89 protein-coding genes and 8 pseudogenes (1 of these 97 running past the window's edge) are annotated in these 115343 nt (G+C 46.3%); 55 read left to right on the top strand and 42 right to left on the bottom strand.

All coding sequences use genetic code 11. From position 1 onward, the window contains the following. The 4 genes from ppk2 to RGU72_RS06240 form a co-directional block, all read right to left on the bottom strand. On the bottom strand, nucleotides 1-118 hold the 5' portion of the coding sequence (gene ppk2 / locus RGU72_RS06225; protein WP_322118910.1) for a polyphosphate kinase 2. It extends 689 nt beyond the left edge of the window; 118 of the gene's 807 nt are visible here — the first part of the coding sequence; it begins with the start codon at nucleotides 116-118; the stop codon falls past the left edge of the window. Between the two features lie 117 nt (nucleotides 119-235). After that, nucleotides 236-733 (bottom strand): TPM domain-containing protein, encoded by a 498-nt coding sequence (locus RGU72_RS06230; RefSeq protein WP_322121570.1) that lies wholly within the window; start codon nucleotides 731-733, stop codon nucleotides 236-238. A 2-nt stretch (nucleotides 734-735) separates the two neighbouring features. Next, complete coding sequence (locus RGU72_RS06235; protein WP_322121571.1) at nucleotides 736-1545, bottom strand: TPM domain-containing protein; 810 nt, start codon at nucleotides 1543-1545, stop codon at nucleotides 736-738. Between the two features lie 38 nt (nucleotides 1546-1583). Beyond that, nucleotides 1584-2216: a LemA family protein gene (locus RGU72_RS06240; protein ID WP_322118911.1), complete on the bottom strand. Its 633-nt coding sequence runs from the start codon at nucleotides 2214-2216 to the stop codon at nucleotides 1584-1586. A 511-nt stretch (nucleotides 2217-2727) separates the two neighbouring features. Here RGU72_RS06240 and RGU72_RS06245 point away from each other — a divergent pair. From RGU72_RS06245 to tnpC, 7 genes and pseudogenes are all read left to right on the top strand, one after another. Further along, on the top strand, nucleotides 2728-3432 hold the full coding sequence (locus RGU72_RS06245; RefSeq protein ID WP_322118912.1) for a hypothetical protein: 705 nt from the start codon (nucleotides 2728-2730) through the stop codon (nucleotides 3430-3432). Continuing rightward, the gene (locus RGU72_RS06250) at nucleotides 3419-5407 is read left to right on the top strand and encodes a hypothetical protein (RefSeq protein WP_322118913.1); all 1989 of its coding nucleotides are present in this window, start codon (nucleotides 3419-3421) and stop codon (nucleotides 5405-5407) included. The genes RGU72_RS06245 and RGU72_RS06250 overlap by 14 nt, the downstream gene beginning before the upstream one ends. A gap of 4 nt (nucleotides 5408-5411) precedes the next feature. Beyond that, the gene (locus RGU72_RS06255) at nucleotides 5412-6485 is read left to right on the top strand and encodes an AAA family ATPase (RefSeq protein ID WP_322118914.1); all 1074 of its coding nucleotides are present in this window, start codon (nucleotides 5412-5414) and stop codon (nucleotides 6483-6485) included. 575 nt (nucleotides 6486-7060) lie between these two features. Continuing rightward, nucleotides 7061-7993: a hypothetical protein gene (locus RGU72_RS06260; protein ID WP_322118915.1), complete on the top strand. Its 933-nt coding sequence runs from the start codon at nucleotides 7061-7063 to the stop codon at nucleotides 7991-7993. Between the two features lie 250 nt (nucleotides 7994-8243). Further along, nucleotides 8244-8567: an IS66 family insertion sequence element accessory protein TnpA gene (gene tnpA / locus RGU72_RS06265; protein ID WP_322118916.1), complete on the top strand. Its 324-nt coding sequence runs from the start codon at nucleotides 8244-8246 to the stop codon at nucleotides 8565-8567. Further along, nucleotides 8564-8902 carry an IS66 family insertion sequence element accessory protein TnpB gene (gene tnpB, locus RGU72_RS06270; protein ID WP_322118917.1) on the top strand — a complete coding sequence of 113 codons (339 nt, stop codon included), beginning with the start codon at nucleotides 8564-8566 and terminating at the stop codon, nucleotides 8900-8902. Before tnpA (RGU72_RS06265) ends, tnpB begins: the two co-directional genes overlap by 4 nt. Before the next feature lie 80 nt (nucleotides 8903-8982). Beyond that, nucleotides 8983-10545: pseudogene (gene tnpC / locus RGU72_RS06275) on the top strand (IS66 family transposase). A gap of 40 nt (nucleotides 10546-10585) precedes the next feature. Here the strand turns inward: tnpC and RGU72_RS06280 are convergent. From RGU72_RS06280 to RGU72_RS21395, 10 genes and pseudogenes are all read right to left on the bottom strand, one after another. Next, a complete protein-coding gene (locus RGU72_RS06280; RefSeq protein WP_322118918.1) occupies nucleotides 10586-11221 on the bottom strand; it encodes an SOS response-associated peptidase family protein in 636 nt (211 codons plus the stop codon). A gap of 133 nt (nucleotides 11222-11354) precedes the next feature. Then, the gene (locus tag RGU72_RS06285; protein ID WP_322118919.1) at nucleotides 11355-14498 is read right to left on the bottom strand and encodes an error-prone DNA polymerase; all 3144 of its coding nucleotides are present in this window, start codon (nucleotides 14496-14498) and stop codon (nucleotides 11355-11357) included. A 6-nt stretch (nucleotides 14499-14504) separates the two neighbouring features. After that, on the bottom strand, nucleotides 14505-15974 hold the full coding sequence (locus RGU72_RS06290; protein WP_322118920.1) for a DNA polymerase Y family protein: 1470 nt from the start codon (nucleotides 15972-15974) through the stop codon (nucleotides 14505-14507). Continuing rightward, nucleotides 15907-16647, bottom strand: a complete 741-nt coding sequence (gene imuA, locus RGU72_RS06295; RefSeq protein WP_322118921.1) for a translesion DNA synthesis-associated protein ImuA — start codon at nucleotides 16645-16647, stop codon at nucleotides 15907-15909. The genes RGU72_RS06290 and imuA overlap by 68 nt, the downstream gene beginning before the upstream one ends. 268 nt (nucleotides 16648-16915) lie before the next feature. Further along, entirely contained in the window at nucleotides 16916-19504 is a 2589-nt protein-coding gene (locus RGU72_RS06300; RefSeq protein ID WP_322118922.1) for a GGDEF domain-containing protein, read from the bottom strand. Between the two features lie 146 nt (nucleotides 19505-19650). Continuing rightward, nucleotides 19651-20358 carry an IS6 family transposase gene (locus RGU72_RS06305; RefSeq protein WP_322118923.1) on the bottom strand — a complete coding sequence of 236 codons (708 nt, stop codon included), beginning with the start codon at nucleotides 20356-20358 and terminating at the stop codon, nucleotides 19651-19653. 56 nt (nucleotides 20359-20414) lie between these two features. Continuing rightward, nucleotides 20415-21008: pseudogene (locus RGU72_RS06310) on the bottom strand (IS6 family transposase); the annotation flags it as partial. Nucleotides 21009-21472: 464 nt separating this feature from the next. Further along, entirely contained in the window at nucleotides 21473-22303 is an 831-nt protein-coding gene (istB, locus tag RGU72_RS06315) for an IS21-like element helper ATPase IstB (RefSeq protein ID WP_322118259.1), read from the bottom strand. Next, nucleotides 22296-23792, bottom strand: coding sequence for an IS21 family transposase (istA, locus tag RGU72_RS06320; RefSeq protein WP_322118258.1), 1497 nt, complete (start codon nucleotides 23790-23792; stop codon nucleotides 22296-22298). The genes istB (RGU72_RS06315) and istA (RGU72_RS06320) overlap by 8 nt, the downstream gene beginning before the upstream one ends. Nucleotides 23793-23908: 116 nt before the next feature. Beyond that, nucleotides 23909-24007: pseudogene (locus tag RGU72_RS21395) on the bottom strand (helix-turn-helix domain-containing protein); the annotation flags it as partial. Between the two features lie 21 nt (nucleotides 24008-24028). Here RGU72_RS21395 and tnpA (RGU72_RS06330) point away from each other — a divergent pair. From tnpA (RGU72_RS06330) to RGU72_RS06345, 4 genes and pseudogenes are all read left to right on the top strand, one after another. After that, nucleotides 24029-24429 (top strand): annotated as a pseudogene (gene tnpA, locus RGU72_RS06330) (IS200/IS605 family transposase). Nucleotides 24430-24652: 223 nt separating this feature from the next. Beyond that, the gene (locus RGU72_RS06335) at nucleotides 24653-25360 is read left to right on the top strand and encodes an SOS response-associated peptidase family protein (protein ID WP_322118925.1); all 708 of its coding nucleotides are present in this window, start codon (nucleotides 24653-24655) and stop codon (nucleotides 25358-25360) included. Nucleotides 25361-25629: 269 nt separating this feature from the next. Further along, nucleotides 25630-25746: pseudogene (locus RGU72_RS06340) on the top strand (RNA-guided endonuclease TnpB family protein); the annotation flags it as partial. Nucleotides 25747-25803: 57 nt separating this feature from the next. Continuing rightward, a protein-coding gene (locus RGU72_RS06345; protein WP_322118926.1) for an IS3 family transposase occupies nucleotides 25804-26987 on the top strand; the annotation gives its coding sequence in 2 pieces (ribosomal slippage) (nucleotides 25804-26071 and nucleotides 26071-26987; 1185 coding nt in all). A 666-nt stretch (nucleotides 26988-27653) separates the two neighbouring features. On the opposite strand, the gene RGU72_RS06350 is transcribed toward RGU72_RS06345, so the two are convergent. From RGU72_RS06350 to RGU72_RS06385, 8 genes and pseudogenes are all read right to left on the bottom strand, one after another. Then, complete coding sequence (locus RGU72_RS06350; RefSeq protein WP_322118927.1) at nucleotides 27654-29984, bottom strand: DUF6351 family protein; 2331 nt, start codon at nucleotides 29982-29984, stop codon at nucleotides 27654-27656. A gap of 788 nt (nucleotides 29985-30772) precedes the next feature. Beyond that, nucleotides 30773-31243, bottom strand: a complete 471-nt coding sequence (locus tag RGU72_RS06355; protein WP_322118928.1) for a hypothetical protein — start codon at nucleotides 31241-31243, stop codon at nucleotides 30773-30775. Nucleotides 31244-31389: 146 nt separating this feature from the next. Beyond that, the gene (locus tag RGU72_RS06360; RefSeq protein WP_322118929.1) at nucleotides 31390-32529 is read right to left on the bottom strand and encodes a transposase; all 1140 of its coding nucleotides are present in this window, start codon (nucleotides 32527-32529) and stop codon (nucleotides 31390-31392) included. Between the two features lie 221 nt (nucleotides 32530-32750). Further along, nucleotides 32751-32963, bottom strand: coding sequence for a hypothetical protein (locus tag RGU72_RS06365; RefSeq protein WP_322118930.1), 213 nt, complete (start codon nucleotides 32961-32963; stop codon nucleotides 32751-32753). 45 nt (nucleotides 32964-33008) lie between these two features. Beyond that, a complete protein-coding gene (locus RGU72_RS06370; protein ID WP_322118931.1) occupies nucleotides 33009-33218 on the bottom strand; it encodes a hypothetical protein in 210 nt (69 codons plus the stop codon). Nucleotides 33219-33996: 778 nt separating this feature from the next. Further along, nucleotides 33997-34605, bottom strand: a pseudogene (locus RGU72_RS06375) (IS6 family transposase); the annotation flags it as partial. Nucleotides 34606-34607: 2 nt separating this feature from the next. Then, nucleotides 34608-34736, bottom strand: a pseudogene (locus RGU72_RS06380) (helix-turn-helix domain-containing protein); the annotation flags it as partial. A 249-nt stretch (nucleotides 34737-34985) separates the two neighbouring features. Beyond that, nucleotides 34986-35270, bottom strand: a pseudogene (locus RGU72_RS06385) (transposase); the annotation flags it as partial. Nucleotides 35271-35460: 190 nt separating this feature from the next. On the opposite strand from RGU72_RS06385, the gene RGU72_RS06390 reads away from it, so the two are divergent. The 5 genes from RGU72_RS06390 (at nucleotide 35461) to RGU72_RS06410 (ending at nucleotide 42445) form a co-directional block, all read left to right on the top strand. Then, nucleotides 35461-36576, top strand: a complete 1116-nt coding sequence (locus RGU72_RS06390; protein WP_322118932.1) for a transposase — start codon at nucleotides 35461-35463, stop codon at nucleotides 36574-36576. A 437-nt stretch (nucleotides 36577-37013) separates the two neighbouring features. Continuing rightward, nucleotides 37014-38768, top strand: coding sequence for a hypothetical protein (locus RGU72_RS06395; RefSeq protein ID WP_322118933.1), 1755 nt, complete (start codon nucleotides 37014-37016; stop codon nucleotides 38766-38768). 62 nt (nucleotides 38769-38830) lie between these two features. Next, a complete protein-coding gene (locus RGU72_RS06400; RefSeq protein ID WP_322118934.1) occupies nucleotides 38831-39490 on the top strand; it encodes a hypothetical protein in 660 nt (219 codons plus the stop codon). 331 nt (nucleotides 39491-39821) lie between these two features. Then, entirely contained in the window at nucleotides 39822-41186 is a 1365-nt protein-coding gene (iscB, locus tag RGU72_RS06405) for an RNA-guided endonuclease IscB (RefSeq protein ID WP_322118935.1), read from the top strand. Next, entirely contained in the window at nucleotides 41183-42445 is a 1263-nt protein-coding gene (locus tag RGU72_RS06410) for a M48 family metalloprotease (RefSeq protein WP_322118936.1), read from the top strand. The genes iscB and RGU72_RS06410 overlap by 4 nt, the downstream gene beginning before the upstream one ends. Here RGU72_RS06410 and RGU72_RS06415 read toward each other — a convergent pair. Continuing rightward, nucleotides 42374-43714 (bottom strand): transposase, encoded by a 1341-nt coding sequence (locus tag RGU72_RS06415; protein ID WP_322118937.1) that lies wholly within the window; start codon nucleotides 43712-43714, stop codon nucleotides 42374-42376. The genes RGU72_RS06410 and RGU72_RS06415 overlap by 72 nt on opposite strands. 21 nt (nucleotides 43715-43735) lie before the next feature. Between RGU72_RS06415 and tnpA (RGU72_RS06420) the strand changes: the two genes are divergently transcribed. Further along, entirely contained in the window at nucleotides 43736-44155 is a 420-nt protein-coding gene (gene tnpA, locus RGU72_RS06420; RefSeq protein ID WP_322118938.1) for an IS200/IS605 family transposase, read from the top strand. A gap of 127 nt (nucleotides 44156-44282) precedes the next feature. Here the strand turns inward: tnpA (RGU72_RS06420) and RGU72_RS06425 are convergent, their stop codons facing one another. Beyond that, nucleotides 44283-45611: an ATP-binding protein gene (locus RGU72_RS06425; RefSeq protein WP_322118939.1), complete on the bottom strand. Its 1329-nt coding sequence runs from the start codon at nucleotides 45609-45611 to the stop codon at nucleotides 44283-44285. After that, nucleotides 45608-46270 carry a response regulator transcription factor gene (locus RGU72_RS06430; RefSeq protein ID WP_322118940.1) on the bottom strand — a complete coding sequence of 221 codons (663 nt, stop codon included), beginning with the start codon at nucleotides 46268-46270 and terminating at the stop codon, nucleotides 45608-45610. The genes RGU72_RS06425 and RGU72_RS06430 overlap by 4 nt, the downstream gene beginning before the upstream one ends. Before the next feature lie 459 nt (nucleotides 46271-46729). On the opposite strand from RGU72_RS06430, the gene RGU72_RS06435 reads away from it, so the two are divergent. Further along, nucleotides 46730-48922, top strand: coding sequence for a TonB-dependent receptor domain-containing protein (locus tag RGU72_RS06435; RefSeq protein ID WP_322118941.1), 2193 nt, complete (start codon nucleotides 46730-46732; stop codon nucleotides 48920-48922). 336 nt (nucleotides 48923-49258) lie between these two features. Here RGU72_RS06435 and RGU72_RS06440 read toward each other — a convergent pair whose 3' ends face one another. Then, the gene (locus RGU72_RS06440) at nucleotides 49259-49663 is read right to left on the bottom strand and encodes a hypothetical protein (RefSeq protein ID WP_322118942.1); all 405 of its coding nucleotides are present in this window, start codon (nucleotides 49661-49663) and stop codon (nucleotides 49259-49261) included. Between the two features lie 317 nt (nucleotides 49664-49980). Between RGU72_RS06440 and RGU72_RS06445 the strand changes: the two genes are divergently transcribed. The 7 genes from RGU72_RS06445 to RGU72_RS06470 all read left to right on the top strand — a co-directional run bounded on the left by RGU72_RS06445 (nucleotide 49981) and on the right by RGU72_RS06470 (nucleotide 55681). After that, entirely contained in the window at nucleotides 49981-50247 is a 267-nt protein-coding gene (locus RGU72_RS06445) for a hypothetical protein (protein WP_322118943.1), read from the top strand. Nucleotides 50248-50359: 112 nt separating this feature from the next. Continuing rightward, entirely contained in the window at nucleotides 50360-51475 is a 1116-nt protein-coding gene (locus RGU72_RS06450; RefSeq protein ID WP_322118944.1) for a transposase, read from the top strand. A gap of 15 nt (nucleotides 51476-51490) precedes the next feature. Next, entirely contained in the window at nucleotides 51491-51577 is an 87-nt protein-coding gene (locus RGU72_RS21400; RefSeq protein ID WP_369124353.1) for a transposase, read from the top strand. 36 nt (nucleotides 51578-51613) lie between these two features. Then, complete coding sequence (locus RGU72_RS06455; protein WP_322118945.1) at nucleotides 51614-52003, top strand: hypothetical protein; 390 nt, start codon at nucleotides 51614-51616, stop codon at nucleotides 52001-52003. Further along, entirely contained in the window at nucleotides 52004-52621 is a 618-nt protein-coding gene (locus RGU72_RS06460; protein ID WP_322118946.1) for a hypothetical protein, read from the top strand. A gap of 402 nt (nucleotides 52622-53023) precedes the next feature. After that, nucleotides 53024-55297: a TonB-dependent receptor domain-containing protein gene (locus RGU72_RS06465; RefSeq protein ID WP_322118947.1), complete on the top strand. Its 2274-nt coding sequence runs from the start codon at nucleotides 53024-53026 to the stop codon at nucleotides 55295-55297. A gap of 234 nt (nucleotides 55298-55531) precedes the next feature. Then, a complete protein-coding gene (locus RGU72_RS06470) occupies nucleotides 55532-55681 on the top strand; it encodes a hypothetical protein (protein WP_322118948.1) in 150 nt (49 codons plus the stop codon). A 195-nt stretch (nucleotides 55682-55876) separates the two neighbouring features. Here RGU72_RS06470 and tnpA (RGU72_RS06475) read toward each other — a convergent pair whose 3' ends face one another. Then, complete coding sequence (gene tnpA, locus RGU72_RS06475; RefSeq protein WP_322118949.1) at nucleotides 55877-56290, bottom strand: IS200/IS605 family transposase; 414 nt, start codon at nucleotides 56288-56290, stop codon at nucleotides 55877-55879. 20 nt (nucleotides 56291-56310) lie between these two features. Here tnpA (RGU72_RS06475) and RGU72_RS06480 point away from each other — a divergent pair, with 20 nt between their 5' ends. Further along, nucleotides 56311-57528, top strand: coding sequence for a transposase (locus tag RGU72_RS06480; protein WP_322118950.1), 1218 nt, complete (start codon nucleotides 56311-56313; stop codon nucleotides 57526-57528). Nucleotides 57529-57637: 109 nt separating this feature from the next. Here the strand turns inward: RGU72_RS06480 and RGU72_RS06485 are convergent, their stop codons facing one another. Both RGU72_RS06485 and RGU72_RS06490 read right to left on the bottom strand, forming a co-directional pair. Further along, the gene (locus tag RGU72_RS06485) at nucleotides 57638-58936 is read right to left on the bottom strand and encodes an ATP-binding protein (protein WP_322118951.1); all 1299 of its coding nucleotides are present in this window, start codon (nucleotides 58934-58936) and stop codon (nucleotides 57638-57640) included. After that, a complete protein-coding gene (locus tag RGU72_RS06490; RefSeq protein ID WP_322118952.1) occupies nucleotides 58933-59595 on the bottom strand; it encodes a response regulator transcription factor in 663 nt (220 codons plus the stop codon). Before RGU72_RS06490 ends, RGU72_RS06485 begins: the two co-directional genes overlap by 4 nt. Nucleotides 59596-59876: 281 nt before the next feature. On the opposite strand from RGU72_RS06490, the gene RGU72_RS06495 reads away from it, so the two are divergent. Genes RGU72_RS06495 through RGU72_RS06510 form a run of 4 tightly spaced genes read left to right on the top strand, consistent with a single transcriptional unit; the run spans nucleotide 59877 to nucleotide 66360 of the window. Further along, nucleotides 59877-61175 carry a TolC family protein gene (locus RGU72_RS06495; RefSeq protein WP_322118953.1) on the top strand — a complete coding sequence of 433 codons (1299 nt, stop codon included), beginning with the start codon at nucleotides 59877-59879 and terminating at the stop codon, nucleotides 61173-61175. Then, entirely contained in the window at nucleotides 61172-62251 is a 1080-nt protein-coding gene (locus tag RGU72_RS06500) for an efflux RND transporter periplasmic adaptor subunit (protein ID WP_322118954.1), read from the top strand. Before RGU72_RS06495 ends, RGU72_RS06500 begins: the two co-directional genes overlap by 4 nt. Further along, complete coding sequence (locus tag RGU72_RS06505) at nucleotides 62248-65289, top strand: efflux RND transporter permease subunit (protein ID WP_322118955.1); 3042 nt, start codon at nucleotides 62248-62250, stop codon at nucleotides 65287-65289. Before RGU72_RS06500 ends, RGU72_RS06505 begins: the two co-directional genes overlap by 4 nt. Nucleotides 65290-65307: 18 nt before the next feature. Then, a complete protein-coding gene (locus tag RGU72_RS06510) occupies nucleotides 65308-66360 on the top strand; it encodes a hypothetical protein (protein WP_322118956.1) in 1053 nt (350 codons plus the stop codon). A gap of 107 nt (nucleotides 66361-66467) precedes the next feature. Here the strand turns inward: RGU72_RS06510 and RGU72_RS06515 are convergent, their stop codons facing one another. Further along, on the bottom strand, nucleotides 66468-67463 hold the full coding sequence (locus tag RGU72_RS06515; RefSeq protein WP_322118957.1) for a hypothetical protein: 996 nt from the start codon (nucleotides 67461-67463) through the stop codon (nucleotides 66468-66470). 15 nt (nucleotides 67464-67478) lie between these two features. Next, on the bottom strand, nucleotides 67479-69380 hold the full coding sequence (locus RGU72_RS06520) for a TonB-dependent receptor (RefSeq protein WP_322118958.1): 1902 nt from the start codon (nucleotides 69378-69380) through the stop codon (nucleotides 67479-67481). A gap of 102 nt (nucleotides 69381-69482) precedes the next feature. On the opposite strand from RGU72_RS06520, the gene istA (RGU72_RS06525) reads away from it, so the two are divergent. The 3 genes from istA (RGU72_RS06525) to qatD all read left to right on the top strand — a co-directional run bounded on the left by istA (RGU72_RS06525) (nucleotide 69483) and on the right by qatD (nucleotide 72691). After that, nucleotides 69483-70979 carry an IS21 family transposase gene (istA, locus tag RGU72_RS06525; RefSeq protein ID WP_322118258.1) on the top strand — a complete coding sequence of 499 codons (1497 nt, stop codon included), beginning with the start codon at nucleotides 69483-69485 and terminating at the stop codon, nucleotides 70977-70979. Continuing rightward, the gene (gene istB, locus RGU72_RS06530) at nucleotides 70972-71802 is read left to right on the top strand and encodes an IS21-like element helper ATPase IstB (protein ID WP_322118259.1); all 831 of its coding nucleotides are present in this window, start codon (nucleotides 70972-70974) and stop codon (nucleotides 71800-71802) included. The genes istA (RGU72_RS06525) and istB (RGU72_RS06530) overlap by 8 nt, the downstream gene beginning before the upstream one ends. 151 nt (nucleotides 71803-71953) lie before the next feature. Further along, nucleotides 71954-72691: a Qat anti-phage system TatD family nuclease QatD gene (qatD, locus tag RGU72_RS06535; protein ID WP_322118959.1), complete on the top strand. Its 738-nt coding sequence runs from the start codon at nucleotides 71954-71956 to the stop codon at nucleotides 72689-72691. Between the two features lie 169 nt (nucleotides 72692-72860). On the opposite strand, the gene RGU72_RS06540 is transcribed toward qatD, so the two are convergent. Beyond that, entirely contained in the window at nucleotides 72861-74057 is a 1197-nt protein-coding gene (locus tag RGU72_RS06540) for a site-specific integrase (RefSeq protein WP_322118960.1), read from the bottom strand. Between the two features lie 141 nt (nucleotides 74058-74198). Between RGU72_RS06540 and RGU72_RS06545 the strand changes: the two genes are divergently transcribed. From RGU72_RS06545 to RGU72_RS06560, 4 genes are all read left to right on the top strand, one after another. Then, nucleotides 74199-75245: a DNA-binding protein gene (locus RGU72_RS06545; RefSeq protein ID WP_322118961.1), complete on the top strand. Its 1047-nt coding sequence runs from the start codon at nucleotides 74199-74201 to the stop codon at nucleotides 75243-75245. Nucleotides 75246-75538: 293 nt separating this feature from the next. Beyond that, on the top strand, nucleotides 75539-75832 hold the full coding sequence (locus RGU72_RS06550) for a FeoA family protein (RefSeq protein ID WP_322118962.1): 294 nt from the start codon (nucleotides 75539-75541) through the stop codon (nucleotides 75830-75832). After that, nucleotides 75832-77727 carry a ferrous iron transporter B gene (gene feoB / locus RGU72_RS06555; RefSeq protein WP_322118963.1) on the top strand — a complete coding sequence of 632 codons (1896 nt, stop codon included), beginning with the start codon at nucleotides 75832-75834 and terminating at the stop codon, nucleotides 77725-77727. Before RGU72_RS06550 ends, feoB begins: the two co-directional genes overlap by 1 nt. A gap of 565 nt (nucleotides 77728-78292) precedes the next feature. After that, complete coding sequence (locus tag RGU72_RS06560; RefSeq protein WP_322118964.1) at nucleotides 78293-78865, top strand: hypothetical protein; 573 nt, start codon at nucleotides 78293-78295, stop codon at nucleotides 78863-78865. An 87-nt stretch (nucleotides 78866-78952) separates the two neighbouring features. On the opposite strand, the gene RGU72_RS06565 is transcribed toward RGU72_RS06560, so the two are convergent. Beyond that, complete coding sequence (locus RGU72_RS06565; RefSeq protein ID WP_322118965.1) at nucleotides 78953-80554, bottom strand: ABC-F family ATPase; 1602 nt, start codon at nucleotides 80552-80554, stop codon at nucleotides 78953-78955. 584 nt (nucleotides 80555-81138) lie between these two features. Between RGU72_RS06565 and RGU72_RS06570 the strand changes: the two genes are divergently transcribed. Further along, complete coding sequence (locus RGU72_RS06570; RefSeq protein WP_322118966.1) at nucleotides 81139-82287, top strand: class I SAM-dependent methyltransferase; 1149 nt, start codon at nucleotides 81139-81141, stop codon at nucleotides 82285-82287. A gap of 104 nt (nucleotides 82288-82391) precedes the next feature. Here the strand turns inward: RGU72_RS06570 and RGU72_RS06575 are convergent, their stop codons facing one another. Beyond that, the gene (locus RGU72_RS06575; RefSeq protein ID WP_322118967.1) at nucleotides 82392-82859 is read right to left on the bottom strand and encodes a GNAT family N-acetyltransferase; all 468 of its coding nucleotides are present in this window, start codon (nucleotides 82857-82859) and stop codon (nucleotides 82392-82394) included. Between the two features lie 116 nt (nucleotides 82860-82975). Here RGU72_RS06575 and RGU72_RS06580 point away from each other — a divergent pair, with 116 nt between their 5' ends. The 7 genes from RGU72_RS06580 to RGU72_RS06610 all read left to right on the top strand — a co-directional run bounded on the left by RGU72_RS06580 (nucleotide 82976) and on the right by RGU72_RS06610 (nucleotide 91274). Continuing rightward, nucleotides 82976-83575 carry a YceI family protein gene (locus RGU72_RS06580; protein ID WP_322118968.1) on the top strand — a complete coding sequence of 200 codons (600 nt, stop codon included), beginning with the start codon at nucleotides 82976-82978 and terminating at the stop codon, nucleotides 83573-83575. A gap of 686 nt (nucleotides 83576-84261) precedes the next feature. Beyond that, a complete protein-coding gene (locus RGU72_RS06585; protein WP_322118969.1) occupies nucleotides 84262-85239 on the top strand; it encodes a bifunctional riboflavin kinase/FAD synthetase in 978 nt (325 codons plus the stop codon). A gap of 99 nt (nucleotides 85240-85338) precedes the next feature. Continuing rightward, a complete protein-coding gene (ileS, locus tag RGU72_RS06590; protein WP_322118970.1) occupies nucleotides 85339-88203 on the top strand; it encodes an isoleucine--tRNA ligase in 2865 nt (954 codons plus the stop codon). A 173-nt stretch (nucleotides 88204-88376) separates the two neighbouring features. After that, a complete protein-coding gene (gene lspA, locus RGU72_RS06595; RefSeq protein ID WP_322118971.1) occupies nucleotides 88377-88895 on the top strand; it encodes a signal peptidase II in 519 nt (172 codons plus the stop codon). 9 nt (nucleotides 88896-88904) lie between these two features. Next, on the top strand, nucleotides 88905-90113 hold the full coding sequence (gene coaBC, locus RGU72_RS06600) for a bifunctional phosphopantothenoylcysteine decarboxylase/phosphopantothenate--cysteine ligase CoaBC (protein ID WP_322118972.1): 1209 nt from the start codon (nucleotides 88905-88907) through the stop codon (nucleotides 90111-90113). 70 nt (nucleotides 90114-90183) lie between these two features. Continuing rightward, a complete protein-coding gene (gene dut / locus RGU72_RS06605; protein ID WP_322118973.1) occupies nucleotides 90184-90633 on the top strand; it encodes a dUTP diphosphatase in 450 nt (149 codons plus the stop codon). A 398-nt stretch (nucleotides 90634-91031) separates the two neighbouring features. After that, nucleotides 91032-91274, top strand: coding sequence for a GFA family protein (locus tag RGU72_RS06610; RefSeq protein WP_322118974.1), 243 nt, complete (start codon nucleotides 91032-91034; stop codon nucleotides 91272-91274). A 116-nt stretch (nucleotides 91275-91390) separates the two neighbouring features. On the opposite strand, the gene RGU72_RS06615 is transcribed toward RGU72_RS06610, so the two are convergent. The 3 genes from RGU72_RS06615 to clpS all read right to left on the bottom strand — a co-directional run bounded on the left by RGU72_RS06615 (nucleotide 91391) and on the right by clpS (nucleotide 94405). Further along, nucleotides 91391-91669: a hypothetical protein gene (locus RGU72_RS06615; RefSeq protein WP_322118975.1), complete on the bottom strand. Its 279-nt coding sequence runs from the start codon at nucleotides 91667-91669 to the stop codon at nucleotides 91391-91393. Between the two features lie 130 nt (nucleotides 91670-91799). After that, the gene (clpA, locus tag RGU72_RS06620) at nucleotides 91800-94100 is read right to left on the bottom strand and encodes an ATP-dependent Clp protease ATP-binding subunit ClpA (protein ID WP_322118976.1); all 2301 of its coding nucleotides are present in this window, start codon (nucleotides 94098-94100) and stop codon (nucleotides 91800-91802) included. Continuing rightward, nucleotides 94097-94405, bottom strand: a complete 309-nt coding sequence (gene clpS / locus RGU72_RS06625; protein ID WP_322118977.1) for an ATP-dependent Clp protease adapter ClpS — start codon at nucleotides 94403-94405, stop codon at nucleotides 94097-94099. The genes clpA and clpS overlap by 4 nt, the downstream gene beginning before the upstream one ends. Nucleotides 94406-94910: 505 nt before the next feature. Between clpS and RGU72_RS06630 the strand changes: the two genes are divergently transcribed. The 3 genes from RGU72_RS06630 to RGU72_RS06640 all read left to right on the top strand — a co-directional run bounded on the left by RGU72_RS06630 (nucleotide 94911) and on the right by RGU72_RS06640 (nucleotide 98185). Continuing rightward, nucleotides 94911-96029 carry a transposase gene (locus tag RGU72_RS06630; RefSeq protein WP_322117783.1) on the top strand — a complete coding sequence of 373 codons (1119 nt, stop codon included), beginning with the start codon at nucleotides 94911-94913 and terminating at the stop codon, nucleotides 96027-96029. Nucleotides 96030-96529: 500 nt separating this feature from the next. After that, nucleotides 96530-96733 carry a cold-shock protein gene (locus RGU72_RS06635; RefSeq protein ID WP_126129050.1) on the top strand — a complete coding sequence of 68 codons (204 nt, stop codon included), beginning with the start codon at nucleotides 96530-96532 and terminating at the stop codon, nucleotides 96731-96733. 243 nt (nucleotides 96734-96976) lie between these two features. Further along, nucleotides 96977-98185 (top strand): MFS transporter, encoded by a 1209-nt coding sequence (locus tag RGU72_RS06640; RefSeq protein ID WP_322118978.1) that lies wholly within the window; start codon nucleotides 96977-96979, stop codon nucleotides 98183-98185. A 331-nt stretch (nucleotides 98186-98516) separates the two neighbouring features. Here RGU72_RS06640 and RGU72_RS06645 read toward each other — a convergent pair whose 3' ends face one another. From RGU72_RS06645 to RGU72_RS06660, 4 genes are all read right to left on the bottom strand, one after another. Next, nucleotides 98517-99674 (bottom strand): HlyD family efflux transporter periplasmic adaptor subunit, encoded by a 1158-nt coding sequence (locus RGU72_RS06645; protein WP_322118979.1) that lies wholly within the window; start codon nucleotides 99672-99674, stop codon nucleotides 98517-98519. A gap of 116 nt (nucleotides 99675-99790) precedes the next feature. Next, nucleotides 99791-101272 (bottom strand): efflux transporter outer membrane subunit, encoded by a 1482-nt coding sequence (locus tag RGU72_RS06650; protein WP_322118980.1) that lies wholly within the window; start codon nucleotides 101270-101272, stop codon nucleotides 99791-99793. A gap of 83 nt (nucleotides 101273-101355) precedes the next feature. Further along, nucleotides 101356-102936, bottom strand: a complete 1581-nt coding sequence (locus RGU72_RS06655) for an MDR family MFS transporter (protein ID WP_416200104.1) — start codon at nucleotides 102934-102936, stop codon at nucleotides 101356-101358. Then, nucleotides 102936-103367, bottom strand: coding sequence for a MarR family transcriptional regulator (locus tag RGU72_RS06660; RefSeq protein WP_322118981.1), 432 nt, complete (start codon nucleotides 103365-103367; stop codon nucleotides 102936-102938). The genes RGU72_RS06655 and RGU72_RS06660 overlap by 1 nt, the downstream gene beginning before the upstream one ends. Nucleotides 103368-103832: 465 nt before the next feature. Here RGU72_RS06660 and RGU72_RS06665 point away from each other — a divergent pair, with 465 nt between their 5' ends. The 3 genes from RGU72_RS06665 to RGU72_RS06675 all read left to right on the top strand — a co-directional run bounded on the left by RGU72_RS06665 (nucleotide 103833) and on the right by RGU72_RS06675 (nucleotide 106034). After that, nucleotides 103833-104267 carry an EamA family transporter gene (locus RGU72_RS06665; protein WP_322118982.1) on the top strand — a complete coding sequence of 145 codons (435 nt, stop codon included), beginning with the start codon at nucleotides 103833-103835 and terminating at the stop codon, nucleotides 104265-104267. A 102-nt stretch (nucleotides 104268-104369) separates the two neighbouring features. Next, entirely contained in the window at nucleotides 104370-104633 is a 264-nt protein-coding gene (locus RGU72_RS06670) for a hypothetical protein (protein ID WP_322118983.1), read from the top strand. Between the two features lie 87 nt (nucleotides 104634-104720). Further along, nucleotides 104721-106034, top strand: coding sequence for a DEAD/DEAH box helicase (locus tag RGU72_RS06675; protein ID WP_322118984.1), 1314 nt, complete (start codon nucleotides 104721-104723; stop codon nucleotides 106032-106034). 404 nt (nucleotides 106035-106438) lie between these two features. Here RGU72_RS06675 and RGU72_RS06680 read toward each other — a convergent pair whose 3' ends face one another. Next, nucleotides 106439-111766 carry a hypothetical protein gene (locus tag RGU72_RS06680; RefSeq protein ID WP_322118985.1) on the bottom strand — a complete coding sequence of 1776 codons (5328 nt, stop codon included), beginning with the start codon at nucleotides 111764-111766 and terminating at the stop codon, nucleotides 106439-106441. A gap of 78 nt (nucleotides 111767-111844) precedes the next feature. Here RGU72_RS06680 and RGU72_RS06685 point away from each other — a divergent pair, with 78 nt between their 5' ends. The 4 genes from RGU72_RS06685 to RGU72_RS06700 all read left to right on the top strand — a co-directional run bounded on the left by RGU72_RS06685 (nucleotide 111845) and on the right by RGU72_RS06700 (nucleotide 115123). Then, on the top strand, nucleotides 111845-111979 hold the full coding sequence (locus tag RGU72_RS06685; RefSeq protein ID WP_322118986.1) for a hypothetical protein: 135 nt from the start codon (nucleotides 111845-111847) through the stop codon (nucleotides 111977-111979). Between the two features lie 122 nt (nucleotides 111980-112101). Continuing rightward, on the top strand, nucleotides 112102-112737 hold the full coding sequence (gene upp / locus RGU72_RS06690) for a uracil phosphoribosyltransferase (RefSeq protein WP_416200155.1): 636 nt from the start codon (nucleotides 112102-112104) through the stop codon (nucleotides 112735-112737). A gap of 122 nt (nucleotides 112738-112859) precedes the next feature. Further along, a complete protein-coding gene (locus tag RGU72_RS06695; RefSeq protein ID WP_322118988.1) occupies nucleotides 112860-114029 on the top strand; it encodes a pyridoxal phosphate-dependent aminotransferase in 1170 nt (389 codons plus the stop codon). A gap of 245 nt (nucleotides 114030-114274) precedes the next feature. Further along, complete coding sequence (locus RGU72_RS06700; protein ID WP_322118989.1) at nucleotides 114275-115123, top strand: alpha/beta fold hydrolase; 849 nt, start codon at nucleotides 114275-114277, stop codon at nucleotides 115121-115123. Nucleotides 115124-115343: the final 220 nt, after the last annotated feature.

Below are 115343 nucleotides of genomic sequence, written 5' to 3' on the forward strand. Positions count from 1 at the left end.
CATGTCGTTGCAGCTTCACCAGCTCTACTTGCAGCTCACGCAAGCTAGCTTTATAGTCCTCTTTCGACATTGGGGTTACATCGTCATCCGCTTCTTTTTGCTTTTTCTTTTTGCTCATTTTATTGCCCCATCATCTGTAGTTAAAAGACCCAACCCAAAAAATCATTTACCAAAGTGCAATCTGTAAATTGCATAAATCTTCGCTTATGTGGGCAGCAAAACGCAGTCGATTAAGTTATAAAATCAACGGCCTATCCGGCAAATGGTTTTTTACATCATCTTCTGCTGGAAAGTGCTCTGCTAAAGATAAAGTCACCGCATGAATTCCACTAATTGCTCCGTTTTCATAGTTTCCATTTTTAAAAGCCGTTTCCATCTGTCGGCAAATCAGAGACCACTGACCCGCTTGGACTTTCGAGTGGATTCCGCGATCGGCGATAATTTCTACATCCCGGTCTGCGTATAACAAATAAATCAGCACTCCATTGTTATTTTCGGTATCCCACATTCTTAGGTGAGAAAATACGTCTAGTGCGCGCTCTCTCGCAGTTTGTCCTTGAAACAGTAGCATGCCATCTAAGGCACCTTCGACGACGAAGCGAATTTCCCCTACATGTGCCATCTCGCTCTGTTTAATCGCCTTTTCAATCCTGCTTAGTAATACTTGATTGAAATGACTGTTGACTTGCCAATGGGTCATCATGAGATGTTTGGCTATCCGCTTGAAATCCATCATTACCATCGCCCTGATGCACCGCCGCCGCCAAATCCACCGCCGCCACCACTAAAGCCGCCAGAACCACCTCCGCGACCATACACTGCGGCAAGTCCAATCATGTTGCGACCGACCGTACCACCAGTGATTAAGGTGAATAAGAGAGCGATAGTCCCGGCAATTAAAGCGATAGATAAAACACCTACAAACAGCCAGGCAATTCCGCCTATCGCCGCACCGGTTATGATCGCGCCTGGAAATCGGCCAAATAAAGTTCGCAATAAACCACCTAAGATGAGAGCGACGATAAAGATGACCGGAGCATATGGCTGGATGTCTCCAATTGTAATACTTGATTTTTCGGTGGCTGGCAGTGGTAGAGGCTCTCCGTTGATGACTTTCATCATTTGATTTAAACCAGCGGTGACACCACCATAGAAGTCGCCTTGCGTCAATCTGGGAGAAATGATTTCACTGATGATGCGTTTACTTGTGGCATCGTTTAGCGCGCCCTCTAAGCCATATCCCACCTCAATCCGGAGCGTCCGGTCATTCTTTGCTATCACTAAAATTGCGCCATCATCTACCTTTTTTCTTCCCAATTTCCATTTTTCAGCGACACGTAACGTATATTGTTCAATTGTTTCAGGGCTGACACTGGGGATAATCAAGACTGCAATTTGACTCCCTTTTTTTGCCTCAAATCCTTGTAACGTTTGCTCTAAAGTAGATATTTGTTCTACGTTTAACGTTGCCGTCTGATCTATCACATGTCCGGACAACATTGGCACTGCTGTCTGTCCAAAAGCAATCAAGGACAACCCAAGCATAGCGGTAATAAAATATCCTTTCACAGATTTTGCATTGATCACTTCGGCACTCCTTGCGTATTTGGAGTAGCGTTTTCTGGTGATGTGCCAAAGTCTACTTTGGGAGGTGTTGAGATCTCTTTTTCGTTGCCTACCGTAAAATTAGGTTTTTCTTTAAATCCAAACACCATTGCAGTTAAGTTCGACGGAAAAGAGCGCACTGTGACGTTGAATTGTTGCACAGCAGCGATGTAGCGATTTCGCGCAACCGTAATGCGGTTTTCTGTACCTTCTAACTGTGCCTGTAAGTCACGAAAATTCGCGTCTGATTTAAGCTGTGGATAGTTTTCGGTTACAACTAATAACCTTGAGAGTGCGCTAGACATCTCTCCTTGGGCGGCTTGAAATTTTGCGAAAGCGTTAGGGTCGTTGAGCACTTCGGGCGTTACTTGGACGCTGCCGATTTTTGCTCTTGCATTAGTAACACCTAACAAAACATCTTTTTCCTGGGCGGCATATCCCTTTACTGTATTAACCAGATTAGGAATGAGATCTGCCCGGCGCTGATATTGATTCACCACTTCGGACCAACTTGCTTTGATTTGTTCGTCGTTACTTTGTAGCGTGTTGTAACCGCAACCGGACAGATTGAATGAGAGGATTATGAGCAGGCATATCGAATATTTACGCATAGTTATTGTCCCAAGAGATAACCGAGTAGTGTGTTTATTTCATTAGGTTAAAATGAACGATATTCTTTAGTTTATTAATTCAATGAATCGAATTGCCGTTCTAATTAAAGCTTGTTATCGCGCGCTGTTTCCTAAATTTCCGCCCTTTATGCCATGCTGTCTGTACGCCAACGCGCTTAGTTCGGATTCCGGAAAACTTCTGAATCTGATTGGCGGGCAAGAAGCGACGACTTTGTAATCATTTCAGAGCGATAGCGCTCCGAACTAAATATTCAATTGATGTCACAAATCTCACTCCATTAACATCATAGGCTTAGTGTAGAAATTTAATCAGATTTCTACAAGAATTGGAATTTTTAGTACCTTTTTTAGGAAGTAAAAATTCAAATAGAATGCTAAGCAAACAAAAATTTCCAATGAAATGCAACGCAGATTTGACATTGGAGAATTGCCGTCTATTATCAATTTGATGTGATCTCATAATTCGTGTGAATCTAAGACGGGAGACTTCATGGCGACAGGTCAAAGTCAAACTTTGCGCTCAAAGCAGCGCACAAACATAATGCACGCCTACAGAGGAAGAGGACGAGGAAATTCGAATCTATGGCTTGTATATAGTATCAAAACAAATAAGGACTACATCCTGCCTAGCGACCGACAGCTCATCCATTGGCTGCACTATCTCGAAACAAATCCTGAAGTGAAGTCATTTGACTTGGAGCCGACAGCACTTATATCAGTCGATTCCTATGAAGCTCGCGCTACAGAGCTCGATGCGAGAGTGCTATTAGCCAATGGGCGAGTCGAATGGCATGAAGTTAAAAGTGATGACAATGACGTTGCCCCAGGAAAATCAAAGCTGGAAGCTCAAGCGTCTGCGGCAAGTGCAGAAGGAATCTCATATCGTACTTTTTCAGATAAAGATCTTTCACCACATGTTCGAGTTTCTTTGCGATGGCTAAAAGCGATTGGCTTTGCAAGCGTTTTACGCGATCGACCTTTTGTCCAAGAATCAGTTGCACTAGATAGTGTTTTTTTGCGAAGGGAGACAGGGACGATAGCTGAATTGCTAAATGATTTACCCGATGTTGATCCTGCGATATTGAAAGGTTTACTGGTCCGATTAGCGATTTCAGGACATATACATCTTGATCTCAATAGGGGAGGTTTCCGATCCGCTTCAATATGGCGCTTTTCAAATCATGTGGTCTCGTGATCAAGCGTTTGCACAGGCGCCGTATATTGAGACATGGCCAGATTTCAATCGATTGCTATTGTGTGATTCTGAACGAGATGAATTTGAGCGTCGGGTCAAAGCTATTAAGCTCTACGCACACGGAGAAAATTTACGGGAAATTCAACTAAAAACAGGAGTCGACCCCACAGATTTACCTCGCTTGGCCGCCCGATGTCTAATGCTCGCATCAGATGGAAAAATTTTTGGATTTAGAGGATTACGTAAATTCAGTCGCTTGGTACCGTACGAAAAAAGATCTTTAGCTGGGCCCAAAAGAAGGGAACAACGTGGTGGCCAATCAGGATCTCTTGGGTACCTTAAAAAATTATTTCCCGACATAGAGTTTGAACTGATAGCGCAAATACGACAGGAGGCAAAATACATAGGTGTCCCTGAGTATCGTATTCGAGCCAATGCGCTTCATAGGATTTTTATTCGGCTGGTAAGGGCAAAGATAGCGAATAATGAATATCCGCCTAGTGGCTGGCCGTTTAACACAAAGTTACTCGGTCTTCGCTCAATTCAGAAGTATATGACTGAGATCGTCCTCAATAATTTTTCCCGTTCTGTACAAAAGAGCGGAGAGCGGGAAGCTAGAGCACATTTAAGTGTTGGTAACGGGAAAAGTCCGCTTCTTTGTATAGACGAACCATTCGACGCGGTCGAAATCGACGCTTACAACATAGACGCACATTGTGTACTTAAGTTTGCAACGCCCGAGGGAACTGAAACTGATTTATTGGTGGAGCGGCTATGGTTGATAGCGGCGATAGACCGAGCGTCGACGGCTGTTTTAGCTTGGCGTATTGTCTATCGAAGTGAAGTTGCTTCCGATGATGTTCTGCATGTGATACGTGACGCAGTAGGTCGACGCTGGGAGCCACGAAGACTATCAATACCAGGACTAAATTATCCGGAGGGAGGCGGTCTTCCTAGCGGAATTCTTGATGAGGCTTATCAAGCTGTTTGGACAACTACATTGTTGGATGGTGCATTAGCTCATCTAGCAATTAAAGTAAGAGAGCGAGCAAGAAGAGTTTTGGGATTCGTAGTAAATTGGGGACCGGTGGGACATTTTGAGCGACGCCCTAATGTAGAACGGACATTTAAGGAAATCGCACAAGGTCTTATGCAAAGATTGCCATCGACCACAGGAAGTAACCCTCAAAACGGGCGAGCCCGTGATGCTGTCGGCGCTGCCTTGAAGCTTGGAATCTATGCAGAGCATATCGAGGATTTGGTCGAAGTGTTTTTTTCGCAGCACAATATTAAACCCAGTGAGGGAATATCCTATCTATCCCCGATTGGATTTCTTCGCCACTATTTGTGCGGGGACAGCCCTATCTGTGAAGCAAGGAGATTGCCAGTGCAAGATCAAAAGTTAGCGAATGCCTTTGCAACAATTATAGGTAAGACCGTTCGAGGTGACCTTATTAACGGTAGACGTCCATACATACAAATCGACCGCGTCCACTACACGAGCCCTGTCCTCGCAGACAATGGCCTACTTATAGGAATGCGTTTGCTGGTGCATATTGATGAAGACGATATGCGGCAAGTTCATGTTTTTTTAGAGGATGGATCGGATCTTGGTATTTTGACGGCACTGGGAAGATGGGGGCTGACCAAGCATTCGCGAAAAACTCGGCTTGCAATTAATTCACTGATATCAGAAAGACTACTGATCATCAGCAAGCTTGACGACCCTGTTCAAGTTTATTTGAAGTATTTGGGTACGCCGAAAAAAACAAATAGAAAAAATCAACCTCAGTTAACACCACGGCAGGCAACAGACGCTTCTCGTATTGCGACTGAGGCCGGTATTTCACCTCAAATTTACAACAAGCCGGCAGAACTATCTCCTACAACGACACTCTCCCAGGTCTCGGCAAGAACTTTGCTTCTAAAAGATACCCAAAATCAGCGCCCTCGAATGGCTAAAAATAGAAGGTGAATCTATGTCTGCTAAATCTAAGTCCAACCAATCCATAGAAACACGTAACACTCAAGAGTTAGCTTCTGCGGGTGTATTTTTTGGAAAATCAAGTTTTGAAGAGATAAATCTTACGTTTCCGTTCGAGAGTGGATATACGCTGGCACAAAGAGATGAGTTATTAATGAGCCACCCGATTCGACAGCGTACATATACTATTCCTACAATTGCCTTGGAACGAACATACGACTTGATACGTGACCGAGTTTGGTCTCGACGCACTGGAGTTTGCTTTTATGGTACGTCGCGCGTTGGTAAAACGGTAGCGGCAGAATATGTAGAAGATCGGCTAAAAGAAGAGTTTGAAACAACCTTTGTCAGTCGATTGAGTGCCCGAGAGGCGCCGAGGCCAAAGTCAAATGGTCATATGCCTAGACTACTATTGGATGCCCGTAAACACATACTTGCGGGAAGACAAAAAGACGAAGATCTTTATCGTAATGCCGTCACTGACACAATCATGGAGGTGCGGAGGCTGAAAGGCGCATTGTTTGTATTAATTGTGGACGAGATGCAATTACTTTCATCGCATGATTTGCAGCAATTATTGGTAATTCAAAATGCACTAGCGATGGAAAAAATTCGCTCAGTGACTGTGTCTTTCGCTCAACCAGAGATCATGGAGAGGCGTACTGCAATGAAAGCCACACATCAAATGCAATTGATTGCGCGTTTTTTGAGTGAGCCGATTGCATACGAGGCTTGTACAACAGTCGAGGAACTTAAGGTGATCTTAGAGGTTTATGATGTAAGCAGTGAATACCCTATAAATTCAGGATGGAGTTATACGTGTTTTTTTCTACCTCAAGCATTTAGTCGTGGATTTAGACTAGCTTCTTATGCTCCTCCAATTTGGCAAGCCGTATGTGATGCAGCAATTCATATGGGAGGGGATCGAGTACCAATGGAACATCTTTCCATGACAATAGAACATATTCTTTTAGCTGGGTATTCAAACGATTCACCTAACTATATTCTCTCGAAAATCGACATTGAGCTAGCAGTCCAAGCGTCTAATCTAGAAATGTTTGGGGCTTGAAGGTGTTTGGTCGACTTACTTGGAATAATTCTGACCCAGCTCCTTTTGAATCTGGAGCATCGATATTGCGAAAGGTAATGGAGATAAATTATTTAAGTAAGTCCGAACTGATCAATTTGATAAAAATTGGAGGTGACGTCGAAATCGATCCAACGTACGAAACGGCATGGATAGATTTTGATCGTTTTGGGGCAATGCTTCGAGTTACTCCTGAGCGCCTCAGACAGGGATTTCTAGACCAATTGGGGTTCAGTAATCGAGGACTAAAAGTATCGGCATGCTTTGATCTGCCAGGCCGGTATTGCCCGGAGTGTCGACAATATGGATACGAATGCGTTTTTTTTCAGTTGCTATTGATCGCGGAATGTCCATGGCATGGAAGAAAATTATTGTCAAATTCTGAACCGTGCAGCTATTGTATTAATTACCGATTCTCGAACGAACCAAACCTTGTTATTTGTCCAAAATGTGGCGATGCAAGTCTTCCATATGCTCTCAGACAATTCACTCATCGATTCAGCCAGGAACAGCGTTACACAATTCTTGGATATTGTTTAGCGCTAACTAAATGGAGAATGAATTTTAAAGAACAAACTGGAGAATATGAGAGATTGATCTGGCAGCTAGATGATCGTTATGGATGTGTCGATCCAGAAAGGCGTAAACGTCAAAGGGGTATAACTCATCATTTTTATAACCAAACTTCGTGGATTTTGGGATACGCTCAAACCGTACAAAAAGAGCCGTTACTATGGAAGTTTTCCGTTCAAAGTAATCCGACATCCTTTGTTCAGGTCGTAGACCGCGAGAGGATACCATGGTCTAAATTTACAGGGGATCCAGCGCCTCTGATTCATAGTTCAGATGGGGCGATTTATCGCAGCATTAAGCATCAGCTTTACAAGAGATTTGTACGAGCACATAAAGCCTGTCTTGCCCGTCTCTTAAAACTGAAATACGACGAATCAAGATGTATCGACGGGAATTCCGTGTGCCCAATCGCACTAGCTTATCTAACATGGAGGATGTCTATTGAGCGTTTAGGTAACTTAGAAGGGTTGACTGTGCGGCGCAAAAATACCTATTCCATTAAATTCATGAGTCCAAGCCAAAATGCTAGCCTGCGTTTTCGTCAAATTTGGAGTCACCTTAGTTTTAATGCGTTAGTTTCGTTTTATCAACACTCATGCGGAATTAGAAAAATCGCTGTAGATTTTGACGCGGAGAGACCTTGCAACGGATACGTCATCAGTCACCCGAGCAAAGGTAAGAATCAAACAGAGGAAAAATTTTTTATACTGCATCCACAGGTGCTGCCGAATATGTCGCTAGTGGAGTGCAAATTGGTTCGTGCAAAACGAGATTTGCTTGTTAGTCAGACCATGAACAGATTTTCATATTGGGCATGGGGTCTAAACAGCGAACCATCTAACACCGTAATCCAAGTTCAATTGCCAAGTGATTCTTCAAGTTCGACTAATCAACACTATAGTTACATTCAAATTTAAAGTGGATGACCTACAACGAAAACGATCAAAGGAAATCCTGGCTCAAAAATAGATAAAAACTGAGATCATTTGAGCCTGTACGAAGTTCTATATAAATAAATCGAAATTCGAACTTGCCCGCGTATCTGCGCTGGCTAGCTTTTTTATTCCCACTACTTTCTTAGGCTTTGGGTAACCGTCCAACGCCTCCATCTATGAATACCCCTTAATTTCATGCACTCTTCAAACCCGATCACTTTGGAGAGCAAGCATGTCAAGAATCAAATCCACCCTCAGTCGTGCGCAATGGTTGCAACATGTCACCGCCTGGCGAGGCTCAGGGCTATCGCAAGCGGCGTATTGCCGTGAGCATCAATTAAATCACTCCACATTCCATGGTTGGATTTCACGTGGCCAGGTACCCGCTTCGGCGTGCGCACCGCTGACGACTTTACCGATTGTTGTTCAACCTAGCCCACCAGCCGCTTCAAATTTGCCGCCCATCGTGTTACGCCATGACTCTGGGTGGCAACTCTCGCTACCTGCTAATATGCAGACCACCTGGCTTGGTCAATTACTCAATCAATTAGTATGATGGCACCCGGTCAGATTTTTTGCGTCATAGAATCTGTAGACATGCGTCGTGGCATGGAGAGCTTGTCGCAATGGATACAAACCAGTTTGGGTACGACGCCTTGCGATGGCACCGCCTATGCGTTTAGCAATCGTTCTAAAACACGCTTGAAGTTGCTCATCTGGGATGGTACTGGCGTATGGTGTTGTCAGCGCCGCTTACACCGTGGTGCGTTTGTCTGGCCTCGTGCAGATGATCGCTGCTGGGTGATGACACAAGACCAATGGGATTGGCTCATCAAAGGCGTTGACTGGCAAAGATTATCTGCACCGGCACCTGCACACTGGCACGTCTGATCGGCACGGATAGCATCAAAAAATGACGACACATCACTTTTTTGATTGTAAACATCACCCCGTCTATGTAAACTTACTACATGGACCTCGCCAAAGCCCTCACTCAATTTAATCCCCACACGGCCACGCCCGAAGCACTGGCCGCACAGGTAGTAGTCTGGGCACAAGAAGCACAGCGTCTTCAAGAACAAGCTGATCTCGTTGCCCGGCAACGCCAGGAAATCCATCTCAAAGACACCAAGATCAAGGCACTTACTTTAGAACTGGCGTACCACAAACGGATTAAATTCTGCAGCACATCAGAAGCCTTCACGGCGCAACAACGTGACCTCTTTAATGAGACGCAAGAAACCGATCTCAATGCCATGCAGGCGGAACTGGAATAACTCTCTTCCACACCGCGCGTCAAAGCAAAGCCAACCGGACGTAAGCCACTCCCTGCCGAATTGCCACGTGTAGAACAGCGTCACGAACCTGATTCTTGCGCATGTGGTGCTTGTGGTCAAACCTTAGTGAAGATCGGCGAGGATATCACCGAGCAGCTTGATGTTGAACCAGCACGGTTCCTTGTGCAACGGCATATCCGGCCACAATATGCCTGCCGTCATTGCGAAACCATCACCGCTGCAGCAATACCGGCGGCGATCATTGACGGTGGTTTAGCGACACCCAGCTTACATGCGTGGGTAGTGATTCAAAAATATCTGGATCATCTGCCACTCTATCGGATAGAACAGATCAGCACCCGTCATGGCGTCACGATCTCCAGATCAACGCTCGCAGAATGGATAGGCCGCATCGGCGTCGCACTGCAACCATTAGCTGATCGACTCATAGAATTACTGAAACAACGCACCGTCTTACATGCCGATGAAACACCGGTACCACAACTTGATCCGGGTAAAGGCAAAACGAAGCGTGCTTATCTGTGGGCGTACCGTAGCAACAACTTAGAACCCGATGCACCCATCGTGGTATTTGAGTTTCAGCCAAATCGTAGCGGAGCGCATGCACAAAACTTCCTTACCGATTGGCAGGGACATTTAATGGTTGACGATTACGCAGGCTATAAAAAGCTACTCAAAACAGGGGTCACAGAACTGGCATGCCTGGCCCATGCCCGACGTAAATTCTTCGATTTACATGCCGCCAATCAACACCCAGTCACCGAAGAAGCATTGCAACGGATTGCCGAGTTGTACCGGATAGAAAGTGAAGCACAAGATTATTCGATCGAAGAACGACAGCGATGGCGAGCAGAGCATGCCAAGCCTCGCCTCGATGCCATGCATCTGTGGCTAATTCAACTACGCAAAAGCAGTGCGCAAGGAAGTGCGCTATCGAAGGCGATCGATTACAGTTTAAAACGCTGGCCAGCATTCACACGTTATGCCGACAGTGGGCACCTGCCCATCGATAACAATCCGATTGAGAATGCGATCAGGCCGATTGCTCTGGGCAAAAAGAACTGGCTGTTCGCTGGTTCTGAACGTGCTGGCAAAAGAGCTGCTGCCATTCAAACGTTATTAGCCACAGCGAAAGCCAACGAGATTGAGCCGTACGCCTGGTTAAAAGAAACTTTAGAAAAACTCCCTACCTGCCCAAACAGCCGCATTGATGAACTGCTGCCGCTCCGCACTTAACACCGTACCTGCCTTCTGAAAAGATGGTGGGGTTAGACGCTTACGGCTTTGGAGCCGGCGCCGCAGTCATCAACTCAGCATTAAAACCTTGCAAGTAAGTTCTTGCAAATTCAGGATCAGTACACCCAAGCCAATCGTCGTATTCACTTCTCTGAATAATTACAAGCTGGCGTTTCTCTTCCCCGTTTTTATGGAATCGCTTCATCAAAGAATGCCCATCTGCATTGATCGTCAGTTGAGTAAATGCATAAGCTGTAGTGCCGTCTGCTTCTTCCCATTCTCGGTAGATACCGGCGACTGCAAACGCTGACTCATCTATCATTCCTATAGACCAGCGTATATGTTCGCCAGCCTCATAATTAGGCTCGAAGAATCGCTTCATTGGTACCAAACAAAATTGGCAGGTTTTCCAATATTGCTTATAGGTCCTCAGAGATCCAACCGTGTCCGATCGTGCATTCATTGTAGAAAGTTGAAGTCCTGGCGGCATAAATCGTTTGGGAATCATCCCGTAGTTTGCAACGAGACCTTGACGTGTTGTGTCAGTTCCTTTGATGATGATCGGTCCCAAATAATCACGGTAGAGTTCTTCGTTCCATTCTGCATATTGATCAAAGACGGTATCGAATTCATTTGCTAAGGTTTGCTTTGAAACAGTGACATAGTTGACGCACATGATAGTCCTTTCATTTCCAATGCGAAGTGAGATGGCATTCGTCGTATTAGTTGCAGAGATGCTGCAATGTTGATTTACATACAGTCTAAATTGTATTGAAATAGTGAGGCCGTCCGGTCGTCAACACTATTCATCAATGGAAATCTCGACTAGCTACCGCCAATGAGGCAATCATCGGCGACAAATCGACTAAATACATGGCAACCAAATGACGCACGTTATTTTGATTTTGCCACTTGCCATAAACTCCCAGCATGGTTGCACCAAGCAGTACCGTGCGCTGTTTCTCCACCAGATCAGGCCAGCAAATGACGTTGACAGTACCAGCCTCGTCTTCTAAGGTCACGAACACGACGCCTTTAGCCGTTTGCGGCCGTTGCCTTACAGTGACAATGCCACAGCCCCGCGCCAGTCTGCCATCTTCATAGCCATTCAAGACGGCGCTCGACATCAGTCGCATTGACGTCAACTGATCGCGCAATAGCGACAGGGGATGTCTACCCAGGGTTAATCCCGTATGCCGATAATCAGCAACAATACTTTGGGCTTCAGACGGTTCTGTCAATTGCAATACGTCTTCCACAATCGGCGCACTCCGTAATAGCCCTTTGCCGGGGACGCTAGCCACCGCATGCCATAAAGCTTGTCGCCGATTGCCCACCAAACTGACCAAGGCATTCGCACCTGCCAGCGCCTGAAGATGTCCGGCATTTAAATTTGCTCGACCCGCCAGATCATTGGTATCGCTGAAAGGGCGAATGGCACGTGCTTCCACAATTCTAAATCCAGCATCTTGCTCTAATCCTCGAATATGATTGAGCCCTAGGCGTACTGCCATCGACTGTCCGGTAGTAGGCTCTAATGATGCCTCCCAGGTGCTGATACACACATCTAACGGCCTTACCTCTACTTGATGACGTTTCGCATCTTGTACCAAGGCGGATGGTGTATAAAATCCCATAGGCTGAGAATTTAATAATGCGGCTAGAAAGGCTGCAGGCTCATGACACTTCAACCAACTACTGGCATAGGCTAACAAAGCGAAGCTGGCGGCGTGCGATTCGGGGAATCCATACTCTGCAAATCCCCGGATCTGACCGACAATCGAGGTAGCGAATTCTTCTGAGTAGCCGCGTTCGGCCATACCCGCCATGAGTTTGTCTTCAAACTGCTCCAGCCCACCCTTACGTTTCCACGCAGCCATTGCCCGTCGCAAGCGATCTGCTTCACCCGCTGAGAACCCAGCTGCCACCATTGCAATTTGCATGACCTGTTCCTGAAAAATAGGGATACCCAATGTTCTGGATAAAACAGATTCCATGGCAGGACTGGGGTATTCAACCGGATCGATTCCTTGTCTACGGCGCAAATACGGATGAATCATGCCACCCTGAATTGGTCCGGGCCGAATAATGGCAACCTCGATGACCAGATCATAGAATTGCCTTGGTCGGAGCCTAGGTAGCATCGACATCTGCGCTCGACTTTCAATCTGAAACACACCAACGGTATCGGCCTGACAAATCATGTCGTAAGTTGCAGCGTCCTCAGCGGGAATATCATGCAATTCAAATCGCTCACCACGTTGCTCTGATACGAGTTCTAAGGCGCGACGAATACAGCTCAACATTCCTAAAGCCAAAATATCGATTTTAAGTAGGCCCACCGCATCGAGATCGTCCTTGTCCCACTGGACGATAGAGCGGTTGGCCATTGCCGCGTTCTCTACAGGAACTAGCCTGGAGAGCTTGGTATGAGAAATCACAAAGCCACCCGGATGTTGAGAAATATGGCGTGGAAATTTCATTAATTTATCGGCCAGTTCACACCATTTCTCTGCAATGGGAGAGTCTGGATCAAATCCGCAGGCACTTAACCGAGCGCGTAAATCCGAGCGTCCGCCCCAGCCATGACTGGCTTTCGCTACCTTCTCTACGACAGACAAATCGATACCGAGTGCTTTCCCCACATCACGTAAGACACTACGTGGGCGATAACTGATCACCACGGCTGTCAGCGCAGCACGCATACGACCGTATTTGTTATAGATGTACTGAATCACTTCCTCACGACGCTGATGCTCAAAATCGACATCAATATCCGGCGGTTCATTGCGTTCTTTGGAAATAAAGCGCTCAAATAATAAGGTGCCACGCGAAGGGTCGACCTCGGTAATCCCAAGGCAATAGCAAACACTGGAATTTGCTGCAGAGCCTCGTCCCTGGCAAAGAATATGCTGTGACCGGGCAAATCGAACGATGTCATATACCGTTAAAAAATAACTTTCATAGGACATTTCGGCAATGAGGTTAAGTTCGTGTTCCAGTTGCAATTGCACATTTCCAGGAATGCCCGCAGGAAAACGCCAATGTGCACCAATGTAGGCCTCCTTCCTCAAATAACTTGTGGCAGTTTCACCTTCTGGCACTACTTCATGCGGATATTCATATTTGAGTTCGTCTAGGGAAAAATGACATTGGTCAGCTACCCGCACTGTTTCATCCAGAGCACTACGAGGATATAAATTGGCTAGTCGTAATCGTGAGCGCAAATGCTGCTCCGCGTTCGGAGTAAGTTGATAGCCACACTTTGCAACGGGAACACCCAGTCGGATTGCGGTCATCGTATCTTGCAGAGGCTTGCCAGAGCGTACATGCATACAGACGTCGCCAGTGGCGACAATGGGCAGACTAAATTCTTCAGAAATGGCGCTGACCAAGTCTTTATGCTTATCGTCTTGTGCGCGATGATGCAGCGTTAAGGCGATACGGGCACGACCCGGCGCGCAGGTCACTAACCAGGCAGCTTGACGTTCCAATTCTTCATAGGGACAGTTGTATCTTGGCACCAAGATCAACTGACAGTCCGGCATACCGCGCAAATAAATCAGTTCACCGGTTGGGCTTGCAATGTCGTAGGGTTGAATAAGATAAGACCCTTTCTCAGCACGGGTACGACCGACCGTAATGAGTTCAGATAGATTGCCGTATCCCTGTTTATTCATCGCCAGAATAATCAAATTAAACGGCGGACTATGATCTAAGGGAGTCACCTGCATTTGACTGCCGATTAGCAAGGATAGTCCCAGACGCTTAGCTTCAACATGGGCTTTGACCACGCCTGCTAAGGTGCATTCATCGGTAATAGCGAGTGACTGATAACCGAGCTCAAAGGCTCGCTGCACTAAGCTCTCTGGCGAAGATGCTCCTCGTAGAAAGGTGTAATGACTCAGACACTGCAGCTCGGCATAGGCCGGTAATTGGGATGGATTGGCCATAGCATCTCACGCGTATAGCCCGTGTAAATACCATTTGGCTTCTTGGGTTCGTTCAAGATAAATCCAATAACAACTGGTATCGCTGGCTTGCGCAACAAAGTAATCTCTTGCTGCGATCTGATCATCCCACCAACCAGCCTCGACCCGCTCAGGTCCTTTAATGAGTTTTAAAGGCGAGATATAGAAAGGCCTCTCGTCACGCATGATCAGTGCGATGGGTTTATCCAATATCCAAAAAGGGCGCTCCAGTAATTCAGTCTTGTCATCCAGTCTGATGGGCTTATCTGAGGCTGACCCCCAGGCGTTACAGACCTCAGGTCGGTAGTCATTCAGTGCGACTGGCGTTAATACGTTCTCTCGTCCCAACCTGGCCGTGAGCAATTCCAACAGGCGGTTGAAATCTGCGGGATTACCGCCGGGTTCCGGAAACAAGGATTGTGTTGGTGCGATCATCGGCACGACTTGCTTCACCTCCAGGCGTAGCGCAATCACTGGAGCAATGAGCTCTACTCGACCAAGTCGTTCTTTGAGCAAACGAATTAAATGTTCTTCGTGCCAGGCCGGTTCTGCCAGCATAATTTCTATCGTACTAGGATCGATCGCTGCACGTCCACGTTCATGCTCAAGGATGAGTACAAAGTGCGAAACCGCCTGTTGTAGCGAGACTAGCCAGCCAATGAGTTGTTCAATCAGTCGGATTGCACCGTGTAACAAAGCATCAGCATGTTCGATTCGATCATATGTTTCTAGCCTTGCTGAGAAAGTGAGTGGAACTTTGATCCATTCAAATAATTCTGGTGCCTCGCCATAGGCACGATCTAACTCATTGAGTAATTGTTGATTGGTTCGGCGTACTAGGCCTGCGCGGGGCAGACGACGCAATGCGCCAAGATGATCAGCACCAATACCAGACAACCACTCTTCATGCACAGCAGCGGAAGGAAGAAGACGGCAAGGGAGTTGATCTAAACGCTTTTCTAATGTCGCCATTTTGATTGCACGTCGCCGTACCGAAAGCACACGTCGTTGTCGTGCCCGAGCCAGCAACCAAGAGCCCATCGCTGTTGGTGCAGTCCCTATGATGGCGGTAAATCCTAGTCGCCGAATACTCTCGCGTATCTTGTGACAAATGGCAAGACGACCGCCGAACAAACGTAAGGTGGTAGTGACATCAAGGTGGATACAGAAATCGGTTGCATGTGTGACCTCTGGGGTAAATTGCAGTAAGGCCATCGTCAAACACTCTAAGGCTAACTGCTCTTTAGTCGGGTTGCGGTCGAGCAGCAATGTCGATGGCGCAATCGCTGAGACACCTCCAGAACGCATACCGAGTCTCACGCCGCTTTGAAGTGCTTCTATGGATGCCACAATCACTTGTTCTTTGTCCATCACGGCATATGCGCCGGGATTAGACCAAGATGGACGAAGGGTCTCTAATGGTAGTAGCGGAAAATGTAGGCTTAACCAAAACCGCATGATTGTTGTCCAAAGTTTGCTTAGGGGTAGGCATATCAGCCAAGGGAATAAAAAGAGCTTGTTCGGATTGTGGCCCTCGTCGTTTAATCAGGTTAAGAGCAACGCCACCAGTCGCGGGGCTGAGTGCGATCCGTAACGGTGAAGGGGACGCTTCTCGCGCACTGGATATCGGTCGCATCAACCAAAACCAGGTATCCGTTGTCTGTGCGGCGAGATTCAATCGGCGCAACGATTCAGCACGACAATTGGTTTGCCATAAAATCACCGCACCATAGCTCCCATTTTTTAAAATCTGCTCGGTAGACCACAAGGCATCGGCCGTGCTTTTAGCTTTAATCCAAAAAAGTCGCGAAGTATCAATCCCCCAGGATTGGCAAGCCATTCTTTGGGGTAAATAGGGCGGTTGGATCAAGGCAATCTTTTGTGATTGAGACAATTTTGCTAAGATTGGTTTCAGCAACTGCATTTCTCCGATGCCGGACTGCTGCAGTAAAAGCTCAATTAAATTAGACCGTGGCCAACCTGCATTCGGTAACTCATGATCTAAGATCTCAAAGCCAGTGGTCAATGTCGAGGCTCTGCATACCGCCATTTCATTGGCACGCCAGACATCCGGAAACGACAAGGGAGATAACCTCGCTTGCTGCTCTATGGACGGGTTGGCTTGAGACATGATGATCTTTGAAGTAGTTGGAGCAAACGTTACTCAATAAATACTGTATATGCATTCAGTATAATTCAACTATTTTGAAAATGCACTGCTTTTAAAAATGAGTCGATCTCGCTGTCAATCAGTGTCTTGCATTTATCACTTGTCAGCGCTTTCATCTCTCATTTGGGCCGGTACTAGTACGCGTCGTGTCGGGATTGCGAACTTTTTCCAGTATGCTGAATTTAGCCAAAACTGAAAAATTTGCGATGCTGATTGACATCTAAAAAGATTAGCCGAATTGCTCGACACGATTTCTACCCATTTTCTTACTCCGATAAAGCGCTTCATCAACTCGGGTGAGTAAACTTTGGGGAGTATCGTTTTTGTTGGAGCCAGCAACACCAAAACTTGCCGTCTTAGTTCCAACAATTTGAAAAAGGTGTGAGGCGATTTCTAGACGCAGTTTTTCCGCTAATTTATAAGCCCCTTCAATATCCGTGTCGGGACAAATAATCATAAATTCCTCACCACCCCAACGACCGACAATATCGACTTCACGAGTGCTTTGTTCCAAAATGTTGGACATCTCCTTCAACACCTGGTCACCAACCGGATGTCCGAAGTTATCGTTCACGCTTTTAAAGTGATCCACGTCTAAGAGAACAACTGAGAAAATGCTTGCATATCGCCGGCTTCTTACCAATTCATCTTCAAGTATTTGGTCAAGTTTTAGTCGATTGAAGAGGCCAGTTAGCCTGTCTTTAACCGCAAGTTGTTCCAATAATTGATTTTTCTCAAGTAGCTTCTCTTGAACCTCCGCGTTTGCCATTGCAATAGAGCCATAAGCGCAGAGCGTTTCAACGATAGCGCACTCGCGTTCACTAAAGACATGTCCACCAGTCGATTGAATAACCATTATGCCTAGTAGTCGCTCATTGATTTGAAGTGCGGACATCAATTGAGTGCGATCTAAGCGGTTATTTACCGTATGGGTCTCTGCGGAGTCTCGTGCGTCGAAATGCACTTGCCGAGCCTGAGCATAGAGTGCAATCGGATTCGTTTGGTCATTCAGCAGAATTTCAGCAACTAATGGCTTATTCTGGCTGTCCTGACCAAATACCAATCTCAAAACATTGCCGCTCTCTTTTAACTGGTAGACATGCAGGTTGGTTGAATCAACGAGATTTCTCAGATGCAAATCGAGACAAGAGAACACCGCATCTGCATTCAGATTCCCAATGATTTCTCTACCAATTTTAGCTAAATGTTCCAGCGTAGCGTTTGCAATTAATAATACATTTATTTTTTCTGCCTCCGCTTTAGCAAGCTGACTCTGAAACTCCGCCTCCACACGTATTTTCTCCGTTTGGTGACTAATTTCCATGGCGCTGGCGCGATTGGTCACTTCGCTTGAATAGATTTTGTCTCGGTTAATACTCGCACTTTTACTGATTCGATATGCTTCAGCATAATCACCAATATTCGCATATTCAGACGCAATTGAATCCAGCAGATCGCTTGGGACAAAATAGTTTTGTATGGATTCGGCTAGCGACAGCGCCCGTTTCAAAAAGTCGAGCGGTGTTTTATGAGGTTCACTTTCCTGAAATAGTTCTGCGGGAAATTTTTGATACAAGTCGGCCAGTACACGTAGTGCTGCTATCTGATACATAGCATTTGACTTAGCGATCTTTAGTGCAGCATTCGCAGCGATTACCGCATCGCTTTGGCGGTTTAGATGAAGCAACGCTTGCGCTTGACCTCGTTTGGAAACGCAATGCAGGTCCGCAGCGTTGAGAGCGATTGCGCGTTGTTCAAGTTGCTCAAAAATAGGTAGTGCATTTGAAAACTGCTGGCGATCTAATTCAATATCCCCCAGATAGCGCAAGGCAATCGCATATTGCCGTGAGTTGGGCATTCGCGATATTAGGCTGAGAGATTCTTGAATCAAAGTATAAGCATGGTCATAACGGCGGAGTCTGCGCATAGATGCTGCGACAAGAAATAAACTTCTTCCTAAGCAAATAGGCCAGCCTTTATCCCGAGATAGATCCATACATCGTTGCAGCCATTCCAGAGATGCGCTGTAATCGTTGAGATTGACATAGCAATCGCTAATACTGCCTGCAACAAAAACAGCTCTGCGAATTTGACCCGTATATAGAGCATCATGGTAAGCATCCACACAATATTTGATGCTCTGAACAAAATCGCATTTAAATGAGGCGACCAAACCCAAAAATTGGGTAATGGAAGATTTGGAAGTTGAATCTTTTTTTTCTGAATCAGGTTGGAAATAGGCCTTCCATTTCATGATGCTGGCGTCAACGTCAGTAAGTGCATCAAAACTAGCTCTCCAAGCTTGACCCACTTCGACCCGGGTAACATCACACAAGGACGCTGCACTCTCCATGCTTTGTATTTGGTAGTCACGTTGTGGGAAATTGCCTAAATCCTCAGAAATCCATGCCAGTAAATGAAAGGCATCAGATTCAGCAGCGGCGTCGCCCGAGTCGACAGACGACTGCAAAGCCAGATTAGCCAGTCTCTCGCTCTCTTCAATTTCACCATTTAGCCAAAAGATTTCACCTCGTATTAAAAGTGTACGGGCTGATATTTGTTGACTTAATTTTGGGCTGATATTTATTGACGATAACGTATCGTGGACTTGCTCTACAAGTGCCAATGCGCGGGCAGGTGCGCGTTGACGTAGGTGCCAAGCCAATTCGACTGATACGAAGATTCGCTCTTCGACATTCTCCGATAGGAATCTTAGTTCCAGATTGGCGACCTGATCTTCCGTGGCAAATAGCGAAATTGGAGCTTGGTGTATAGATTCCTGAGCAAAGCTACGAGTTCGTAGATTATTGTCAAACAATTGATGTCCCTTAGGCAAAATGCTGATAGATAAAAATCATAATTAAAGCGTCGTTTAGCATAGCAAAGAAATCAAAGATAAGTTGCCAGGTTCTATCGCAATAGCGAACCCAAGACGGAGTCTTGGCAGACGGATTCCGCCTATCATTAAACAGAGCGGATTTTTCCTGCCAAAGCATAAAATTGGTCGGCAAAAGACAGATCATCTGCACCTTCCATCATGAGTTGACCCTTGCGAATAATGTGCATGAGTTCGATACCAACCAGGATGCTTTTGGCTAATCGGAACGATTTGAATACAAGCATTGGTTTTGTTATCCGTTTCACTGCACGATGGTCTTGTTCCACGATATTATTGAGGTACTTGATCTGACGTACCACCATAGGTATTTCCATGGAAGCGTTGATCTCGTCAATCGCCGCTTTGTTGGCGCCGCGCTTGTCCATCGTGACTTTTGCAGGTGTGCCGTTCGCCTCCATGGCTTTGTCGAAAAACCGTCTGGCTGCTGCCTTGTCCCGCTTGGCGGTCAAGAGAAAATCAATCGTCTTGCCTTCCTTGTCCACTGCACGATAGAGGTATTTCCAGGCGCCTTTGACCTTGATATAAGTCTCGTCCATCCGCCAGCTTCCACCGACCGGGTGCTTGTGCTTTCTGAATATCTTTTCCAGTAACGGCAGAAGTCGAATCGCCCAGCGGCTGACCGTTGAATGATCAACGAATACACCACGCTCCGCCATCATTTCTTCGATATGGCGAAGACTCAGCGGGTAGGCTGCGTACCAGCGCACGCAGGTCAGCATTACTTCAAGCGGATAATGCATTCGTTTGAGTACCTTGCGTAGCTCGTCTATCATTACATGAATCACAAATTTTGTCGGATCGGCAGTCTAACAGAGACGGCTTATTGCGACAGAACCTCAATTCCCGCCAGAATATTTCTGGCTGCACGAAAGGACTTGAACCCAAGCATCGGACGTGTCACACGCTTGATCCCACGAAGATCTTGCTCAACCATATTATTAAGATATTTTACTTGCCTTACAATAACGCTCAGTCCCTTGTCTTCGATGATCTGATCAATCGCTGCTTTATTTGCACCGATCTTATCCATGGCGATCTTTCCTGGTAAGCCATTGAGAAGCATGGCTTTGTCGAAGAAGCGCATGGCAGCAGTTTTATCGCGTTTAGCAGTTAAAAGAAAATCGACGGTTTGTCCTTCTTTGTCGACGGCACGATACAAGTATTTCCATTGTCCATTGATCTTGATATAGGTTTCATCCATTCTCCAGCTGCTACCAACAGGGCGTTTATATTTTCTGAATGTTTTTTCGATCAAAGGCAGAAACCGGATTGCCCAGCGGTTGATGGAGGAATGGTCAACAAAGGCGCCACGTTCTTGCATCATCTCTTCGAGATGGCGGTAGCTGAGTGGGTAAGCTGCATACCAACGAATACAGACGGCTATAATTTCTAATGGAAATCGCATTCGTTTCGTATCAAGCATGGCGCACCACCAATTTTAAAAAAGGTGCTGAGCATAACCGATTTCGCCTTTTAAAAGTTAATGCGACGGAACCAGTACATGTCATTTGCAGACCAGTTTTATGCATTGGCAGGTGTAGTCCGTCCAACGATAATATAAAAAGTCGTAACCGCTTAACCTCGTCTTTTTAAAAGTTAATGCGACGGAACCCTTTCATTTAGGGGGTGTTGCCGCTCCCATTTTGGCACATCGATGCCGTTTGAAAGAGGGCGTCCATTCCATTAGAACCGAAAAATTTGTCGAGGTTTCAGCAATGGGACAGAAACTGTAGGACTGTTGGCGCGCACTCAATATTGACCAGCTGCGCGCATTGAATATTGACCAGGCGCTTAGTTGCTGAGCATACAAGTTTGTTTCAGGTTTGTCGATCAATTATGTGTGCATTGTTTTCTCCATTTGTTGAACTCAATTTAGCCACTTAAGCACTAAAACTCCTGCCCAGAGACTTCACCAGGTTCTGCTGATATCTCAGTCTCAGGCTTGTTTAATTCCCGGCTTCTTTCTCTTGATTTAATCCGCATTTTTGCTGTGGCACTGCTATGTTTGAAACGATAGGAATCATTACCTGTTTCAATAATATGGCAATGGTGTGTCAGTCGGTCCAGTAACGCAGTCGTCAGTTTTGCATCGCCAAAGACGTTGCTCCACTCAGAGAATGTCAGGTTGGTCGTGATGACGACGCTGGTTCGTTCGTAGAGTTTAGACAGTAAATGGAACAGTAACGCACCACCCACCTGTGAGAATGGCAGGTAACCTAACTCATCTAAGATCACCAAATCCATCTGCATAAGGCTTAGGGCCATGCGTCCTTGTTTGCCTGCTGCCTTTTCTAATTCCAAGGCATTCACCAGTTCAATCGTTGAGAAGAAGCGCACTCGCTTTCCGTGTTGCGTAATACCGGAGACCGCCAGTGCTGTTGCCAGATGGCTTTTACCTGTGCCAGTGCCACCAATCAGCACCACGTTGTGCGCAGCCTCTGTGAAGGCTAACGTGGCCAACTGTTCGATCAGCTTTTGGTCTACTTTGGATTGGCTAAAATCGAAATCAGCTAGGTGGCGATGAATCGGAAATTTGGCAACGTGCAACTGATAACGGATCGAACGCATCGCTCGATCCGTCGATTCCGCTTCTAACAAGTGTTGAATGAGCCATTCCGATGTACTCACGGACGCGGTACTCTGTGCTGTTAAATCGGTATAGGCAGTTGCCATTCCATATAACTTGAGTGATTTAAGTTCACTGATGATGTTAAACATGCTGATTCTCCTGATGTAAGCTGTCGTAGCGACTTGCATCGGCTACCGGCTCTTCGATTAATTGCAAGCTTGTGGCGACGGGGTCAGGACGATCGCCCTGACTTAATCGCACCAATACGTTAGTGATGTGTTCAACACTGGTTGCACCGGACTCCAGCACTAGTTCTACTGCCACAATGACGGTATCAAGGCCATGGTGCGGGATAGCCGCTAACACTTGAGCCATGACGCGATCACCACCGGCACGGCGTAGCAAGGTGGTTTGCAATTTGATTAAAGGCGCCGGCATCAATGCAAAGGGTGCACCGTTTCGTAAGACACCGGGCTTTCTTTCTGCCAGAAGGATGTAATGCTGCCAGTCATAGCTGGTCTGATCACGTCCAAATAGTCGTAGATGACATGCAACCCTCTCATTCTCAGCGTAGACGGCAATCTGTTCTGAATACAGATGAACACTGACCATGTGATTGGCCAAATAGCACGGTACTGAATAACGATTACGGTGGACATGAACTAAGCAAGTAGAAGAAACCCGTGCTACGAGTTCGACATAGCCATCGAAGGGTGTTGGCATCGGCATGAGTTGGGCTTGCTCATGTTCCAGCACGTCGGCGACGGTCAACTCAGGGTAATCCGGATGGCGGCATTCACTCCAGAGTAACTTGCAGCGTACCGCCAGCCATGCATTGAGTTCCGCAAAGCTGCCGAAGCGTTCCTGTCTGGCGTCGTTCCAGATACGACGGCGACTATCCTGGACGTTCTTCTCAACAATACCTTTCTCCCAGCCAGACGCCACATTGCAGAAGTCGGGGTCAAACAAGTAATGGGCTGTCATTGCAAAGAAGCGTGCATTGACGATACGACCTTTGCCTTTCATGACTTTATCGACAGCGGTCTTCATGTTGTCATAGATACCGCGCCGTGCAATACCACCCATGGCAGTAAAGGCGCGAGTATGGGCATCGAAGAGCATTTCGTGGCTTTGCGTCGGATAAGCCACCAGCCAAAAGGCACGGCTGGCGCACAGCTTAGTGTGTGCTACAAGGATTTTGCGATGAATGCCACCAATGACAAGCAGCTCCTCACTCCAGTCAAACTGGAATGCTTCGCCGAGTTGAAACTTCAGTGGAACGAAGGCAGATTTACCAGTGACTTTGGCAGCTTGGTCACGCCAGGCGTAAATGTAACGGTTGACACCCGAGTAGCTACCGGTGAACCCTGCTTGCTGGAGTTCCTTAAATAGCATAAGCGCAGTACGACGTTCTTTTTTAGGTCGATGGCTGTCGGTTTGTAGCGCTAACTGAATGAGGGATGCAAAGGGAGCTATTTTACTGACAGTCGGAGGCCGGGCATACTTCGGCTCAGTCCCTTCGGCTTCTTTAAGCCACTTCTTGATGGTATTGCGCGACAGGCTGGTTCGTCGCTGAATTTCGCTAATGGATAGCCGTTCTCGGTAGAACAGCCGCCTGACCTTAGAGTACATTCCCATGGTAATCACCTTGAATTCCCTCGCAGTCAAAACTGCAAGGATAGGTTAATTTACCTGGTCAATATTCAGTGCGTATAACTGCGTTTATCTGGTCAATATTGAGTGCGCGCCAACATGTTATAGACAAACCTACACGACCCGGCGAAGCGACGCATATCGCGCTGCTGTTCGCCGTTTGGCATCAGTGCGTATTTAAAGGCTTGAAGTCTTTGCATCGTTAGATCATAGTCTGGTCTATGAGCGAAGACAACAACGATATTAGGAATGGAAGACACTGTGTATTTATGATGCATGTGCATCTGGTCTTTGTGACGAAATACCGTCGCGGGGTATTCACAAAAGAGATTCTTGACGACCTGCGCCCAATATTTTCCAGCGTCTGCAATGACTTTGAATCGGAACTGGTAGAGTTCGACGGTGAGGACGATCACGTTCACCTCTTAGTGAATTACCCGCCTAAAGTGGCAGTGTCAAAATTGGTTAATAGCTTGAAAGGCGTTTCCAGCCGCATGATTCGAAAGAAGAACTACCCGAGCATCCGCAAGAAGCTATGGGGGGCGCGCTATGGTCGCCTTCCTACTTTGCCGGTAGCTGCGGCGGCGCACCCATTGCCGTTATCCGGCAGTACATCGAATAGCAGCAGACACCACACTAGAAGCACCAAACCGGACGGCTTCGCCGTCCGCGCTCTTGACCCCGCCCTGAAGGGCGTGGTTTGCCGCGCAACCGCTCAATTTAATAATTGGATGGGGTGGAGTTTACTGAGGTTTAAAAAAATGATGGACGAATATACGATGAAAATTGGCTACGTTTTTACATAACGGCAGCATTCACTTTGTATTAACAATGAAAGTACTATCGTGTGCGTCAACTATGTAACGGTCTCAAAACAAACTCTAGCAAATGAATTCAATACGGTCTTTGATCAAAATGTAGAATGGAACGAAGAACTCTATCGTGATTATTTGGGGCCTATCATCATCAAAGGGACTGGCACAGTACGTCAAGGTCTCGTTGCAAACTACGGGATGATTCCCAAACGATTTATGCCGCCAGGACTTCAACTTTCTACAATGAATGCACGATCGGACACGGTCGGATCTCTGAGGACCTATAGGCAATATTGGAAAACCTGCCAATTTTGTTTGGTACCAATGAAGCGATTCTTCGAGCCAAATTATGAGGCGGGCGAACATATACGCTGGTCCTTAGGCATGAGGGACGAGTCAGCGTTTGCGGTCGCTGGTATCTACCGGGAATGGGAAGAAACGGATGGCACCACCGCCTATGCATTCACCCAACTGACGATCAACGCAGATGAGCATTCGTTGATGAAGCGATTCCATAAAAACGGGGAAGAAAAGCGACAACTTGTGATCATACCGCGAAGTGAATACGACGATTGGCTTGGGTGCACTGATCCTGAATTTGCAAGAACATTTTTGCAGGGATTCGATCCTGAGTTGATGGCCGCAGCACCCGCTCCCAAGCCTAAGAAATCAGTTGTAATGAAGAAGGCGGCAGGCGTGGATGCAACGGCTAATCCTAATTTTGATTTATTCGCATAGCTTTTATAATTGACGTCCTCCCCCACCTCAGCCGTGCTGCTGCTGCTTACAGAAAGGAAGGGGATTCCTGCTACCAGCGTCGCACGTCCACGACGGAGAATATTCCTGGCAGTCAAACAGCGTCATACTTTTACCATGTGTCAGCACGCGAGTTTTCCGGATATATCTGTCAAGAGGGCCGTCGTGTCTGAATTGTTAAATATTTCCATAGTTCTGAATTTTACAAAAAGTGGAAAATTTCCCGCGCTGATTGACATGAAGAAGTCAACGAAGCGTATTCTACCCAAGACTGTTCTGCGTGTTTTGCACGCAGCGGCCCGAAAGGACTGAAAGATCTTGGAATAAGAGAATGGACTTGTCCGCACTGCGGCACGATGCATGTGTAGTGGTCTAATAAAAACGGACACCAAGATAGGTGGATAATTCACCTATCGAGGAAAGAAATGACAAAGCAAAGAAGAACATTTGACACCAATTTTAAACTGCAAGTTGTCCGCATGATTCATGATCAAGGCTTGAGCGTATCGCAAGTCTGCAAAGATATGAAGTTAGGCGAGACCGCTGTACGTCGCTGGCTCAGCCAGGTGCGTGCGGAACAAAGCGGACTGCCTGGAGTTGGTAGGCCACTCACCGCCGAGCAGATCCGCATCCGCGAGTTAGAAGCCCAAAACCGCCAGCTGCGCATGGATGTCGATATTTTAAAAAAAGCCTCGGCCTTCTTTGCCCGGGAACTGAAATGAACTACCGGCTGGTTCAACAGTTGCAAAAGGAGGCTATACCAGCGCTGCAGGCATGTCGCGTATTGGCCGTTTCCCGTTCAGGATTCTATGCAGCGCAACAACGGCAGAAACGTCCGGCAACGGTCTGCGGCATCAGCGTTCATTTGCAAGCGAGTTTTACTGCCAGCGGCAGTACTTATGGCAGCCGGCGCCTGCAAACCAGCCTGAGACACCAAGGCTGGCAAGTGGGACGTTATCGTGTGCGCAGCTTGATGAATCAACATAACATCACGCCGGTATGGAAGCGGAAATTTATCCACACGACTGACAGCAAACATGATTTACCTGTTGCCGAGAATATTCTGAACCGACAATTTGAACCGGCACAGCCAAATGCTGCCTGGGTAGCAGATATGACCTATATCCGCACGCGCAGTGGCTGGCTGTATCTGGCAGCGGTGCTGGATTTGTATTCCCGCAAAATCGTTGGTTGGGCAATGGCTCCCAACATGGAGGCAGAGCTGGTGTGTGCGGCATTGCAAATGGCGATGATGCAACGCAAACCAGCCAAGGGCATGATTGTCCATTCGGATAGGGGTAGTCAATATGCCAGTGAAGCCTATCAACAACTGCTGGCGAAAAATGGCTTACGTTGCAGCATGAGCCGCAAGGGAAACTGTTGGGATAATGCAGTGATGGAGCGTTTCTTTTTGAACCTGAAAATGGAGCGCGTATGGCGTCAGGACTATGCCAATCACGCTGAGGCGATGAAAGATATTGCAGACTATATCGTCGCCTTCTACAACAACGTCCGATTGCACTCCACATTGGGAAATCTGCCTCCCAATGCTTATGAACAAAAAATGGCAGATCAAAAACAACCTATCTTGGTGTCTCAAAATACTTGACCACTACAATGATCGTGATCGCAATGCAGCTAAGAACATTCTCCATCGAGGACGAGCGACGCTGGTAGCAGGAATCCCCTTCCTTTCTGTGTGAGCAGCAGACGCAAGGCTGAGGTGGGGGAGGACGTCAAAAATAATGTTCAAAGTCGGGCCGTCTGGATGTTTAGTTAGCGTGTAGACGGGAATCGGTGCCGAAAGAGGCTATATGTCGATGCAAATATGCGAACGATAATATTCAGTGCGGGCTTGTCCGCAGTGCGGCACGACACATGATCGTGATCGTAATGCGGACAAGAATATTCTCAGTAGCAGACGTAAGACGCTGGTAGCAGGAATCCCCTTCCTTTTTGTGTAAGCAGCAGCCGAACGGCTGAGGTGGGGGGAGGACGTCAAGCGTTGGGAAAATATCTACTCTGTTTAAAGAAGAGCGAACGCCGCCTTGGGTTCGCTATTAAGAAAGAACCCTGTTCGGTGGGTACGAATTGAATGAGCTGCCGGCTAGGATGCAACAATATCAGAGTCTCGATTGATTGCTAGTCGATACCGTCCATCAATTCGAGAAACCGTTCGGCCAAAAAAACACCCTGCGAGAAGGGTGTTTTGATTTCTACTATCGGGTGGCATCCACCGTAGGGTGGGCGGGAACATGTGCGATAGTGGCCTCGCTTACAGGGGCTTCGACACCGGTGCCGCAGGAATCGGAGCGCCGCCCGGCGTCGTGGCGAAGGTCAGAGGACTGACTGCATCCTGCTGGCCAACGCCCGGCTTGCTCCAGTCACACACCCCCGAGGCGAACACGGTCTTGAGGCGTCCTAGTTGCGTCGCGCTAACAGTTGCCGGTGCATAGTCGGCGGTGTCGAGTGGCTTGAGTTGGCACTTCAGGATGTTTTCCGATACCGAACCGCCCGCGACCTGGCGTGGCGAAGAGTGAGTGGCGAGGAACTTGTCGGCATTACAGACCGCCGCGTCGGTCACCTTGTTTGTGAAGCCAGTATCACTGCTGAGGTAGCAGAAGTCTACCGTGGTAGCAGGTTTGGCAGCGAGGATCTTTTGGTCGATCGTCTTTGAACTGGTGTCGGCCTTGACCGCCGTCATCCACTTATCCATCTCGAGGAATGCCGCAAGCGTTAGACCGGAAGCGTTAGGCGCCACAAGGCCGGTGCCGAAGCGCCACAACACCAGATTGCCGTGACTGCCATTGGCCTGGTCGAGACGATCGCGCAGAGAGAAGCTCCTCCAGATATGGTGGATACCGAAGATCGTGACATTGACTAAATTATTCGGCGGCACGTTGCCTGGCAAGATCGAGTCGTCGAAGCCGCGTAGGTCGAGGATGGCCGTCTTGGCGAGCTGCTTGCCGCTGGAAACGATCCCGGCCTTGTAGGCGATGGCCAGTGCTTCCGGATCGCCTGAACTGCGGGCAGACGTGGCGTTCAGGTCGCCGTCGGTGCCACCGATGACTTCGTTCAAGGTCACGAATTCCTCGGCGCTGATGGCATTTGACTGGAATGCCCTCAAACCATACTGGATACCAGTATTGTCACGGGTGTCGCGTGCACGGGTCGAGCCGGTGGCCTTACCCCAGATGGCAACGGAAGCGTCTTGGCTACCGCAACGGATGCCGGTCGGATTGGTGACTGGATCGTATACATCCTTGGCCAGCAATTGACAATTATTTTTCGAGGCGCCCAGCGGGATCACGTCACCGTTGCTGTTGGCGACGACTTTCTGCACGTAGTTACCGGGAATGTCGCTGCTAGAAAATAGGTTAAACCATGCATGACAACCGGTCTGATCCATATGGCCATTGATAGCGGCTTTCTTCGCATCGATAACGGTTTGTGGCAAGCCAGCGTTTAAACCTTTCCATTGGGAGGAGTTATACGCATTGACGAGCAACTGGCAGTCCGCTACTTCGAGGCCGGTGGTCTGCGAATCCGGGTAGGTACAGGTCGGCAGGATACCGTCGATGAGCCCGGGATTGATGGAGCCGTTGGTCAGCTGGTTGATTGAGCCACCCGAGCAGCCATTGCTGATCGTGAACTTGATCAGTCCGTAGTTTTTGATGATTTTTTCTTTCATCATCATCACGGTTTCGCTCATCATGACCCGGTTCGAGTTGAGTGCCGAGTCAGTCAGGCTGTTTAATGCTACAGCGAAGCCTCGTGAGATCGCAGCCTCTTCGGTCGGCCACGTCTGGTTTGAGCGGAACTGGCGACGGGGTTGACCGGTACTCGAGCCAAACGTGTACAGTACTTTGCCGTTCCAGCCCGCCTGTGGTGCATACGGCGTCCATGGCTTGTTAGCATCGAACAGGACGGCGATGTCGTAGATACCGCGATTCAGTGTCCCGCGCTCGACGCGCACTACGTACGGTACTTTAAGTCCGGTATCGGTGGTGGTGGTGGCAAGGTCGGCCGGCGCTGCGGCGCTCGGATCATAGGGCTTGAAGCAGCTGTTGGCCGCCGCAGAGGTCATCGGCACCGGGTCTGGCAGCGTATTGGTGCAGCCGGCCATGATCGACTTGTACCAGAGCTTGTACTCAGTTTTGATATTGCATTGTGCATCAACGGCCGCCGTTGACAGGCCGCTGGCGTTAATTGCCGGGCTAGTAGCGGTTTCTGCCGAGGCAGTTGGTGCAGCGCAGATCCACGGTTGAATCTGCGGACCCGAAATGATCGGTCCGCCGATCGGAAAGTTCTTCACGGCTAGGCTGGCCTGGGCGGCATTGCTAGCTTTGGCTACGATCGTGTTATCACCGACCATAAGGCCGGTTACCACACCGGTGCGCCGGCCGTCGGCGCGCACGTCGAATTGGCTGGTGATGTTAGCGCCATTGAGCTCGACCGTCAGGTTGGTTGCGGTAACGCCAGCTGGTGTGACGATTTCCACGAAGGCTTCGCCGCCGCTGACCATATCGGCCCGCGTCGATAGCACCTTGACTTCAAGAGGGGCCTGATTGCTGTCCCCGCTACCGCCGCAACTGGCCAGGAGCATGATGACTCCTGCCAAGACGCTCACTCGCGCCCACAAGTTCTTATAATTCATTAGGTGTCTCCGTCTATTTTTTTTGGGGTACTGCACGAGTGTGCTTTTTTAGTATGGCGCCGATGATTTGGGGTGTACAGGGATAAGGTTCCTGCAGTGCACCACGTCGGATCGCTCGCCTGCTCGTTTTGGTGTGGTGGCTGCAATGACACAAATGGTATGTGCGATTGCAAAACAAAAACTTGAAAGTTTTTAATCCTTGGTGTGTGGAGAATTATTTTAAAAGTAAATAATTTCTTTAAGGAATTTTTAATCATCGACGCGGCATCGCCAGCATTCCATTTGGATAACTATTTTCCGCTATTTTTTGAGACCGCTGTCGATGGGGAAACGTCTACTTAAAATACAATTTTTCGTGACAAGGTAAAAACTTGCGGGGAAAGTGGAAATGTCGTAAAAAAAATTAAAAGGCCAAGCTGTAAAACTGCTTAGCTTTGGATAAAGTCTGTCCTTCAGGATCAGAATCGTTATTTGCATCCGGAATATTTTTGCGTGTCCGAAGATAAGGTCAGCGGCGGACCAAAATTGGCCGCAATAGCAGGGAGGCCTTTTAGCGCGCCAGGTTGGCGAGTCCTTCAAATTAAGTTTTACAGAATTGGTTTTTTCGAACCCGAGCATGTACTTGCGAGGAAACCATACTAGCTTTTAATTCACGTATCGCACTCAAAGTATTTTTGGTAACCTTCTCGGGCAATTTTCTACACTAGTTTTTCCGAACACTTTTTATTCCTCTCAGCTCAATTTCCTTTCACTATCGCTGGGCGATAAGCAAATTTGTTTGCCATAGCATCATTTAAAGCGTGATGCATGGACAGGCCTGTCTCTTTGTAAAATTCATATAAAGCAATTTCGTCAATATCTGCGTTGATCAATTTTCCTTGCATCCATGGAGTAATTCTGAATTGTATTGAATCCAAAAATAAATCCCAGTCAGTTATGTAATCAAAACAAAGATAAACCGTCTCATCCTCTCTGCGGACCCGTTGTAGCCATTGCAGGAGTTTTATATTAAGGTCTGAAACACCACAATAGAAGTCTGGATTCCGACCCAATTGCGGCAATACTGCTTCGCGGACGAATGGTGTGCACTTGTCATCAGGGTAGGGAACTTCTGCGTAAAATTCCTCACCTATGTCAGTGACTATGCCGATACTGATTAGGATCGGTTCCAGCAAGTCGATAAATTCCGTGTCGATGAAAACATTCATTTTTTTCTCCAGGATGGGATAAACATCTGAAATTGCAAGTCAAAGCATTGATGCCGAGGCTGACACTGACTGTGTAGTACTTGAACGAAATTATTAATTAAACTATCGATTGACATCCTCCCCCACCTCGGCCCTGCGGCCGCCGCTTAAGCGGAAAGGAAGGGGATTCCTCCTGCGAGACGCGCATGTCCGCGCGCGAGAATAATCTGTGCAGAATTCGTATCGCGATGATGCACCGCGCCACAGTTACTGCACACCCATCCTCTTATTTCAAGACCTTCCAGACCTCTCGGTCCGCTGCGTGCGAAGCACGCAGAACAGGTTTGGGTTGAATATGCTTCGTCGATTTCCAAGTACCAGCCTCCAGCGTCATCGCTTTTATAGGAGACCATCGTACGGAACATTGACCACCCAGCATCCAGCACCGATTTAGCCATCGGTGTCTGAGCCAGGGTAGACGCGCTCACGTTACCCACGAAGATTGCGCCACACGCATTGACGAGCTGGCGACTTAATTTATGTAAGAAGTCCTTCCTGCGATTTCTAATTTTGGCATGGAGTGCCGCTACGCGGCGCTTCTTGCCGGCGCGCTGCGCCGAGGCGAGGCTCAGCTCTTCCTTGCGGTAGAACCTAGGGGCTTCGACGGGTTCTCCTTCGGACGTTACCACGATGTTCTTTAGCCCTAAGTCAATGCCAATAGCACCCTTGCCCTCGGTCGGGGTGGCTTTCTTTACTTGGACCGTCAAGTTGATGTACCAGCGGCCGCGCGCGTCCTCTGAGACGCTACCGGCGCCCAACTCATACTGGCCCAGTCCATAGCTGTCCCATAGGGACAGCGGTTTACCGGCCAGGTGTAGCTGTCCGTTTCGGTAGGTAATCGCACTCTTTTTAAAGGGTATCCAGCCCAGGCTGTAGTTAGAACGCTTTGGATTGGAAACGCGCCAGCGTAACTTGGCTTTCTTACACTGTTTGCGACGCGTTACGAACTCATCGTTGACCGCTTGCACGGTCTGCGAATGTAAGGACAATCCTTCCTTGGTGGCGCCGGAGGTATAAGCACTCAAGTCGTACGCACTTAGGAACCGGTGCTCCCGTCGAAGCACCTTATAGCTCAGGTCGTTGACGTAGTTCCAGACAAAGTTCACTTCGCTGGCCAGGGCCCGCAAGTCCTTAGCGTGCTTGTCTTTAAGGCGTAACCGAAGCACCCGCGTTGTCAGTCCTGCAGCCGTGCGCACCTTGGCCAACGCTTTGCGCGAAGGCTTTTTAGGAACGGCGACGGTAGCCATGGCTTCGGACAGGGTGGTCTTTCGAAAAGAAAATTAATGATAAAATACTGTACAAAAAATCAGTATGGCAGGGGGTATTTAAGGGGGCAAGACTCCCGCTTTACATCCCCGCCCTGAACGACGGGGCATTTCAGCGCTGTTTGGTAAAAAGTAGTTGTATCAATGATTGACGTCCTACATTCCCCTGCGGGAACTAGGACGGCAAATGAGACCCAAAAGAATTATTGCAGATGAGAGCAAGGTATGTCATTTATGTGTTGCGCCGCCATTCTGGCCCAAATAAGGTAGCCATCATCGACGAGCTCCCTAACACGACTTTCCCCCAATTCACGTAATAAGACCGGCGTTATTGCGCCGAGTTTGCGTTCAAGTAAAGTTTCCCAGAGCGCTTGCTCTTGTTCTTCAAACTCTATCCAGCCATTGACTATGCGCATTGTTTAACTCCATTAGTTAACTGTCGAATCACGGATAACAAGATCTCAGAGTTCTCGTTTCCATTGTTTCTTGACGCCCTCTATCGCGCCCCCTAAAGGTGAAAAATAGGCACGAAGGGTATAGCGCCAGAAGCCTTTCCATCCAGGCTCTTGAACTCGCGCATGGGCGACCTCTGATGCTTGCCATGCCCCAATAAAAATCGCACAAAATAATTTCCAACTAAATACTAAAATACGTTTTGCTAATGTCAGCACGGTTCTTCTCCTAAATTAAACTCGTTGAACACAACGATGGCTTCATTGCCTAGTGCACAGTGATGGCAGGTCGATGTAAAGATGGAGGCTGCTAGTTCTATTGAGGTCATTCATTTCAAAGATTTCCCATTGAAATCGATACCTCAACAACGCTAGAGTCTCATACAAAAGAGTCTTGTCAAATTGGAGAAAATTGAATAATTGCTTCGGAATTGGATGCTTATCCCAACAGTGCAAATCTCATTGAAAAAGCAGATATCAACGGGCGAAATAAGAAAGAATACGATGAGAAAAACTGTTGGGGAGGGGAGGGCAGTGCTGGTGATGTAGAGTGTTAGCCGAATTAAGCTAAGCTACGACGAGTAAACTGAATTCGAAGTTAATTGGGTGCGTTCTACAAAAAATAGCCTTAGACTTTGGCTGAATTTCGCCTACGCTATTCTTTTAGTAAGCAAATGTGTTTTCAGGGAAAATGATATGAACATGAGTTTATTAGCGATAGGCATTCTGAGTTTGCAGACCCTCTGTGGTCTCTACGGATTATATTTACTGATTGGTTGTATCCGTGGGCTTTTGCATGAACGTACCGGGCAGGAAATTCATCGTCGCTCTTGATGAAGAATGTTTATCTCAAAATTTGCTACTCCACTTGGTGAGCATTTTGTCGATCATTGCATTGCGGCTGATTCTGAGCGGCAAACGGGAGGTTCTGTCGCGTTGTTTAGCTGAGACCAGCTCTTGCCAACTCGACGAGGGTGTACCTTTACGCTGGACGGACCTATCCTACCAGTGCATAGAATTGTGGCGCAAATGACAGGTCCGCAAGACCATCAGTGTTAAACTGACCTTTTCGAATCTTGTGCATGAACTCGATACCAGCGAGCACTGCGCTGGCCGATCGAAAAGATTTGAAGTTAAGCATCGGTTTGGTTATCCGCTTGATGCCGCGGTGGTCCTGCTCAACGATGTTGTTGAGGTACTTGACCTGGCGCACAACGATAGGCTGAACACGGCCAATATTGATCGCATCAATGGCAGCCTTGTTGGCTCCGCTCTTATCCATTGCGACCTTGTCAGGATCACCGTTCGCTCCCATCGCTCTGTTAAAAAAGCGCTTTGCCGCAGCCATGTCGCGTTTGGCTGTCAGCAAGAAGTCCACGGTCATGCCCTGCTTATCCACGGTGCGGTTGAGATATTTCCAAGCGCTTTTCACCTTGATGTATGTCTCATCCATACGCCAGCTGCCACCAACCGGGCTCTTATATCTGCGCGCCATCTTTTCGATGAGCGGCAGGAAGCGGATAGCCCAGCGGTTGATTGATGAGTGATCGACCGACACGCCGCGCTCTTCCATCATTTCCTCCAGATGCCGGTAGCTCAACGGGTATCAGTCCCTCCATTTCGCTGGATCTCTCGACTTATCGTTGAGGGTGACCGCCCCAGTCGATTAGCAATGGCACGTAGGGAAATCCCTTGCGCTAAATCGCGGGAGATCTCTTCGCGCTCCGTAATAGTGAGTGCGTTAGGTCTTCGAACGCGTACCCTAGGTAATATTCCACCATTAGCGGACAGGACGGTATGAATTGAGCCGGCATGCTTACCAAGCGCGGCCAATCTCACTCAGTGATTGCCCATATTTCTAACGATTCCAAAACTCTGACTTCTCTTGAGGTGATAATCCAGGCCGACCAGTTTTTGGCGGTTGATTGTACTTGAATATGCCATTAAAACAGAACTGTTGCGATGACCGGTCGAACCTGCCGCGGCCTTTTTTAAGATGTCGCGCTGCTCTGTTGTACGCTTTAATTCGGCCTTAAGTCGAGTCACTTCTAACTTGAGTGCATCAGCGTTATATTGCCTAGCTGGATTGGATGGCGTTTCGTATTGCTTCACCCAGAGATAAAGACTCTTATCTGAAACGCCCAATCGCTTGGAAACATCGACAACGCTGTGCCCACGTTCATCAATCTGCTTAACCGCTTCTATCTTAAATTCTGTTGTGTAACTAACGATTATTTCCCATTTGGATTTTCCCCTTCTTAGTTTCGACATTATGAAACGTCTACTAAACTAGGGGAAGTCCAAAGCAAAAGCTATTCATATTTTACAATGTGAAATTTATCCAGATAGCGCGTAAAACACGGTCCTTCAGGGCGGTGATATCAGCGCGGGAGGCGTCAGCCTCATTGCTTTTTGGTCGTTAAACGATATACTGATTATATATACAGTCATCAGCAATTCCATGCCCAGAGATAGTTCAACGCCCCCTAATAAACCCGTTCTCAATACGCGAGTACTCCGCTTGCGTATCAAAGACAAACACGCTGCCGTATTGCGCGATCGTGCGATGTGGGCCAATCAGGTCTGGAATTACTGCAATGACTTGCAGCAGCAAGTGTGGCGTCGCGAGAAGCGTTTGCTTTCTGGTTACGACTTTGCCCCGTTCACCAAAGGCGCTGGCAAAGAAGGTATCCCACTTCACTCGCAGACTATCCAGGCGATCTCCGAAGAATACGCCACCCGCCGTAAGCAATTCAAAAAGATTAAACTACGCTGGCGTGTCTCTCGCGGGAACAAGCGATCACTAGGCTGGATCCCTTTTAAAGCGTCAGCACTAAGCTACCGTAACGGTCAACTCTGGATGTCCGGTATCGATACGCCTTTGTGCTTGTGGGATAGCTACGGCCTTTCACAATACCAATTGGGTGCCGGTAATCTCTCTGAGGATGCCCGAGGTCGCTGGTACATCAATATCACCGTGAAAGTAGCCAGGCAGGCCCCTGTCGAAGGTAAGGCTGACGTGGGCATCGATCTGGGATTAAAAGACTTTGCCGGTTTCTCTGATCCAGTTCTGGACAATGTCGAGGCACAGAAGTATTACCGTGGCGCCGAGGTCAAATTAGGTATGGCACAACGGGCTAAGAAGAAGCGCCTGGTTAAATCGATCCATGCCAAGATTGCCAACCGGCGTAAGGATCATCATCACCAACTCAGCACCAAGCTAGTCAGACGCTATGGTGCGATCTTCGTGGGAAACGTGAATGCGAGTAGTCTGGTGAAGACCAAGATGGCAAAATCGGTCTTGGATGCAGGCTGGTCACAATTCAGAACCATGCTGTCTTACAAATGCGATGACGCAGGCGTATGGTTTGAAGAAGTCAACGAAGCGTATTCTACCCAAGACTGTTCTGTGTGTTTTGCACGCAGCGGCCCGAAAGGACTGAAAGATCTTGGAATAAGAGAATGGACTTGTCCGCACTGCGGCACGATGCATGATCGTGATCGCAATGCAGCTAAGAACATTCTCCGTCGAGGACGAGCGACGCTGGTAGCAGGAATCCCCTTCCTTTCTGTGTAAGCAGCAGCCGCACGGCTGAGGTGGGGGAGGACGTCAAGTTGGCCTATCATTTCAAGCCGGAATTACACTTCTTTAACATCGAGAGCGGGACACAGAAAGCGCTATCCGTTGTTTCTAATCAACCCAAATTTCATATATGCCTGTACTGAAATGTAAAAAGATAAAAATACTTCAATGAAAAAACAACAATTACTTTTTTTTAATAAAAAATCGCTTCTATTGTTTGGGAATATATAAGTTTCTACAACGATCTTGAGTATTATTTGATTTGAATAATTAACCGAAAATTTGCAATTAATCACTAGGTATTTCATTTCAAACTCGAACCCCGAGCGTTCATTTACTATTGCGCTGATGGCCGAGAATGTAAGTGTTTTTCTCTTTATTTGAAATATTGATAAATAAACATAAGAATGACACCTAAAAAGATATTTTTGATGTCTACAATTTTCTGCAGACATGTTTTATATTTTGTATTAGACCAGTGGAAATCCGTGCTTTTCAGTGCAGCCTTGGCAGGAATTTTTGAGCATATCGGGCTTCTAAAAATTTTTATAAAATTTTCTTGGTTATTAGTCGCAGGTATGGCTGCCCAGAATGATGCACCTGACGTCAGCATTAACACTCACACACCGATTGTTGTGACAATCGGCGAAGAGCGCTTCTTCAATAATTATGGCGAAAAAAGGCCGTTAGACCGTTGTGTGATGCGGCAGGATATTGCCGCTATTCTTGCTAAAGGAACGCAACGACTTGCCATTGATTTCGATCTCTCCCCATTAACCAAACCAAATAGCGAAGATAAAGCCTGTCAAACATCTTTGGATGACTTACTTGACCGAGAAGCCAAGCGGATCGTGATTTTAACTCCCTATGGGGTCAAGGGTGACTTAAAAAAACCCAAACACGCGTGGATGTTAGAGCGTTGCGCCAAGGGAGTCCATTTTGGCGATGGAAGCTTAGATAAGTCGCTTGGTATGGTCAATGAACAATTTATTGGTGAAGACGAAATTCTGCAATCCCGCTTTGCGGAACAATTGCATAATGGATTTAATTTTTATGTATGCATGATCGTCCAGAGTGCAAGGGGTGCTCAAGATAACCCATGGCTGAAAACAGACGATGAAAAGATAGAAGAATCATTTGAAACGTCACCAATCAATTTTTCGGCAGTTCAAAAGCAATTGGCTGTGTTTGATCTAGGAAGTCAGGAATTTAGTGAGGCTTCTAACTGGGGCCAAAATCCAGTCTTCTTTGGTGGAGACTGGGGTCGGGACGATACTTACTTAACGCCGCTAGGAAAATTAGCTGGGGTTATCATTCATGGTGCGCGGTTTGTTAGCCTTGAGCATCCAATCAAGAGTTTTCCGCCGGCCTTGGGTTTGATGATAGATATGGGGATCGCCTTTTGTTTTGCCTGGGTGGTAGGACAATTCTGGAAGGGCTACGTGATCGCAACGCGGTTCGATATGCAAATACGTAAACTAAGTCGCGGTAATTTAAGAACGGCGATTGGCACCGTTGTCATCGTTTCGTTTATCGTGATTTATTTGTTATTAGTGATTTACTTTATTTTTGCATCAGTTTATTTTTTTCTCGAAATAAATATTATGTTGGCGCCACTCCTGATGGCAATTTCAATTTTGTTTGATGGTTTTGTCTCTGCTCCGATAGAACAAATCCAAAAGTTACTTGAGGAAAATGAAGAGCGAGAGAGAAAAAATAAAGACAAAAGTAATGTGCAAGAAAAAAATGTAATCGAAAACGAAACAGGGAAAGAACAAGGTAAATTTACGCATAGGTTAGTCCTTTCCACTATATTAAGTACTGTACTGTGTACTATGCTGGCTGTTTCCATCAACAATAACTGGATTCAATTTTCCACAGTCGCTGGATACTCGTCGGCGTTTGTAATCCTAGGACTAGGTATGTGTCTCGTCGTTGGCGTACTAGCGAAACTATTTGATCTAAAAAGGAGATCGCTCAAAGACTACCAAGTGATGTCGCGGATACGCGTTATGCACGCGATAAAAAAACTTCTTCCATTCAAGATGATTCCTGAAGCGTCACCTAAGCAGCAGTACAGAAAATACAATACCAGCGCGGTCAAATTGGGTTACTTTTTCAGTTGGTTACGCTCACTTATTTTTTGGGGAATTATTGTAATTTCAATGAAATTTATGTTTTTATAATAACGCATTAGCTTAGAAATGTTGAAAATTTGATTGGTTTCTCTTGATGAATGCCTAAGACAATGAAAAAAAATATCGCTTTTACCCTGTTGGTCATGACAACTTGTATGGGGAATGTTTTTGCTGAAGATTGTCAGATGCCATTACAAAAATCGAATTCACCCAGAACCGAGACTCTGTCGAAAGAGCTGACTAAAGCTAATGTTTGTAAAACAGTGAAAGGCTTATCCGCGAAATCTCTAAAGACGGTTTGGCTTGCATTACTAGATACTAAATCAACCGGAGGAAAGCGCTTCGAAACACCACCGCCAGCAGGGACACCAACTGGAAAAGTCTTCATCGTGGATGATAAAGTCAAGTTTGATTTGAATGCAGTTAGCCAGGACGGTTTGGTTAATTTGACAGTGAAAGTTGAAGACTCAGGACAAATTGTGAAATTACCCTCCTATTTGGCCGGGCGACCTTTGTGGATTGATAATATAAAACCAGGGACCAGCTACAGCTGGGTCTTAGTGACTAAAAAAGAAACCTATCGCGGTAGTTTTGAAATTCCTGAAGCAGATGAATTACAAACAATCAAAACTAAGTTGGCCGAACTAGACCAGCAAGACCTTAGCGCTGACGTAAAGCTGATCTATCAGGCAGCAATTTTTGATGAAGCCGAATGTTATTTTAACCGCGAACTTATTTTAGACGGACTACGTAATCCCAAAAAACCTTAGGCTCCTAAATTCCCTGTTTCAACTTTATTGGTAGTCAACTATCCCGCGCTGAAGGACGGAGCTGAGAAAGCGCAAGCTAGACAAGCTAGGTTGACCAGAGAAAGCGGTACCCAACCCGCTACGTTAGTAACAGGTCGTTAAGACGCACCAGCGAATGCTTCCTTAGTTCGCTGCTCTGCAAGACAGTCATCATGCTGGTCAAAGGTAAAGGGCTGAAGGTGATTGTCGCTACTGTCAAAGGTAGGAGCCGGTTATTGACATTCTCGAAGGGAGAGAACCGCAAGGTTCCGTCACAAGACCCGTAAGGGTAATTGTAAAAGGAGAGATTGCTATGGCAGTCTTTGTTATAGACAAGAGCGGTACCGCATTAATGCCCTGCTCAGAAAAACGAGCAAGGTTAATGCTAGAAAGGGGAAGAGCACGAATACATCGATTGATGCCATTCGTGATTCGACTTGTTGACCGGACTGCGCAGGAAAGTCACTTTCAGACCTTGCGTCTAAAACTTGACCCTGGCAGTAAAACAACGGGCATGGCTTTGGTGTTGGATCAGAACCAATCGATTGCGGTATTAAATCTGTTCGATCTGTTGCACCGTGGTCAGGCTATTTCAGAAGCTTTAACTGCACGTCGCGCCATGCGCCGCCGCAGAAGAAACGCCAACTTGCGCCATCGTGCACCACGGTTTTTCAATCGTGGGAACAAAGAACAAGGCTGGTTGGCGCCATCACTGATGCATCGTGTTCACACCACGATGTCATGGATAAAGAAACTGCAACGCTGGGCACCGATTTCCGCGATCAGTACGGAGTTAGTGAAATTCGACATGCAACTGATGCAGAACCCAGAGATTTCCGGTGTCGCGTATCAGCAAGGCGAATTACAAGGCTATGAGCTTCGCGAGTACTTATTGGAAAAGTGGAACCGTCAATGCGCCTACTGTGATGCGAAGAATGTGCCGCTGGAAGTTGAACACATCGATGCTAAGACCAACGGTGGCACAGACAGGGTGTCAAATTTAACGCTGGCATGTTGCCCATGCAATCGCAAGAAAAACACCCAGAACATTCGTGATTTTTTGAAAAACGATCCAGTACGGTTACAACGCATTCTTGCCAAGGTCAAACAACCTTTAAAAGATGCCGCAGTCGTCAACGCAACACGCTGGACGCTGGTCAACAGTCTCCAAGCAACGGGATTGGCAGTAGAAACGGGTTCTGGTGCACAAACAAAGTGGAATCGGACAAAACTCGCCATACCGAAAGATCATGCACTCGATGCAGTGTGTGTGGGCAATGTAAATGCAGTACAAAACTGGGATAAACCAACACTGTCAATCAAATGTACTGGCAGAGGTTCTTACCAGCGGACACGATTAACGGCACAGGGATTTCCTCGCGGATATCTGACACGGCAAAAACAAATCCACGGTTTCCAAACGGGTGATCTGGTCAAAGCCGTGGTACCGCAAGGTAAAAAACTAGGCAGCCATACTGGCCGTGTTGCTGTACGGGCATCCGGTAGTTTTAATCTACAAACGTCCATGGGCGTCGTACAAGGAATCAGTCATAAGCATTGCGCACTGATTCAACGTAATGATGGCTATGGTTATACAACCAAAGGCAAGCAGTCTTCGACTGCTCTCCTATCCCTCACCGCCCTAAAGGACGGTGTATCTCGTAGGAATTCAGGATGAATAGTTTTAAATACGAAGAAAAAAAACGTCAATTTTTACCAGTGCCAATCAAACTGTTATTACTAATTAGTACGGGGTTGTTTGCGCTGATGCTATTTTCTATTGCCATTAGTGGAGAAGATCAGGCGAAAGTGGAACCTACGAAACAGGCAGAAAGTTTAGATGCAAAACCGCAATCGGATTCGCCGTCGATTTTCAAATCAATAGGTAATTTTTTTTCAGGCAGCTCCTCAACAAAATCTAAAGATGAGAGTGACAAGATTGATAAGGCCGACTCTAGTTCCACATCTTCCAGTACTTCAGGTGGTTTTAGCCTTATCGATATAGATACGTGGTCCAATGTGTCCAATGTCGTTCTTGATCCGGTCTGTAAGCAACCCATACAACCATTTGGCATCACTGACAATGTCGCTTCACTTGGTATATTGACCGCGAAACTGAAGGTCAAAGGCTTTCTGGACGGCTTCTCGAAAAACGGCCAGCCTTCCTTAGTGGTAAAAGATATCATTAAATTAGCTGCCAGAAATTTAAACTGGATGCCAATGGATTTCGAAAAACAAATTGGTGAAAGTAAAGTACCTGAAGGGGAGGTCTTAGCTGAAGATAAAAATAAGGATATCAAAAAAACTTACGCGCAAGCCAGAGAAATTTTGGCCGATATTTTGAAAAATGTACCTGAAAATAATCCATATGAATTTAAGATTATTGTCGTCAAAAGCAGCTTCGGAAACGCGACTGCTCTGCCAGGCGGAATTATTCTGGTTGACAGAGATTTATTCAAAAAAGGTACACCTCCAGAATATCCCTACTTTGTTATTGCCCATGAGGTTTCTCATGTACTGCAAAGACATCAAACGCGTGCTTACCAAGCCAGGTTAGCAGATGGCATTGATTCTCTTGATAACTTCCGCAAGCTTTTGGGTGATGCTTCACATGTCAACCCTGGTGCGGCATTAGAATACGCATCTGCTCTTAAAAATATGATTGTAAATTATTCTGAACAACAGGAGTTACAAGCTGATAGCTGCGCGATTCGCTTTATGAAAACCAAATATCCGGAGCAAAAAATGATTCTAGAAAAGATGGTAAAGGTCGAACAAAAATTGGGCCCAATTACCCTTGTAATACCGGATGATTCAAAAGACCCTGCACTTATTAAACAGCTACAATTCCTAGGTGATGGAGTCCTAGAACGGCATCCGAATACAAAGCAAAGAAAGGACAATTTTCAAGTGACTATCAAGGCGATTTATACTTAGATGCTCAAAATTGACATCCTCCCCGCCCAAAAGGACGGGGATTCCTACAGCGCTGCGCGATGATTTGTGAGTCGCTTCGGTGGGTTCCTGCTTCATCGAGCGGCCTGACTGCACCGACTCTCCACAGGCTAACAAGCGGTATCCCCGCTCTAAAATATTGATCGCACCGACCACGTCGGCGTGATTTTCGTAGCCACAATCGACACACAGGAATTTCGCCTGAGTCTGCCGGTTGTCTTTCGATACATGGCCGCAGGCCGGGCAAGTGCGACTGGTGTTGTGGGGTGGCACAGCCAGCAGCATCCCGCCGTGCCACACTACCTTATACGCCAGTTGTCGTCTGAATTCACCCCAGCCTTGATCGAGGATGGAGCGGTTTAAGCCGGACTTTTGCGCTACTTTTTTTCCATTCTGTTCGCTATTGCCTTTTGAAGACCTGGACATATTTTTGACCTGCAAATTCTCAATACATACGAGCGCGTGGTTTTGGCTGATCGTCGTGGTGGCTTTGTGCAAGAAGTCTTTTCTGGCGTTGGCGATGGTGCTGTGAATCTGCTGGACTTTGGCTTTCGCCTTCTTCCAGTTACTGCTGAACTTGACCTTGCGGCTCATGCGGCGCTGGTAACGCGCAAGACGCTGCTGGTGTTTCTTGAAACTGTTGAGTGGCGCGATATAGCTTTCGTCGCTCAAGGTGGCGAACCGGGCAATACCCACATCGATACCAATAGCCCAAGCCGCTGTTGTCAGGGGTTGCTCGACTTCTCGTTCAGTCTGGATCGACTCGAACCATTTACCGCCCGATTGACTGACGGTGACATTGCGCACCTCGCCCAGCACGTTACGGCTGTTTCGGTAGCGTATCCAGCCAAGTTTCGGCAGGAGAATGCGGTCGTCGACCTGATCGAGATTAATCTGCTTAGGGTCGGGGTAACGGAAGCTGTCGCCACTGCTCTTCTTTTTAAAACGCGGAAAGTCAGCGCGTTTAGCAAAGAAGTTTTTGTAGGCCTTTTCCAAATCTTTCAATGCATGTTGCAGCGCCTGGGAGGGCGTTTCTTTGAGCCATTGCGTACCAGTTTCACGCTTCCAGATTGGTAGGTTTGCTGCCATCGGCACGTAGCCGATGTACTTGTTTCCGGCTTCGTGGTTCTGCTTTTGTAATGCTAAAGCCTTGTTATAGACAAACCTACACGACCCGGCGAAGCGACGCATATCGCGCTGCTGTTCGCCGTTTGGCATCAGTGCGTATTTAAAGGCTTGAAGTCTTTGCATCGTTAGATCATAGTCTGGTCTATGAGCGAAGACAACAACGATATTAGGAATGGAAGACACTGTGTATTTATGATGCATGTACATCTGGTCTTTGTGACGAAATACCGTCGCGGGGTATTCACAAAAGAGATTCTTGACGACCTGCGCCCAATATTTTCCAGTGTCTGCAATGACTTTGAATCGGAACTGGTAGAGTTCGACGGTGAGGACGATCACGTTCACCTCTTAGTGAATTACCCGCCTAAAGTGGCAGTGTCAAAATTGGTTAATAGCCTCAAGGGAATATCGAGTTTAATGATTAGGAAGAAAAAATATCCGAGCATTCAAAAGAAATTATGGGGCGGTGCTTTGTGGTCGCCTAGCTACTTCGCTGGAAGCTGCGGCGGTGCGCCTATTGCTGTGATTCGCAAGTACATCGAGCAACAGCAAACGCCGCATTAAACCGAAAGTCCAAGACAAGGAAGGCTTCGCCTTCCGCGCTTACATCCCCGCCCTGAAGGGCGAGGTTTACGCGAAAATCGGATAAATTAGTTTTTGCTCGGAAGAATTCTTTCCACAGTGATGTATTTTAAGTTTCAATTGAAATTTCATTATTAAAAATAATCTTGAAAACAGTACCTTGGCCGTTGATTCCATCGCAGACACTTATCTTTGCTTTGAATTGTTCGACGATATTTTTCACAATCGTTAACCCCAACCCACTACCTGATTCACCACTACCTTCGCATCGATAAAAGCGGTCAAAAATACGCTCTCTGGCGGCGAGCGATATACCCACGCCATTATCAATCACCGCTAGATAGGGTAGCTTGTTTTCTAAGCCCGAAATGACGTCAATTTTCCCACTTCGCCCTGTATAACGGATCGCGTTATCAATCAAATTTCCTAGCATAATGCGTATAGATTCTTCATGAGCAAAGATGGAAATTTCACCATTTGGTGCATCAACGCCTAGATCAATATTTTTATATTCCGCAAGCAAGGAAAAATCAGCAACAACTTGTTTTGCAATTTGATGCAGAGAGATTTTCTCAAACTTGATTTCACTGTCAAAGTTACTATGGCGAGCTAAGGTCAATAGCTGTTGTACTAAATGGGTTGCACGGTTTAAGCGTACATGCAATTTTAAAATCCCAGCTTTTCTATCCTCCTCGTGCTGAGTTTTTTCTACCAATTGTAGTTGCAGTTTTAAAGCCGCTAATGGAGTACGTAACTCATGTGCTGCATCTGTAACAAACATCTTTTGTAGATTAATTGAATGATCTACGCGCGCAAGTAACGCATTTGTTGCGAGCACTATGGGCACTATCTCTGAAGAATAGCCGCTCGGATCTAGTTGATGCAGAGCGTCAGCTGAACGCTCTCCCAACGCCGTCGCTAATTTATTTAATGGTTTTAGACTATGACCTACGACAAACCAAATTAATAAGCCTAGAAGAGGTATTGAAATGAGAACTGGAATTAGAGAGCGCAAAGCTAGGCTATATTCAATTTTTTCTCTGTCACTAATTAGCTGTCCAGCCTGGACTACCTGATAGTTATTTTTTTCACTGTATATCCGCCAATGTTTTTTATTTTCTGTAACTTCAAAAAAACCATTAACGCCATATTTTGGCAAATTTATCGCTGAATTTGAAGTAAATACTAAACGCTCTTTTTTGTTCCAAACCTGTACAACAATTTTTTTCCCAGGATGAGTATCCGCAATTTCACTTTCCTGTAATGTCATATTTGCTGGAAACGACCGAACTATTTGTTTGAGCTGGTAATCAAACAATTCGTTAGTCTCGTGGCGTAATTTCAGATAAGTACCGATATAAACTGAAACGTTAGTTAATATCATTCCTAACATTAAACCAAGCAAAAGTTGTTGGCGAATGGTACGGACTTTAATCATGAGATATTTGTAAGCTTATAGCCAACCCCGCGGACATTTTTTATAAAATTCGGGCCAAATTTTTTTCTAAGCATATGGATGTACACCTCTATGGTATTACTCTCAATGTCATCATTTAGCCCGTAGACTTTATCTTCAAGCTTTGCTTTTGATACTACATGTCCGGGTGTTTCGAGTAGTGCCAACATTAGATTGAATTCGAGAACTGATAAATGTATTGGTTCGTCATTAAAGCTTGCCTCGTGCGTTGATAAATTCAACGTCAGACCATGATGACTCACTACTTGATCTTGAGTCATCTGGCATCTACGAATCAATGCGCGTAAGCGCGCATAGAGTTCATCAAGATCAAAAGGTTTAACTAGATAATCGTCTGCGCCACTATCTAGTCCTAGAATAAGATCAAGTCGAGTGTCTCTTGCGGTAATAATTAATATCGCAGCTTTACCTTTTTTCCTCCGGTAGTTTAGTAATACTTCTAGTCCTTGCTTTTTAGGCAGGCCTAGGTCAAGTACGATAATGTCAAAAGCTTGTTTTAGTATGGTCGATTCTGCTTCAATTCCATCAAAAACCCAATCTACCTGATATCCCACTTGGCTGAGCCCATCTACCAGACTCTCCCCGATCATTTGATCGTCTTCGACTAACAACAATCGCATCGCTTTAATCCCCTATATATTCGTGATGCACAGTTAGATTATTTTTAACAAGTTACATCATGTAATTGAGAGCATGCCTTGTTCAAATTTTCAACGCCTATGCAAATCATATTAAATTGAAAAATCCTTAAGCAGGATATTTTTTATTTCATAGATTTAAAAATGAAGGCTCATGAATTTCAATTTGAAAAATTAAAATTTCCTTAAATTCTTTCAAATACAACAGGAAATTTATTAAATTTTTGATGTCTTTTTCTTGTAATAAATCCTGCTTAGCATGCGCCAACGTCACCGAAATTACATCTCTGCTCTGTATTGTAATTTGCGATTCCCTATCCTAATTTTTTGTGTCACGTAGATCGGTTTTGAATGCGAGCACACCAGACATTTACTAAATAAATTTAAATTTTTTTATCCTATTTGTTTATTCAAATATAATTTTTTAAGGAAAAGTATCAAATGAAAAATTTACAACTGAAACTAATGACAAGACAGATTCTCGGCGCTGTTGTTGGTTTGTCGATGTCATCACCTATATTAGCTTTTGCAGAAAATGTGGTAGATGCTCCATCTGATGTTTCTGAGAATACAGTCACGATTGCCGGTGTTAAGTCAGCAGCATCAAAAGTTGCAATTTCTCAAGGCTCCCTTGCTGCACGTTCTGCTCAATCAGAAATTAGTGATGAATTCGTCAGAAATTACACAGCACCAACTTCGGATTTTAGTCAAATTATTCAAATGGCACCGGCGATGTATAGCTTTGGTCCTAACGGTCCTGGGCTAGGCGATACGAAAACTAATTTTCGCGGATTTTCTGACGGAGATTATTCAATTTTATTTGATGGGATACCGTTTCAAGACACGAATAGCCCAAGCCATCATTCCTGGGCATTTTTTCCTGCACCCTTTGTAGGTGGTGCTGTGATTGATCGAAGCCCTGGCTCCGCAGCCAGTTTGGGACCAGCCAATTTTGGGGGTTCAATCAATTTGTTGTCACGTAACCTCGAAACCCAGAAAAGAATTTCAGGTACTGCCTCTTTGGGAACGTGGAATACTAGTTTAATTGGTGCAGAATTTGAATCTGGTCAATTTGGTCGGGACGGCTCATCGAACCTGTTATTCAATGCTCACGAGTTGAAATCGGATGGCTATCAAACTTTGAACAAACAGCAGAGAGATGCCTTATCTGCGAAATATCAATATGTAATTTCTCCGGATACAGTTTTAACTTTGTTCGGCTCTTATATTACTGTGCATTCAAATACACCAAATATCAAAGGTGCAACCCGCAGCGATATTGCAAAATTTGGGGACAATTATTTGCTCGCGTCAGATCCGACTCAGGCCAATTATTTCGCGTACAATTTTTATCATGTCAATACAGATTTTGAATATGCAGGGTTAACTTCAAACTTGGGGAATGGCTGGAAGCTAGATAATAAGACTTACACCTACTATTACCATAATCAACAAAATTATCCGGGCGCTACCATTCCATTGACCACGGCAAATACGACTGCAAACAATTCGGGGACGGATAAACTCAATAGTTATCGTACTTACGGAAATATTTTACGTCTCAATCGTGATACCGAGATGGGGACATTGCGTACTGGTTTGTGGTCGGAAGTTGCCGACACTAACCGATACCAGATTCCGAGCAATCCTTTGACATGGATAGATTCTGCAATCCCTAATTTTCGTGAAACGTTCAAAACAACTTTGCTTCAACCGTTCATTGAATATGAACTCAACCTAAGTAAAGATTTAAAAGTAACTGCAGGTGTTAAATATTCTTCCTATAAACAAGATTTAACCCAGTTTGCCGACAACGGGAAAACCGTCGGCAATTTAAACGGCGCAGCAAGTATTGGACATGTAGCTAGCTACCACACATTTTTGCCGTCAATTGACGCGCACTACATGTTACAAGCCAACTGGTCAGCTTATGCACAGTTCGCTACGGGTGACGAAATTCCACCATCGAATGTATTTGACGTAAAAAATGCTAATGTTACGGCCTTGCCTGCTTCGATAAAAAGTAAAACTATCCAAATCGGTTCAGTCTGGAAAGGTGATAGCCTTACCTTTGATATGGACGCCTATCACATCAAGTTTGATAATGCTTATTCATCCACGACTGACGCAGCGGGAAATACAACATTCTTTGCTAATGGTAGTTCAGTTAATCAAGGGATAGAGGCGGAAAGTACGTTAGTTCTGGGTAGCGGATTTAACTTATATATTAATGGCACTTATGGAAGTTCTAAATATTCGACTAGTGACCAATGGGTTCAAAACGCGCCAAGCGATACTGAGACTTTAGGTTTGAACTATCAGCGAAACCAATGGAATGCAGGCTGGTTCACTAAGCGCGTAGGGAAAATGTATAACGATAACGGCGGAACACATGAGGCTATCACCATTAACCCTTTTGTAATTTCCAATGTATTTGTAAATTACTCGTTGAAAAATATGTCTACTTTTTTAAAGGGTGGAAAACTACAACTGAGTGTTAATAATTTATTTGACAAACACAGTATCGTTGGTGTGACACCTGCGAGTAAGACAAGCTCAGTTGCAGCGGCAGGAGATCAATTGACTCTTCTACCTGCTCGAAGTGTATCGCTTGCATTAACAGTAGATTTTTAATTTTTGAAATTACGAAAGCCAGCTTACCAACGATTTCCCTTAATTGATAAAAATTATTTAGTCAAAAAAACCTCCAGCATATTTGGAGGTTTTTTCTTTTGAACGTTAGTGAACTACAGGCATTTCGATCAAATCAACAGGATGCTGCCATTGAGACGGTAGGCACCAGCAATAGCAGGCCTTAAGAAAAAAATCATCGGCGTTAATTTTTGTATAAAAAATGTGTTCAATTTCACATAAACCGAAATAATGCAACCAGCGCTAGACAAAATGTCCATCTTGGAAATCGAAATGCCTTATCTCACGTTCGCTAAGTGCTTTGGACCAAATTTAAGACTAATGTGATGCTACCGCTTTAGGTTCCGTGAAACAAACGAATGATGAAGTCATCGAATCACGGAACGACCGCTCAAACTTCGACGGCTCAGGTAACAATTTTTTTAAAGTTTGGACGACTCGAAGCAAGCGAAAATCGTTTTCCGGCGCATCGTCGCAGGTATCGTTGATACAAAAAAACGGCAGTTCGCCAAAGTTAGTAATTAGCGAATCGAATTGTCGCTTAGCATGATTGTCGCCTGTATTAATATGCAAGGGGTCCAGTACTATTTGTTGAGCGATGCCGATATGTACCATCCAGCGCGGAACTAGATCGGGGACAATTGCCGGTGATTGCCATGAGCGGAATGTTGTTGAACGTACACGCTCAAATAATTCTGGCGCAATTTGCTCAAGCGCAAACATTGCACTCCTGAGCATTGGGCGGGGTGAATGCGAATAAACGCGGGGATCATGACTGTATGCTGAATAGCGCTTTGACAACCAAGCCTTCGATAGTATGGACGCGTTGACCAATGCGGACTCATTAGGTTGTAGGACTTCATACTCTGGTATTGATTTTGTTTCGGAAAAAATTTTCAGACAGTCACCAAACCACCAATCAACATCAACTTCTGCATCGAAAAAAACATCGTCATTAAGACAGTCGTCCCTGAAATAAACCGCAACACCAAGCAGGAAGCGGTATACAAGACGAATAAGAACCTATAAATTCACTAGGAATGGCAAATCACTCTGCGAAATCTGGTGAATTGATGACTCCCAAAGAGACTGACTTCAAACGCGAACATGAGCTGTTCCGGCTCGAATTGAACAACATGGTGGATCATCGCCATGCTCTGGTAAAACTCTCCCACCAAATTAACTGGCAAGCGTTTGTCACCGAGTTCGGGCCACTCTACGCCGAAGGCAAAGGGCGTCCGGGCGTTGCCATCCGTTTGATGGTCGGCTTGAACTACCTCGAACACACGTTCAATTTATCCAGATAGCGCGTAAAACACGGTCCTTCAGGGCGGTGATATCAGCGCGGGAGGCGTCAGCCTCATTGCTTTTTGGTCGTTAAACGATATACTGATTATATATACAGTCATCAGCAATTCCATGCCCAGAGATAGTTCAACGCCCCCTAATAAACCCGTTCTCAATACGCGAGTACTCCGCTTGCGTATCAAAGACAAACACGCTGCCGTATTGCGCGATCGTGCGATGTGGGCCAATCAGGTCTGGAATTACTGCAATGACTTGCAGCAGCAAGTGTGGCGTCGCGAGAAGCGTTTGCTTTCTGGTTACGACTTTGCCCCGTTCACCAAAGGCGCTGGCAAAGAAGGTATCCCACTTCACTCGCAGACTATCCAGGCGATCTCCGAAGAATACGCCACCCGCCGTAAGCAATTCAAAAAGATTAAACTACGCTGGCGTGTCTCTCGCGGGAACAAGCGATCACTAGGCTGGATCCCTTTTAAAGCGTCAGCACTAAGCTACCGTAACGGTCAACTCTGGATGTCCGGTATCGATACGCCTTTGTGCTTGTGGGATAGCTACGGCCTTTCACAATACCAATTGGGTGCCGGTAATCTCTCTGAGGATGCCCGAGGTCGCTGGTACATCAATATCACCGTGAAAGTAGCCAGGCAGGCCCCTGTCGAAGGTAAGGCTGACGTGGGCATCGATCTGGGATTAAAAGACTTTGCCGGTTTCTCTGATCCAGTTCTGGACAATGTCGAGGCACAGAAGTATTACCGTGGCGCCGAGGTCAAATTAGGTATGGCACAACGGGCTAAGAAGAAGCGCCTGGTTAAATCGATCCATGCCAAGATTGCCAACCGGCGTAAGGATCATCATCACCAACTCAGCACCAAGCTAGTCAGACGCTATGGTGCGATCTTCGTGGGAAACGTGAATGCGAGTAGTCTGGTGAAGACCAAGATGGCAAAATCGGTCTTGGATGCAGGCTGGTCACAATTCAGAACCATGCTGTCTTACAAATGCGATGACGCAGGCGTATGGTTTGAAGAAGTCAACGAAGCGTATTCTACCCAAGACTGTTCTGCGTGTTTTGCACGCAGCGGCCCGAAAGGACTGAAAGATCTTGGAATAAGAGAATGGACTTGTCCGCACTGCGGCACGATGCATGATCGTGATCGCAATGCAGCTAAGAACATTCTCCGTCGAGGACGAGCGACGCTGGTAGCAGGAATCCCCTTCCTTTCTGTGTAAGCAGCAGCCGCACGGCTGAGGTGGGGGAGGACGTCAACCGACGAAGAAGTCGTGGAGCGCTGTATTGAGAATCCCTACTGGCAATACTTCTGCGGCGAATAGTATTTCAACCATCGCCTGCCGATCGATCCAAGCCAGATGACGCGCTTTCGTAAGCGCATCGGAACGGCCGGTTGCGAAACCATGCTGAAGATGTCGATTCAAGCAAGACTCCCCAGCAAGACCATCACGCCGCGCTCGCTGCAAGTGGTCAATGTGGATACGACAGTGCAAGATAAGGCAATCGCTTTCCCGACCGATGCACGGCTGTACCACAAGGCACGTGCTGCATTAGTGCGACAAGCCAAGAAGTGCCGTTTGCAATTACGTCAAAGCGACGAACGGCTAAGCAAACGCGACCTAATGATGAATGGGCGCTACGCTCATGCCAAGCAGATGAAGCGCGCCAGAAGCATGCAGAAGCGTTTGCGTACCTACCTGGGTTGTGTCATTCGCGACATCGAACGCAAGCTCCAGAGCCAACCGTAGTTGACCGAGCACTTTGCCAAACTGCTGGAGATCGCCAAACACATCCACCTACAGCAGCGGCAAGACAACGACAAACTCTACAACGTCCACGCCCCGGAGACGGAATGCATCGCCAAGGGTAAGGCGCACAAGAAGTACGAGTTCGGCGTCAAGGTCAGCATTGCAAGTACCAGCGCCGATAACTTCGTCGTCGGGATGCAGGCATTGCCGGGGCGTCCCTATGATGGCCACACGCTGAAACAGGCGATCGAACAGGTCGCCGCACTCACCAGCACACTTCCAAAAGAAGCTTACGTTGATCGCGGCTACAAGGGTCACAAATTGGAGGGGTTATCGGTCTGGAGTGCCGGCGCTAAACGTGGTGTGACGGGTGCAATCAAGAAGAAGCTCGAGCGCAGAAATGCGGTGGAACCCGTCATCGATTACATGAAATCGGACGGTAGGCTGGCGCGAAACTTCCTCAAAGGCGCAGAAGGTGACGCAATGAATGCCGTATTGTGTGGTGCCGGTCACAATCTGCGAAAAATCCTCAGGCGCCTAACGCTTTTTTGGCTTCGCATTATATTGTCGGGGATGCGTTTGTTCGATTTACGCATCCCTGCATTTGTACTCGCATGAACAAAAAGCGACTTTTTCAGGCGCGACGAATTAGATGGGTTATTTTTCAATTAGCGGATCTAGTCAAGCTTGATGTTCGTGGTTTCCGTGAAAATAGCATCAAGAGCGCTCTCCGCGAGTTTCTTAGACGCCTGAATTATCCAGCGAAAATCATAATGCTTTGCGCGCACGGGTACTCGGCATCCCTACTGAGTTTTCGTCAAACAGGACAAACTTCAAATGTTGTTGTATTTCTAAATAATTAAGGATGCTTTAAGTTTTTGATTGTTATCTTTTAAAAACTGGTTTTTTTTGGTAAAAATGGGTAGAAAACTTCAATCCCTCGTGATCCAGATGGGCAGCAAATAGTCGATTACGTGCTACTTTCTCATCTCGGTCTAATAATCGCCGGCTCACTAGAACATGCATATTAATACTACGCAGTATTCCAATGAAAGTTATTCAATGCTGTTGAGATTGAATCCATTCTCTGCTTTACTTTTATTATCGACGATCCTCTCTTCATCTGCTTTTTCCAAGGAAAGTGAGTCCATTCAAAAGCCGCCCGACCAACAGCAGAGATCAACGACGGAATCAAATGCGCCTACTTCAAAGATACCGACCGATAATAATATTCCTACCGTAAATATCAACTCAAAATTAAAGCGTACACAAATTGATATTGATCGAAAGGTATATGACGTTGCGAACGATTTACAAAGCATTTCAGGTAGCGCTGCTGACATCTTAAATACAATCCCATCGGTTCAGGTGGATGGTGACGGCAATGTAGCCCTTAGAGGGGACAGTAAGGTGGTTATTTTGATTGACGGGAAAGCTTCTTCGCAGCTATCTGGATCAAATGCTGGTGCAGGATTGTCACAGTACTCCGCAAGTGATATCGAAAAAATTGAAGTGATGACGAATGCACCCGCTGAGTTCGCATCCGAGGGAACGGCGGGCGTCATCAACATCATTACAAAACGCAACAGACAACCTGGATCCTTCGGCGCTTTTGCGCTCAATGCTGGAAATCAAGGAAGAGTTGTCAGTGATATCAGCGGCGCATTCAATGCTAGCAACCTTAATATTTCAGGCGGAATAGGATTTCGTGAAGATCAGCGACAGCGTCGCATTGTATCGACAACGACAACCTTAGGACAGGAAGGCGCCGCAACCGGTTTCAGCGCAGAAGACCTTCACGAAAATGCGCGGCGTCTTAATCCGTCTTTAAAAGGAGCTATCAACTATCGTGTCGACGAGAAGCAGTTACTTGACTTCGATTTTCGACTACGACAGCGTAGCGGTCGGCGTAATTACGATTCTCAAAGCACATCTGTGCTTTCAAACGGTAGTATTACCAGTGATTCATCCGGCCACAGCGATGGTCACGAATGGAGTCTCAGCGGCGAACAGCGTTTGAGCTATAAAACAATACTTACGTCGCCTGAGGAGACTCTGGCGATCATTTTACACCGATCAACCGACAAAGAGCGCGAACGCTATCTTCTAGCTACTAGTTATCAGATACCAGTTGGTCAAATTGGTGGAAATCAAATAGCGCAAAACCACTACTTTATTACAGATGATTTCAGCGCTGATTACCGAACTTCACCCGCAGAGGGGACGATAATTAAGTTAGGTTATAGTCTGCGTCATGACAGTAATGGAATTGATTTTTCAGGAAACGATATTAATCCTACAACAGGATTGTTAACAACCACCTCGGTATTGAAAAACCAATTTGATTATCAACGAACCATTCAAGCAATATACGGTTCTTACCAAAAAATGGTGAATGCGACTGACGTTCTTGCGGGTCTACGCGTCGAGCAGACACAAAGCGAAGGTGATCAGCTGACATCCAACCAGATCAATAAACAAAATTATTTCGGGCTATATCCGAGTCTGCATCTTGAACGAAAACTAGACCAACATTCAACCGTATTTTCTGCATACAGCCGACGGCTATCGCGCCCCGACCCAGAAGACTTGAATCCATATATTGATTTCCGTGATCCTCAAAATCTCCGCAGTGGAAATGCCAACTTGCAACCACAGCAAAGTCAGTCGCTAGAAGCAGGCTATAAAATAGAAACGGACACACAGAATTTTGCTATTTCAGGCTATCTAAAACAGATTAAAAACGGATTTACTGTAGTGACCACATTGGTGGCACCGAATGTTCGGCTTACCCAAGCAGCGAACCTGCCTCTTAGTAAATCTGCTGGAGTTGAGTTGCTGGCCGATGGACCGCTGTCGCATACTCTGTCGTATCGCCTAAGTAGTAATTTGTTCTATACCCAGGTGGATACCCTCGGAGCGGGCATTTCATCTTTGCAATCAGTGACTGGCATAAATCTAAAAGCCAACCTAGACTACCGACCCACTACTATTGATACTGCTCAATTATCGTTTAGCCGCACTGATAAAAAGTTAACTCCGCAGGGGTATATTGCGCCACTAAATCTTGTTAATATTGGATATAAGCGACGTATACAACCCAACTTATCTTTGATACTGACAATATCCGACTTGTTCAACGGGCAGCGGCAGATTAGGTACCTTAATACCTCACAGTTTCAGACAACCTATGATCGATTCCAATATGGGAGGGTTGCATATATTGGGTTTAATTATTCGTTCGGTACGACAAAAAAATCTAAAGCCGAGAGTTTTGATTATGATCAACAATAGCTGAAAGAATAGTTTTAACCTTTTCTCTTTTAGAGATACGAAAAATTTAGATGACAACAAGAGCGAAATTGTTGTGGAACGATTACATGCGCACATGCTTCAGTAAAACGTAAGCAGGATTGATAGATGCTACTCTCGGATGTATAGACAACTTAGGTTTAATATTCGAACTGATTAGTATTTCTTTTTTTCGTTCTTATCGGGCCTTTCCCTTTCCCTCCAAGAGGAAAGCCAATGGTGATTATCTATCTGAGTCATGTTGAACAATTCTGTCTTAAACCGATGCTGGAACTAGAAGGCTGGGAGCGCCAGCGTAACTTAAACAATTTAGTATTCGTTGATTATTGGGGTTCCGGTGACGCAGCCGCATCATCCTCACATTAGAAGCTTGGTGAGGATACGCCGCTCTGAGTTAGGTTTGAACCAAAAATCAGAAAACAGGTTACGTAAAGAGTATTTTTGACCAGATGCGCGACAAGCCTCGTCCAAGCGACCGGTTGCGCAGCAACCTTTAGGTGAAGCCGTCGAGTTTGGGCGGGGAAGGATAGCGCGAACGGCGCAGCCGTCCTTGCTTTTGGTTTAATGGGGTGTATTTTGCTGCTCAATGTACTGCCGAATGATGCTGATCGGAGCGCCGCCGCAGGACGATGCAAAATAGGAGGGCGACCACAATACGCCTTTCCAGTATCGATCACGAATATCAGGCCGGTCTTTCCGCAGTAACCGACTAGACACCCCTTTTAGGCTGTTCACCAGCGCCGACACTGCCACCTTTGGCGGGTATTCCACGAGCAGATGAACATGGTCGTCTTCGCCGTCCATCTCGATGAGATGCGCATCGAAGTCAGCGCAGACATTGCCGAAGATAGCGCGAAGCCGCTGGACGGCATCGCCATCAAACACTTTACGGCGATATTTCGCCACAAAGACCAAATGCACGTGCATTTTAAAAACGCAGTGTCTACCCCTACGAATATCATTGTTTTCTGTCATAGACCAAATATAATCTAATCATGCAACGCCTTCAAGCCTACAAATATGAGCTACAGCCCAATGGGGAACAGCAGCGCGACATGCGCCGATTCTTCGGGTCATGTCGCTTTGTGTTTAACAAGACGCTGGCGATGCAAAAAGCCTTGTACGAACAGGGCGAAAGAAAGCTGGGCTATGCTGGCCTGTGCAAATCGCTCACAGCATGGCGTAGCGCCCCTGAAACACTATGGCTGGCCGATGCGCCTGTGCATCCTCTGCAACAAGCGCTCAAAGATTTGGAGCGGGCCTACACCAATTTCTTCGCTAAACGCGCCGACTTCCCGCGCTTCAAGAAAAAGGGAGTGGGCGACAGCTTCCGCTACCCGGATTCAAAACAGTTCAAGATCGATCAGGCCAATAGCCGCGTGTTTCTGCCCAAGTTGGGCTGGATTGGCTATCGGAACAGCCGCGACATCCTTGGTACAGCCAAGAACATTACCGTGTCGTCCACGGGTGGCAAGTGGTTCCTGTCGATTCAAACCGAGCGGGAGGTTGATCAGCCTTTGCCGACAGCGACAAGCGCGATCGGCATCGATGTCGGCATTGCCCGGTTCGCCACCATGAGCGACGAGAGCTATATCACACCGCTCAACAGCTTCAAGAAGCATCAGCAACGTCTTGCGCGTTATCAGCGCCGCATGAGCCGCAAGGTCAAGTTCAGCAACAACTGGAAGAAGGCGAGAGCCCGTGTCCAGCAGATTCACACCGGCATTGCCAACGCCCGGAAAGACTTCCTGCACAAAGCCACAACGACGATCAGCCAAAACCACGCGCTCGTATGCATTGAGGATTTGCAGGTACGGAACATGTCCAGGTCTTCCAAGGGCAATAGCGAACAGCACGGCAAACGGGTCAGTCAAAAGTCCGGCCTGAATCGCGCCATTCTCGACCAGGGCTGGGGTGAATTTAGACGACAACTGGAGTATAAGGTGTCGTGGAACGGCGGCATGCTTCTGGCCGTTCCGCCACACAACACTAGTCGCACTTGCCCTTGTTGTGGTCATATATCGAAAGACAATCGGCAAACACAAGCCAAATTCCTGTGTGTCGATTGCGGTTACGAAAATAACGCCGATGTGGTCGGCGCGATCAATGTTTTAGAGCGGGGATACCGCTTGTTAGCCAGTGGAGAGTCGGTGCAATCAGGCCGCTCTGCGAAGCAGGAACCCACCGAAGCGACTCAAGCAGTTTTTGTTTGAGCGCCGTAGGAATCGCCGACCTTCAGGTCGGCGAGGATGTCAAACACCACAAAAAAACTCATCTACGAAGTAAAGTGTGAGTTTTTTAAAAAATATTTTTATCCGTCAATTAACTAAAAATAATTGTAGCGATCAAGCCTTGTTCAAGCGGATTATTGTCAAACTCGATTCTGGCTGAATGCATATCAGCGATACTTTTCGCAATCGCCAATCCCAAGCCACTTCCCCAAGGTTCAACTCCATCGCAACGATAAAATCGGTCAAAAACTCGGCTGCGGTCTTCAGGACTAATTCCTGGCCCATTATCTACCACACGAATAATTGATTTATTATTTTGGTACTTCACACTAATATCAACACGTCCACCAACTGGGGTATAGCGTAAAGCATTATCTACAATATTATTCAAGAGTATATTGAGGTCATCCATATTTCCACGGATACTGGGTGTCAAGGGATCAAAATCCATACCAAATTCGATATTTTTGGTCGCTGCCAATGGGTAATAATCAACGACGACTTTCTCAGCTAATTTCTGCAGACTGAGGTCATGAAATAACAGTTGTTCTCGTCTAGGTTCATGACGTGCCAAAGTGAGCAATTGATGGACTAAATGACTAGTCCTATCCAGCCGCTCATGTAATTTATTAAATGCGATTAATCGTTGATCTTCGCCAACAGCGCGCTCTACCAACTGTAGTTGTAACTTCAATGCCGCTATAGGAGTTCTTAGCTCATGTGCAGCATCAGCGATAAAAGCTCGTTGTGTCGTCAATGCGATATCAAGGCGCTTTAATAAATCATTTAATGCTTCAGCGACGGGAACTACCTCTGGTGATAGTCCATCTAAATAAAGCGGTTGTAAAGCATCAGGTGATCGGCTCATTACTGCATAGGCAAATTGCGTCAACGGTAGCAAGCTGCGACCTACTGCTATCCATATGAAGTATGCCAGTATAGGAATTAAAATGAGGAAGGGAAGTAAGCATCGAAAAGCAATTCTCGCAGCTAGGGTCTGACGCACCAGAGTTGGTTGTGCGACTTGTATCATTAAATTTTGCTTCGTCCGGCTATACACACGCCATTGCTCATCACCGATGGTGACCGTCTTAAATCCTAACGCTGGATATAAAGGTAATATAGATTCAGGATCAGACGAATAGACGGAATGCCCCTTGGAGTCCCATGCCTGGAGTACGACCTTTTCCTCTGGTCCACCATCGATATTATCATTACTACCTGCTGCAATCGGGACCGGCAGTGAACCCGCCACTTGCTTTAATTGTGCGTCAAATAATTCGCTAGCTTCCTCCCTTATTTTTAGAAAAAGTGCACTTCCTGCGATAATTGAGCAGACAAATGCCCCGCCAAATAACCATAAGAGTAATTGCTGACGTATGGTTCTCATGGCTGATCAAGCACGATGTAGCCAACGCCACGAACATTTTTTATAAAATCAACCCCTAGCTTTTTTCTGAGATGATGAATGTAAACTTCAACAGTGTTACTTTCAACTTCTTCCATCCAGCCATACAGTTTTTCTTCTAATCGTGATTTGGAAACTACTTGTCCCGGTGGATCCATGAGAGCTTGTAATAAGGCGAATTCGCGGGAAGACAATTGCAGAGGCTCACCGTTCAAAGTTGTCGTATGACTTGCGGGATTTAACCTAACCCCTCGGCAATAAATAGTAGGCTGAGGGCGTCCTGCGTTCCGTCGCAATATTGCCCGAATACGGGCAAATAGCTCATCTAGATTAAATGGTTTAATCAAATAATCATCAGCACCGATGTCTAAACCTAAAATACGTTCAGCTGTAGTATCCCGCGCAGTTAGAATCAGTACAGGAGTAGCTCCGCCTTGCTTACGGTAATCTTTAAGTACTTCCAAGCCTGCTTTTTTCGGCAAGCCCAGATCCAGTAGGACAACGTCATATACGTCATTCGATAGCGCCATTGATGCACTCACACCATCGCGCACCCAGTCAACAGCATAATGTTCAGCTCTTAGACCTTCCTCAACACTTTCTCCAATCATCCTGTCGTCTTCTATTAATAGCACGCGCACCTAGATTCCCTTTTAGATAAAAATTGTGTTGCCGATTGTAGTGCAGCGAGTCTTAAAAGCTACTTAACATGAACACAAACAGTATTAGTAAGAATATTGTTGGATGGCTTAAGGATTATTTAAGAATTCAGAAATTATGATGTAGTTACTTAAATTAGTTCTCAGCGCTGTTTTATAACTAAATATCTATTTTCCTAGTCTTATATAGAACAAACCTCATGCGAAGATATTACGTGGCCTTACTGTGCAGCTTACTAACTGCTTGCGCAACTTATCAACCAATGCCACTTGCCAAAGATTTTTCGACACAAGAGTACCCATCTCATTTAACTACGAATTTCAAGTCATTGCCAGTTGCTGAGCAGCGAACACATCCGTTTCAGTCGGCAGAGCGCTTAAGTATGACGGATGTGGCGATTATCGCTGTATTGAATAATTCGGATCTGAAGATAGGACGAGACGACGCTGGTATCGTGCAAGCACAAGCTTTCGCCGCAGGATTATTGCCAGATCCTCAGTTAGCCTTGAGTGGCGATTTATCAAACTCCGCTGGACCAGGTTCGACTAAAGCATTTAGTTATGGCCTTAGTTTTGATATCAGTGCCTTGATTACTCGATCATCGATATTGTCTGCGGCTCAAGCCGAAGTAAGAAAAACAGATCTTAATCTTCTATGGCAAGAGTGGCAGGTCGTGTCGCAGGCTCGACTACTTTATGTCAAATTAGTACAGGGACAAAAATCAAAAGAAATCCTTCAATACAATCAAGCACTATTTTCTGATCGTTATGAACGAACGAACATGGCGTTAAGTCGAGGACTTTTAATCAGTGACATGGTCACTCCCAACTTAACTGCACTTGAGGATGTACAGAAACAAGTAAATGATTTAGAGCGGCAGACGAATCAATACCGACACGAATTAAATACATTATTAGGATTAAAACCAGAGACGATTGTTGTTCTGCAGGATACAGTATCACTACCGGATTTAGACGAAAAAGCGATTCTTATAGCGCTAGATAAAGTCACTGAAAGGCGCCCTGATCTGATGGCGTTAGAAGCAGGTTACCACGCGCAAGATCAGCGCTACCGTGCTGCGATAATTGCTCAGTTCCCCTCATTAAATCTCGGGTTGACTCGCGCACGAGACTCTAGTGGCATTTATTCAAATGGTGTCGGGCTCACTTTATCGTTACCGATTTTGAACCGGAATCGAGGCGTCATTGCTATTGAAAAAGCGACACGGCAAAAGCTGTATGACGAATATCAGCAACGTCTGGATATTACTAATAACGATGTTCATAAAATTCTGGATGATCAACAAATTAATGAACGGCAGTTACAACAAGTAAAGATAGGGGTAGCGCAGCTTTCCGTCGCATCTAAAAATTCGGAGATTGCATTACAGCATAAAAATATCGATTCCCTTAGTTATGCAAATGTTCATGCGGCTTTACTAGCAAAACAACTTGAGGAAATTAATCTTCAGGAAAATATTCTCGAACAAAGAGTTGCGTTGCAGACCTTAATTGGCGGCGACCTGCCTTTCACAACCTCTCTAAAAAGCAAGCACCCATGAGACCAAAAATTCTATTTTCCGGCTTGATTGCGGGCGTTGCGGTAATAATTACATTGGCCTTATTTAAACTCAATGGTAACGCGCAGAAGACGGCAGAAGTTGCCGATAAGGTCGAGGAGGCTCCCAGTGTTTTAGTCAGAACACAAATAGTGAATCAACAATCCTTAGACCGCACATTGACTACGTTCGGGGAGGTTGTTACAGGAAAAGTGAGCACTATCAACGTCCCACAAGCAGGACAAGTTAGCCAAATACTGGTGATCGTTGGTCAGCAAGTACGTCAGGGTGAAACACTTGCGATTTTGTCGACGGACCCAAATGCTCAAGCGTCATATGCGCAGGCGTTAACTTCAGCAAAATTTGCTGCTAATGAACTTCGAAGAATAGAGGATTTAGCTTCACTTCAACTGGCTACGCAATCTCAGTTGGATACGGCGAAAAAACAGTTAGATGATGCCGAGTCCAATTTTCTGACACAAAAAAAATTAGGGGGCAATGTCACAAATTTAAAAATACCAGCCCCATTTGACGGGGTTATAGTGAACCTAATAGTAGCTCAAGGAGAGCGCATTCCTGCAGGAGGTGGGATATTACAGCTCGGGCGCACAGATACTTTAAGAATTCAATTAGGGATTGAACCTGCGCAAAGCCGTTTGATCAGATCGGGTATGTCGGTGAACGTTACTTCTGTCCAAGACGTGTCGAAAATTTCTACCGTAAAAATAGGTGATGTACAAAATCTGGTTGATTCAAAAACCCAATTAGTTAACGCTTTTGCCGATTTACCCGCAAAAGTAAATTCAGCTCTCATTCCAGGCATGCGTGTACAAGGAATAATTCATATCGGGAACAATCTTGTATGGGAAATCCCAAGACAAGCCGTATTGAGTGACGACAAAGGCGCCTATCTTTTTCAGATTTCAGACAGAAAAGCACATCGTGTCCCTGTGACAAAAGTGATTGAAACTTCCAATACTTATGGCGTCAACGGAAATCTAAATCCTTCAATTCCAGTAGTTGTGCTGGGCAATTACGAATTACAAGATGGAATGTCGGTTCGTGAGGTTGGGCGATGAGCGCAATTACCTGGACACAATCCCATCGTCGGTCGATACTATTTTTATTACTAATACTCGCTCTTGCGGGCGTTATTGCAGCATTAAAACTGCCAGTATCTTTATTTCCAACCGTCGATTTTCCAAGAGTTGTTGTAGCACTAGATGCGGGAGATCAACCAGCAGAGCAGATGGAAATGTTAGTAACCCGACCTGTTGAAGAGGCTGTACGACGTGTACCCGGCGTACGCAATGTTCGTTCTACGACTAGTCGAGGATCTGCAGAAATTTCGGTCAATTTTGATTGGGGAAGAGATATGGCTTCCTCTGCTTTGCAGATCAATGCTGCCATTGCGCAAATATCCGTGCAATTACCCCAAGGCACACTCGTATCGACGCGGCAAATGGATCCTACCGTTTTCCCCATCATTGCCTATAGTTTGACGACAAACAGCCTTACGTCTACCCAATTACGCGATCTTGCAGAATACGATCTCAGACCCTTGTTATCGAGTATTGATGGTGTTTCACGGGTACAGGTTTTAGGCGGTAGTGTTGAGGAATATAGGGTAACTATCGATCCGATAAAACTAAAATCGGTTGATTTGACGTTTGACGATGTTTCTAAAATGCTCGCTAGTACCAATGTCATCAGTGCGGTAGGACGTTTAGAAGATCACTATAAATTATATTTGGCTATTGCTAATAGCCGATTTGAAAACATTGAGCAAATTCGACATAGCATTATAAAAAATCAATCGAATGGGATAGTGCATCTAAGTGACATTGCAACGATTGAGCAATCAACTGTTCCCGGATGGACACGTGTGACTGCTGATGGAAAAAATGCCGTCTTATTTTCTGTTTATCAGCAACCTGGCAGTAATAGCGTGCAGATTGCAGCAGACGTCAAAAAAAAGCTTAATGAATTCCAAGCGCAGTTACCCGCCGGAATAAAAATATCGAACTGGTACGACCAGAGCCAATTGGTATTGGCCTCTGCATCTAGCGTACGCGATGCGGTATTAATCGGGGTGGCATTATCCGCACTGGTTTTACTTTTCTTTCTGCGCAACATCAAAGTAATGTTGATCGCTATCGTAGTTGTTCCAGCCGTTTTATCAACTACCGTTGTCTTATTCTATGTATTAGGGATGAGTTTCAACATTATGACTTTAGGTGGAATGGCCGCGGCAGTGGGTCTAATCATCGATGACGCAATTGTCATGATCGAACATATCATCCGTAGATTACAAGACAATAATAGCAAGATGCATGAGCGGGTCATGGCCGCCGCTTTGGAGTTTATTCGGCCACTAGCTGGCTCTAGCGCATCCACACTAATTATTTTTGTTCCGTTGGCTTTTTTGACTGGTGTCACCGGGGCTTTTTTTAAGGCACTGTCGTTGACGATGGCTGCGGCTCTGTTTATTTCGTTCCTAGTCACATGGTTGGCGGTCCCGCTACTTGCCGATAAATTCTTAAACTCAAAGGATGCCGACCACAAAGTTGAAACGCACTTGATTCGTTGGATGCATACTAGATATGAAAAGCTTTTACATACTCTTCTTACTCGACCAATCCTGATTTTGTTTGGTGTTCTACCTTTGGCTTTATTAGGTTGGATTGCTTTTCAACATGTTGGATCGGGCTTTATGCCATCCATGGACGAAGGTGGTTTTGTACTTGATTATCAAAGTGCTCCCGGAACTGCATTGACAGAAACAGATCGTTTGCTAGTCCAGGTTGAAGAAATTGTCAGAGCAACCCCAGATGTAGAAACTTATTCCAGACGTACCGGTACGGGTCTTGGCGGTGGTTTGAGTGAGGCTAATCAAGGCGATTTTTTCGTACGTCTGAAGCCTTTTCCACGTCGTCCGGTAGAGGAAGTGATGGACGATATACGTACCAAAGTAGAGCATCAGGTTCCTGGGCTAAAGATTGAAATGGCTCAGTTAATGGAAGATTTAATCGGAGATCTGACCGCTGTACCTCAGCCAATTGAAATTAAGTTATTTTTAGCCAGTCCGAATCAATCAGGAGTAATTGCCGCCAGAGTTGCTGATGCCATCTCAAAAATTCAAGGTGTTGTGGATGTGAAAAACGGTATCAATCCCGCGGGTGATGCACTTGAAATACATATCGATCAAGTCAAGGCCGCAGTCGAGGGAATGGATATTGATACCGTGACAAAAAGTATAGACACAGCATTAAACGGTAATGTTGCAACCCAGGTAGCCAATAGCATAAAAACCATTGGCGTTCGTGTTTGGGTTCCTAAGTCGATAAGAAATACTGACACCGATTTGAGGAGTCTGTTGGTCAGAGCACCAGATGGACATATGTTTCCATTAAGTCGGGTAGCTAGCATCATTGCTGTCACAGGCCAACCTCAGATCGCACGTGAAAATCTGAAACGAATGATCGCTGTCACCGGACGGATTAGTGGCAGAGATCTTGGTTCGGTTATTGCAGACGTAAAAGTAGTGATGGCTCAAAAAAATCTACTTCCACAAGGTAGCTACTATCAATTAGGTGGGCTATATGAGCAACAGCAAATTGCTTTCCAGGGATTACTTTCGGTTTTTGCTGCGGCAAGTACCTTAGTCTTTCTATTACTTTTGTTTATATATGAAAGTTTCCGTCTGGCGATTGCTATTTTGTTGACTGCTTTGCTCGCGGTATCGACGGTATTTATTGGTCTTTGGATTACCCATACAGAATTGAATATTTCCGCGATGATGGGTATGACAATGATTATCGGAATGGTGACCGAAGTCGCCATTTTCTATTTTTCTGAACAACAAGATCTAATTACGCAAGAAGATCTGCTCGCTTCAATGATACATGCAGGTATTAACCGCATGCGCCCGATCGCGATGACGACGATCGCAGCGATTTTGACTTTACTTCCATTGGCGTTTGCGATCGGACAGGGATCAGAGATGCAACAGCCTTTAGCCATCGCCATTATTTCAGGCCTTATTTTTCAATTGCCACTAGTGTTATTGGTTATGCCAGTGGTGTTTTATACGATGCGTGACAAACACGCGCCCTAACTTTAAAAGGAAATCGAAATGCTTACTATGACTAAAAAAAATACGATGGTATCGACCGCATTTGTACTGCTTTCAATAGTTACTGCTGCAGTTTTTATAGCACCTGCTATGGCGACTGATTTGAACTATCGTGTAACCAATATGCAGCATTTGGATGGTGATATTAAATGGGATTATTTAACATTTGACGCTGATCACCAAAGACTATTTATTACTAGAGGAGATCACGTTGATGTATTTGATCTGGGTACAAAGACTGTTACAGCAACGATCCCGAATACGAACGGTGTTCATGGTGTAGCGTTAGCGCCTGCGTTAAATAAAGGATTCACTAGTAATGGGAAAGATAATTCGGTAACTATTTTTGATTTATCCTCACTCAAAATAGTAGGCACCGTTTCAGTAGGAAAAAAGCCAGATGCAATTATTTTTGATTCTTTTAGTCAGCGTGTATTTGTCGCAAATGGTGAGTCAATGAATTTAACTGTGATTGACGCCGTATCCCAAAAAATACTTGGCACTATTATGCTGGAAGGTAAACCAGAATTTACAGCTGTTGACGGTAAAGGAAAATTGTTTGTTAATGTTGAGGATAAAAATCAATTAGTCTCGATTGATACTCAAAAAATGAATGTTTTGAAAAAGATTGATTTGTCTTCTGTCTGCGATGAACCCGCTGGACTATCTATCGATATGCAGCATGGAATGCTGTTCGCCGGCTGCCACAATCAAAAGATGGCTATCGTTGATGGGCAAACTGGAAAAATTATAGGTTCTCCTACTATTGGTAAGGGAAGTGACGCTACTGTTTATGATCAGGAACGTCAGCTTGCATTTAGCTCTAATGGCGATGGAACCTTAACAGTTGTTGGTGTCGACGCAAAAAATACTTATGTCACTAAGCAGACTGTAAAGACGATGGTGACTGCAAGAACAATGGCACTCGATACCGTATCGCACAATATTTACCTTGTTGCAGCAGAGTTAGACGTACCGGCTAAGGCTTCAGAAAATCAGCGTCCAAAATTGAAGCCTGAATCATTTACGCTAATCACCGTTTCTTCCAACTAAATTTGTAATAGATTGACTTTGGATGTGAAGATATTTGACTGCTAAAGTCAAATATCTTCCTATAATTCAGATCCAAAAAATACTTTTCCGTACTTAAGATATGCCCTCTATTTATTACCGACTGAGAGCACTAAAAATTGCTTGTCCACCACTGTCGGTAAATAAATGACTTTAGTTTTCTTGTCCATTGCCATAGTCTTTGCACCTTGAGCAGTGACTACATTGTCCAGTACTTTGTAGTGATCACTGTCCAACTGTTTAATGACCGTTAAAGATCCCCCTCCATCGCCGTTAGAAGAGAAAATCGTTGCAGTTTCCTGATCGTAGATGACTGCATCTGGATGCTCGCCAATAGTAACCTCTGCAATTACTTTTCCATTTTTTGCATCGGTAACTATCATTGCTTTATTTTGGCAAACTGAAAATAAGCGATCATTCGGAATGTCGATTGCTAAACCAGTAGGTTCGTCACAATTTTTTAAGTGCCAGCTGGAGATCAGTTTATTCGTAGCGACATCAATCGCATTGAGTTGGGATTTATCTTCAATATTAAAAAAAATCTTACCTGCGTTATTACTAACTGCGAACTCAGGTCTGCCGTTAGTGGGAATGCTTGCGATAACTTTCATACTGGTGCCGTCAATCACTGTCACATTGGCAGTTTTTCCATTAAATACGAATAATTTTTTGGAATTAGGTTCGTACAATATGGCATCAGGATTAACGCCGTCGACTTTAATCTCTTGCTTTACCTTCAGCGTGTCTAAATCAAATACCGTTACCGAATTTGTCTTGCCATTGCTGGTAAAACCTAATTTCAGATCCTCTGCAAATGCTACGCCATGAACTCCCATCGTGCTCGGAATCTGATCAATTAGTTTTCCGCTTGGTAATTCAAACACTTCAACCCGGTCACCTCTGGTAACAAACAGGCGGTGCCGGACTGGGTCAATATCCGTATAGTCCCATTTACTTACAGAACCTAAGGACCATTTTTGTAACACTGCGAAGTTTTTTTCAGCAGAATAAGATGGTTGTTGTATTAAGCAAATCGTCGCGATTATTCCGGTGCAGATAGCACTCTTTTTTGGTCGAAAGTTCATATATATTTCCTGTACTTAGTAGTTAATATTTAAGCCAAGTTGATAAGTCGCGCCGTAAAATTCACGCTGAATGGTACGATTAGAGCTTGCCTCTACAAATTTCAATGGCGTGTTCGTCAAATTTTTAGCATTAAAATAAATTGAGACATTGTCGTTAATATCGTAAGAGCTACCGAAGTCCACAGAAGTGCGTGGCTCAGAGAAAACGTCTGTCGCGCTGCTGCCACCTATTGCCCATAAATTACGTGAAACATAGTAAGCGCCTAAACGTAAATTAAACCCTTTTTTCTCATAAAAAATATTAGCGTTAGCAGTCTGCTTAGAGGTTGACGGCATACTCGAATATTCGCCTGGCCTGATTTCAAAGCGAGAATTTACATAGGTGTAGTTGGTGCCTACGCCAAGCCCACTCCATACATCGGGTAATTGCTTAAAGCGTTGTTCATAATTGAACTCCAATCCTGTCGCGCGTGATTTTCCAGTGTTGGCATAGGAATAGACGTGAGCAACTCCGACAAAGCCTGCAAATAATCCATTATTGGGGAAGGTTTGATTTGTCAGGTTATTCGCGATGTAATTACTAATTTCTTTGTCAAATATCCCAAGAGATAGGATTCCAGAGTTAGGCAAATACTGTTCTAAAGAGACGTCAAACGAATTTGCCGTGACTGGCTTTAGTGAGGGATTTCCTTGAGACACGGTATTCGCACTGGGATCGATATTTAACGAGGCATTCACCTGATTGAAACCAGGTCTAGCGATAGTGGATGAGTACGCAGCGCGTAATAGCAACGATTTATTTAGTTCGATACGTGCTTGAATGCTCGGGAAGAAATTTGTATAAGATTTGCTTTGGCTAACTGGAGAAATAAATGCATTGCCGTTTGCATCAACACCTTTAGCATTTGCATCATATGTTCCACGAGTGCTTTCAAACCGTAAGCCCGTAATAATTCCTACGTTCCCCAAGGTCATTTGATATTGTCCATACGCGGCATAAACGTCCTCTTTATCTTTTTGATACTGAAGCGCTGCATTCGTAAGGTTATCGTCACTGATGGTTTGTTTAGCTGCCAGCTGATTTTGTAGCAAATCAGGACTTAATTGTGGTCCATTTTGATATGCGCCATCATAAAAAGTAATTCCTGGGCCATATGAGGCGTTTGACATTGATATCGAGGGAATTCCGTTATAGGAGTAGGGTTGCCCCCTTACTTCACGTGTGCGTAATCTTGCACTTACACCTGTTTTTACACTTTCTGAGTCGAAGTTGCCCCATTTGACTGGTAGCTTTAAATTCCCTGCGACTGACCATTCTTTATCTGAAATATTCTGTGTACTATTTTGAAATTTAACTAAATTGTAGTTCGCAGGATTAAGGTAGTCGGCGCCGTTTACTCCGAACGATGGAGTGTTTCCCGTGCCCAAATTATTGTAGCTAATGGTTGGTGGAGTGACCGTTGTCGAGCCAATAATGAATGGCGTTCCAGCAGCCGGAGTATAGTTAAAGTCAGAATTGTAATCGTACTTTTTGTCGTACGAACCTTTAGTCATACCGATACGGTAATCGAGAATTTTTTCGTCAAATTGATTTTTACCGCCGAGCACAAAAACCTGATTATTAATCGTTTCTTTTTCTTGCCGTAGTGTCTTATCGAATCCATTGACACTCAAGCCATCGATAAATCCTGTCGCCGTTTGAACCGGATTGCCATCAGGGGTAATGGTTAATCTTTGGCGCAACACAGTTTCTGTATAACCTGCATCAAAGGCTCTAACGTAGTAACTATTTTTTGCATCAGGTTGGTAGCCTAAATCTATACCCACGCCGTGGCGCTTACGATTGTATTGATACCAGCGCTGATCCCATCCTGCATAAGCAAGATGTGAATGAGTATTGTCATTGTTGGCGCGCACTCAATATTGACCAGATAAACGCAGTTATACGCACTGAATATTGACCAGGTAAATTAACCTATCCTTGCAGTTTTGACTGCGAGGGAATTCAAGGTGATTACCATGGGAATGTACTCTAAGGTCAGGCGGCTGTTCTACCGAGAACGGCTATCCATTAGCGAAATTCAGCGACGAACCAGCCTGTCGCGCAATACCATCAAGAAGTGGCTTAAAGAAGCCGAAGGGACTGAGCCGAAGTATGCCCGGCCTCCGACTGTCAGTAAAATAGCTCCCTTTGCATCCCTCATTCAGTTAGCGCTACAAACCGACAGCCATCGACCTAAAAAAGAACGTCGTACTGCGCTTATGCTATTTAAGGAACTCCAGCAAGCAGGGTTCACCGGTAGCTACTCGGGTGTCAACCGTTACATTTACGCCTGGCGTGACCAAGCTGCCAAAGTCACTGGTAAATCTGCCTTCGTTCCACTGAAGTTTCAACTCGGCGAAGCATTCCAGTTTGACTGGAGTGAGGAGCTGCTTGTCATTGGTGGCATTCATCGCAAAATCCTTGTAGCACACACTAAGCTGTGCGCCAGCCGTGCCTTTTGGCTGGTGGCTTATCCGACGCAAAGCCACGAAATGCTCTTCGATGCCCATACTCGCGCCTTTACTGCCATGGGTGGTATTGCACGGCGCGGTATCTATGACAACATGAAGACCGCTGTCGATAAAGTCATGAAAGGCAAAGGTCGTATCGTCAATGCACGCTTCTTTGCAATGACAGCCCATTACTTGTTTGACCCCGACTTCTGCAATGTGGCGTCTGGCTGGGAGAAAGGTATTGTTGAGAAGAACGTCCAGGATAGTCGCCGTCGTATCTGGAACGACGCCAGACAGGAACGCTTCGGCAGCTTTGCGGAACTCAATGCATGGCTGGCGGTACGCTGCAAGTTACTCTGGAGTGAATGCCGCCATCCGGATTACCCTGAGTTGACCGTCGCCGACGTGCTGGAACATGAGCAAGCCCAACTCATGCCGATGCCAACACCCTTCGATGGCTATGTCGAACTCGTAGCACGGGTTTCTTCTACTTGCTTAGTTCATGTCCACCGTAATCGTTATTCAGTACCGTGCTATTTGGCCAATCACATGGTCAGTGTTCATCTGTATTCAGAACAGATTGCCGTCTACGCTGAGAATGAGAGGGTTGCATGTCATCTACGACTATTTGGACGTGATCAGACCAGCTATGACTGGCAGCATTACATCCTTCTGGCAGAAAGAAAGCCCGGTGTCTTACGAAACGGTGCACCCTTTGCATTGATGCCGGCGCCTTTAATCAAATTGCAAACCACCTTGCTACGCCGTGCCGGTGGTGATCGCGTCATGGCTCAAGTGTTAGCGGCTATCCCGCACCATGGCCTTGATACCGTCATTGTGGCAGTAGAACTAGTGCTGGAGTCCGGTGCAACCAGTGTTGAACACATCACTAACGTATTGGTGCGATTAAGTCAGGGCGATCGTCCTGACCCCGTCGCCACAAGCTTGCAATTAATCGAAGAGCCGGTAGCCGATGCAAGTCGCTACGACAGCTTACATCAGGAGAATCAGCATGTTTAACATCATCAGTGAACTTAAATCACTCAAGTTATATGGAATGGCAACTGCCTATACCGATTTAACAGCACAGAGTACCGCGTCCGTGAGTACATCGGAATGGCTCATTCAACACTTGTTAGAAGCGGAATCGACGGATCGAGCGATGCGTTCGATCCGTTATCAGTTGCACGTTGCCAAATTTCCGATTCATCGCCACCTAGCTGATTTCGATTTTAGCCAATCCAAAGTAGACCAAAAGCTGATCGAACAGTTGGCCACGTTAGCCTTCACAGAGGCTGCGCACAACGTGGTGCTGATTGGTGGCACTGGCACAGGTAAAAGCCATCTGGCAACAGCACTGGCGGTCTCCGGTATTACGCAACATGGAAAGCGAGTGCGCTTCTTCTCAACGATTGAACTGGTGAATGCCTTGGAATTAGAAAAGGCAGCAGGCAAACAAGGACGCATGGCCCTAAGCCTTATGCAGATGGATTTGGTGATCTTAGATGAGTTAGGTTACCTGCCATTCTCACAGGTGGGTGGTGCGTTACTGTTCCATTTACTGTCTAAACTCTACGAACGAACCAGCGTCGTCATCACGACCAACCTGACATTCTCTGAGTGGAGCAACGTCTTTGGCGATGCAAAACTGACGACTGCGTTACTGGACCGACTGACACACCATTGCCATATTATTGAAACAGGTAATGATTCCTATCGTTTCAAACATAGCAGTGCCACAGCAAAAATGCGGATTAAATCAAGAGAAAGAAGCCGGGAATTAAACAAGCCTGAGACTGAGATATCAGCAGAACCTGGTGAAGTCTCTGGGCAGGAGTTTTAGTGCTTAAGTGGCTAAATTGAGTTCAACAAATGGAGAAAACAATGCACACATAATTGATCGACAAACCTGAAACAAACTTGTATGCTCAGCAACTAAGCGCCTGGTCAATATTCAATGCGCGCAGCTGGTCAATATTGAGTGCGCGCCAACAATGATGGATTTTCATTGCCATTTGGACCTATATCCTGATGCCAGGAAAATCTATGCCGAAACGCTGATAAAAAACGAATTCACGTGGCTGGTAACTACAAGCCCGAGAGCCTACGCTGCCACAAAAAATATTTTGCCTCCCTGCGAGCGACTCATCGTTTCGCCCGGGTTACATCCAGAAGTCGCAGAACGTAAGGCTTCAGAGCTTGATACGTTGTTGGAGCAACTGGAGCCCGTTGTAGCGGTTGGCGAGGTTGGGTTAGATGGTTCCGCGCGATATAAGGAATCCTATGCATTGCAGCATCGGATTTTCAGCGCAGTTATTTCGCGCTGCGCAAATCTTGGCGGCCGTGTCATTAGTATCCACTCAAGAGCTGCGGAAACGGAAGTTCTAGATTACCTTGAGCGCCATCCCGCATTCGGGCTGGCCGTTCTGCATTGGTTTACTGGTTCAGCATCCGCGCTCCGGCGCGCGTCGGCAGGAGGTTGTTGGTTTAGCGTAGGCCCTGCTATGTTAGCTTCAGCCAACGGAAGGAATTTGGCGTCGTTGATGCCGCGTGACCGCGTCGTGCCGGAAAGTGATGGCCCGTTTGGCAAAATTGCAGGAGCCTCTTTGATGCCCTGGGATGCAGGGAATATTGCCTGCGTATTATCGTCGCTTTGGAAATTGCCTATTGAGCAAGTTGCCGACATGCTGCGCGCAAATGGAAGGCGGCTAATTGAACAGGTTTTAAGGTAAATTACCGCTCTCAAAAAAACCATTGCAACAGGTGTTGTGCTCTTGATACCGAAGGGAGGTCGCACTCTTGACGGAGTTTATAAGTAGTTCGATTCAAATTAGCGGCTTGCAGCATCGTGCTGAAGTGCCTGGATGGAAAAAACAGTTCCGTAGATTAATGTCGCCAATTTCACCAGTTGACCTTATGATTTTTCTCCGTGGCTGCATGGCGTTCATCGTCGAGAGCATGCAAATAAATGTCAGTGGTACTTATCGACGAATGCCCTAAATTATCTCGAACGAATAATAGATCAACATCGCCGTTGGACATATCGGTCGCTGCGGTATGGCGTAACCAATGCGCCGAGGCCGCTGTGATCCGATCAGCATCTGCTTGAAAGTCCTCACCCTTCATGCGTAGCCGCGCCGCGGTTTGTTCGAACACTTTCTTGATAATCGCATGCAAGCCGCCGCGCGTGAGATGGCGCCGCTGGTCGCCAATCGGAAGTAGTAGGGGGATTTCTTCCCCCGGGATTGGTGCAGCACTCAGCCCCTTTTCGCGACGGTAGCGCGCGAGCTCGACCATCAATTCGCTGGTCGCCGGCACAATTCGAAGCACGTCGCCTTTGCCAAGGATCTCTAGCCACCACTGATCTTCACCATCCTTGTCTCGGCGGCGTAAAAAGCTGCCCATCGAACTCTCAACGATCTCGCTGATACGCAAGCCACAGAGATACATCAACGAGAACAGCCAGCGCAAACGGAAATAGTGCTCACGGTGCCGGTCCGTACCCCTGGGCATTTGTTCAATGGTCAGTTTCACCTCACCCCACAATCTGTCTTCGAGAAACCGTGTAACACGAGGCTTGCTCTTTCTGTTTTTTTGCCGCGAGAGCGACAGTGGGTTGCCGGCCAAGTAGCCAGCATTAACCAGCCACGAGAATAAAGTATTAAGAATGATAAATGCCTGGCGCCGGCTGGCGGGGGAGAGCGGTCCCGCGAATGGTCGCCATTCGGGATGGGCGCGCGCGAACTTTCGGCCGTCGCGCATGACCCAGCGAATTGCCGGCTGCGGGTTTTCAAGAAAAACTTGATACATCAATAAGTCTTCGTGCGTCAGCGACGACAGGGCTTTGCCCAATTGGATAGTCGACCATAGCAGCAGACGCTCGGCTTCCTTGCGGTAATTGTCGAAGGTCGTCTTGGTGTCGTGGAAGCGCGTCAGCCAAGCCTTGATCGCATCGATGTCGTTGGTGGCGGCGATTTGAGGGCGGTTGCCGGATGCTCGGTTGGCCCCGTGGCTGCCGTCCAAATCGGTGGATAGCGTCACATTTTCCAGTGGCGCGGGTCCGTTAGATGGCGGCAAGATGGCATTTTGATCGTTCATTGTGGTAGCGACGTGCGGATGAGTGGATGCCTAGTTTTAATCGACATTATAAAGCTAATGTCATATTTTATAGAATAAATTCACGAAATACTACGTAATACGTTATATTACTTATTATATTTTTTGTTTTTGGGAGGCACGATGGATGATTTTGTCAGTGAAAAGAAACTCATCGCTGAAATTGATCAGCTGCGCACACAGTTCACTGAGACGCAGGATTTATATCGCGAAGTCTGTGCTTTATTATTCTTTCGTTACAGCATTACACCCACGGCTAATAAGCTGTATCAGTTGGTTCGTAGGGGTAGTATGTCGGCGCCAGCCGATGCGCTTTCAAAGTTTTGGAGTAATTTAAGAGATAAAAGTAGAGTGCGAATTGAGCATCCAGATCTTCCAGAGTCCTTAAAAACAGCAACAGCAGACTTGGTAGCTACTATATGGAGTAACGCTCAAGAGGAAGCGCAAAGCTCACTGGCTTCCTACCGAGCAGTATCCGACGAGGCAGTTTTGGTTGCAAAAGTATCCCAAGAAGCCGTAGGTAAAGCCTTGGAAATTGCTGAGTTAGGTAAGCAACATTTATCTGAAGAGTTAAGCCGTGCGCTGGAACTTAATCTCAACCTGCAACAACAATTGACAACTACAAACTCTATAAAAGCCGGCTTAGAGTTGCAAATTCTCGAATTTAAGGCTGACGCAAGTGCACAGCAAGCGCGACTCAAAGAGCTAACACAAGACTTTACCCAAGAATTAGAAAAACAGCGTCATGCATTGCAACTAGCTGAAGAGCGATTCCGGTCATCAGAAACACGTGCCTTACTGGAAATTGACCGAGAACGAGTCCAGTCGACCAAGTTGCAAAAAGAAATCGAACAATCAAGATTGTCTACGTCAGAGTTAAATGACCGATACCAGCACGAATTGCGTAGCCTACAGTTAATTATCGGCGAATATCGGCAACAGATTGGAAGCCTGCAAGGAAATCTTGAAGCTATCACTCAAAGTCGTGATTCTAGTCACAAGGAACTAGAGACCTTGCGAATAAGAATGGAGGAACTCCAGGCATCCTTGATTTTTGTGAAATCGGAATCCGAAAGTCGGCTGAAGCAATTAGCTGAAATACGTAACAGTGAAAAAACAGCCGCTACTAAACAAACTCGAAAAAATAGAAAATCTGACCTAGCTAGTTAGGCGCAGTTTAATAACAGAATACCTATTCAAAAAAAGTCTGCAGTACTAAAAATCCCAATAAAATGCAGACTATATGATTTGGAATCTTTAGTACCGAAAAATTGGGATCTTTAGTTCCGAGTGCTGCGATACCTTACGATCTCGTTTTGTTTAAAACTGATATGATTTATTTCGCATAATTTATATTATGTTAAATTAAGAATTAATATCCGAAGGTGGTATAGCTTGAATGCTGATTCATATTGATATATATTCTCATTATCATTTAGTTTTCTCTACACGCAGGATTAATCATGAGCAGTTTGTTGGCTACACCGTCTAACTCCACAACCTTGGATAAGCTTCAGGTTGGCGATTCTGCTTTAGTGACTGAAGTTTCTGAAAATATCATTGTCAGCGCAAAATCTAGTTTTGATGTGGTTCGTCGCTTGAAGGAATTGGGCTTTGTCAAGGGCGAATCAGTAAAGATTTTACACAGGGGTTATTTTGGTGGTGAACCCTTAGCTGTTCGTATCGGGCAATCTACTTTTGCCTTGCGCCGTTTTGAAGCCGCATTAATTGGTGTTGCGAAGGCTGGAATTGCTTAATGAGTCATGCTGAATTTGTTGTCGAGTTGCTTGCACCACGCATCGCATTAGTTGGTAACCCTAATTGTGGGAAAACGGCATTATTCAATCGTTTAACTGGCGCACGGCAAAAAGTTGCTAATTATGCTGGCGTAACGATTGAGCGTAAAGAAGGTAAATTTCGCTCGCCAACTGGACGCACATGGCACGTGTTAGATTTGCCCGGCACATACAGTCTGCATGCCATCACCCCAGATGAAAAAATCACGCAAGATGTGATTACTGGTCAGCGCGCCGATGAGGCTATTCCCGATGCTGTCGTATGCGTTGTTGATGCGACAAATTTAAAGCGCGGACTACGTGTCGCTCTCGAACTAAAAAATCTTGGCATTCCGATGATTTTGGCGGTCAATATGATGGACGTTGCGAGAAAACGCGATATCCATATTGACATAGCTTTACTGCAAACCAGCTTGGGTATTCCAGTTGTTGAAACTGTTGCAGTTACCCCTGACGGCATTGATTTATTGCTTGGCAAGTTGGAAATCCTTGCTGGCACGCTCAAGCAATCTGAGGTCACTTCACCTACAAAATCGATTACTGCTTTAACACCCGAATCAATACAAACAGAAGCCAATGCCATACTGGCGCGCTGCGTTTCTTACGACGTCAGCAAAGATCATCACTTTAGTTTTAAGTTAGATAGCTTTGTCTTGCATCCATTAATTGGACCAGTGATTTTCGCAATCTTGATGTTTTTGGTTTTTCAGGCCGTATTTGCGTGGGCACAATTGCCAATGGACTTAATTAAATCCAGTGTGGACGCGACAGGCGCCTTTGTTGAGTCGCATATGCAAGTTGGCATGTTACAAGGTTTATTAGTCAAAGGTGTTATTGGCGGTGCTGGGAGTGTATTGGTATTCCTACCGCAAATTGTGATTCTGTTTTTCTTTATTCTTGTAATGGAAGACTCTGGCTATTTGCCTCGTGCAGCGTTCTTATTGGACAGAGTCATGGGTAAAGTCGGTTTGTCTGGGCGAGCTTTCATCCCCCTGTTATCTAGTTTTGCTTGTGCAATTCCGGGCATTATGGCGACACGCACAATACAAAACCCGCGTGACCGTTTGGTAACAATCATGATCGCACCGCTCATGACTTGTTCCGCACGGTTACCGGTTTATACCCTTATTATTGCAGCGTTTATTCCTGCCAAAATGCTCGGTGGCTGGCTTAATTTGCAAGGCTTAGTTCTATTTTTATTGTATTTGGCCGGCATCGTGTCTGCAATGTTAGTGGCTTTTGTACTCAAGAAAAAATGGGGCTCATCGGAGCAGCAGCCTTTGATGTTGGAACTACCGGATTATCGCTTACCTAACTCCAGAAATTTAATGATTGGCCTTTGGGAGCGCATTAAGATTTTTGTCACCCGGGTTGGGACGATTATCTTGGCATTGATGATTCTGCTATGGTTTTTGAGCAGTTTTCCTGGTGCTCCAGAAAATGCAACTCAGCCGCCTATTTATTACAGCATTGCCGGCATACTGGGGCGCATGCTTGAAGTCATATTCGCACCAATCGGATTTAACTGGCAAATTTGCATCGCTCTTGTTCCAGGATTAGCAGCCCGTGAAGTCGCTGTTGCCGCACTAGGAACGGTCTACGCGTTATCACAATCTGGCGATGACTTATCGAATAGTCTTCAGCCCTTGATCGCGCATTCTTGGAGTGTACCAACTGCCCTATCGTTGTTAGCCTGGTATGTATTTGCCCCTCAATGTATTGCAACACTCAGCGTTGTAAAGCGTGAAACTAATACTTGGCGCTATCCTTTACTAATGGCGGCTTATCTATTTGGTCTGGCTTACTTTGCCTCATTTGTCACTTACAACGTCGCTAAACTATTGATGGGAGCGTAATGTGCAAACTTTGATCACGCTATTACTTTTGAGTATGGCTACTGTGTATTTGCTTTTAAAGTGGATGCCAGCCTCCGCCAAACAAAAACTCGTACTTTGGATCTTTCAATACTCACCTTCCCTCGCAAAGTATTTGGGTGCGCCTGCAAGTGGCTGTGGTAACGGATGCTCATCATGCGGCACATGCTCCAATTCCTCCTCATCCGATAAGAACACTGCTGATGAAAAGCCAGTGAAATTTATTCGCCAAATTTAAGCATCCCTTAAGCATTAAATCGGACTTGCACAAAACGGCCTTAGCTGTCCTGCGGCATCTAGTCGTACTAAAAGTACTGCCTTCGGGGCTACGTCTTGCCGGGACCATTTTGCGTCGATACTATTAAACTATCCGTCTAAAATTCTAGTTCCAGTTTTGATATTAATTTAATCACTTTATAAAGTGGCCAGTAAAAATTAATTGGTGTATTCTCTGTGGCAAATACAGAGTAGTAATTGCGCATCGCTCGTTTAGACTACAATAAAATAAACACATGTTCCCGAGACAAACTAAGGCCTTCCTACGCATATGAGCGTGACTATTTACGACAAAAGCGACAAAGGTCGCGAAGAGATTGCCACTCGCAAATACCAGCTGCCATCGCGGATGAGAACCTTGCTTGTGATGGTCGACGGTAAGCAAACGGTCGATGATTTGCTTAAAAAAGTTGCAGGTCTAGGATTAAATGCTCAAAGCATTCAGGATCTAGTGGATCAAGGTTTTATTACGCCGCCTTTGTTTGCAGAGCATACCGCAAGCTTAACTACGGTTGATTTAGATATCTCAGACAGCATGACTGAGTCAGGTGATAGCGATTTACCTTCTACCGATCTAATGGACGATGCGACTCGTATTCAGGCACTAAAGAATTTCTTTAATGAAACCATCAAAATAACGCTAGGCTTACGAGGTTTTACTTTGCAGCTCAAGGTAGAACGTTCTGCGACTTTAGAAGAGTTCCGCGAACTACGGAATCCTTATATTGAGGCAGTATTAAAATCAAAAGGAAAAGAAATGGCTCGCAGTCTGCGAGATCGTCTGGACCACCTGCTTTATGCTGGCGATCCCAAATTAGAAAAAATCGTTCCTGACGATGAGTGATTTCGACTAAAAAAATATGAATCAAGCAGACAAAAAGCCAGGAATCTCCTGGCTTTTTGTTTGGTCAAACTGTCGAATAAACTAAGCTTACTCAATACCTTGACTGCTCAAATATTCTTCATATGTACCACGGAAATCGATGATTTCACTTTCTTTGATTTCTAAAATTCGGTTTGCCAGCGAGGACACAAACTCACGGTCATGCGATACAAAAATCAGTGTGCCGGCATATTTTTCGAGCGCGATATTTAAAGATTCGATCGACTCCATATCCATATGATTAGTCGGCTCATCCATCAATAAGACGTTATGACGGCCAAGCATTAACTTGCCGTACATCATGCGGCCTTTTTCACCACCGGACAATACTTTGACTGATTTTTTAACGTCGTCGCCGCCAAACAGCAAACGCCCTAATATTGATCTCACTGCCTGATCATCATCGCCTTCTTGGGTCCAGCGACTTATCCAATCCGTCAGATTTTTATCCTCAGAAAATTCCTCTGTCGGATCTTGTGGCATGTAGCCGACATTGGCATTTTCCGCCCATTTCACCAAACCTCGATCTGCACTCAGTTTGCAAATTTCTTCGCCACCGATGCAACGCAATAAAGTCGTCTTACCGATACCATTAGCGCCAATAATCGCAATGCGTTCGCCTGCTTCTACCATCAAATCAAGCTTGCTAAACAAGGTTTTGTCATAGGACTTAGACAAGCCCTGAACTTCCACTGCCAACCGATGCAATTTCTTTTCGCCGTCAAACCGGACAAAAGGATTCTGGCGACTTGATGGCTTAAAGTCTTCAATTTTAATCTTGTCGATCTGTTTTGCCCGCGAAGTTGCCTGGCGCGCTTTTGATTTGTTCGCTGAGAAACGGCGTACAAAATCTTGTAATTCTGCGACCTTCTCTTTCGCCTTCGCATTGTTCGACATCTGCTGGGCACGTGCTTGCGAGGACGCAAACATATACTCATCATAATTGCCTGGATATACCTTCAAAGTTCCATAATCCATATCTGCCATATGGGTACAAACTTGATTCAAGAAATGTCGATCATGTGAAATAATGATCATGGTCGAGTTACGATCATTCAGCGTATCTTCTAACCAGCGAATAGTATTGATGTCCAAGTTATTCGTTGGCTCATCCAGCAGCAAAATATCAGGATTAGAAAACAATGCTTGTGCCAATAACACCCGCAGTTTCCAACCTGGCGCGATTCCACTCATCAAACCCTGATGCTGATCAGTCGGAATACCCGCACCCAACAACAACTCACCTGCTCTTGGTTCCGCTGTGTAACCATCATATTCGGCGAATTTTGCTTCCAGATCGGCGGCTTTCATGTAGTCGTCGTCAGTTGCCTCTGGGTTAGCATAGATCGCATCGCGTTCAGCCATCGCTGCCCACATCTCTGTGTGCCCCATCATGACAACGTCCAACACCCGCATATCTTCAAAAGCAAATTGATCTTGCCGCAATTTACCGAGACGTTCGTTCTGATCTAGCATCACGGTGCCGCTGGACTGCTCTAAGTCGCCACCAAGAATTTTCATAAAGGTGGATTTGCCACAGCCATTGGCACCAATTAAGCCATAGCGGTTACCGTCGCCAAACTTGACAGTAATGTTTTCAAACAGCGGCTTAGGGCCAAACTGCATCGTAATATTTGCGGTAGAAAGCATGTGTGTATTTTTACTCTTCTCTTAATAATCAATAACTTGCGCGACAATCTTAGACTAATTTCAAGCATTAGAAGTGCTAGCTTGAGTCAACACTCGTCAATAAAATAACGAATCACGTACTATTTTTTTAAAAATTTTTATATCTTAGGTTAGGCAAGATTTTACATCAGCTCGCCTAATAGATAGGGACGTTTGTGATAACTTGCCAGGATTCGTCCGAAAACTGGCAAGAATTTGCCTAAGTCGTTAATTCAGCAATGGAAGTCGCTTCGTCCCCCCCCATAGCAATATCTAATATACTCCCACCAATTTCATTAAAATATACTCTAGTAGCCATTATTTACGTAGACTTTTAAATATACAGATAGGGAGTATAAAATATCAAGCTACCAAAGTTTGAAGTTTGAGGTTTGATTTTTATTGATCTGGAATAGGTGAAGTTAATTTCGTTCAAGCCAACCAATAGATTACTTAAATGCAATATAGGTTAAGTATCTTTCCTAAATCGTCTGGCAATCTTTGTTAAACTCTGGCGCTTCAACTTAAACTGCAACCTGGCGCTACTTAGTGCAACTGAATAAACCATGAGCGATCTCCCTGTCATTAGCTGGACCGAAAACGACCAAGTGCATACCGCTCGTTGGCATTCTGAAAGTGGATCACCAGCGCCTAAACGTGTGCAAATCGCTGATGACCGCATGACTGCCGACACCGCGTACCGTCTTGCTTGTGAAGGCACTGCCTTGTTATGGCGTGGCGACTTTCAAAATGCACGCCAGCTACTACAAGCATTGGCCAGACGGATCGATAAAAAGCCAGCTAAATCACGCAAAGCTGAGAAAGCTCCGGCAACGATGACAGAGGCTTTCCATTTGCACCGTCAGGCCCAATCACAGCGTGCCCGTGTGTTGGCAATGCTGTTATTGCCGTTTAATGCCGACTACAGCATTCCCCTCCGCCGTGCCCCTGATCTGCGCCAAGCCTGCGCTGAGGCTTATGGTGTCGTTGATGCAAACAGCACGCCTTTCATCGCGTCGCTTAGAGAATTATTAGGACTGACAGGCGCGCATGAGTGGCGTAAAAACGGCGTAGAAATCGAGGTGCTGAACAACCGCATTCACCCACATTACGGCGTGTTCTCACCTGTTCGTGGCGAATATTTGGATCTGATCGCCAAAGCGCCATTGCCATCAACCGAACTGGCGTTTGATATTGGTACCGGCACCGGCGTCATTGCTGCTTTGCTCGCACAACGCGGCATCAAGCGCATTATCGCCACCGATCAGGATGAGCGTGCATTAAGCTGCGCTCGTGAGAATATTCAGCGATTAGGGAGCGACCAGCAAGTTGAGATCATTAAGGCAGATTTATTTCCGGCAGGCCGCGCGCCGCTGATAGTCTGCAACCCACCGTGGGTTCCTGCCCGCCCCAACTCGCCGATTGAATATGCAGTCTACGACCCAGATAGCCGCATGTTGCGTGGATTTTTATCCGGCGTTGCGGATCATTTAGAAGCCAAAGGCGAGGCCTGGCTTATTCTGTCCGATCTGGCAGAACATCTGGGCTTGCGCACATCGGCAGAATTATGGTCGTGGATGGATGCGGGCGGTTTAGAAGTCGTTGGAAAAATGGATATCAAACCACGGCATGGCAAAGCGACCGATAGCGAGGATCCTTTGCATGGCGCCAGATCAAAAGAAGTGACTTCTTTGTGGCGCTTGAGGGTGAAGTAAGCGACGTGAGGTAAGCGCTATGTTCAAAAGCTCAAAATCCGATGAAAACTTCTTAACTAAATTAAGCTTCAGCGTAATTCAAGCTCAATCTAATTCAATCTGATTCAATTTAATTCAAGCACATAAGACCATTCAGCCCCGGTGCTTGGGTCAAGTTTTCCCTCGATCTGCCACCCCATTGATTTATAGAGATGAACAGCCGCAAACATCGTTGTCCATGTCTCTAAATAAATGCTGGTATAGCTTGTTTGCTTAGCGATCACGACTGCGTTTTGAAGCAAAATTTTGCCAATGCCCTTCCCTCTGGTAGCAGAATCCACATAAAAGGCAGAGAGTTTAAGGACACGTTCACTTTTGCGAGAGAGTATTAATGAACCGACGATTTCTCCATCTAACTCCGCAACCAATTGTGTAATAGTCGTTTGGCTAAGTACGCCCAATTGCCCTAAGTCTCGGTCTAAATGATCAAAATCTGGCTCCAGACCAAATTCACGCATAGCAACGCTGGCAATCTCATGCACCCTAGGGCGGTCAGCCAGGCACGCTGCTCTTATAACTACATTGTTCGGCATAAATCCATTTCAAAATGAGTTTCGTAGTCATAAATGACCCGTGAAAATTTAACACGGCCAGAACACATCTCAGTAGAATAAAAGTGTGATTATTCGGGAAATCTAAGGAGTTCATTATGCCGCTTTTGCTTTTGCGTCATCTATCTGGCCGTTACGTCTCGATAATATTTCTGCTGTTATGGCTTGTTATTCCAAATGCCCACGCCATTGATCGCTATCAAATCGATCCTGAGCATACTTTCTCCGTATTTGAATACAATCACTGGGGCTTGTCTTTGCAACGTGGGCGGTTCGACAAGAATACCGGCACGATTGAGCTAGATACTGCCAATAAAACTGGCTCGGTTCAATTTGAGATCGACACTGCCTCGGTCAGTACCGGCACTGCGCTGTTCGACACCAGCTTACGCTCACCTAGTTTTTTTGATGCGATGCAATTCCCAAAAATCGCTTTTAAATCAAACGCCTTACGATTTGACGATGCTGGAAAACTCACCGGCATCGATGGTGATTTAACCATCAAAGGTATCACTAAGCCTGCTAAGTTCGAGCTGACGCAATTCAATTGCCGCTTTATGGTGATCTATTTACGATCGGCATGTGGCGCCAATGGTTACACCAAAATCCTGCGCAGTGATTTTAATGTTGGACGATATGTGCCATTTGTGAGCGATGAAGTGACTTTGTATTTCAGCGTTGAGGCAATTAAAGAGTAAATAGAGGGTTGTAAATAAGAAGTACTTCAGTTGCTGGCCAAGGAATAGAATTTAAAGATCGCCTTTACCGATCTAAACTAGATCATCAGACTATTTACTCGACACCCACAAATAATATACTGGTATCCCGTATATTTTAGTTGTCCATATGATTACTGGGCAATAGAGCATTTTTACAAAAAATAATGGGGAGTATATTGCTTGAGCTTGTAATTTTGTTGATGAAAAACACAACAAGAATGGTTTTTTCAACATCACCAGCCTGGTAAAGTTGAGAGCGTAAAAGTTTTCACTGAAGTCTTTATTGTTCAAAAATCGATGGCCCCAGACGAATTATCCTAGAAACGGCAGTTGGACGAGTCTGAGTGTGCATTTTTTTCGGCTTTTCAGCAAGGCGAGACGAGGCGCAACCTTCACGTTGCAACGAGGAGCAACGCAGCTGGGGAGCCGAAAAAGTGTGCAATCAGATTCGTAGTGCTGTCACCAGAACGGTGACGGTAAAAACACTGAAACGATTCAATTTAATCAAATACTTATTAATACTGACAAGCGGTCAACTGTCGTTTCTAGGATTATCATCAACGAAAGTCTTTCTTTCCCTCATCCAAAGCAAAAACGTAATGAGAATGCATTTATAATCGAAGGTTTTGCATTCAGTCGTTACTCATAGCAGTCACTCAAAAAATATGAAGGTATTTCGCGGACTTCCCAACGCTGCCTCGCGTGCGCCCTGCGCACTGGCAATAGGCAACTTTGATGGCGTGCATCTTGGACATCAGGTTTTACTGTCCCACTTGCGCGCCGCCGCTACACGCTTGAACGTTGAAGCTGCGGTCATGACGTTTGAACCACATCCACGGGCATTTTTTGCGCAATTGTCTGGCGATATCAGTAAAGCACCTAGCCGCATTGCCAATCTGCGTGACAATATGCTGTCGCTGCAAGAAGCTGGCATCGACCGTGTGATCGTGGAGCATTTCAATGCGCATTTTGCTGCGCTGTCACCACAAGATTTTATTGAAAAAATTCTGGTGCAAGGCTTGCACGTGAAATGGTTAATGGTTGGCGAAGATTTTCGGTACGGTGCCAAACGCGCCGGCGATATCGACATGCTGATCGCAGCTGGCAAACGATTTGGCTTTGAGGTCGAAACACTGCCTGCGGTACAACACAAAGGCGAGCGTATATCTTCATCGGCTGTGCGCGCTGCGCTGGCGGCAGGTAACTTTGTCGAATCCGAACATTTACTTGGGCGCCCTTATCGTATCTCTGGCCATGTAGTACATGGTCAAAAGTTAGGACGCACTATCGGTTTCCCTACATTGAACTTACAAATCGCGCATCATCGTCCTGCTTTGCAAGGCATCTTTATCGTACAAGTGCATGGTTTATCCGTGCAAGCTTTGCCTGCCGTCGCTAGCCTGGGCGTAAGACCAACGGTAGATGATAGTGGCCGCGTGCTGCTAGAGACACATGTATTTGATTACAGCGGCAATGCCTATGGCAAAGTGGTCCAGATAGAGTTTTTACAGAAGCTGCGTGATGAAGAAAAATACATCGATCTGGCAACCCTGACCGAAGCGATTGAGCGCGATGCCGAACAGGCCAGAGCGTATTTTCGTAATCGTGCCACGGGTGCGATATCTGCTACTGACCGAATTTGAAGGTCACTTCTCTTTGTTTAATTCAAGCATTTTTGAATTGAATTAAATTGAGTCGTCTTCACAAAGAACGCAAAAAAAATAACTCACTTAAAGAAAATTATGTCTAACGAAAAGTCAGCAAAAGTCGCCAGCAAGTATCCAGTCAATATGACTGAAACCCCGTTCCCGATGCGCGGCGATCTCGCCAAGCGCGAGCCGCAATGGGTGAAGCAATGGCAAGACAAAAAAATCTATCAACGCATCCGCAAGGCCTCTGCCAATCGTCCAAAATTTATTCTGCATGACGGCCCGCCGTACGCCAACGGCGACATCCACATCGGCCATGCAGTTAACAAAATTCTGAAAGACATGATCGTCAAAGCACGCAATATGGCGGGCTTTAATGCGCAGTATGTGCCGGGTTGGGATTGCCATGGCATGCCGATCGAAATCCAGATCGAAAAACTATACGGCAAAAATCTGCCGGTGGCCGAAGTACAAGCCAAAGCGCGCGCCTATGCAAACGAGCAGATAGAACGACAAAAAGTAGACTTTATCCGCCTGGGGGTCTTGGGTGAATGGGACAATCCCTACAAAACCATGAACTTCGGCAATGAGGCCGATGAAATCCGTGCACTCGGCAAGTTGCTTGAAAAAGGCTATGTGTATCGTGGCCTGAAGCCGGTCAACTGGTGTTTTGATTGCGGCTCTGCTTTGGCAGAGGCAGAAGTCGAATACGAAAATAAACGTGACCCGTCAATCGATGTCGGTTTCCCGTTTGCAGAGCACGACAAGATCGCTGCGGCGTTTAAACTCGCCAAGCTGCCTGTCGACAAAGGCTACTGCGTGATCTGGACCACGACACCGTGGACCATCCCCTCCAATCAAGCATTGAACATGCATCCGGAAATCACTTACGCACTGGTCGAGACCGTACGTGAGGGCGAACCGACCTTGCTGATTCTGGCAAACGATCTGGTAGAGGCATCGCTCACCAATTATGGTCTGGAAGGTAAAGTCATCGCGACCTGCCTCGGCGCTGATCTTTCAGAGATCAATTTTAAACATCCGATGGCACAATTGGATGCAGGCTACGACCGTTTTTCTCCCGTCTATATGGGTGAATACGTGACGCTCGATAGTGGCACAGGTGTGGTCCATTCCGCACCAGCTTACGGTATAGAGGATTTCCAATCCTGCAAAGCACACGGCATGAAGGATGATGCCATCATCGCGCCAGTAATGGGCGACGGAAAGTTTGCGTCTTCACTGCCCTTCTTCGCGGGGATGACGATCTGGGAGGCGTCCAAACCGATCTGCGACAAACTCAAAGAAGCGGGTACCTTGTTCTCGCTGAAAATGTTTGATCACAGCTACATGCACTGCTGGCGTCATAAAACGCCGATCATCTACCGTGCAACATCGCAATGGTTTGCGAGTATGGACAATATACCAAAAGATGGTGGCAATAGCCTGCGCCAAACCGCATTAAAAGCGATCGACGAGACCGCATTTTTCCCAGCATGGGGCAAAGCGCGCCTGCATGGCATGATCGCCAATCGTCCGGACTGGACACTGTCACGTCAGCGTCAATGGGGCGTACCGATGGCGTTTTTCTTGCACAAAGAAACGGGACAACTGCATCCACGCACCGCGGAATTTCTAGAACAAATTGCGCAACGTGTTGAGAAAGAGGGTATCGAAGCCTGGCAAAAAATCGAAGTTGCTGATTTGCTTGGTGATGATGCCGATATGTACGTCAAAAACCGCGATACGCTGGATGTCTGGTTTGATTCAGGCACCACACATTACACGGTCTTGCGAGGTTCACATAAAGAACAATCGCAGTTCCCTGCCGACTTGTACCTGGAAGGCTCTGATCAGCATCGAGGCTGGTTCCATTCGTCTTTACTGACTGCATCGATGCTGGACGGTCGTGCGCCTTACAAGGCTTTGCTGACGCACGGGTTTGTGGTCGATGGCGAAGGCAAGAAAATGTCTAAGTCCAAAGGTAACGTCGTAGCGCCACAAAAAATCTCGGACACCTTGGGTGCAGATATCTTGCGCTTGTGGGTAGCTGCAACCGATTACTCCGGCGAGCTGTCTATCTCTGACGAGATCTTGAAACGTGTTACAGAATCTTATCGCCGCATTCGCAATACTTTGCGCTTCCTGTTAGCGAATACCTCAGATTTCAATCCTGCGACGGACGCAGTGGCTATCAATGAGATGCTGGAAATTGATCGTTACGCGATCGCCAATATGGCAGCGTTGCAAGCCGATATCCTCGCTCATTATGAGCAGTTTGAATTCCATCCGGTGGTCGCCAAATTGCAATCCTTCTGCTCAGAAGATCTTGGTGGTTTCTACCTTGATATCCTGAAAGACCGTTTATATACAAGTGGCACGACGTCGACAGCACGTCGTTCTGCACAAACAGCGATCTGGCATATCACGCAAAGTTTGCTGCGCCTGATGGCACCAACATTGTCTTTTACAGCGGAAGAAGCCTGGGTCAGTTTCGCCAGCAAAGAAGCTTACGCAGAAAGCGATGAAACGATTTTTACGCAACTGTATTACGCTTTACCAGTCATCGACAATGCCAGTGCACTGATGGAAAAATACACTGCGTTGCGCTTGATTCGCACGGACGTTACTAAGCAATTGGAAGAAGTTCGGGTAGCTGGCGGCATCGGGGCATCCTTGCAAGCGGAAGTGACCATCAAAGCCAGCGGTGCTAAATTTGACTTACTGCAAAGCTTTGCCGATGACTTGCGTTTTGTATTAATCACATCAGCAGCGGTGATAGAGAAAGTGGCGACGGAAGCGGAAGAAGCTGTGATTGTTACGCCATCCAGCTATCAAAAGTGTGAGCGTTGCTGGCACTATCGCGCTGATGTTGGGGCACATGCAGAACATCCCGGTTTATGCGGTCGTTGTATCAGTAATTTGTTTGGTGCCGGAGAATCACGTCAATTTGCGTAATTCAAATTGACTCAATTTATCGCTTTAAGCTTTAGCCCCTCTCTCATTTGTGGGAGAGGGTTGAGATGAGAGATCAGCGGCTCAATAATGCAATCATGATCGATGTCATCAAGAATCATCAAGAATCATTTACACGATAATCTCTCTTATTAAAACAAATTCATTCTCACTATATGGCAACTAAAAAACGCAATTCGTTTTCTACCGTCTCTAAATCTTCAGGGAGCTCACTGGCGCCTTGGCTAGGCTTGGCCGGTATTGTTATTTTGTTAGATCAACTTAGCAAAATAACGATCGCCAAACTATTTACTCTGGGCGAATCACTTCCAGTCACCTCTTTCTTCAACCTGGTGTTGGCGTATAACAAGGGCGCGGCGTTCAGTTTCTTATCATCAGAATCTGGCTGGCAACGTTATTTATTTACCGCCATCGGCGTAGTTGCTGCTCTGGTCATTACTTATCTGATCAAGCAAAATGCAGGACAGCGCTTGTTTTGCTGGGCGCTAGCCTTGATTATGGGGGGTGCTCTGGGTAACGTGCTGGATCGCTTGATGTACGGTCATGTCATCGATTTTTTGGACTTCCATTACAAGGATGCGTATCACTTCGCTGCATTTAATATTGCAGATAGTGCTATTTGTGTTGGTGCAGCTTTATTTATTTTGGACGAGCTGCGTCGGGTAAAAAAATAAGGAATCATCATGCGGCTTGCTGGCAAAAAAATTGTTCTCGGCTTAACTGGTGGTGTCGCCTGTTATAAGATTGCGGAACTGACTCGCGCATTAGGCAAAGCAGGTGCGCAAGTACAAGTCGTAATGACGCAAAGTGCGACGCAATTCATCACTCCTGTGACCATGCAAGCGCTGTCGGGCAATCCTGTTTATACCGATCAGTGGGATGCACGGATCCACAACAATATGCCGCATATCGACCTTACTCGTGATGCCGATGCGATAGTAGTTGCACCTTGCAGCACGAATTTCATCTCCAAACTAGCGCATGGTGCTTGCGATGATCTGCTGTCAACTCTGTGCGTAGCTCGGCCACATCATGTGCCACTACTGGCAGCACCTGCAATGAACGTAGAAATGTGGCTCAATCCGGCTACCCAACGTAACGTTGCGCAAATTAAAAAAGATGGTATCCAAATTTTAGGGCCTGCGGCAGGTGAGCAAGCCTGCGGTGAAGTTGGTATGGGTCGGATGTTAGAGGTCGATCAGTTACTGGCAGAAATCATAGCGTCTTTTCAGGCTAAATCTCTGGTTGGAAAAGAGGTACTGATTACAGCAGGTCCGACATTTGAACCTATCGATCCAGTGCGTGGGATCACCAATTTATCATCAGGGAAAATGGGTTATGCGATTGCTCAAGCGGCGTGGGAAGCTGGAGCCAATGTCACTTTAATCTCTGGACCTACTGCATTAGATGCACCTTATGGCACGCATCGCATCTCGGTGCAGACCGCACAGCAAATGCATGATGCTGTTATTGCGCAACTAACATCTACCGCAAAAAAACCGCAAGATATTTTTATCGCGGTAGCCGCAGTAGCTGACTGGCGCGTAGCGAATACAAGTGCACAAAAAATTAAAAAAACTAGTGATAGCGACATGCCGCAGCTTGAATTTGTGCAAAATCCAGATATCCTTGCTAGCGTTACGGCTCTTCCAAATGCGCCCTACTGCGTTGGATTTGCCGCTGAATCTGAACATCTTTTGCAATATGGCACGGCTAAACGCATAAAGAAAAATGTACCTCTGCTAGTTGGCAATATCGGCCACCATACTTTTGGCAAAGACGAAAATGAGTTAATTTTATTTGATGCAAACGGACATACAGCTTTACCAAGAGCAAATAAACAGACGCTCTCTGTTCAATTGATACAAGAAATCGCACAGCGTTTAAGCTAATAAAATTCAACACAAAATTCGCACTAAACTCTTCACTAATTTCAACACGTACGTATATCAAAGAATTCGCATGAAAAATATCGATCTGAAAATCCTCGACACTCGCATGAAAGACCAAATGCCAGCCTATGGCACGCCAGGTAGCGCAGGCTTGGATTTGCGGGCTTGCATAGATGCGCCAATTACGATTAAACCAGGTGAGACTGTTTTAATCCCCACTGGCCTGGCAATACACATAGGTGACCCAACTTACGCCGCTATGATCTTGCCACGCAGTGGTATGGGACATAAAAACGGCATTGTATTAGGTAACCTTGTTGGCTTGATCGACTCGGACTACCAAGGTCAACTGATGGTGTCTACATGGAATCGTGGTCAAAACGAATTCACCTTGCAACCAATGGAGCGTTTGGCACAGCTGATCATTGTCCCTGTATTGCAAGTCGGTTTTAATATAGTAGAAGAATTTGGTGGTAGTGAGCGTGGTGAGGGTGGATTTGGTAGTACTGGCAAACACTAGGACGCATTTCGCATGACTGATCAAATTGTAAAAAAATATCAAGGGAGTTGTCATTGCGGCGCGATACGATTTGAGATTCAAACCGATTTCCCAGAACTAACTATTTGCGACTGCTCAATTTGTCGCAAGAAAAATGCGCTAATGGTTAGGGTCTGTTATCACTCAAATCGGGAGATGCGTTCAAACCAAAACACAGGATGGCAAGGCGCGCATCGCCGCTGAGGCTGGTGCCTCAGCAAGAGGTGCAACGCAGTCCATCGTGCGTTTTGGTTTGAACCCTTCGGGAATGGCCAAAACAAGCACATGGCGTTGTTGCAAGTGGCTTACAGTGATGACACTGCCGCGCAACTTGCGCCTAGCCCTGTGCTTGTTTTGACTCAGTCGCACTCCCGATTTGAGTGATAACAGACCCTAAGGTGCATGAGAATCAATTTGAATTACTCGCCGGAGAAGAACAACTGAGCGAGTATCAATACAACAGCATGTCTGCGAGACATTTTTTCTGCAAAATTTGCGGTATTTATCCATTCCATCGCAAGCGCGTTACGCCGGATCATTTTGGCATCAATGTGCATTGTCTGGATAATTTTGATCCTGCTACGATTCCAGTTCGGCAAACTTTCGGCTCAAAAATGAGCTGAATAAAACTCAGCCAAATGAATCAGAAACCAATTACAATCTAACACACATTTAGAAAAATAAACTAGTCAAAACAAAAAGCCCGAACTAGAGTCCGGGCTTTTTGTTTTACTACATATTACTTTTTAAGTTTTCGGCTACGTCCTGCCGATTCTCGCAAAATAGTGTAGTTCCATTCATCAGTATGCAAACCTGCATCGGTATTGACGGTTACTTTAAACAGGTCATCCTCCCCTTTGATTCTTTGACCAGAAGCAATGTGTTTTTTATTCACATCGCTTCGTTCGTATACATCAACTTCGACTTCTTTACCTTCTAAACCCGATTGAGAAAGAATCGAATCGATCGTCTTCAGTGTGTAGTCAAGTACAAATATTGGGAGTGTAAAACCAACCATGTCATCCTCCTTGGTAAAATATTTTTAGAGTCGTTAAAATTCTCAGTACAAAAATAACTATGTTTTACCAAAGAGTCAGCCGTGCAGAATTACTGTACAAACTCACTTTATAAATTTACTCAACTTAAATTTACTCAACTTCTACTACTTCTTGTGGAGCCTCAGGTGGTGTTGCATCGCCTTCAGAAAATTCTAACTTGATCTGATCTTTGTCATCCAGGTCAACGATGACACGACCACCACTAACTAATTTCCCGAATAATAGTTCGTCAGCCAGTGCTTTTCGTATCATGTCTTGAATCAAGCGCGCCATTGGTCTTGCGCCCATCAATGGATCAAAACCTTTTTTACCTAGGAATTTACGTAAAGACTCAGTAAAGGTAACTTCGACTTTTTTCTCATGCAATTGCTCTTCTAACTGCATTAAGAATTTATCGACAACACGCAAGATAATTTCTTCATCCAAGGCACGGAAACTAATGATTGCATCCAGACGATTACGGAACTCAGGCGTAAACATCCGCTTGATATCCGCCATCTCGTCGCCTGCTTCTTTACTGTCATTGAAGCCAATAGAACGTTTCTGCAAACTCTCAGCACCTGCATTGGTTGTCATGATAATGATCACATTACGGAAATCCGCCTTACGACCATTATTGTCTGTCAGCGTGCCATGATCCATAACTTGCAACAAGATGTTGAATACGTCTGGATGGGCTTTCTCAATCTCATCCAGCAGCAATACAGCATGCGGCTTCTTATTGATCGCCTCGGTCAACAAGCCACCTTGGTCGAAACCGACATAACCGGGCGGCGCGCCGATTAGGCGGCTGACGGCATGGCGCTCCATGTATTCAGACATATCAAAGCGAATCAGTTCAATACCGAGTGTAAATGCCAGCTGCTTTGCAACTTCCGTTTTACCGACACCCGTTGGGCCCGAGAATAAAAAGGAGCCGATTGGTTTATCTGCATTGCCCAAACCAGCACGTGCCATCTTGATTGACGCAGCTAAAGCATCAATTGCTGGTTCTTGACCAAAGACGACATTTTTCAGATCACGATCAATTGTTTTCAGCTTACTGCGGTCATCTTGGTTGACCGTTTGTGGCGGAATACGAGCGATCTTAGCAATGATGTCTTCAATATCGGCTTTACCTATTGTTTTCTTTTGCTTCGATTTTGGCAATACACGTTGCGCAGCACCGGCCTCATCAATTACATCAATTGCCTTATCTGGCAGATGACGATCGTTGATGAAGCGTGCTGACAATTCAGCTGCGGTTGTCAATGCAGAAGCGGAATATTTAACGTTATGGTGCTCTTCAAATTTAGATTTGAGACCACGCAAAATTTGCACCGTTTGTTCAATCGTCGGCTCATTGACGTCAATTTTTTGGAAACGTCGTGCCAAAGCATGATCTTTTTCAAACACGCCGCGATACTCAGTGTAAGTCGTCGCACCGATGCATTTAAGCTGACCATTAGATAAGGCAGGCTTCAATAGATTAGAGGCATCCAGAGTGCCGCCAGAAGCAGAGCCTGCTCCGATGATCGTATGGATTTCATCAATAAATAAAATACCGGTAGGGTTATCTTTAAGCTGCTTGAGCACACCTTTCAGGCGTAATTCAAAATCACCACGGTATTTTGTACCGGCTAACAAAGCACCCATGTCCAGCGAATAGACGATAGAGTTTTGCAAAATCTCAGGTACATCGTTTTGCGTAATGCGCCATGCCAATCCCTCAGCAATCGCTGTTTTTCCTACACCGGCCTCACCAACCAGCAAGGGATTATTTTTACGACGACGGCATAAAATTTGAATCACGCGCTCAACTTCGCTGTCCCGTCCGATCAATGGATCGATCCGACCTTCCGCTGCAGCCTTGTTCAAATTTTGAGTAAATTGGTCGAGAGGATTTTCTTTTTGCTGACCTTCTGTCTGTGGTTCCTCTCCACCTTCAGATGATTTTTGTGGCTCGGTCTGCTGATCTTTGCGCACACCATGAGAGATGAAATTAACCACATCCAGACGTGTCACACCTTGCTGATGCAAATAATAAACAGCGTGTGAATCTTTTTCGCCAAAAATCGCTACCAGCACATTCGCGCCAGTGACTTCTTTTTTGCCGTTAGACGCAGATTGCACATGCATGATCGCACGCTGAATCACACGCTGAAAACCAAGCGTTGGTTGCGTATCTACCTCGCTGGTGCCGGGCACAGTTGGCGTATTGTCGCTGATAAAATTACTGAGAGATTTGCGTAAATCTTCAATATTTACGGCGCAAGCTCGCATTACCTCGGCAGCGGAAGGATTATCCAGCAAGGCGAGCAACAAGTGCTCGACCGTGATGAACTCATAACGAGCCTGTCTGGCTTCAACAAAAGCCATGTGCAGGCTAACTTCCAGTTCTTGCGCAATCATACTTCCTCCATCACACATTGCAGGGGGTGCCCTGCCTTACGAGCGTGCGTCAACACCAGTTCCACTTTGGTTAAAGCGACATCCTTGGTATAAACCCCACAGATGCCTTTGCCGTCCCGGTGTACCTTAAGCATGATCTGCATCGCGGTTTCGCGGTCTTTATTAAAATACTCCTGAATGATGGCCACTACAAACTCCATCGGAGTGTAGTCATCATTGAGCAGCGCCACTTGGTACATGGATGGAGGTTTAAGCTTTTGGGCTTGCCGCTCCAGTATCGTACCGTTTCCTTGCTTGTTTCCCATGCGTCTATTCTAGTACGTTGATTCAGTCGAGAGTCGAAAAATAAACGGATAAAAGGAGGTTTGTTTGATCAATGCACACTTAGTGACTGAATCGCACAACAACAAATCAATCACATTTTAGTGATGTTACGCTTTTTCTTTATTTTCCGCAGATGGTGCTCAAATTCAATACATCAAGTCTGCTGGTGATAATTCAAATAGATTTAAGATTTACACAACATTGTCCCAGTAAGACATAGCTTCAAAGACAGTGCGTTAGTACATCACTTAGCACAAACGAGCTCTGCAACCCGGCTGGGGTGGTTTTGCGTAAGTTCAAATATTGAAAAACCACACATCATTGGCTGCCTTACGTAAGCCGCTTAACAATATTTTCAGTCTTAAGAGGTTCTTGCAAAACGAAACACCGGAGAGTAATTTTATTGCGAGAAGCGCAAAATAGATGAGAAAGGAGCGGCCATTTCTGGCAAGATGAAAGTGACTAAACAACCATCTGCGCTCCGCTATGAATCCTACACAACGCCTGCTGATAATGCAACGCTGGAATTTACTGCAACACGATTTGCTACCGGAGATAAAACAGCAATGCGGGTCACTGACGCCGAAGCTGGAAAAATTGATTCATGTACTAGACTGGGTGCGCATCGAAGAATTTGTGTCGGACCAATGGCAAGGGATAGGACGCAAACCGCATGACCGTGGTGCATTGGCCAGCGCCTTCATCGCCAAAGCTGTGTTGGGGCTCAATACAACAGCGGCCTTAATAGAACGATTGACGATGGATCGCAGTTTAAAACGGCTGTGCGGCTTTGAGATGTGGAAAGAAGTTCCGAATGAAGCCACTTTTTCGCGCGCCTTTGGCGAATTTGCCCAAGCCAAATTAGCGGAGAAAGTGCACGAAGCGCTGATCAAGAGTTATTTAGGCGACAGCCTCATTGGACACATCAGCCGTGACGGCACGGCGATTGCGGCGCGCGAGAAGCCGAAGAAACACATGAAAGTTGTTTCCGTAGAAAAGGCCCAAAAGCAGCGCCGTGGACGGCCAAAGAAAGGCGAGATAAGGCCGCCAAAGGAAGAGAAAGTGACCAAGATAGGCTGGCAGTTGACGCAAACTTTACCGAGCATCGTCAATGCTTTACCCAAAGAGTGTGACCGCGGCACTAAATGCAATGCGCAAGGTTATAAAGTGAGTTGGAACGGCTACAAGCTGCATATCGACACCGCTGACTGCGGCGTTGCCATCAGTGCGCTATTGACCAGCGCCTCGGTGCACGATAGTCAAACGGCGGTGCCGTTAGCAACGATGACGGCCGCACGAGTAACGAATTTGTACGATTTGATGGATGCAGCGTATTGCAGTGAAGAGTTAAGGGCACACAGCAAAAGTCTTGGCCACGTGCCATTAATTGATCACAACGCACGCGGCGGGGAGAAGAAACCGTTCGCCCCGCATGAACAACAGCGTTATAAAGAACGCACGCAAGCTGAACGTACCAATGGCAGGCTGAAAGACGAATTTGGTGGCACGACAGTACGGGTGCGTGGTAGCGAAAAAGTGATGTCGCATTTGATGTTTGGTTTATTGGTATTGACCGCAGATCAGTTGATGCGTTTATTTACGTAACAGCTTTGCTTTTAAAGAGTCGAAAAAAACAACGTTTCCCAACGTTCATAGGGGCAGTGATGGTCACATAGGGATTGACACGCCATAAAACGATAATCCGGCACAAATTCATGTCACATGTGCCGCTTCAAACAAGAAAACCAATCGCAACAGTGGCCACACCCATGCTCGACTTTACTGGTTTGGGTATTTTGCAAGAAGCTCTTAAGTATAAATTATTGAAAGTGATATACACCCGAATAACATTCGCTCGTATGTATTAAAACAAAAAAGCCCGGTCTATTGTCATTAAGTAAAAAAACAACAGTGTTGCAAACAGTGTCTGATATAGCAACAAAATATCTTGACATTACTTTTTTTTCCGCCAAGAATGACATTCATTGACAATAAATACGCAGCAAATCGTCAATAGAAGTGAGCAAGTTTAGGGGAAGACTGCTTTATGCTAGGTTTCTTGCTTTTACGGCTCGTGTGATTAGTTTATATTTGAAAGATGCATTATGGCAACAGGTACCGTCAAGTGGTTCAATGATTCCAAAGGCTTTGGCTTTATCACTCCGGATGACGGCGGTGAGGATTTGTTCGCCCACTTTTCCGCAATCCAGATGAACGGCTTTAAGACTTTAAAAGAAGGTCAAAAAGTACAGTTCGAAGTCACGCAAGGCCCTAAAGGCAAGCAAGCTTCCAACATCCAGAATCCTTAATCTTTTTGATTAGAGATTTCGTAAAAAGCCCCGCTTCGGCGGGGCTTTTTTATTTTCATTCTCTTCATTTTTATTGATTGATTGATTAAAAAATTTGAGTAAATTATTTTGCACCCAGATGTTCCAATGGAAAATCTAGGTTGAATACTATTTGCAAACGAACGAGTTTTTTACGTCAATCCGCGTTAATTGTTAAACTCTTGCGCATTAATTCTGCTTTATTTTATTTTTCCAAGAAAATCGATGTCCAATCTTTCCATTGCACCCGACGGCGCAGCGTCAGTAAAGCCTGTACTGACCAAAAATTTAGTCATGTTCTTCGCATTCTGTTGTGGTGCGATTGTCTCTAATATTTATTATTCCCAGCCATTGATTGAACTGATTGCGCCAGAAATCGGCTTGACCGATAGCGTTGCCAGCTTGATCGTATCTCTGACGCAAGCAGGTTATGCGCTTGGGATGTTGTTGCTGGTGCCGCTTGGTGATTTGCTGGAAAACCGTAAGCTCATGGTCAGCACTTTGGTCGTTGCGATGGTGAGTCTGGTGGGTGCGGCGACCGCACATAGCCCCAATGTTTTTCTGCTCTTTTCTATCCTCATCGGATTTAGCTCTGTGTCTGTCCAAATGATCGTACCGCTGGCGGCACATATGGCAGATGAATCCAGCCGTGGTCGGGTAGTTGGAAGTGTCATGAGTGGTCTGTTGTTCGGCATTTTGCTATCACGCCCGATCGCGAGTCTGATCGCTGATCACTTCGGCTGGCGCGCCGTATTTTTGATGGCCAGCGTGTTAATGGTGCTAATTGTTGTGTTACTGCTGGTGACGATGCCTAAACGCCAGCCAGCACATTCTGCCACTTACTTTCAGCTATTGCGCTCTTTACTGACGCTATTTCGTCACCAGCCAGTGTTGCGGCAAAGAGCGTTTTATCAAGCGAGCATGTTTGGCTCTATGGCCTTATTTTGGACGGTTGCACCGGTAGAGCTGGCGCGTCACTTTAGTTTTTCTCAAACGCAGATAGCCCTGTTTGCTTTGGTTGGTGCTGCCGGTGCGTTTGCTGCGCCGTTTGCTGGCAGGCTTGCAGATGCGGGACATGGGCGCATCGGTAGTTTGATGGCGATGATCGGTGCCATTTTGAGTTTTTGGCCTTCGCTTATGATCCCCGCTTTAGGTGTGATCGGATTGGGAATCACTGCCGTATTGCTGGACTTGTGCGTGCAAATAAGTATGGTGATTGGTCAGCGGGAAGTGTATGCGCTAGACCCAGCTAGTCGCAGTCGTATCAACAGTATTTACATGACTTGTATTTTTGCCGGTGGTGCAACCGGATCGGGTATTGGCAGTAGCTTGTACGTTAGCGGTGGTTGGATGTGGGTCGGCACCGTGGGCAGTTTGATCGCCAGTATTGCGTTGATGAAGTTCTTGTTTGATCAGCGTAAAAGTAGATCGTAGTTGAAAATGCCAGTTGAATCAAAGGCGACGGTAGCAGAAAAATCAATATACTCCCCCTCATTTTTCAATAATATGCCTCATTGTCCAATGATTATATGGACAATTAAATATACTTACCCTCAGTATATTTTAAGTCATCAATTGAACTCTGACTGGTCTGCGAGCTTTATGGTTGGCCAACTCTTGGTAATTTCAATGTAAAAACGCAGAGCATAGAAGACTTCTCTATGCTCTGCGCTTTCAGCTTAATACTAAGATCGGTCGGTATATTTAACACAGACTGACTTCGGTTAAATCGCTTCCGATCGTCAAGCTGACCTATACCCTTGATTTACTTCGCCAAATTCTTTTTGATAATCGCGTCGGCGGCGGATTCGGCCTCTTGCACAGGTTGGCTTAACGTTTGTGTTGCGTATACCGGCGCTGCTGGCATCGGCGCACCCAACGTAGCGCCATCCAGATGGCTAATATCCAAAGTGACCAAGGTCGATAAGCCAATGCGCAAAGGATGTTCTGCCAATTCTTTTGGATCGAGCGAGATACGCACTGGCACCCGCTGCACGACTTTAATCCAGTTGCCGGTGGCGTTTTGTGCTGGCAGCAAGGAGAATGCACTGCCAGTACCTGCGGATAATCCGACGACTTTACCGTGGTACACCACTTTGCTGCCATATACATCTGCCTCGATCCGGGCAGCCTGTCCCAGACGGATATTTTGTAATTCTGATTCTTTGAAATTAGCATCGACCCATAACTGATCCAGCGGCACTATCAACATCAATGTTGTACCCGGAGTGACGCGACTACCCACTTGAACGCTGCGCTTGGCAACATACCCGGTGACTGGCGCCAGTACCGCGTTACGCCGAGCAGCGAGCCAGGCTTGTACATAATCCGCTTTTGCGGATAAGACGCTAGGATTCTCCACCAGACTCACTCCCGCGACCGCTGCACGGCTGGCATCCGCCTGCTTGATTGCTACGTCGAGCGAAGCTTTCGCGTTATCGACAGCTTGCTTTGCATGTGCGACTTCTTCACCGGACAAGGTATGGTCAGCGGCCAAAGGCTGGCGACGCGCCAGATCATCTGCTGCATCTTTTAAGCTCAACTTTTTAAGCTCGATAGTCGCCTCGTATTGCGCCACATTGGAATACCGCTCACGCAATTGTCGTACTGTCGTTCCGAGGCGCGCTTCTGCCTGGGTGAGTGCGACATTGGCGTCAATCGGATCGAGCTTTAATATCTCTGCACCTGCTTTTACCAACTGGGTTTCATCTGCACGAATCTCTTGCACATTGCCTGTGACTTGTGAAGATAGTGTGACCAGGTTGCCGCCGACATAGGCGTTATCGGTATCTACTTCTTTCGATAAAACCAAAGTGTAATAAATGGCATAAGCAATACCTGCCAAAATAAAAAATAAGGTGATCCCTAATAAAACGAATTTACGTTTATTAGAATTCGGTAGCTTGTCGTTGTCGGTCGTCATGGCGAATATTCCGTTGATTTCTGTTGATTTTGTTAGTTACAGTGAGTGCTAATCTGTTTCACTGAGAGCTCATTTTTAAAACTGAGTGGGTTCATTGATCACACTCAATAGGCGCATCAATGGCTCTGCGCCGTTTGCTGATTGCTGTTTGAATTCAGGGGCGCAGGATCAGCCTGATAGCCGCCACCCAGCGCTTTAATCAAAGATACCTCGGCTTGCATTTGCTGATTCTTCAATTGCAACACATCATCCTGCTGCCTTAACAAGGCGAGTTCTGCACTGATGACTGTGCCGCGCTCTGCCAGTCCTTGTTTTAACTTAGCCTGCGCTGAGCGGAGCATGTCTGCATTGGTCTGTACTATTTTTTGCTGTTGTTGCAGCTTGCTATCGATGCCGCGCACATTGATCGCTTGTTGTGCCACGTCACGTACAGCAATGAAAACGCTTTGGTTGTAATCGGCAATCACCTCATTGCGTTGCGAACGACTGGCACCAAGCTGGGCCTGAATACGTTCGCTATCAAATAACGGTAAGGATATGGTCGGGCCAATGTATAAAGTGCGGCTGGCAAATTTAAGCAAATCACCCAGCGATAAAGAATCTAAGCCTAAGGAACCGGTTAAATTAATATCTGGATAAAACGCCGCCTGCGCCGCCTCAACACGGCTCAACGATGCTTCGACACGCCAGCGCGATGCTTGTAAATCCGGTCTTCTGGCTAATAAGTCCATGCCTAATTTAGAGGGTAGCGCGTGAGAAATATCATGCAACTCTTGCGGTTTTAAATCAGCCAATACTGTGCTATCGCCACCAATCAAAGCGTGTAAAGCTTCGCGTTCTCCGCCGATTTGCGCTTCGATCTGTGCAATCTGTCCATTCATGCGACTGAGTTCTGCATCGGCCATCCGCTGGTCATCTGCCGTCGCCAAACCATGTTGAACACGCTTCGCTTTATCTGCCACGATGTCGCTTTGTTTAGCGACGCTTTTTTGCATGCTGGCGAGCAGCGCCCACTGACTTTGTAAATTGAAATAACTTTGCGTAATCGCTGTCGCTAAAGTTAACTCAGCTTGCGCATAATCGGCACGACGTGCATTGACTTCACCCACTGCCGCGACGATTTGTGCCCGATGTTTTCCCCACCAATCAAAGTCATATCGCGCCTGCACTTGCAGAATCGTTTCCGTGTAATAGCTGCCACCAATCGGTTTTGGGAACAAGCCATTGGAGGAATAACGTTGCCGGGTTTCCTGTCCGTTGAAATTAATCTCGGGTGCCAGATCTGCACTATTGATCTTTAACGCTGCATTGGCAGAGCCGATACGTGCGGCAGTCATACCCAGACTTGGACTATTGGTCAGGGCTTGGGTAATCAGGCGATTTAATTGTGCGTCGCCATACTGCGTCCACCATTGCTTTTCGGGCCACCCTTCGCTTGCCAACTTAATGTCTGAGGCCAGCTGCGCACTTGCGATATCTTTTTGCGGAAACAGATGTTGATCTGGTGGAATACTGGCACAGCCAGCAATAGCCAACATCAGCGCAAGCGGCGCAGCTCTTTTGAGTAAGAAAGAAATTTTCACAGTCGTATTTTTCACGATTTGAGATGAGTTAAAACAGATTTGTAATCTGGTTTGAAAAAAGTGATTGCCATCTTTTAGCGTTATTCATTGCCACGCCTCTAGTCCATCGCTGCATGATCAATTTCGATCGTTGCATTCTTTTTCGGAGGACGAATCAAAATTAAAAGTGGGATCACCATCAGGGTCATGATCATCATCAACCAGTAGTCATTGACGTAAGCGATCATCGATGCTTGCCGCGTAATTTCACCGTTTAATGTCGTCAGGCTGCTGGTTGTCGCCAGGTTATAAACCGACGCTACGGTACTATCCTGAAATGCCGCGCTCGTGCTGGTGACTTTTTCGACCAGCGAAGAGTGGGCGATTTGCGTATTGCGCACTAACAGCGTTTGCACCAAAGCGATGCCAATACTGCTGCCGATATTGCGAACCAGGCTATAAATCGCGGTACCGTCAGCGCGCATTTCTGGCGTAAGTGTGGCAAAAGTCGCCGCACTCAAAGGCACGAATACCAAGCCCAGTCCAATCCCCTGAATCACACCGGGCCACACAATATCGCTCTGGGAGAGTACTAAGGTGTAACGGGTCATTTGCCAGAGCGAGAATGCGGTAATGGAGAAGCCAATACCCAATAAAATCCGCAGATCAACTTTGCCCACCAGGCGCCCTACGATCATCATCGCCAACATGGTGCCAAGACCGCTAGGGGCGGTAACAAGGCCTGCAATTTTGGCGGGGTAATCCATCAAGCCTTGCAGCATGGACGGCGCCAGAGCACGCGTTGCAAACAGCACCATACCAACGATAAAAATAAACAGCAGGCCCGTCACATAGTTAGGATTTTTTAGCAGCCGATAATCGAGGAACGATTTACCCGCCGGCCGTAACGCGGTATGCGCGACAAAATAGCTAAAACTCATCGCCAAAATGATCGCTTCTACCCAAGTCTCGGTTGAAGAAAACCAATCGTTCTGCTCGCCTCTGTCCAACAGCATTTGTAAAGAACCAATCGCGATACTCAAGGTGGCAAAACCAAACATATCAAAACTCATGCGGCGTGCTGCCGGCGTTTTGTGGATGTATTTCCAGATACCGTAAAACGCCATCGTGCCCAGCGGCACATTGATAAAAAACACCCAGCGCCAGTTATAACTATCCGTCAGCCAGCCACCCAATGTCGGGCCAAGAATCGGCCCTATCATCACACCCATGCCCCAGACAGCCATGGCAGAACCATGCTTTTCGCGCGGATTAATATCCAGTAAAACCGCTTGCGACAACGGCACTAACGCCGCACCAAAAATACCCTGCAACAAGCGCGCGGCGACGATCTGGCCGAGCGAACCGGACAAACCACACAACACCGACGCTAACGTAAAACCAGCGACAGAAATGAGGAAAATATTTTTCTGACCAAAGCGATCACACAACCAGCCCGTCAAAGGCGTAGTAATGGCCACAGCCACAATAAATGAGGTTAATACCCAAGTGATTTGATCTTGCGACGCTGATAAGCTGCCCTGCATATGAGGTAATGCGACATTCGCAATGGTGCCATCCAGCGCCTGGATAATCGTCGCCAGCATGATAGAAATCGTGATCATGAAACGATTGACGCTGGGATCATCGGCTGCGGGAATAGTCGCTCCGCCCAAGGCGGCAGAAGATGCACTGCTCATTACGCCAACTCCGCCGCCGCTTGTAACGCTTCTAATAATTCGGTCGCTGCAATCAGTTTTTCCTGATCAATCTTGGATAAAAATTCGGCGCGAAACGCATCGGCTTCGGTTTTCACTTTCAGATAAATTTCGTTGCCCGCATCGGTCAGTACAACTTGCTTTACCCGCCGGTCAGTTTGCGATGGCACCCTGTTGACCAGACCTGCTTTGACCAAGCGATCAATCATTGCAACCATGGTCGGATCTTCCACGGCCAGCAAATTAGCCAACTCGGTTTGCGATAAAGGCTTACCAGCCTTAGCGATACTCGCAATCGCCATCCAGCTTGCTTGGCCAACACCCAAATACTTCAAGCGCCGATCCAGCGCTTGCCGCCAGGTACGTGCCGTATTGTGTAATGCGGCGGAAAATCGTTCTTCAATAGAGGGCATAAGATAAGTGAGCTAATAGTTAGATGACTAACTATAAGATAGCACATGTTTTGCAGTGCAGCAAAGTGAAATGTGTGGGAAATGTTTAGGAAATGTCTTCGGGTATAGCGCTGGATGAAGCTAACTACTTTGGTCTGATTGAGTCATGCTGCGTACATGCAGATTACCAATGTAGGTTAAATCAATTTCTGCAAATAAATATACTCGTAGTAAGTATATTTTAATTGTCCATATATTCTTTGGACAATCAGACATTTTTAATAAATTTTATGGGGAGTATATTGCTGGTAACTATATTCAACCAGCATCCACATCATTTGGACTGACGCCTTAATTATGCTTGGCATGAAGAACGGGTTCGCTAAAACGTCTTACTTTCTTTACTCTAAATGAGCGGAGTAATTTTTTGTCAATGCTGCACATGGTTTAGATTTATGATGGATAAACCTTTAAAAGGAGAAAAATATGGCTTCATCCACAGGCTGGTTTTATTGGGCGATCCTCTCCGCTGTATTTGCGGCATTGACCGCTATTTTTGCGAAGATAGGCATTCAGGGTGTCGATTCTGATCTGGCCACATTAATCCGCACTGCGATCATCATTATTGTACTAACCGCATTCGTTGCCTATACCGGCAAATGGTCGAATCCTTTTGAGCTATCCTCGAAAACCTGGTTATTCCTGATTTTGTCTGGCCTCGCTACTGGCGCATCCTGGGTTTGTTACTTCCGGGCGCTAAAAATAGGCGACGCATCCAAGGTCGCGCCGGTTGATAAGTTGAGTCTGGTGTTAGTAGTTGTTTTCGCATTTATATTCCTAGACGAACGCCCTTCCCTGCGCGAATGGGCAGGTATTACCATGGTCGCTGGCGGAGTTTTACTGCTGGCTTTTAAACGCTGATCTAGGTGGCAATATCAAGATTGGGATATCAAATCAAAACAAACAGCCCGCCCCACCACATACTGCGTAAAATGCGTCCTTTAAATTAACAAGGCAATCAAAGTGAAAAAAACTGGAATGGCAAAGAGCGATGCCAAAAAATTGATGGGTAAGATGGATGCGCAGGGTGCTGCTTTCGGCAAAACCGATGCGGTCGTTATCGATAAGCGTGAACAGCGCAAACTTGATCAGGCTTTGGGTCTGGTGCCATTCGCCGTCAAGCTCAATAGCGATCTGGTCGCACAATTACATGCGTTGGCAAAAGAGCGCGACGTTGGTTTGAACGAACTGGTCGCCAGTATGTTGAGTAAGGACATGGAAGCATAATCAACCTGAGTCTGGCTTTGATTGTGTGCCTCGCCAGATCCTTGTTCAGCAACGGCTTTTAGTCACCAGTAATTACTATTTTCTTCTATGACTTTTGCTTCCCTCGGCTTAATCGACGCGCTGCAAAGCACGCTCGATACTCTCGGTTATAAAACTCCCACTCCCGTTCAGGCGCAGGCTATTCCTGCTGTTTTAGCCGGTCGTGATTTGATGGCAGCGGCGCAAACCGGCACGGGTAAAACCGCAGGCTTTGCGCTGCCGCTATTACAGCGACTGACCATGGAAGGCCCACAAGTTGCCAGCAATTCTGTGCGTGTTTTGGTACTCGTGCCTACGCGTGAACTGGCGGAGCAAGTGTATGAAAGCTTTTGCGATTATGGCGGTAGTTTGCCCTTACGCATGGCAGTTGCTTATGGCGGCATCAGCATCAATCCGCAGATGATGAAGTTGCGTAAAGGCCTGGATGTATTAGTGGCGACACCGGGGCGCTTACTCGATTTACATAGCCAAAACGCGGTAAAGTTTGATCAACTGCAAACCTTGGTACTGGACGAAGCAGACCGGATGTTAGATCTGGGATTTTCGCGCGAATTAGATGCCATCATGGCGACGCTGCCAAAGCGCCGCCAGACTTTGCTGTTCTCTGCCACATTTTCAGACGCCATTCGCACCCTAGCAAAAGGCTTGCTGAACGATCCACTGAGTATTGAAGTCAGTCCGCGCAATACCACAGTAAAAAGTGTCAAACAGTGGATGATCCCGGTCGACAAAAAACGCAAGGCGGAATTGTTTTGCCATTTATTAAAAAAGCGGCGCTGGGGTCAGGTGCTGGTCTTTGTCAAAACTCGCAAAGGTGTGGATGAACTAGTCGATACTTTAATCGCCAAAGGCATTAAAGCCGATGCCATCCATGGCGATAAACCACAACCTGCCCGCCTCCGTGCCTTAAACAGCTTTAAAGCAAATGAGATACAAATTCTGGTCGCAACCGATGTCGCCGCACGCGGATTAGATATCGACGATTTGCCACAAGTCGTTAATTTTGATTTGCCGACGGTGGCAGAAGATTACATCCATCGCATCGGCCGCACCGGCAGAGCTGGCGCCACAGGCGAAGCGATTTCTATCGTCTGCGCGGACGAGGTAGAGCTACTGGCAGCAATAGAAATACTGACCAAAAATACCCTACAGCGAATCGAAGAACCTGGCTTTGAAGCCGAGCACCGGGTGCCTGTCACCAATACGGCTGGACAAGTATTGAAAAAACCGAAGAAGCTCAAAAAACCTAAAGTATTTACAAATCCCGTCGCTAAAACCTTACCGAAGGCGAAGACGAAAACTGCCATTAATAAAGGGAGCCAGCGTCAAGCCGGAACGGGGTCCAGAAAGCCCAAAACGTAAATTTTGCTGATGGCGCTACCAATCTGATTGCACATTTTCTAATACACCCAGCTGCATCGCTCCTCATTGCAACATGAAGCTTAGGTCTTCATCTGGTCTTGCTGGGGAACCGAAAAAATGCAAACTCAGACTCTTCCAGCTGCCGTTTCTAGGATAATTAAAGACAAAAACAATAGACCATCACTGGTCTATTGTTTTTTTAATTTACAAATAAATGTAGAGAAATCCATATACTCCCCTATATTTTTTAAATTTATTCCATATAGTCCAATGAATATATGGACGATTAATATATACCTACCCCAAGTATATTTGCATCCACTATGAAATAATTTACTAACAGCTTCAGCGACAGTCTGATCGTTATTCCTGTAGTTCACCCAAAACCTGACGCCGGCTTGTGTTTACTTTACTGCTTTATCCACGCTCGCAATTTGATACGACATATGCAAAGACGCATCCGGTTTTTGTATTTTTTGTGCTAACTGACTGACTTGGCTGACTTGGCGAGTTTGGCTAACCACCGGTGCATTATTTTTTACTACTGCCGCTTGTGACGTTTGTTGAAAACTGAGCGTGCCCCAAGTCGCTGCTGTTGCAACCCCGGCGAATGCCAATACGCCTGCCACAACAGAGCTGCGTAAGCGGAACGGTGGCAAGTTTTGACTTGGCATTGCTGGCATCTCTGGGATGACAACGGCAACTGGCGCTTGCAACAACATCTCTTGAGCGCGCTGACGCCACACTGCGCTGGTCGCCTGATTGTGCGATAAACGGCTAATCAGTTCATTGGCCACTGTTTCTGCCTGTTGATGCTCTTGCTGTAATTGCAGACGCAATTGTTCTGCTTGCTGCTCGGTTAATTGTTCAGCCAGTTGCAAGTCTTGTTGAAATTGTTCTTTGAGTAAATTAGCGTCAGCCTGTGCTTGTTGCAGACGCGTTGCCACCAGCTCTGCCGCTTGCTGCGCTGCTTGTTGCGCCTGAACAGCGGCAGCATCAGCGATGATCGCAGCCTGATTTTCAGCCATCAATTTCTCTTGCAGCAAGTTATTGGTTTTTTGTTCTTGCGCAATCCGACGCAGCATTTTTTGATGCATTTCTTCATTAATGGCTTGCTGACTTTGTAGTGCCTGGTCAATCGCCTGATTTTCTTGCATCAACTCTTGCAAACGATTTTTTTCTGCCTCGACCAATTTTGCATCTAACTCAGTTTGCAAGCCGGTTTGATGATTCAACTCAGCCTCAAGATTGGCACGCGCGTTGATGATGTTTTGTGCGGCTTGGCTCAGTGTTTGTTCTATTGCCAGTTTTTCTTGTGCAGCGATGCTGGCGGCTTGCTCTAAGGTGACTCGCTCTGCACTTTGCTGACATAATTCTTGTTCGATACGAAGACGTTGCTCTGCCTCGGCAGCGAGTACTTTTTCAAATTCCATTTTTTGGCTTATTGCCTCCATTGCCAATTGATTTCGTTTAATGGTGACTGTGTGTAATTGCGCTTGCTCTTCCATTGCCAGCAATTTAATTTGCGCCAGCTCTGCTGCCTGTAATTCTGCATGCTGCAAAGCCAATAATTGGTCAGCATGAGCTTGCGCCAGGTTGGCATTGTGTTCTTGTGTTCTTGCATATTGCTGCGCAAATGTAGCGGCTTCTTGCTCGGCTTCTTGTTTTGCATGTATTGCAGCTTTTGCCTCTTGTTCTGCCAAGGCTCTAGCTGTGCACAAGGCCAGGTAGGTTTGCTCGATTTGCACTCTTTGTGCGGCTTCGTCCGCAGCGATTTGTTCTGCTGCCCGTTTTTGTTGGATCAGGCTTAATGCCAGCAATTCATTGGCGGCTTTTTCATTTTCTAAACGAGCTAACTCGCTAGCTTCCTGCGCTTTTAATTCTGCAGCACGGACTGCTTCACGCTGCGCATCTGCGTGATCAGCAGATGCAGCAAACAACGTCTGCTGAGTCGCCAGTAATTGTTGTACCTCTGCTGCGGCCTGGGCTTCTTGTTCTGCAATATCAATGGCTGTTTGTGCCAACTGTGCTTCTGCTTGCAGTCGTTGTTGCACAAAAACATGCGCCTGTTGTTCTGCCTCTAATTTTTTCTGCAGCTGTTGTGCTAGCTCGCGCTCTGCCTCTAACCGTACTTGCTCTGCTGCGCTGGAGTCAATCAGCAATTGTGTTTTTTCATGTAAGGCAGTAGCAGCCTGGCGCTTGACCATCGACTCTTCTACTGAGATTGCCAGCCATTGTTTTTCATGACAATTGAATTGCTCTACGCTGAGTTTGGTCTCTTGCTCTGCTTGCAAACGTGCTTGTACTAAGACATTTTTTTCTTCTTCCGCTAACTGGCGTTGCTCTGCGATGAGCAACACTTGTATCTCTGCATCTTGTCTTTGCTGGATAGAGATTTGTGTCGCTTGCTCTGCTGTCTGACGTTGTGCGATCAGTGCAGATAAAGCTTGTTGTTCTTGCAGATTTTGTTCAGCGAGTTGTTGTACCAACTGTTGCGCATCGGCCTGAGCGGCAGCCTCCTGATACAAGAGTTGCGTGGTGATCAAGTTGGCTTCGATAGCGGTTCTGGCGAGATTTTCTGCCTCTTGTTTTGCCTGTGCAAACTGAGTCAGGGCTTGCTCTGCATTGTGCTTGGCGGTAGTTTCTTGTAAGGCCTGTTGCTCAGCTTGTAATTTTGCTTCAGTTGCTGCTACCAGTGCTGCATCTGCTTCTAGCCGCTGACGTGCAACGTGCTCTAAGTCAGATAGTTTGCGCGATTTTTCTACATTAAGTTGATGTGCTTTGTGCTTGGTATCGGCATAGATTCTGACATTTTCATACAGCTCTTTTTCTGCCTGCAAATTAGCTTCTGCCAATTCTTTTGCTTGCTGTTCTGCGATCACTCGGGCTTGCGCCAGCACATTGGCCTGGCGTTCTGCTTCTGCTTTTGCGATTGCGGCTTCGGTGGCGATTTTTTCTGCAGCGAGGCGATCTTGCTGCAATTGCTTTTCTTCTTGTACGGCTTTGGATTTTTTTTCTTCCAAAATCAGTTTGTCTTGCAGTGCAGCCAAAGCACTTTGTTGTGCCAGAGCTTTTTCTTTTTCTAAACGCGACAAATGAGTTGCAGCAACGGCACGCGCCTCTGCGGCAATGGCGGATTGTTGCTCTGCCTCTGCTTGCGCCTTCGCTTGTACTAATTGTTCTTGTTCGGCTTTGGCTTGTGCTTCTATTGCTATTTTTGCTTGTTGCTCTGTTTGCAGACGGGCCGAGTGCGCTTCTTTTTGCTCTTGCTCTAGTTTGATTTTGGCATCAATTTCAGCCAATAATTGTTTTTCTACCTGTAATTTTTGTTGCACGATATCCAGCGCTTTTTGCTCGGATTCTGCACGTTGCTGCAAGGTTTTTTGCAGCTCGGCTAATTCAGCCACTTTTAGTTGTGCATTGGCAGCTGTCTGTTTTTGTAAGGCAGCGTGTTCAGTGATTTTTTGTAAGCGTAACTGCTCTGCCTCAATCAATGCCTGACGTGCTTCACGCGCTTGCACTTCTTGCTCCTGACGCGCTTGTAACAAGGACGCATGCTGGCGATCGGCGCTGGCACGGGCAATGATTTCTTCTGCGGTTTTTTTCTCGGCTTCGAGTTTTTCTTGTGCTGCTAAGGCGGCATCGCGTTCTGCTTCAAAACGGATTTGTTCAGCCTTGGTTTGCTCTACTACCTGGCGGGTTTTGACCAGCGCAATTTTGGCCGCCTGGCGTTGCATTTCCGTTTGTACACGCACTTGTTCTAGCGCATATTTTTCTGCTGTAGCAGATGCCTCTAAGGCCAGTCGTTGCTCGCGCTCGGATTGTTCTTTGGCTTGCGCTACGGCTTTGGCTTCTTGTTCTGCGCGTATGCGTGATTCTGTCTCGATCTGGGCGACCTGTTCAATCACTAATTTTTCTTGCGTCAGCTTTAATACTTGCTGAACGGCGTCTGCACGTTTACGCTCGACAATGAGTTTTTCTTGTACGGCATCGAGTGCTTTTAGCTCGTTATCGTTGCGTTGCTGCTGAACCCGAACCAGTTCGCTGGCTTCTTGTTCTTTTTTGAGATTAACGGCGGCAAGCTGTTGTTGCAAGGCGACTTGTTCCATGGTTTTTTCCAAGGTTAACTTCTCTGCCGTGCAGCTAGTCTCTGCCGCAATACGGGCAGTTTGCTCGGCTTCTTGCTGCATGATTAAAATAGCGGCGCGGGCTTGCTCTGCTTGCGCACGGGCATTGGCTGTTTCTATTTTTTGTTGCTCTGCCTGGAGTTTTTGCTGCAACGCCAAGGCCGCTTTTTGTTCGGCATCTGCTCTTAATTTTTCTGCCTGCGCCAATTCCAATGCACTCTTGGCTTTTTGCTGCGCGACGGCATAGGTTTGCTTTAAGACGGTGGCTTGAAACGTTGCTGCTTTCAACGCTTGTTGTTCTGCATCGGCTTGTTCGCGGGCGAGTTGCTCTGCTTGCTGGTCGATAGTAGCGCGCTGTTTGGCCAACGTGACGGCGCGCTGTTCTTCCTGCATGCGTTGCTGAGCTAACTTGGTGGCATGCAGTTCTGCAATACGGCGCTGCTTGGCCTGTTCAGTCGCTTGTGCTTCTGCTTCTAATCTAATGCGGTTTTCTGCATCGGCTTGTTGCTCTTCCTCGATACGGATCAGGGCCTTGGACTGTAGCTCTTTTTCGGTTTGTATCCTTTGTTGAGTAACTTGCTCTATCCGTTCTTCCGCATCACGACGGGCTTGGGCTGTGGTGGCGGCGACGACTTCGGTTTGCTCCCTTCTGGCGGACGCATTACGCAATTCCAGCTCAGATTGCATGCGTAATTGTATGGCTGCAGTGGCGCGCCGATCTGATTCTGCTCGGGCTTGGGCGATAGCTTCATGCTCTTGTTCTACGGCGACGCGGGCAAGTGCATCTTCGCGTGCGCGGACTTCTGCCGGGGCACGGTTGATGGCAAATTCTAGCGCCATGGCTTCTGCTTGTTCGCGCTCTTTGCTGACTTGTAGTGCTTCGCTACGGACTTTGGCGAGCATTTCTGTGGTTTCGCGTGCTTCTTTATCGCGCCGCTCGCGCTCACGAGCCAGCTCGGCCATCCGTGCATCGGCACGTGCGCGTTCTTCGGCCTCGTTTTTAGCTGCCTGGGATGCGGCAAAACGTTCTGCCGCCCAGTTGCGGGCATTTTGGCTTTCTTTGGCTAATCGTTCTGCGGCTGCTTTGGCTTTGGCGTTAATTTCGGTATCGGCTTGCAATTGTTCGCTGGCGCGTTGTGTGGCTTGCAGCTCTAGTTTAGAACGCTTTTCTGCTTGCTCGCGCGCCAGGGTATCTAATCTGGTGCGCTCTAGCATGTCTTGTGTTTCTTGGCTGTCGGCGGCAATTCTGGCCTGACTGGCGGCACGCGATTGACGCTCTGCCTGCAAGCGCGCATGGCTACTGGCACTGGCTTCTTCTTCTAACTGTAATTTCTCTTGCGCCAGATTGGCTGACTCTGCCTCGGCTTCGGCACGGGCTTCTGCCAGCGCACGGGCGCGGGCTTCGGCTTGTGTTCTTGCCTCTGTAGCGACGGTGGCTCTCGCTTCTGTCTCTACGCGGGCGATGGCTTCGCGTATGCCTTTAACATCGATGCGAGAATGTGACTCCAGCGCGGCATCCGAGGTATGGAAATCGTCTCGTTGTCCAGCGTCCAGAGGGTACGACCCTAAGGATAATCTGTTTAACAATGTTTGATTTGCGTCCATGCCATGCTCCTGATTGTCTGACCGCTCCTTTGGCACTGTGGATAGCGCCCTACCGGAACTTCTTAACATGGATTATCAATGAACGATTTGCAAACAATTGCGGGAGTAGAAGCGGAAAAGTCCTTCATTTCCAATTTTTACGAAGGCGGGATCAAATCAGAGCTAGTTATTGATGAAGATAAACAGAAACAATTCCATTGCCGGCGCCCATAAATGCGCTTGGGGACGTAAAATAACTGCTGGTTCAATTTGGACACGCTAGGGTCTGTCATCTGTGACTCATCTGAAACTCATTTGTTACTTAACTCAGACCCCCGACCTCATTACGGAGAATTATCTTGTCAGACTATGTGACCGAAATCAGACACCCTCTGATGCAACACAAACTCACTCTCATGCGCAGCAAAGAAACGACCACGGATAACTTCCGCCGTCTGTTGCGTGAAATTAGCCAGATGCTGGCATATGAAGTCACCCGCGATTTGCCTTTGGAAAAAGTGACAATAGAAACCCCGATGGCGACCATCGAGGCGCCGACCATCAGCGGCAAAAAGCTGTGCGTCATCTCAGTACTGCGTGCTGGTAACGGTATTTTGGATGGCATGCTGGATTTGTTACCGGCGGCACGCGTTGGTCATATTGGTTTGTACCGCGATCCTGAAACATTGGAGCCGGTCGAGTATTACTTTAAAGTGCCAGAAGATATCGCAGAACGTTTAGTGATCGTGGTCGATCCTATGCTGGCAACCGGCAATTCGGCAGCAGCGGCGATTACCCGCATCAAACAAAATGGCGCGACGTCAATCAAATTTGTTTGCTTGCTGGCTGCACCTGAAGGCATCAAAGTGATGCAAGCGGCCCATCCTGATGTGTCTATCCTGACAGCATCGATAGACGATTGCCTGAACGAACATGGCTACATCATCCCTGGTCTTGGTGATGCGGGTGATCGTTTATTCGGAACTAAGTAAATTTATTCAATGCAATATTAAGAACACTAAACTAGTCGAGTTTAGTACCCAAGAGCAATACCGCTAACTATTCTGACTAGCTGGTATTGCTCTTCTTGATCACACCTTTCAATCTGATTCAGATGACTTCTTTCAATCCCCCATTGCAACTCAGCTCTAAATTGCCCGACGTCGGCATGACGATTTTTTCGATTATGTCGGCTTTGGCTGCGGAGAAAAATGCGGTCAATCTGGGGCAAGGCTTTCCTGATTTTGATTGCGATCCTGCTTTGCTGGATGCAGTCAGTAGTGCGATGCGCCATGGGCATAATCAGTACCCGCCAATGCCTGGTCTACCGCTATTACGGGCCGAAATTGCTAAAAAAATCTACGCAATTTATGGCCATAGCTATGATCCGGTAACAGAAATCACCGTCACTGCGGGTGCAACTCAGGGCATATTGACGATTTTGCTGGCTTGCGTACACGCTGGTGACGAAGTGATCGTGATTGAACCTGCCTATGACAGCTATGTGCCAGCCATCCGCTTAGCTGGCGGCGTGCCGGTATTGGTGTCGATGGAACTAGGCACGGACGGTTACAGCATTCCCTGGGACAAGCTAGCTGCCAAGATCACAGATAAAACCCGTCTGATCATGCTGATCTCGCCGCACAATCCCACCGGATTTGTGCTGAGTCCGGCAGATATTCAGTCGCTAACCGAGATTGTGCGCAACACCAAGGTGCTGATTGCATCGGATGAAGTGTATGAGCATATGGTATTTGACGGCTTGCGTCATGAGTCTCTTGCGCGTTACGAAGAACTGGCGGCTCGCAGCTTTATTATCTCCAGCTTCGGCAAAACCTATCATGTCACTGGCTGGAAAGTAGGTTATGTCACCGCCCCGGTCGCACTGATGCAAGAATTCCGCAAAGTGCATCAATTTAATGTATTCACTGTCAATACGCCAATGCAATTGGGACTGGCGCACTATTTAGCAAATCCTGCACCGTATCTGGACTTGCCTGCGTTCTATCAGCAAAAACGGGATTTTTTCCGTGACGGTTTAAAAAACTCCCGCTTTAAGTTGCTGCCAGCACAAGGAACTTACTTCCAATGTGTCGATTATTCAGCGATTTCTGATCAGTCAGAGCTGGATTTTGCACGCTGGTTGACCAGCGAAATAGGTGTGGCAGCGATTCCACTGTCCGGCTTTTACCAGCAGGCAAACGAATCCGGGATTGTACGGTTTTGCTTTGCTAAGCAAGAGCAGACCTTGCATGCCGCATTGCAACGCCTGCAGGAAATATAAATACTTAGATAGAGTATATTTACGGCACCTTTTATATACATGCACGTAGGTGCTATATTTAACCATACTCCCTATTTTTTTAATCCCCTTTCTATTTCCCTTTGGCTTTTCTGCTGGTTTTCACCAATACGGGCTATCGGTCAAATATTGCATTTCATCCCGAAGATTTTGTGCTTTGTCGCTTCACATCTAATTTCAAATTGTCATTCGTATAATCTCAGGATTTTCAACCTGTGGATTCAATTATGCTATTACGCTTAACTCTCGCTTTCGTCGCATTCGCCATATCACTCAATACATATGCACAAAGCAGAATCGAAAAGATCAACAATCACAATATTGAAGTGTTGCAGATTGAGACTACCAAATCCAAAGCCATCGTCGTATTTGAAAACGGATCACGCGAAACTCTGGATAAGTGGAGCAAAGTTATTGAAGATATTAAAAACGAGGCGACCGTATTTGCCTACAACCGTCCCGGCTATGGCAAAAGTGATGAAACGGAAGCGCTACGTGATGGCCGAACGATTGTGGAAGAACTACGCAAGACTTTGCAACACCAAGGCTTAAAACCACCTTATCTGCTGGTTGGTCATTCATTAGGCGGGTTGTACATGCAGCTATTTGCCCGGATGTATCCCCAGGACGTTGCGGGTGTTGTTCTGGTTGATGCCATCTATCCTGGCGTCATCAAAAAAACAGCCGACTTCCCGCTTTATACCCGAATTGCCAAACAGATCTTTTTTAGTACAGTAATTAATCACGAGATAGACCAAATCTTCAATACCGGCGAAGAAGTTCTTGCATTACCATGGGCAAATAAAATTCCTGTAGAGCGACTGTTTAACGTCCCCAAATCAGCAGGCGCAATTGCTGTCGATTTCGGCGTTACTGATTCTGGCCCCAAACTAGCAGCTATGGTCGAGGGACTTTACCCAAACGCCAACACGACCATCGTCGATTCTGACCATCAAATACAAGTCGCCAATCCAGAGGTCGTTGTAGCAGCTATTCGCAGAATAATGACTGCAAAAGCGATCAAGGACTCGATTGCCAAAACACAGTTAAGCGGCACCGGTGTCGCCGTCCATTGAGTGATCGTGATGTGACAGCAATTCTGCTATCGGGCTTTTATCAGCAAGCAAGCGAATCCGACATCGTACGGTTTCGTTTTACTAAGCAAGAGCAGACCTTGCAGAAGGCGCTAACTCGTTTGAGTACGCTCTGAATTTGCACCTGAATTCGCACCTAAGTTAGCATTGAATTAAACATTAGATTGGCGCTATAGCTGACGCCTAAACCGGCATTCAAGCA

Source organism: Undibacterium sp. 5I1, assembly GCF_034314085.1.
Classification (GTDB): Bacteria; Pseudomonadota; Gammaproteobacteria; order Burkholderiales; family Burkholderiaceae_D; genus Undibacterium.

Excerpts from the sequence above, each read along its gene's own strand:
- RGU72_RS06230 (WP_322121570.1), bottom strand. The coding sequence starts at position 733 with ATGGATTTCAAGCGGATAGCCAAACATCTCATGATGACCCATTGGCAA.
- RGU72_RS06235 (WP_322121571.1), bottom strand. The coding sequence starts at position 1,545 with ATGCTTGGGTTGTCCTTGATTGCTTTTGGACAGACAGCAGTGCCAATG.
- RGU72_RS06240 (WP_322118911.1), bottom strand. The coding sequence starts at position 2,216 with ATGCGTAAATATTCGATATGCCTGCTCATAATCCTCTCATTCAATCTG.
- RGU72_RS06245 (WP_322118912.1), top strand. The coding sequence starts at position 2,728 with ATGGCGACAGGTCAAAGTCAAACTTTGCGCTCAAAGCAGCGCACAAAC.
- RGU72_RS06250 (WP_322118913.1), top strand. The coding sequence starts at position 3,419 with ATGTGGTCTCGTGATCAAGCGTTTGCACAGGCGCCGTATATTGAGACA.
- RGU72_RS06255 (WP_322118914.1), top strand. The coding sequence starts at position 5,412 with ATGTCTGCTAAATCTAAGTCCAACCAATCCATAGAAACACGTAACACT.
- RGU72_RS06260 (WP_322118915.1), top strand. The coding sequence starts at position 7,061 with ATGAATTTTAAAGAACAAACTGGAGAATATGAGAGATTGATCTGGCAG.
- tnpA (WP_322118916.1), top strand. The coding sequence starts at position 8,244 with ATGTCAAGAATCAAATCCACCCTCAGTCGTGCGCAATGGTTGCAACAT.
- tnpB (WP_322118917.1), top strand. The coding sequence starts at position 8,564 with ATGATGGCACCCGGTCAGATTTTTTGCGTCATAGAATCTGTAGACATG.
- RGU72_RS06280 (WP_322118918.1), bottom strand. The coding sequence starts at position 11,221 with ATGTGCGTCAACTATGTCACTGTTTCAAAGCAAACCTTAGCAAATGAA.
- RGU72_RS06285 (WP_322118919.1), bottom strand. The coding sequence starts at position 14,498 with ATGGCCAATCCATCCCAATTACCGGCCTATGCCGAGCTGCAGTGTCTG.
- RGU72_RS06290 (WP_322118920.1), bottom strand. The coding sequence starts at position 15,974 with ATGCGGTTTTGGTTAAGCCTACATTTTCCGCTACTACCATTAGAGACC.
- imuA (WP_322118921.1), bottom strand. The coding sequence starts at position 16,647 with ATGTCTCAAGCCAACCCGTCCATAGAGCAGCAAGCGAGGTTATCTCCC.
- RGU72_RS06305 (WP_322118923.1), bottom strand. The coding sequence starts at position 20,358 with ATGATAGACGAGCTACGCAAGGTACTCAAACGAATGCATTATCCGCTT.
- istB (WP_322118259.1), bottom strand. The coding sequence starts at position 22,303 with ATGTTTAACATCATCAGTGAACTTAAATCACTCAAGTTATATGGAATG.
- istA (WP_322118258.1), bottom strand. The coding sequence starts at position 23,792 with ATGGGAATGTACTCTAAGGTCAGGCGGCTGTTCTACCGAGAACGGCTA.
- RGU72_RS06350 (WP_322118927.1), bottom strand. The coding sequence starts at position 29,984 with ATGCTCCTGGCCAGTTGCGGCGGTAGCGGGGACAGCAATCAGGCCCCT.
- RGU72_RS06355 (WP_322118928.1), bottom strand. The coding sequence starts at position 31,243 with ATGAATGTTTTCATCGACACGGAATTTATCGACTTGCTGGAACCGATC.
- RGU72_RS06360 (WP_322118929.1), bottom strand. The coding sequence starts at position 32,529 with ATGGCTACCGTCGCCGTTCCTAAAAAGCCTTCGCGCAAAGCGTTGGCC.
- RGU72_RS06365 (WP_322118930.1), bottom strand. The coding sequence starts at position 32,963 with ATGCGCATAGTCAATGGCTGGATAGAGTTTGAAGAACAAGAGCAAGCG.
- RGU72_RS06390 (WP_322118932.1), top strand. The coding sequence starts at position 35,461 with ATGCCCAGAGATAGTTCAACGCCCCCTAATAAACCCGTTCTCAATACG.
- RGU72_RS06395 (WP_322118933.1), top strand. The coding sequence starts at position 37,014 with ATGTCTACAATTTTCTGCAGACATGTTTTATATTTTGTATTAGACCAG.
- RGU72_RS06400 (WP_322118934.1), top strand. The coding sequence starts at position 38,831 with ATGAAAAAAAATATCGCTTTTACCCTGTTGGTCATGACAACTTGTATG.
- iscB (WP_322118935.1), top strand. The coding sequence starts at position 39,822 with ATGGCAGTCTTTGTTATAGACAAGAGCGGTACCGCATTAATGCCCTGC.
- RGU72_RS06410 (WP_322118936.1), top strand. The coding sequence starts at position 41,183 with ATGAATAGTTTTAAATACGAAGAAAAAAAACGTCAATTTTTACCAGTG.
- RGU72_RS06415 (WP_322118937.1), bottom strand. The coding sequence starts at position 43,714 with ATGCAAAGACTTCAAGCCTTTAAATACGCACTGATGCCAAACGGCGAA.
- tnpA (WP_322118938.1), top strand. The coding sequence starts at position 43,736 with ATGAGCGAAGACAACAACGATATTAGGAATGGAAGACACTGTGTATTT.
- RGU72_RS06425 (WP_322118939.1), bottom strand. The coding sequence starts at position 45,611 with ATGATTAAAGTCCGTACCATTCGCCAACAACTTTTGCTTGGTTTAATG.
- RGU72_RS06430 (WP_322118940.1), bottom strand. The coding sequence starts at position 46,270 with ATGCGATTGTTGTTAGTCGAAGACGATCAAATGATCGGGGAGAGTCTG.
- RGU72_RS06435 (WP_322118941.1), top strand. The coding sequence starts at position 46,730 with ATGAAAAATTTACAACTGAAACTAATGACAAGACAGATTCTCGGCGCT.
- RGU72_RS06440 (WP_322118942.1), bottom strand. The coding sequence starts at position 49,663 with ATGTTTGCGCTTGAGCAAATTGCGCCAGAATTATTTGAGCGTGTACGT.
- RGU72_RS06445 (WP_322118943.1), top strand. The coding sequence starts at position 49,981 with ATGGCAAATCACTCTGCGAAATCTGGTGAATTGATGACTCCCAAAGAG.
- RGU72_RS06450 (WP_322118944.1), top strand. The coding sequence starts at position 50,360 with ATGCCCAGAGATAGTTCAACGCCCCCTAATAAACCCGTTCTCAATACG.
- RGU72_RS06455 (WP_322118945.1), top strand. The coding sequence starts at position 51,614 with ATGACGCGCTTTCGTAAGCGCATCGGAACGGCCGGTTGCGAAACCATG.
- RGU72_RS06465 (WP_322118947.1), top strand. The coding sequence starts at position 53,024 with ATGCATATTAATACTACGCAGTATTCCAATGAAAGTTATTCAATGCTG.
- RGU72_RS06470 (WP_322118948.1), top strand. The coding sequence starts at position 55,532 with ATGGTGATTATCTATCTGAGTCATGTTGAACAATTCTGTCTTAAACCG.
- tnpA (WP_322118949.1), bottom strand. The coding sequence starts at position 56,290 with ATGACAGAAAACAATGATATTCGTAGGGGTAGACACTGCGTTTTTAAA.
- RGU72_RS06480 (WP_322118950.1), top strand. The coding sequence starts at position 56,311 with ATGCAACGCCTTCAAGCCTACAAATATGAGCTACAGCCCAATGGGGAA.
- RGU72_RS06485 (WP_322118951.1), bottom strand. The coding sequence starts at position 58,936 with ATGAGAACCATACGTCAGCAATTACTCTTATGGTTATTTGGCGGGGCA.
- RGU72_RS06495 (WP_322118953.1), top strand. The coding sequence starts at position 59,877 with ATGCCACTTGCCAAAGATTTTTCGACACAAGAGTACCCATCTCATTTA.
- RGU72_RS06500 (WP_322118954.1), top strand. The coding sequence starts at position 61,172 with ATGAGACCAAAAATTCTATTTTCCGGCTTGATTGCGGGCGTTGCGGTA.
- RGU72_RS06505 (WP_322118955.1), top strand. The coding sequence starts at position 62,248 with ATGAGCGCAATTACCTGGACACAATCCCATCGTCGGTCGATACTATTT.
- RGU72_RS06510 (WP_322118956.1), top strand. The coding sequence starts at position 65,308 with ATGCTTACTATGACTAAAAAAAATACGATGGTATCGACCGCATTTGTA.
- RGU72_RS06515 (WP_322118957.1), bottom strand. The coding sequence starts at position 67,463 with ATGAACTTTCGACCAAAAAAGAGTGCTATCTGCACCGGAATAATCGCG.
- istA (WP_322118258.1), top strand. The coding sequence starts at position 69,483 with ATGGGAATGTACTCTAAGGTCAGGCGGCTGTTCTACCGAGAACGGCTA.
- istB (WP_322118259.1), top strand. The coding sequence starts at position 70,972 with ATGTTTAACATCATCAGTGAACTTAAATCACTCAAGTTATATGGAATG.
- qatD (WP_322118959.1), top strand. The coding sequence starts at position 71,954 with ATGATGGATTTTCATTGCCATTTGGACCTATATCCTGATGCCAGGAAA.
- RGU72_RS06540 (WP_322118960.1), bottom strand. The coding sequence starts at position 74,057 with ATGAACGATCAAAATGCCATCTTGCCGCCATCTAACGGACCCGCGCCA.
- RGU72_RS06545 (WP_322118961.1), top strand. The coding sequence starts at position 74,199 with ATGGATGATTTTGTCAGTGAAAAGAAACTCATCGCTGAAATTGATCAG.
- RGU72_RS06550 (WP_322118962.1), top strand. The coding sequence starts at position 75,539 with ATGAGCAGTTTGTTGGCTACACCGTCTAACTCCACAACCTTGGATAAG.
- feoB (WP_322118963.1), top strand. The coding sequence starts at position 75,832 with ATGAGTCATGCTGAATTTGTTGTCGAGTTGCTTGCACCACGCATCGCA.
- RGU72_RS06560 (WP_322118964.1), top strand. The coding sequence starts at position 78,293 with ATGAGCGTGACTATTTACGACAAAAGCGACAAAGGTCGCGAAGAGATT.
- RGU72_RS06565 (WP_322118965.1), bottom strand. The coding sequence starts at position 80,554 with ATGCTTTCTACCGCAAATATTACGATGCAGTTTGGCCCTAAGCCGCTG.
- RGU72_RS06570 (WP_322118966.1), top strand. The coding sequence starts at position 81,139 with ATGAGCGATCTCCCTGTCATTAGCTGGACCGAAAACGACCAAGTGCAT.
- RGU72_RS06575 (WP_322118967.1), bottom strand. The coding sequence starts at position 82,859 with ATGCCGAACAATGTAGTTATAAGAGCAGCGTGCCTGGCTGACCGCCCT.
- RGU72_RS06580 (WP_322118968.1), top strand. The coding sequence starts at position 82,976 with ATGCCGCTTTTGCTTTTGCGTCATCTATCTGGCCGTTACGTCTCGATA.
- RGU72_RS06585 (WP_322118969.1), top strand. The coding sequence starts at position 84,262 with ATGAAGGTATTTCGCGGACTTCCCAACGCTGCCTCGCGTGCGCCCTGC.
- ileS (WP_322118970.1), top strand. The coding sequence starts at position 85,339 with ATGTCTAACGAAAAGTCAGCAAAAGTCGCCAGCAAGTATCCAGTCAAT.
- lspA (WP_322118971.1), top strand. The coding sequence starts at position 88,377 with ATGGCAACTAAAAAACGCAATTCGTTTTCTACCGTCTCTAAATCTTCA.
- coaBC (WP_322118972.1), top strand. The coding sequence starts at position 88,905 with ATGCGGCTTGCTGGCAAAAAAATTGTTCTCGGCTTAACTGGTGGTGTC.
- dut (WP_322118973.1), top strand. The coding sequence starts at position 90,184 with ATGAAAAATATCGATCTGAAAATCCTCGACACTCGCATGAAAGACCAA.
- RGU72_RS06615 (WP_322118975.1), bottom strand. The coding sequence starts at position 91,669 with ATGGTTGGTTTTACACTCCCAATATTTGTACTTGACTACACACTGAAG.
- clpA (WP_322118976.1), bottom strand. The coding sequence starts at position 94,100 with ATGATTGCGCAAGAACTGGAAGTTAGCCTGCACATGGCTTTTGTTGAA.
- clpS (WP_322118977.1), bottom strand. The coding sequence starts at position 94,405 with ATGGGAAACAAGCAAGGAAACGGTACGATACTGGAGCGGCAAGCCCAA.
- RGU72_RS06630 (WP_322117783.1), top strand. The coding sequence starts at position 94,911 with ATGAATCCTACACAACGCCTGCTGATAATGCAACGCTGGAATTTACTG.
- RGU72_RS06635 (WP_126129050.1), top strand. The coding sequence starts at position 96,530 with ATGGCAACAGGTACCGTCAAGTGGTTCAATGATTCCAAAGGCTTTGGC.
- RGU72_RS06640 (WP_322118978.1), top strand. The coding sequence starts at position 96,977 with ATGTCCAATCTTTCCATTGCACCCGACGGCGCAGCGTCAGTAAAGCCT.
- RGU72_RS06645 (WP_322118979.1), bottom strand. The coding sequence starts at position 99,674 with ATGACGACCGACAACGACAAGCTACCGAATTCTAATAAACGTAAATTC.
- RGU72_RS06655 (WP_416200104.1), bottom strand. The coding sequence starts at position 102,936 with ATGAGCAGTGCATCTTCTGCCGCCTTGGGCGGAGCGACTATTCCCGCA.
- RGU72_RS06660 (WP_322118981.1), bottom strand. The coding sequence starts at position 103,367 with ATGCCCTCTATTGAAGAACGATTTTCCGCCGCATTACACAATACGGCA.
- RGU72_RS06665 (WP_322118982.1), top strand. The coding sequence starts at position 103,833 with ATGGCTTCATCCACAGGCTGGTTTTATTGGGCGATCCTCTCCGCTGTA.
- RGU72_RS06675 (WP_322118984.1), top strand. The coding sequence starts at position 104,721 with ATGACTTTTGCTTCCCTCGGCTTAATCGACGCGCTGCAAAGCACGCTC.
- RGU72_RS06680 (WP_322118985.1), bottom strand. The coding sequence starts at position 111,766 with ATGGACGCAAATCAAACATTGTTAAACAGATTATCCTTAGGGTCGTAC.
- RGU72_RS06685 (WP_322118986.1), top strand. The coding sequence starts at position 111,845 with ATGAACGATTTGCAAACAATTGCGGGAGTAGAAGCGGAAAAGTCCTTC.
- RGU72_RS06695 (WP_322118988.1), top strand. The coding sequence starts at position 112,860 with ATGACTTCTTTCAATCCCCCATTGCAACTCAGCTCTAAATTGCCCGAC.
- RGU72_RS06700 (WP_322118989.1), top strand. The coding sequence starts at position 114,275 with ATGCTATTACGCTTAACTCTCGCTTTCGTCGCATTCGCCATATCACTC.